Genomic DNA, 109407 nt, shown 5'->3' with positions numbered 1-109407 from the left:
ACCGCCTGGACGTGCCGGCGGACCCGGTCGGCGACGTCGGCCAGCGCCGGGTCGTCCGGGCCGGTGAGCGCCTTGAGCGCGGCGAGCAGCGCCGCGTCCGCCTCGATCTCCCGGTCCACCCGCTCGCTCGCCTCGGGGACCGCGGCCCGGGCGGCGGGGAGGAGGTACTGCTCCTCGGCGGAGAGGTGCCGGGACAGCGCCGCGGTGAGCACCTCCACCACCTGGCGACGCCGATCCGGCGGCAGCTCCGGGTCGGTGGCCTGGTCGGCCAGGCCGAGCAGTTGCCGGTGCTCGGTGTCGGCGATGTCGGCCATGCTGCGCCCGCCCGGCCGGTAGGCGTCGTCGGCGGTGGGCGGCAGCGGGGGCAGGGGGACGGTCATGGTGCCCTCCTCGACGGTGGCCGGAGCACGCGCGACGGCCGGTACGACGGGCGGTGCGGGGACGCCGACGCGGTACCCGTACCCGATGATCGTGAAACTCCGGCGGCGGCCGGCGCGGTTCGTCGCCGACCCGCTGCTGGTAGAAAGAGCCGATGACTCCCGACGTCGCCTCCGCCCGACCCGACCCCACCGACGAGGTCGTCGACCTCTGTCGTGACCTGCTGCGCATCGACACCACCAACACCGGCGACAACGACACCAGCGCCGGTGAGCGCCGGGCGGCCGAGTACGTCGCGGAGAAGCTCGCCGAGGTCGGCATCGACAGCGAGATCCACGAGTCCGCGCCCGGTCGGGCGAATCTGGTCGCCCGGATCCCCGGCGCCGATCCGGGGCGCGACGCGCTGCTGGTGCACGGCCACCTGGACGTGGTCCCCGCCGACGCCGACGAGTGGTCGGTGCATCCGTTCTCCGGCGAGGTCCGCGACGGCTACCTGTGGGGCCGCGGCGCGATCGACATGAAGGACTTCGACGCGATGGTGCTGGCGGTGGTCCGGCACTGGCAGCGCACCGGGGTCCGGCCGCCGCGCGACATCGTGCTGGCCTACACCGCCGACGAGGAGGCCGGCAGCGACTACGGCGCGCACTTCCTCGCCCAGCGGCACCGGGATCTTTTCGACGGCTGCACCGAGGGGATCGGCGAGGTGGGCGGCTTCTCCTACTCGGTGAACGACGCCACCCGGCTCTACCTCATCGAGACCGCCGAGAAGGGCATCGACTGGCTGCGCCTGCACGCCAAGGGCCGCCCCGGCCACGGCTCGTTCATCCACGACGACAACGCGGTCACCGCGCTGGCCGAGGCGGTCGCCCGGATCGGCCGGCACCGCTTCCCGGTGACGGTCACCGCCACCGTCCGTGCGTTCCTGGAGGAGGTCTCCGAGGTCCTCGGCGTCGCGCTGGACCCGGACGACCCGGAGACCGCGATCGCCAAGCTCGGCCCGATCGCCAACATCATCGGCGCGACCATCCGCAGCACCGCCAACCCGACCCGGCTGGCCGCCGGCTACAAGGACAACGTCATCCCCGGCCGGGCCACCGCCACCATCGACTGCCGCAGCCTGCCCGGCCAGTCGGAGATGCTGGAGCGGCAGCTGCGCGAGCTGGTCGGCCCGGACATCGACATCGAGTACATCCAGCGTCAGCCGGCCCTGGAGACCACCTTCGACGGTGACCTGGTCGAGGCGATGTCGGCGGCGCTGCGCGCGGAGGACCCGGGCGCCCGGCCGGTGCCGTACATGCTCTCCGGCGGCACCGACGCCAAGGCCTTCTCCCAGCTCGGCATCCGTTGCTTCGGCTTCGCCCCGCTGCGGCTGCCCGCCGACCTCAATTTCTCCGCCCTGTTCCACGGCATCGACGAGCGGGTCCCGGTCGACGGACTACAGTTCGGCGTGCGGGTCCTCGACCGGTTCCTCCGCACCTGCTGACCGACCCCGGTGCCGCACCCTCCCCCCACAGTCGAAGGGACTGCCTCATGACCGACCAGCACGATGAGCTGGACGCTGCCCTGGAGCGCGTGATCGACGCCGCCCGGGCCCACCTGTCGGCCGTCCGCGCCGCCAAGGGCCGGATCGACGACGACGACGTCTGGCAGGCGTACGTCGCGTTGAACAACGCCTCGTTCGCCTACGACGAGCAGCTGCTCGAGGCGTTCGGCGAGGTCACCCCGTGGGACGTGGAGTCGATCGACCCGGACGAGGCGGACGAGCGGTTCGGCGGGGTCGAGGGCGCCGAGGCGACCGACCCGCACCCGCGGGTCATCTCGGTGCGCCAGCGCCGCGACTACCGGGTGCCGAGCGTCTCGGCGCTGCTCCGGGTCGCCGAGATCGCCCGCCGCGAGGGCACCCCGGAGGAGGACGAGCCGGCCCCGGTCGAGGGGGTGGGCGAGGCGGTGCTGGAGCTGCTGCAGAGCGGCGACGGCTCGCTGAGCGCGCTGGACGTGCCCGAGCTGGAGCCGCTGGACGGCGTGGTGATGGTCAGCGAGGTCGGCACCCCGGTGGACCTGGAGTCCTTCGACGACGACGACCCGGTGGGCCCGTTCCAGCCGGCCGCCGACGACCGGCTGGTCGGGCGGCTCGACGAGCACCCGTTCCTTGACGAGGACGACCACGAGCACGACCACGCCGGCCACCAGCACTGAGCCCGCGTCGCCCCGGGCCCGGACCGCACGGTCCGGGCCCGGGCGCTTGTCCGGGGTACGCCGGGGGCGTGCCCCGGGGTCAGTAGGACAGGCCCGGCTGCGGCTGGTTCACCCGACGGCGGCGCAGCATCACCTTGCGCGTGCCGTCCCGGAACAGCTGCACCCGGGCCAGTTCCCAGCCGGAGAACTCCGCCTGGATCGCCAGCTGCGCCGCGGCGGTCAACCGGTCGACGTTCGGCGGCAGCCGCAGCGGCGCGTATTCGTAGTCCATGTGAACCATGCTGCCCAGCCCGGCGGCCCTTCGCCACCCCCCTCGCCGGTGACCCGCGCCGCGTCCGCCGGTCGTGCGGGGTGGTGTCGGCACGAGTGGTCCCGGACGCCCGGTTCGGCGCTCAGCCGGTGACGCAGTCGGTGGCGCCGTCCTGCCAGGAGTGGTCGTAGCGGCCGGCGACGGTCTCGACGAAGTTGTCGACCGTCGGCTCGTCGAGGGTGTCCAGGCGTTGCAGCCGCTGCCAGCCGCTCAGCCGAGCACGATTAGTACGATCACCCCGAGGGGAAGCAGCACGTTGAGTGACGCGAATGCGGCCAACGTAATTCCCTCCCACCGGTAGGCGCTGGCGAGTGGCGCGCCGATCAGCACCCCGCCGGCTCAGCCGAATGTCACTTACGCGCTCGGCAGCAGGAAATGCAGGGCGAATCAGATCACCCGGTTGACGCCGGCCAGATGGAGCAGCCGGTACCAGCGGGACACCCGCAGCTCCCAGGCGTGCGCGTCGCGCAGGATCGGCGTCTCGGCGGGCGCGCCGGGACGTGGGAGTTCGCGCACGACCATCCTGGCCGGCTTGCGCCTGACGTCGGTCCTACGGTCCACGGGATCCTTCAGCGGATGGAAGGGACGACGCGGCGGTGGTTCGCTCGCGCCGCCATCATTTACGAGGGTCTTATTCTTTTCGGCCTTGGGTCGGAAAAGTAATTCGGACGTGGGTGACGGAAAGCGGACAGACGAAGACGGATGAAAAGGGCGCCAGGGCATCCGTGCCGCCTGTTCGGGCGCATCCTCCAGAGCGAGTGGATCGAATTATGGGAGCGTCACGGTTGGTGAAGGGTGATCGGTGGGGATAACGCGTTCGCTGGCCCTACGGGGCGGTCCGCCACCGTCACCTTCCGGGCGCCAGCCACACCCCGCCCACGCCGACCGGCCGGCCCGGTGGCCGGCGTACGCGCAGGGGCGGGTGACCCGCGCAGACGATCAGCCGTCGCGCTCCGGGTATCCCACCGGCACGGCCGAGACGTCGTCCAGCGCGGTGGTGATCTCCTCGGGCAGCGTCATCCGCTCCACCTGCAACGCGCCCAGCAGTTGGCCCACCGTGCGGGCGCCCAGGATCGGCGCGGTCACCCCCGGCCGGTCCCGGATCCAGGCCAGCGCCACCTCCATCGGCGACACCCCCAGCCCGCCGGCGGCGATGGTGACCGCCTCCACGATGCTGGAGCAGCGCGGCTCCAGGTAGGTGGCGACGAACCGCTCGAAGTGCGCGGAGGCGGCCCGGGAGTCCGCCGGCCGCCCGTTGCGGTACTTGCCGGTCAGCACGCCCCGACCGAGCGGCGACCAGGGCAGCACCCCCAGCCCCAGCGCCGCGCAGGCGGGCAGCACCTCCCGCTCCACGCCCCGCTCCAGCAGCGAGTACTCCACCTGGGCGGCGACCACGGGGGCCCGCCCCGGCCAGGCCGCCTGCCAGGCCGCCGCCCGGGCGGTCTGCCAGCCGGAGAAGTTCGACACCCCGACGTAGCGGACCCGGCCGCTGGCCACCGCGTGGTCCAGCGCCGCCAGGGTCTCCTCCAGCGGGGTGTCCGGGTCGTACCCGTGCACCTGCCACAGGTCCACGTGGTCGGTGCCCAGCCGGCGCAGCGACGCGTCCAGGGTGCGCAGCAGGTGCCCGCGGGAGCCGTCCCGCCGCCGGCCGCTGCCGGGACGCAGGCCGGCCTTGGTAGCGATGAGCACCTCGTCGCGGGGGACGAGGGCGTCCAGCAGTTCGCCGAGCACCGACTCGGCGTCGCCGTCGCCGAACACGTCGGCGGTGTCGACCAGGTTGCCGCCCGCGTCGAGGAAACTCTTCAGCTGGGCGGCCGCGTCGTCGGCGTCGGTGTCCCGGCCCCAGGTCATGGTGCCGAGCGCGAGCCGGGAAACCGCCAGCCCGCTTCGGCCGAGCGGTCGCTGCTGCATGGGTGAACCTTATTTCGAACGTGGCGTCACCGATATCCTCGCTCCCGGCATCTTCGCCCGTCGCGTCCCCGACAGCGGGGCCCGACGGGCCGGACCGCCCGGCGGGGACGATCGGCGGCCCCCGGGGCGCCGGTGGTGAGCCGGTGATCGGTCCCGCGGCCGGTATTGCGTAACCTGATGCGACCTGTGGTGCGGGATGGGGGAGGATCAGTGCGACTCGGGCTCAGCCTCGGATACCAGACAGCGTGGAGCACGCCGGCCGATCACCTGGCGCTCGCCCAGGAGGCGGACCGCCTCGGCTACTCAGTGGTGTGGGCGGCGGAGGCCTACGGCTCCGACTCGCCCAGCATGCTGGCCTGGATGGCCGGCCAGACCCAGCGGATCGACGTGGGCAGCGCGGTGATGCAGATCCCCGCCCGGACCCCGGCGATGACCGCGATGACCGCGGCCACCATCGACGCGCTCTCCGGCGGCCGGTTCCGGCTCGGCCTGGGCGTCTCCGGCCCGCAGGTCTCCGAGGGGTGGCACGGCGTACGGTTCGCCAAGCCGCTCGCGCGGACCCGCGAGTACGTCGACATCGTCAAGCTCGCCGTGGCCCGCAAGGAGGTCGCGTACGACGGGGAGCACTACACCCTGCCGCTGCCCGACGGGCCCGGCAAGGCGCTGCGGCTGGGCTTCCACCCGCCGCGCGAGCACATCCCGATCTACCTCGCCGCGGTCGGCCCGAAGAACCTGGAACTGGCCGGCGAGGTCGCCGACGGCTGGCTGGCCGTCTTCTACGCCCCCGAGTTCGCCGACGAGCAGCTCGCCTCCGTGCGGGCCGGCCGGGCGAAGGCCGGCAAGGAGCTGGCCGGGTTCGACGTGGTGCCCTCGGTCCCGGTGGTGGTCGGCGACGACGTCGCCTCCTGCGCCGAGCTGGTCCGCTGGTACGCCGCGCTCTACGTCGGCGGGATGGGCAGCCGGCAGCAGAACTTCTACAACCAGCTCGCCACCCGGATGGGCTACGGCGACGCCGCCCGCGAGGTCCAGGATCTCTACCTGGCCAAGCGGCAGCGCGACGCCGCCGCCGCCATCCCGATGGAGTTCATCGACCGCACCTCGCTGCTCGGCCCGAAGGAGCGCATCGCCGAGCGGATGCGGGAGTACGCCGCAGCCGGCGTCACCACCCTCTCGGTGACCCTCTTCGTCGCCGACCGGGACAGCGGCGTGCAGACCCTGCGGACCGTCGCGGAGGCGCTGGACCTCTCCGGGGTCGGCGAGTGACCTGGGTCGAGGCCATCGTCCTGGGCATCGTCCAGGGGCTCACCGAATTCCTCCCGGTCAGCTCGTCCGGTCACCTGCGGATCACCTCGGCGATCTTCTTCGAACGGGACGCGGGTGCCTCCTTCACGGCGGTGACCCAGCTCGGCACCGAGGCGGCGGTGCTGATCTACTTCGCCAAGGACATCTGGCGGATCACCCGGGTCTGGCTGCTGGGCATCCGGGACCGCTCGGTGCGCGCCAGCCTCGACTACCGGATGGGCTGGTACGTGATCGTCGGCTCGATCCCGATCGGGCTCTTCGGCTTCCTGTTCAAGGACCAGATCCGCACCGCCGGCCGGAACCTGTGGGTGGTGGCGACCACGCTGATCGTCTTCGCCTTCGTGCTGGCCTTCGCCGAGTACTGGGGGCGGCAGACCCGCACCCTGGAGAACTTCCGGATGCGCGACGGCATCGTGATGGGCTTCGCCCAGGCGATGGCGCTCATCCCCGGGGTGTCCCGCTCCGGCGGCACCCTCACCGCCGGCCTGCTGCTCAGCCTGACCCGGGAGGCGGCGGCCCGGTACTCGTTCCTGCTGGCCATCCCGGCGGTGGTCATGTCGGGCGTGTTCAGCATCGGCGACGTGTTCGAGCCGGCCGCGCCGGGGACCTCGGTGCCCACCGTGGCCCAGACGGTGGTGGCCACGCTGATCGCCTTCGGCATCGGCTACGCGGCCATCGCCTGGCTGCTGCGCTACGTGGCGCACCACACCCTGTACGTCTTCGTGCTCTACCGGGTGGCGCTCGGCGCGCTGGTGCTGTCGCTGCTGCTGACCGGCACGATCAGCGCCACCTGAGCCGGACCCGCCGCGACGGCCCCCGACACCACCGGTGCCGGGGGCCGTCGCGCGTGCGGGGCACCTAGGGTGGTGTCGTGGCGACCCTTCTGCTTCTGCGACACGGCCGGACGACGGCGAACGCCGACGGGGGGCTGGCCGGGCGCCAGCCGGTCGAGCTGGACGACACCGGCCGGGCCCAGGCGAGCGCGGTCGGCGAGCGGCTGCGCGGGCTGCCCCTGGCGGCGGTGGTGACCAGCCCGCTGATCCGCTGCCGGCAGACCCTCGACCTGGCGCTGCCGCGGGCCGAGCCGGTGGTGGAGGAGGGCCTGATCGAGTGCGGGTACGGCGCCTGGGAGGGGCAGCCGCTGAAGAAGCTGGCCAAGGAGCCGCTCTGGCCGGTGGTGCAGCAGCACCCGAGCGCCGCGGTCTTCCCCGAGGGGGAGTCGATGGCCCAGATGTCGGCCCGGGCGGTCGCCGCGGTCCGGTCCTGGGACGCCCGGATCAGCGCCGAGCACGGTCCGGAGGCGGTCTGGCTGGCGTGCAGCCACGGCGATGTGATCAAGGCCATCGTGGCGGACGCGCTCGGCGTACACCTGGATCTGTTCCAGCGGATCGTCGCGGACCCGGCCTCGGTGACCGCGATCCGCTACACCCCGCTGCGGCCCTTCCTGGTCCGGCTGAACGACACCGGCGGCGATCTGGCCGGGCTGGTGCCGCCGCCGCGCAAGCGGCGCCGGCGGGCCACGAAGCCGACCGACTCGGACGCCGCGGTCGGCGGTGGCGCGGGAGCGGCCGGGTGAGCCGGGTCGCCACGCCCGGGGCGGGTCGGGCGGCCCCCGGCGTTTCGCCCTCGGCTGAACCGGCGTCGGTGCGGTGCGCGACGCCTCCATGGGCCGGATAGGGTCGTGGGTATGACCCACCAGGTGCACGCCTTCGAACCGCCGGAGCGGTTCGTCGCCGGGACCGTCGGGCCGCCGGGGGAGCGCACGTTCTTCCTCCAGGCGCGCGGCGGTGGCCGGCTGGTCAGCGTCGCGCTGGAGAAGGTCCAGGTGTCCCTGCTCGCCGAGAAGCTGGAGGAGCTGCTCTCCGAGGCGCAGCGCCGGTTCGGCGTGGAGCTGCCGGAGGCGGTGACCGCCGTCGGCGACAACGACCCGCTGGACACCCCGGTCGACGAGGAGTTCCGGGTCGGGACGCTCGGGCTGGCCTTCGACGTCGACAGCGCGACCGTGGTGATCGAGGCGATCGCCGCCGGCGAGGTGGAGGCCGAGGTCGAGCTGGGCGACGACGAGGACGACGAGGACGACGAGGAGCCGGACGAGGACCTCGACCGGCTCCGGGTGCGACTGACCCCCGAGGCGACCCGCGAGTTCATCGAGCGGGCCAAACGGGTGGTCAACGCCGGCCGGCCGCCGTGCCCGCTCTGCGGCCAGCCGCTGGACCCGGCCGGTCACCTCTGCCCCCGGCACAACGGCTACCACCGGTGACCTCGTCGGAGCTGCGGCACCTGGACGGCAGCGCGGCGCTCCGGCTGCTGCGCGACGGCGAGCTGACCCTGGAGGGTCGGCTGGTCGACGCCTCCAACACCACCCTGCGCGGCGTCCTGACCCTGGACGGGCAGAGCGCCCGCTGCGTCTACAAGCCGGTCCGGGGGGAGCGGCCGCTCTGGGACTTCCCGGACGGCACCCTCGCCGGCCGGGAGGTCTCGGCGTACCTGGTCTCCCGGGCCACCGGGTGGGATCTGGTCCCGCCGACCGTGCTGCGCGACGGCCCGTTCGGCCCCGGCTCCTGCCAGCTCTGGATCGACGAGCCGGAGGACGCCGAGCCGCTGGTCGGGTTCGTGCCCGCCGAGGCGGTGCCGCCGCGCTGGTTCCCGGTGGCCGCGGCCCGTGACGACGACGGCGCCGCGTACGCCCTGGCCCACGCCGACGACCCCCGGCTGGCCCGGCTGGCCGTCCTCGACGCGGTGCTCAACAACGCCGACCGCAAGGGTGGCCACGTGCTGGTCGGCCCGGACGACCGGCTCTACGGCGTGGACCACGGGGTCTGCTTCCACGTGGAGGAGAAGCTGCGCACCGTGCTCTGGGGCTGGGCCGGCCGACAGCTTCCCCCGGACGCGGTGGAGATGCTCGACGGGCTGGCCGGGCAGGTCGCCGGGGAGCTGGGCGAGGAACTGGCCGAGCACCTGACGATCGGCGAGGTCGCCGAGGTGGCTGCCCGGATCGACCGGCTGCGTGCCGACGGGCGCTTCCCGTTACCGCCGGAGGACTGGCCGTCGATGCCCTGGCCGCCGATGTGAGCGGCTGTCACGTTGATCACCCGCGGGGCCGCTCCCGGGCGGCCGGAGGCTCGTTAGGCTGACGGTCATGGAGTCTTGGGCGGGACACGATGTGCCACGGCTGCCGGGTGACGGTGCGCCACTGAGCTTGTACGACTCGGCGCGGCGCGGTGCCCACCCCAGCCGGCCGGACGGCGCCGGCACCATGTACGTCTGCGGGATCACCCCTTACGACGCCACCCACCTCGGCCACGCCGCCACCATGATCACCTTTGACCTGGTGCAGCGGATGTGGCGCGACGCCGGGCTGCCCGTGCGGTACGTACAGAACGTCACCGACATCGACGACCCGCTGCTGGAGCGCGCGGCCCGCGACGGCGAGGACTGGAAGGTCCTCGCGATGCGGGAGACCGCGCTGTTCCGCGAGGACATGGAGGCGCTGCGGATCATCCCGCCGGCGCACTACGTCGGCGCGGTGGAGTCGATCCCGGACATCGCCGAGAAGGTCCTCGTCCTGCTCAAGGACGGCGCCGCGTACCGGCTGGAGGACGGCACCGGCGACGTCTACTTCGACATCAGCGCCGCCCCCGCGTTCGGCTACGAGTCCAACCTGACCCGCGAGCAGATGCTGGAGATCTTCCCGGAGCGCGGCGGCGACCCCGAGCGGCCCGGTAAGCGCGACCCGCTGGACCCGCTGCTCTGGCGCGGTGCCCGCGAGAGCGAGCCGTCCTGGCCCGGCGGCGAGTTGGGCGCCGGCCGCCCCGGCTGGCACATCGAGTGCGCGGTGATCGCGCTGCAGCTGCTCGGCGACCGGATCGACGTCCAGGGCGGCGGCAACGACCTGCTCTTCCCGCACCACGAGTGTTCGGCCGCGCACGCCGAGCGGCTCACCGGCCAGACGCCGTTCGCCGGTCACTACGTGCACGCCGGCATGATCGGCCTGGACGGCGAGAAGATGTCGAAGTCCCGGGGCAACCTGGTCTTCGTCTCCCGGCTGCGGGCCGACCAGGTCGACCCGATGGCGGTCCGGCTGGCGCTGATGTCCGGCCACTACCGCGCGGACCGCTCCTGGACCGACGACCTGCTCACCACCGCGCTGGAGCGGCTGGACCGCTGGCGCCGGGCGGCCGCGGCCCCCGCCGGGCCGTCCGGGTCGGCGTTCCTGGCCGGGGTACGCGGCCGCCTCGCCGACGACCTCGACAGCCCCGGCGCGATCGCGCTGGCCGACGAGTGGGCGGCGCAGGCCCTGGCCGGCGTGGCCGACGACGCGGACGGCCCGAGGCTCTTCGCCGACACCGTGGACGCCCTGCTCGGCATCCGCCTCTGAGCCTCGGGTCACCCGGGGGCGTCAGCCGAGGACCAGGCCGGGGTCCGGGTCGGGGTCCGGCGCCGGGGCGGGGATCTGGTACTCCTCGGTCAGCGTGGTCATCGGGCCGGGCCAGGTGGCCTGGGCGACCTCGATGGGCTTGCGGTGGGCGTCGTAGGCGACGTGCAGCAGGTGCAGCACCGGCGTGTCCGGGCGGATCTGCAGGGTCTCCGCCTCCTCCCGGCTGGGCTGGCGGGCGCTGATCGTGTCGGTGGCCGACGCGTAGCGCCGGCCGGTGACCTCCTCGGCCTCCTGGTAGAGCGGGCGGCCGAACGCCTCGGCCCGCTCCAGCGAGGTGCCGGCGGTCTCGGCGGGCAGGAACCAGGAGGCGCCCACCTCCACCGGTGAGTCCTCGGTGCGTACCAGGTGCCGCCGGCAGAGCAGGTCGGTGCCGTCCGCGACGCCGAACGCGTCGGCCACCTCGGGCGGGGCGGGGGCGCGGCCGACCGAGACCAGTTGCTGCCGGTACCGGGCGGCCAGGTCGGTGTGGTAGCCGCGGAAGCCGCCGTACCGGCCCCGGGAGAGCCGGTTGAGCCGGCGCCGGGTGCCCCGGACGTACGTACCGGAGCCGGGTTTGGTGATCAGGACGCCCTCGACCCGGAGCTGGTCGACCGCGCGCTGCACGGTCTGCTTGGCGACGCCGAACATCTCGGCGATGGCCGGGATGGACGGCAGCCGCTCGCCGGGCGCCCAGTCGCCCCGGCGCACCTGGGCCTTGAGCTGCGCGGCGATCTGCCGGTGCGGGAACTCGGCCGCTCCCGGGTTGATCTGCATGCCCGCCTCCTCATGACAGCTAGGTTCCTAGGATGCCCTAGCGGGTGTGCCGAGGGAAGCCCGACACGGTTCCTTCCCTGGACACACGACGAACGGCGCCGACAGGGCATTGCCCCGCCGGCGCCGGATGCGGATCAGCGCGCCAGTGTCACCAGGAGCCGGCGGTGGGGCCGGCGGAGCCGCCGCGGCGGCGTAGGTACTTCTCGAACTCCTGGGCGATCTCGTCGCCGGTCAACGGGGTGATGCCGGCGTCGCCGACCCGCTCCTCAAGCTCACGCACGTACTCGCCGAGCTCGGCGTCCTGCTCGGCGGCGCCGCGGACCCGCTGCTCCCACTCCGCGGCCTCCTCGGCCAGGTCGGCCATCGGCACCGGCAGGTCGAGCACCTCCTCGACCCGGTGCAGCAGGGCCAGGGTCGCCTTGGGGCAGGGCGGGTTGTTGGCGTAGTGCGGCACGTGCACCCAGAACGAGACCGCGTCCACCTCGGCCTTGGTGCAGGCGTCCTGGAGCACCCCGACGATCCCGGTCGGCCCGTCGTAGCGGGTGGGGGTGAGCTGGTAGCGCTGGGCGGCCTCCGTGTCGGAGGCGCTGCCGCTGATCGGCAGCGGCCGGGTGTACGGCACGTCGGCCAGCAGCGCGCCGAGCAGCACCACCCGTTCCACCTCGAGGCTGTGGCAGATCTCCAGGACCTGCTCGCAGAAGGTGCGCCAGCGCATGCTCGGCTCGATGCCGCGGATCAGCACCACGTCCCGCTCGGTGCCCTCGGGGCTGGCCACCGTGAACTTCGTGGTGGGCCACTCCACCCGCCGGGTCTCCCCGTCGGCCATCGTGATGGTCGGCCGGCTGACCTGGAAGTCGTAGAAGTCCTCCGGGTCCAGCTCGGTGACCGGGCGGGCCTGCCAGACCTGCTCCAGGTGCTCCACGGCGGCGGTCGAGGCGTCCGCGGCGTCGTTCCAGCCCTCGAAGGCGGCGATCGCCACCGGGGACCGCAGCACCGGCAGCCCGTCGAACTCGGTCACGCCGTCACCTCACCCTGCTCGTCGGGGCCGGCGCCGGGCGCCGGCCCGGTCGTCCGCCCCCCGTGCACGGCGGCGTCCCTGTTGTCCTTCACGTCCGTCAGCCTACGTGCCGGGTCCGGATGCGGCCCGTCGGCCGCGCCGGTCCGACACCGCGCCCGGGGGCGGAAAGCCACGAAACGGGTACGGGTCGACGTCGGCAGAATGTGGGACCGCGCCAGGGGCCGTTACCGGTGGCCGGATCTTCGCACTAACCTGGTGCCGTGCGGACTTCGTTGCTGGATGTGCTGGCCGACCGGATTCTCATCGCCGACGGGGCGATGGGCACCATGCTGCATGCTGCCGACCTGTCCCTCGACGACTACGAGGGGCTGGAGGGCTGCAGTGAGATCCTCAACGTGAGCCGCCCGGACGTGGTGCGCGGCGTGCACGAGGCGTACCTCGCCGCGGGCGCGGACTGCGTCGAGACCAACACCTTCGGCACCAACCTGCCCAACCTCGGCGAGTACGGCATCGCGCACCGGATCCGGGAGCTGGCCGAGGCCGGGGCCCGGATCGCCCGGGAGGCGGCCGACGCGCACAGCACGCCGGAGCGTCCCCGGTTCGTGCTCGGCTCGATCGGGCCGGGCACCAAGCTGCCCACCCTCGGGCACGCCGCGTACACGAGCCTGCGGGACGCGTACCAGGAGAATGCCGCCGGCCTGATCGCCGGCGGGGCCGACGCGCTGATCATCGAGACCTCGCAGGACCTGCTCCAGGTCAAGGCCGCCGTCGTCGGGTCCAAGCGGGCGATGGCCGAGCTGGGGCGGCCGGTGCCGATCATCTGCCAGGTGGCGATGGAGACCACCGGCACGATGCTGCTCGGCAGCGAGATCGGCGCGGCGCTGGCCGCGATCGAGCCGCTCGGGGTGGACCTGATCGGGCTGAACTGCTCCACCGGGCCGGCCGAGATGGGCGAGCACCTGCGCTACCTGTCCCAGCACTCCAGGGTCCCGCTGTCGGTGATGCCGAACGCGGGCCTGCCGGTGCTCACCGCCGACGGGGCGTACTTCCCGCTGACCCCGGTGGAGTTGGCCGACGCGCTGGAGCGGTTCATCGCCGACTACGGCGTGTCCCTGGTCGGCGGCTGCTGCGGCACCACCCCGGAGCACATCCGGGTGCTGGCCGAGCGACTGCACGGTGCCACCCCGGTCGCCCGCGAGCCCCGGCACGAGGCCGGCGTCTCCTCGATCTACCACCCGGTCCCGTTCGCCCAGGACGCCTCGGTGCTGATGGTGGGGGAGCGGACCAACGCCAACGGCTCCAAGGCGTTCCGGGACGCGATGCTCGCCGCCGACTGGCAGGCCTGTGTGGAGATCGCGCGCAGCCAGGCCCGGGACGGCTCGCATCTGCTGGACCTCTGCGTCGACTACGTCGGCCGCGACGGCACGCAGGACATGCGGGAGCTGGCCGGCCGCTTCGCCACCGCCTCCACCCTGCCGATCATGCTGGACTCCACCGAGCCGGCGGTGGTCGAGGCCGGGCTGGAGATGCTCGGCGGTCGCTGCGTGGTCAACTCGGTCAACTTCGAGGACGGCGACGGCCCCGGGTCGCGCTACGCCCGGGTGATGCCGGTGGTCGCCGAGCACGGTGCCGCGGTGGTCGCGCTGCTCATCGACGAGGAGGGCCAGGCCCGCACCAAGGACTGGAAGGTACGCGTCGCCGCCCGGCTGATCGACGACCTGACCGGCCGGTGGGGGATGGACCGGTCGGACATCCTGATCGACGCGCTGACCTTCCCGATCGCCACCGGTCAGGAGGAGACCCGCCGCGACGGCATCGAGACCATCGAGGCGATCCGGGAGATCGCCGCCCGCTACCCGGGGGTGAACTTCACCCTGGGCATCTCGAACGTCTCCTTCGGGCTCAACCCGGCCGCCCGGCAGGTGCTCAACTCGGTCTTCCTGCACGAGTGCGTGCAGGCCGGCCTGACCTCCGCGATCGTGCACGCCAGCAAGATCCTGCCGATGTCGAAGATCCCGGACGCGCAGCGCGAGATCGCCCTCGACCTCATCTACGACCGGCGCCGCGAGGGGTACGACCCGGTGCAGCGGTTCATCGAGGCCTTCGAAGGGGTCGACGCCGCCTCGGCGCGGGCCACCCGGGCGGAGGAGTTGGCCGCGCTGCCGCTGGACGAGCGACTCAAGCGCCGCATCATCGACGGCGAGCGCAACGGCCTGGAGGCGGACCTCGACGCGGCGATGGCCGGCGGCCGGGCCCCGCTCTCCATCATCAACGACATCCTGCTGGACGGGATGAAGGTGGTCGGCGAGCTGTTCGGCTCCGGGCAGATGCAGCTGCCGTTCGTGCTCCAGTCGGCTGAGGTGATGAAGACGGCGGTGGCCTACCTGGAGCCGCACATGGAGACCGCCGAGGACGGCGGCAAGGGCCGCATCGTGCTCGCCACCGTCAAGGGCGACGTGCACGACATCGGCAAGAACCTGGTCGACATCATCCTGTCCAACAACGGCTACGAGGTCGTCAACATCGGCATCAAGCAGCCGATCAACGCGATCCTGGAGGCCGCCGAGGAGCACCGGGCCGACGCGATCGGGATGTCCGGCCTGCTGGTCAAGAGCACCGTGATCATGAAGGAGAACCTCGCCGAGATGGCCTCGCGCGGGGTCGCCGAGCGCTGGCCGGTGCTGCTCGGCGGAGCGGCGCTGACCCGGGCGTACGTGGAGGACGACCTGCGGGCGCTCTTCCCCGGCCAGGTGCACTACGCCCGGGACGCGTTCGAGGGACTGTCCCTGATGGACCGGGTGATGGCCGCCAAGCGCGGCGGCGCGCCGATGGTCGATCCGGAGCGGGAGGCCGCCCTGGCCGCCCGCCGGGCCCGGCGGGAGAAGCAGCGGACCATGGTCAGCGAGGCGCTGCCCGAGCTGCATGACTCCTCGGTCCGCTCCGACGTGGCCGCCGACGTGGCGGTGCCGACGCCGCCGTTCTTCGGCACCCGGGTGGTCAAGGGCGTGCCGTTGGCCGACTACGCGGCGCTGCTCGACGAGCGGGCCACCTTCCTCGGCCAGTGGGGGCTGCGCGGCGCCCGTGGCGGCCAGGGTCCCTCGTACGAGGAGCTGGTGGAGACCGAGGGCCGGCCGCGGCTGCGGTACTGGCTGGACCGGCTGACCGCCGACCAGGTGCTCGAGGCGGCCGTGGTGTACGGCTACTTCCCGGCGTACGCCGAGGGCAACGACCTGGTGGTACTGGACGAGAACGGCAACGCCGAGCGGGCCCGGTTCTCCTTCCCGCGGCAGCGGCAGGAGCGCCGGCTCTGCCTGGCCGACTTCTTCCGACCCAAGGGCGACCAGCTGGACGTGGTGGCGTTGCAGCTGGTCACCGTCGGCCAGCCGATCAGCGACTACACCGCGAAGATGTTCGCCGCCAACGAGTACCGGGACTACCTGGAGGTGCACGGCCTGTCCGTGCAGCTCACCGAGGCCCTCGCCGAGTACTGGCACCGCCGGATCCGCTCCGAGCTGATCCTGCCCGGCGGCGGTACCGTCGCCGAGAACGATCCGGCGGACCTGGCCGGCCTGCTGCGCAACGACTACCGGGGCTGCCGGTACGCGTTCGGCTACCCGGCCTGCCCGGACCTGGAGGACCGGGCGAAGATCGTCGGGCTGCTGGGCGCGGAGCGGATCGGGGTGCAGCTGTCGGAGGAGTTCCAACTGGTCCCGGAGCAGGCGACGGACGCGATCGTGGTGCACCACCCGGAGGCGAACTACTTCAACGCCAAGTGACGCCGCCACCCCGCGCTGAGCTGCGTAATCATCCTCCGGCTACCTACCTGGGCTCGCTTAACCAAGCTGGCCGTTCGTTGCGCGGCGAGCACGCATTTCGCGGCCATCATCGCGTGGCTGTGCTCGACTTCGAGGCAGGCCGTTGGTGCTTGGTGTCGAATTCCTGGGTCGCTGCCCAGCTTGCGAGCAGTGTGAACTTGTCGGCGGACTCGGAGTCTTCATCGACGCTGTAGGTGCCGATGGACAAGCCCGTTTCGCCGGGCATCTCGAACACGTCGAAGGTGATCTCGATCTCGCCGACCTCGGGGTGGCGGTAGACCTTCTGGCCGGTGCGGTGCTCGTGCACGTCCTGGCGGGCCCAGTCTTGCCGGAACTGCGGGCTTGCGGGTTGACAGTTCCCCGATGAGTTCGGTGAGGTCGCCGTTGAGTGGGTCTCGTCCGGCTTCGAGTCGCAGCATGGCGGTGGTCATGCGACGGGCCAGGGGCCAGTCGACGTAGTAGTCCTTGGCGCGGGCGTCGAGGAAGATGAACCTGGCCATGTTCGGTGCGTCGGCCTCGAAGTGCGGAGAGAACAACGCGCGCCCCATGAGGTTCGAGGCGATGAGTCTTGTTGCGCGTTGTACACGACGGCCGGGACGGCCAAATTGTCCAGGACACGCTGCATCGATGCGCGCAACGCCCGCTTTGCCGGTTTCCCGCTGCCCGTCGCCGACGCCACCGGGGCGGTGCGGGCCAGGTCGAACAGGTGCTCTCGCTCGACGTCGTCGAGCTGCAACGCCCGCGCGATCGCAATCAGCACGCTCTCGGAAGCGCCACGGATATTGCCACGCTCGAGACGGGTGTAGTAGTCGAGGCTGACTCCGGCGAGCATTGCCACCTCTTCGCGCCGCAAGCCCGGCACGCGTCGTTCCCCGCCGTAGTCAGGAAGGCCCGCTTGCTTGGGCGTCACGTGCGCGCGCCGGGAGACCAGGAACTCCCGGACCTCGTTCTTCGAGCTGATGGCCTCCACGGTAGCCACGTGTCGTAGTCACTCGGGGTACGGTCGGAACCCCCTGACGGTGCGGGGCGGGCGGAAGTGCGTTGGGGGATTGCGTCAGACGGTGAGGAGCACCTTGACGGCGCGCCGTTCGTCCATCGCCCTGTAGCCCTCCGCGGCCTCCTCCAGTGGCAGGGTGAGGTCGAAGATCTTGCCGGGATCGATCTTGCGTGCCCAGATCAGCTGGATCAGGTCGGGCAGAAACCGGCGCACCGGGGCGGGGCCGCCATGCAGATGAATGTTGGCGAAGAACAGCTCCAGGCCGGGCAACTCGACCTCGTGGGTGACGCCGACGAAGCCGAGGTGCCCGCCGGGGCGGGTGGATCGGATGGCCTGCGTCATCGACTCCTGCGTGCCGACCGCCTCGATCACGCTGTGCGTACCCAGTCCGTTCGTGAGCTCCTTGATCTTCGCTACGCCCTCGTCGCCGCGCTCTTCCACGATGTCGGTCGCGCCGTAGAACCGAGCCAGCTCCTGCCGCTGAGGGTGGCGGGACATCGCGATGATCCGCTCGGCGCCCAACTGCTTGGCAGCGAGGATGCCCATCAGGCCAACCGCCCCGTCACCGACGACCGCGACCGTCTTGCCAGGGCCGGCCTCAGCGGCGACGGCAGCGAACCAGCCGGTGCCGAGCACGTCGGACGCGGCCAGCAGCGACGGGATCAGCTCCGGGTCCGGCTGCCCCGGCGTAGGAACCAGGGTGCCATCCGCCAGCGGGATACGAGCCTTCTCGGACTGGGTGCCGATCGTCGACACAAAAGTGCCGTGCACACACTTGGACTGGTAGCCGGACTGGCAGATCTCGCACGTGTTGTCGGAGATGACGAACGACCCGACAACGAAGTCGCCGACCTTGAGGCTCTTCACCTCGGAACCGATCTCCTCGACGACACCCACGTACTCGTGACCCATAACCTGATGGTCGACGGCCTCGATGCCCCGGTACGGCCACAGATCGGACCCACAGATGCAGCTCGCGGTCACCCGGATGATCGCGTCCGTGGGCTCGATGATCTTCGGTTCCGCGCGCTCCTCGACGCGGACGTCGCCCGCGGCATACATGATCACTCCACGCATCGGGTGTTTCTCCTTGCTCTGTACGTAGCGCCTGCGGTGCGGAGCCGCTTCTTGAAATCCGCGGCATCCGCGTTCCTGACCCGTGGAACTCCCGCCGACGGCCCACTGGGAGGGCGCAACAGGACCCCTCAGGCGTCTTCCTGCGCTGCCCCGCTCGATGCCGTGGCCGCTCGCGGCTCAGCTGGTGAGTCTGCCAGCGGCTGGACTCCTGGCGGACCGCCTCTGTGAGATCCCGCCACGCGCCCGCCGAGGTCGTTATCATCAGGTCGACCATCGAGCGCGCCGATCCTTCCTCCGGGACGTCGTACGAGACTTCACCACCAGCCCGGTCTCGAGTAGAGCCAGCAGTTTCGGCTACTGCCATCTCCAGCTGTCCGAGGTGCAGACTCTGCCCTGCTCGTTGCGCGCCAGTGCTGTTGGGCCGCGGCGGCGGCTGACGAGGGCCGTCAGGAGTGGGAGGGCGAGGGCGCCGGTGAGGCCATCATCTGCACGATCCGTGCCTGTAGCGCGTTCCTCATCGGCGGGTCATGTGCGGAGAACGCGGCAGCTTGTAGCGGCTTCGGGAAGATCCGCCGGATGCTGTCCGGGTACACCCCCTCTCCGCCTTCCGGAGTCTGATAGGTGACCGGGGGCCCCAGCCGCACGGCGATTGGCCTCGACACGCCGGGGTACGGGTTGTCGGCGGAATAAGCCGTTTCCTTTGCCACATCTGCCGGACTCAACCACTCGCAGTCCAGTTGGGTGTAGGCCGAACATCGTCGTAGTCGTGCAGGGCCACCCCATGCGCTTCACGGCGAGGCGGCGCCGCATTGGCTTGGGGTGACGGTCCGACGTTGTCGTGGCGGTTCGGGCTTGCTTGCAATGGTCTGCAAGCAAACAGCGGCATCCCAACCGCTTCGCCGGCGGGGCTGTCAGTCGCTTGCCGGCGAAGCTAGCTGCTGGCACTGATAGACCTCGCTGTCGCTAAGCCTGTCGACGAGGACGTAGACGTGCTCGACGGCGCGGTGCAACATCGCTCGCGTCGATGTAGAAGTCAGCCGCTGGGTCTGCCGGGTGACCCCGGCGTCGCCAACCCGACCGGATCTCACGGAAGACCGCTCCCAGGCGGTGCCCGGGAGCGGTCTTCGTCGTGTTCACCCGCGCCGACTTGTCACGCGTAGCTGTACTGCGTCCCCGAGCAGTAGGTGGTGGTGCCCTGCACCAGACACATCCTGAGGCCGATGCGCGTGCCCTCGGCGATGTCGCCGGTCTTCCAAGGGGTGTAGTACGGAGAGTTGTAGCCACGCGTCGACGCGATGCGGTCGGTATCCCACGAGCTTCCGGGATTGATGTCCAGCCACGCCTCTACGCCCAGCCCATCGGCGTAGATGTCGCCCGCCCTGATGGCGTCACCCGGCAGCGAGCCATAGGGGTCTGCCTGGAAATAGGCGTAGCCGATGTCATTCCCAAATTCGTCTTCCATCTTCATCGTTACGTTATCGCCGTCTCTGGACGTCGTGACGCTGTAGCCGCCGGGCAGGGACGCCAGCGCCGGCGTCTCGGCGACTACGAGCGTGACGCCCATTGCGGCCACGGTGGCCGCAGCCACCCGCAGGGACGAGAGCAAGATCCGTTTCACGTCATCTCCCTTACTGGAGCAGAGGCCTTTGTGTGCCTGCTCCCCCGTGTGCTTCCGGCAACGGAATCGAAGTCCGATGATCATGGCGGGCCGCAGGCCCGCATGATCATCGGACGGCATGAAACATAGAGGACAGTCCTTCGGTTCACACAAGATCCTCGTCAGGATCGCTCCGCCCGACAATGCATCGAAGGAGATGGACCGCTATGACCCCTGATGTCCGTCGGAGGGTGTGGAAAGCGGCTCGCCCGTCATCGACGAGGACTAGGTCCAGGCCGCCACTAGGCCGTCGAAGGCGGACCAGCGGCGACCAACGAGGGCCACGGATGCCAAGCGTTTGTGCAGCTCGACGTCGAATTGCCATCCCTTGCCGGACAGGTCAGCAGGCCGGCGACACCGACTATTCCACCTGTGCTGGAGAGCGAGTTCAGCCGAGGGTCAGCTTCAGCTTCGGCCGGGCGGTCAGCAGGTCGCTGTTCACGAAGGCCAGGTCGATGGCCGGGTCGGCGAAGGTGGTCGGGATTGGCGACGTGATCGGGATACCGTCGGGCAACGGCAGGTCGGGGGCCAGCGTGATCACGGTGCCGGACAGTCGCCCGACGAAACGGGTGGTGTAGAAGGCGACGTCGCCGCTGACCGTCAGCCGGTCGGTGGCCAACCGTATGGTCCGGCCGGCCGGGCCGGGCGTGAGTAGCAAAAAATCGTCGATGACCGCTTGGTCCATCCTGAACTTCAACGCCGTGAGGGTGCCGTCGGCGGTGGGTAGGGCGACGACCCCCTCGAACCGGAGCCCGGTCATGGTCACCTTGGAGCCGGTCAGCCTCGACGAGGTCGCCGCCACCACGGGCTGCCCCGGTTCGGCGGCGATCCGCGGCAACGGCTTCCCGGCCTCGACGCCGTCGGTGGGGCTCGGCGACGGCTTCGGGCGGGCGCAGTCGACGCCGGAAACCGTGGGCCGGGGGTTGGCCAGCACGGTCGCGGACGGCCAGGTCGGGCAAGTGGGCCCGTCCCGCCCTGCAGCGAGCAGCGCGGACGCCCGCGTCGGGCTGGGTGCAGCGAGCGCCACGGCAGCGGAGAGACCGAGCAGCCCGAGCAGCACCGCGAAGAACCGCGGATCGCGCTGCCGGGGCAGCCCCGCCTCCGGCCTCCCGGCTCGCCGGAACGTCCCGGACCCGCCGGTCTTCTCGTATGCGGTGGGCTGCGGCTGGGCCACGCGCGGACCGATGCCGTTCCGGCTCGACATCAGCTCGTTGACGAGGGCCGGCTGCTCGCGCTCGGTGCCGGGGGGGCTGCGTCGGGGGCCGGCAGGTCATGGCCCGCGGCGGCCGTTGGCTTGTCCCGCCCCGTCGCGTCGTCCGGCGACTCGTCCCGCACGGTTCCGTGGCCGGGCGCCTCGTGCCGCAGCGACCCGTCGCCTGCCGACTCGTTGCGCCCCGTCCTGTCGTGTGCCGACTCGCGACCGGGCCGGGCGGTCGGGTGGGGGTCGGGCACCCACGCGAAGCCGAGGGCGCTGCCCACCAAGCCAAGCAGCAGACCGACGAAGAACCCGCCGAGGTTCACCCCGATCAGGGAGAAGAGCGTGGTCAACGCGGCGACCACGGCGTAGAGGACCCGGTGCTGCGGCCTGAACCACATCAGCAGTCCGCAGGTCACCAGGATGGTGGGGATCAACCAGGCAAGGAAGCCGGTCGGCCCCATCTGAAAGGAGAGGTTACCGAGCGACATCTGGCTGGTGCCGAAGATCTCCAGGCCGGCCAGGGCGGTGAGCAGGCCGCCCCAGAACGGCCGTGTCCGCCGCCAGCGGCGGGGGCCACGCCATGCCTCGCGGGGCCGGTCACGCCGGGCGTGCTGCGGTTGGGCGGTTGTCACGCATGCCTCCTGCCGAGTGAGGGTCGAGGGCAGGGGAGGGGCACGCGGAGCGTGCCCTGGGGCCCCGGTGGTCAGCTCAGAAGCATTCCTTGGCGTCCGCGCCGACGTTGACCTTCAACTTCAGCCCTGTCAGGACGAACGTCCCGGCGTGGGTGGAGCGGGCCACCTGGCGGAGGTTCTTGATGGTCACCGTGTCGGCCTGCTGGCCGAAGCCCTTTCTGTCGCCCGTCGCGCCGTCGGGACCGCCCTTGAGGGTCGACGCGTCCTGTCCGATGTTGATGTTCGTGAACGTGGTGTCACCCTCGAGTGAGTCGACGTCAATCAGCAGGTCGCTCGCGGTGGCGGGGTTGCCGCCGCCGCCGGCGTTGATGGTGAGCACCACGGGAGCGCCGGGCACCTTCGCCGACTGGCAGAGGTCGTAGATCCGCGCGTTGCGGATACCGGTAACGGCCACCGGATGCTTCGTGCCGTCGATCTCCTCGGCGATGCCGCCGAACTGGACGAAGCCCTCACCGCGCAGCTCGGAGGCGGAGACCTTGAATGTCTGCCCCGAGACCGCAAACGAGGCCGCGAGCGCCCCGTTGGCCACGCTCGCCACGATCGCGCCAGCGACGGCGGTCGCCGGCACCAGCATCGCGGCGAACCGCCGCCACCGGGTACGCCCTGGGCTGTCGAACCGATCCTGCACGATCCCTCCTCGATCGGGTGTCGCGTGGCAGTTCGGTCAGTGCCGGGGCGGCCGCGACGGGTTCGATCGCGATCGCACCCATGCGGCAGTCCCTTTCCTGTACGCCCGTCCGGACCGCTGACGGATCTCCCCGACTCCCGTAGAGCCGGTCGCGGCCCGACTTCCCGTACCGATAGGCGTCAAACCAGGCACCCAGGTGGGGGACTGTCCGGATCTTTGTGGGTGCGGCGGTGATCGCCTTTCAGTTTCCGGTGATGTGAGGTTCCCCCGGTAACTCGGAGGCTTTCGATCATGCTCTGATGGAGCTGAAGGAAGTCATCCGTGGCAGCACCGAAGAAGTACTCCGATGAGCTGCGTTAACGTGCGGTGCGCTTGTATCGGGAGTCGGACCCGAAGCCGGTGATCCGCCAGTTGGCGAGGCAGCTTGGCGTCCATCACGAGGCGTTGCGGAACTGGATCCGCCAGGACGAGGCGACCGGGGCCTGCGTGGCGACCGGCCGACGACCGCGGAGGCCGAGGAACTGCGGCGGCTCCGCAAGGAAGTCGCTGAGCTGCGCAGGGCCAACGAGATCCTCAAGGCCGCCTCGGCTTTTTTCGCCTCGGAACTCGACCCGACCCGGCGACGGTCATGACGCTCGTGGACGAGCTGAAAGACCCCGCGCTGTTGAACCTTGCTCTCCAACTGGTGGCGGTGGAGGGGCTGCGGCCCGTCCGAACGGAACACGCAGTGGCCTGGTTCAGCCGCCTGACCTCAGGCGTGAACTTCGGCCGGCTGCGGCGAGGGGCTGGTGCGCCTTGGTGGAGGTGAGGTCGGTAGCGGTGTTCTGGCTCGGGTGTCAGACTCGGCCGCGTGGTGGCGGAGGAGCGAACCCGAGAAGTTCGATCGGTCGTCGACCTGGTGACCGGATGGGCGGCAGAGCGCGAGGACATCCGGGGGGTGCTGGTCGTGGGCTCCTGGGCACGTGGAGCCGCGCGAATGGACTCCGACGTGGACATCATTGTCCTCACGGACAACCCACACCATGCAAAGGTGGACGTCTGGACGGGCCTGCTCGGTGGCGGGGTCGTCCGGCTGGGAGAATGGGGCCCGCTTCGGGAGGTCCGCGTACGGCGACCCTCGGGTCTTGAGGTCGAGCTGGGTGTCGTGCCGGTGAGCTGGGCGGACACCGAACCTGTCGATCCAGGAACCCGCCGGGTCGTCACGGACGGACACCGCATCGTGCATGATCCGGCAGGTGTGCTGGCCTCGTTGTCGGCGGCGTGCCGTACCAGCCGGTGAGGGACACACAGGACTGGCGCAACCAACGACGGTCAGCACTGGTCGCCGGGCAGGTCCCACCAGTACGGCAGGCCGGTCGGTGACCAGGTCGGGTCCGGCCGGAAGTCGCACCAGGTGCCGTCGAACGGGAACCCGCCCCGCTCGGCCCGCGCGATGAGCCGTTTCCCCTCCGCGCGGATCCGCGCGGCGCCCTCGGCGTCCCAGAACCACGGGTCACCGGTCTGGGCCGCGAACTCGTCCTCGTCCTTCCACCGCCAGCTGCGGTCGGGGTCGACGAGCAGGTCCAGGGCGTGATCCCGAATGTCGATGCCGCCGGCCCAGCGCCGCACGGTGGCCTCCAGGTTGACGTACCAGCCGGCGAACTCCCCCTCGGCGGTCCAGGACCACCAGACCGAGTGGGCGGCGTCCGGCGGTGTCAGCATCAGCGTGCGGTACGGCCCCCAGGTTGCGGGACGCAGCAGCGTCGGCATGGTCAGCTCGGTGCGGATCGGCAGCGCGCGGGTCGGCGTGCCGTCGAGGGCGGTGCGCTGGATCGTCGCGGAACCGACGTCGACCCAGAGCAGCAGGCCGCGGTGGTCGTCGGCGACCACCCGGCCACACTGGACCGCCGCGATGCGCCCGTCTGGGTGGATGCTCCGCCGCAGAGCGGTCTGTCCCGGTTGCAGGCGCATCCGGGCACGATAGCGGCGCTGCTCCCTCGGTGGGGGAGTGGTCCACCGGCGAGCGACCGCCGCCGGGCGCCGAGCAATCAGGCCGACGATGCGCCCGGTCGGAACGCGCGTTTGCGGCCGGTGGCGGCGGGTAGCCACGGTGCCTCCTGGACGGAAGGACGTGGCATGGCCGAGCTGGGGTTCGTCGAGAAGGTCGCGGCACGGGCGGGTGTTCCGCCGGAGACGGCGCGGTCCCTGGCCGAGGCCACCCTGGGCACCCTCGCCCAGCGGCTCAGCGGCGGGGAGTCGGCCGCCCTGGCCGGCCACGTCGCCGACGAGCTGAGCCCGCTGCTGGTCAAGGGCGCGGAGGAGCCGGAGGTCTTCGGGTACGACGAGTTCCTGCGCCGGGTGGCCGTGCGCGCGGGGGTGGATCGGGGCGTCGCGGAGCGGGGCGTGCGGGCGGTCCTGCAAACCCTGCACCGGGTGGTCGGGCACCGGGAGTTCGAGGACGTGATGGCCCAGTTGCCGGCCGACCTGGGGGCGCTGGCCCAGCCTCTGCCGCACGGACCCTGACCGAACAGGGCACGGAGCTACCGGCCGGCCGGCGGGGCCGCGACGTCGGGTAGAACCGGCGGCGTCGGCGCGTACCGGGCGGCGGCGGCCCGCAACTCGTCCGCCACCCGCCGCCGCAGCTCGGCCGGCGCCAGCACCTCGACGGCGGAGCCCAGGCCGACCAGCGCCGAGCAGGCCCACGACCCGCTCTCGAACGGGACCGTCAGCTCGACCTCGCCGGTCGCGGTGACCGGGACGCGGTGCTGCCCCTGCACCGGCACGAGACGACGCAGTCGCGGCAGCGCCCGGGGCGCCACCCGGAGGGTGACCTCCACGGCGGTCTTCTCGTCCTCCCACTCGCGGCGGACGTCGGCCCACGCGCGGGCGAGATCGAAGGCGGGCGGGCGCACCGCCGGCTCGTCGAGCACCTCCACGGAGCGGACCCGGGAGATCCGGTAGGTGCGCCGCTGCCGGTCGCGCAGCGCCACCAGGTACCAGTCGCCGGCGGTGAGCACCAGCCCGAGCGGTTCGACCTCGCGGGTCGTCGCCCGCCCGTCGCGCACGTACCGCAGGCGCACCCGGCGGTCGCGCCAGACCGCGTCGGCGAGCGGGGTGAGGCAGGGCACCGGCTCCGGGGTGCCGTACCAGCGGATCGGGTCGAGGTGGAACCGCTCCGCGGTCCGGCCGGCGCGTTCCCGGGCTTCGCCGGTCAGGCTGGCGAGGACCTTGGTCCGGGCGCCCTGCAGCAGCTCGCCCAGCCCCAGTTGCTCGGCCGGGCCGGCGAGCCCGAGGAACGCCAGCGCCCCGGCCTCGTCCAGGCCGACGCCGGTCAGCCGGGTCCGGTAGCCACGGTCCAGCCGGTACCCGCCGGCCGGTCCTCGGGTGGCGCGTACCGGTATCCCGGTGGCCACCAGGGCCTCCACGTCCCGCTGCACGGTGCGCTCGCTGACCTCCAGCAGCCGGGCCAGTTCCCGGCCGCTGGCCTGACCGCGCACCTGCAGGTGCAGCAACAGCGTCATCATCCGCGAGGCACGCACGGTGCAATGGTCGCGCACGTATACGACAGAAGGTGTCGGGAACTCGGGTGAGACTCGGTCCGGCGGCGCGCTCCGGCGCCCCCCGGACGGACGGAGCGACATGACCGAGACGGTGCGGGACCTGGATCAGCAGATCAGCCCGGCGCAGTTCCACCAGGCCGACGACGTGGCGGACTGGCGGGTGCTGGGCGACGGCGCGTGCGCGTACTTCCACACCGGAACGTTCGCCGGTGGCGCCCGCCTGGTGCGGGAGATCAGCGAGCTGACCGGTCAGGACCACCAACCCGCCGTCGACGTGCGCGCGGCGGGCGTGACGGTGCGCCTGGTCACGAGCCGGCCCGGCTTCTACGGCATGACCAGGCGCGACGTCGAACTGGCCCGTGAGATCTCCGCCGCGGCGCGGAGGCTGGGCGCGCCCGCCGACCCGTCCGTGGTGCAGAACGTCCAGATCTCGATGGACGCGCTGGTCGCCGCCGACGTGCTGCCGTTCTGGCGTGCCGTGCTCGGCTACCGGGATCGCGCCGACAGTCCTGAGGACCTGATCGACCCGCGTGGCCGCGGACCACTGGTCTACTTCCAGCAGATGGACGCGCCGCGTCCGCAGCGCAACCGGATCCACCTCGACATCTGGGTGCCGCACGACCAGGCCGAGGCGCGGATAGCGGCGGCGATCGCCGTCGGCGGCCATCTGGTGACCGACGAGTACGCGCCGGCCTGGTGGGTGCTCGCGGACGCCGAGGGGAACGAGGCCTGCATCGGCACCGCACCCACCGCGAGCTGAGCGGGCGGTGCTGGTCAGGGCCGGGCCGGCAGCGACGCGGGCAGCCCGAACGCGGCGAACTCCGCCACCTCCAGGAACGAGGTGATCGCCGCGATCCGGCCGCCCCGCACCGTCAGCACGTTGATCGACCAGGCGCGGTACCCGCCGGACTCGCCGGGTCCGCGCAGGTAGGAGGCGACGGCGGGCTGCCCGTTCGCCGCGGTGAGCCGGTGCCGCCAGCCGCCGCAGCGGGTCAGCGGCAGCTCCCGGGCGAAGTCGCGCACCGCGTCCACGCCCCGGTACCAGTGCGGCATCGGCGGCATCGACCAGGTGACGTCCTCGGTGAGCAGCGCGACCAACGCGTCCGCGTCGCCGTTCTCCAGCGCGGTGGCGTAGCTGGTGACGAGGGCCCGCAGCCCGGCGTCGCCGAGCTGGTGCAGGGCCCGCTGCTGGCTGACCGGCGGCACCCGGTCGGCGACCATCCGGCGGGCCCGGGCCAGCGCCGAGTTCACCGAGGTGGCGGAGGTGCCCATCATGGCGGCGATCTCGGCGGCGGAGAAGCCGAGCACGTCGAACAGGAGCAGCGCGGCGCGCTGGTTGCCGGGCAGGTGCTGGAGGGCGGCGACGAAGGCCAGCTCGACGGCCTCGCGCTGCTCGTAGCGTACGTCCGGCGCGGCCGGACCGGCGGGCAGCCCGGCTTCGGGGTACGGCCCCAGCCAGGCGACGTCGCCGGCCGGCGCGTTGTCCAGCACGGCGCGCTCGCTGGCCGGGCCCAGGTCCACGGGCAGCGCCCGCCGGGCCCGGCCGGCGGCGAGGTCCAGGCAGGTGCGGGTGGCCACGGTGTAGAGCCAGGAGCGCAGCGAGCTGCGCCCCTCGAAGCGGGGCAGCGCCCGCCAGGCCCGCAGCAGCGCGTCCTGCAGGGCGTCGTCGGCGTCGTGGCGGGAGCCGAGCATCCGGTAGCAGTGCGCGTGCAGCTCCCGCCGCAGCGGCGCCACCAGGTCGGTGAACGCGGCGGGGTCGCCGGCGCGGGCCCGGACCAGGTCGGCCGCCGCCGGCGTGGCGGCCTTCGCGAAAGTCACGCTCACAGCGACGATTCTGCCGTACGACGGAAGTCTCCACCGTGAACGCATCGCACGCCACGACCCGGGAGAGCCGATGAGCACCACATCCGCCGACAACGTCACCGTCGCGACCCTCGAGATCCCCGACGGAATCCTGCACTACGAGGTACGCGGCCAGGGCCCACTGGTGGCGCTGGTCGCCGCGCCGATGGACGCCGGGGCCTTCGCCCCGCTGGCCGACCTGCTCGCCGTCGACCACACCGTCCTCACCACCGACCCGCGCGGCATCGGGCGCAGCCGGCTGCACGATCCGGAGAGCGACTCCACCCCGCAGCTGCGCGCCGACGACGTCCTGCGGCTACTGGCCCACCTCGACGCCGGGCCGGCCGCGGTGCTCGGCTCCAGCGGCGGCGCGGTCACCGTCCTCGCCCTCGCGCAGGCCCACCCGGAGGGGGTGCACACCGTGATCGCCCACGAGCCTCCGCTGATCGACCTGGTTCCCGACCGCGACGAACTGCGCGCCCGGGAGGACGACATGATCGCCACGTACCTGGCCGGCGACCGGCTCGGCGCCGGGCGCAAGTTCCTCGCCTCGGCCAACATCCACCTTCCGGAGGAGATGGTCCTCGCGATGTACGGCGGCGAGCCCGCCCCGCAGGCCGCCGCCGACGAGCGCTTCCAGTACCTGCACATGCTCAGCCTCACCACCCGGTTCCAGCCTGACGTCGCGGCGCTGCGCGCCGGTCCGGTCCGGGTCGTCGTCGGCATCGGCGAGCACTCCGCCGGTGAGCTCTGCGACCGCAGTTCCCGGGCGCTGGCCGACGCGCTCGGCGTCGCGCCGACGATGTTCCCCGGCGGCCACATCGGCTTCGTGCAGGACCCGGCGGCCTTCGCCGCCCGGCTGCGCGAGGTGCTCGCCCACGGCTGAGCCCCCGAAGATCACGTTTCGACCCCGATCGGGCGTCGGATCCGACCGCGCCGTTGACCGGTCCGGGCCGGTTCCTTTGTGCTGTGCGCGGGCGGGACCGCCCGGATCGGGGGACAGCACGATGGAATCCACGGCACCGCCACCGCCACCGCCACCGGCGCCGCGACCGCACCGGTTTCAGGGGTGGCTGGCGGTCGCGCTGGCCGGGGTGCTGGTCGGCGGGGTCGCCGGGGTGATCATCTGGCGGACGACGACCGCCACCCGGTCCCCGGCACCCGCCGAGGCTGCCGCGCCGGTCACGGCCCAGGAGCTGTTCGCCGGGCTACCCGCCCGGCTGCGGCCGCCCGCCGCCCCGCCCGACCTGCCCACCGACCGGCCGGTGGGACGAGCGGCCCTGCTCTACCAGATCGAGGACCCCGACGGCTTCGACGAGAAGACCGGCACCTTCTCTCGACGCCCGATCTACCTGGTGACCGCCTCCGGTGAACAGTTCGGCGTCGGGCTGACGCCGGCCACCCTGGGCAAGCCCGCCCAGTCGCTCTCCCCGGACGGGCGGTGGCTCGCCGTACGCCGGGACGGGCAGTGGTGGATCCGCGACCTCACCGGGGCCACCGAGCGGGCCGTCCCGCCCGGGTACGAGTTGTCGCAGTGGTCGACCGACTCGGGCGCGGCCCTGCTCGTCCAACTCTCCGCCGCCGGCCAGGCGTACACCGCGCTCACCCTGCCCGGCGGGAAGCTGCGCCCACTGGCGGCACGGGGGGAGCAGCTCAGCTCGGTGGCGGCCTTCCTGGACGGGCGTCAGCTGGCCACCGTGGACCTCGGCGTCGGCGGCCTGAACTGGCGGCCGCTACGCCAGCTCACCGTCACGGTGCGGGACGTCGACGGGGGCGCCACCCGGTCGGTGTCGCTGGCCACCGCCGACCAGCTGCGCCACGGCGAGTTCTACAACGCGATCATCCCGCTCGTGCGCGGCGGCGGCGAGCCGCCGACGGCGTGGGTGATGCTCACCCGGCAGGAGCAGGTCCCGACGGGCCAGCCGGAGGGCGCGCCGGCGGTGCCCGCGACGGCGGTGGTCGGGGTCGACCTGCGCTCCGGCCGACCGGCGGGCCGGATCGACCTCGTGGCGTCCCGGCGCGGCGCGGGGGAGCACTTCCTTGGCCTCGCCGGCGCCGAGCTTCTCCTGCAACGCTGGACCGCCGGCGCCGTCGAACTGGTCGCCGCCGACCCGACCACCGGCCGGCGTCGGATGCTGACCTCGCTGCCCGACGAGGCGCGGGTCCTCGTGCCCGGCGACCTGTGGTGACTCCGCCCGGACGCCGCGCGGGCGGGCCGGGCGGTCAGGAGCCCGACGGCACTCCGGCCTCCAGCTGGCCGATCATCGGGGCGAGCAGGTCGTCCAGCTGACGGACCAGCACGGTGACGGCGCGCCGGGCGGCCGGGGCCACCTGGTCCGTCGGGCCGTCCGGCGCGGGCGGCAGGTCGTCGAGCGGGACCGGCGCCTCCACCAGCAGCGTCGCCCGCAGGTGCGGGGCGCGGGTGAGGTCCTGCTCGGACGGCGGCGCGTACTGGCCGAAGAGTTGCGGCCAGTCCCGCCAGCCGCGGTCGTGCCCCCACTGCCGGCTCCAGGTCAGCTCCGCCGGCCAGGGCGCCACCACGGTCACCGCGCAGATCAGGCTGCCGTCCCACGGGCTGCGCTGGCAGTCGGCGGCCACGATCCGCCGGTGCCAGCGGACGAACCCGGGGGCCAACCCGGTGGCCAGCCGCCAGGCGGCGACCGCGAACGTCACCGGCGCGATGTCGCCCCAGGCGTCGCGGAACTCGTCGATCCGCCGGCACACCTCGGCGTCGTACCGGCTGCGGCCGTCGGCGGCGTGCTCGCGGTCGACCTGCTCGTCCAGCCAGAACGCCCGTACCGCTCGCATCGCACGTCCTCCCGCCGGACGGTCGGTCGAGGGCCATCATCGCACCGTCCGGGGCGCCGTACCGGCGCCGCGCGGCCCCCGGCCGCCCGATCGGGGCGGTCCCGGGCGGCCTTCCGCTCCTGGGGGACCAACGCCCCTGGCGGCGTCGCCGGCCCGGGCCGAACCTGGAGTCAGGACGACGGAGGTGGATCGTGAACCCGATCAGGGCGCTGCTGTACGAGGTCAAACGCCGGATGTACCCGGGTGATCGGCCGGGTCGACTGGCCCGGGTGATGATCCGGGCCGACGCCGCCCAGTTCGCCGCCGGCCGGCTCTCCCCGCGCCGGGCCGTCACCCTGGAGGTGACCGGCCGCCGCACCGGTCGGACCGTCGCCGTGCCGGTCGTGGTGACCGACCTGGACGACGAGCGCTACCTGGTGTCCATGCTGGGGCGCGACGCCAACTGGGTGCACAACGTCCGGGCGGCCGGCGGTCGGGCGGTGCTGCGGCGCGGGCGTCGGGAGCCGGTGCTGTTGCGCGAGGTGCCGGTGGCCGACCGGCCGCCGATTCTGCGCCGCTACCTCGACCTGGCGCCGGGCGCCCGTCCGCACGTGCCCGTCGACCGGCGCGCCCCGCTGGCCGACTTCGCCGCGGTCGCCGAGCGCCACCCGGTCTTCCATGTCGTCGCGGCTCCTCGCTGACCCGTAGGTCACCCGCCGCGGTAGCCTCGGGCAATCACCGGCGGTCGGCCAGCCGGGCGGCGCGCGCGTACAGGTAGCGCTGGCGGGGCAGGTTCATCGCCCGCCGGGCCGCCCGCTCGTACGCCGCGCGGGCCCCGTCGAGGTCGCCGGCCCGCTCCAACAGGTGCGCCCGGGCGGCGTGCAGCCGGGCGTCGTCGGCGATCCGCGGGTCGCCGTCCAGCCCGTCGAGCAGGGCCAGTCCGGCGGCGGCGCCCCGGGCCATCGCCACCGCCACCGCGTGGTTCAACGCCACCACCGGGTTGTCCGCGATCCGCAGCAGCAGCGCGTACAGCGCCTCGATCTGCGGCCAGTCGGTCGCCGCGGCGCTCGGCGCCTCGTCGTGCACCGCGGCGATCGCCGCCTGCAGCTGGTACGTCCCGACGTCCCCGCGCGGCAGCACGTCGTCGAGCAGCGCCACGCCCTCGGCGATCTGGTCGGCCCGCCAGAGCCGGCGGTCCTGCTCGGCCATGGTGACCAGCTCCCCGTCGGCGCCCACCCGGGCCGGCCCGCGCGCGTCGGTGAGCAGCATCAACGCCAGCAGGCCGGTGACCTCGGGGTCGTCGGGGAGCAGCCGGTGCAGCATCCGGGTCAGCCGGATCGCCTCCGCGGAGAGGTCGACGCGGCACAGCCGGGGGCCGGCGGTGCTGGCGTACCCCTCGGTGAAGACCAGGTAGAGCACGTGCCGCACGGCGTCCAGGCGGGCCTCCCGTTCGGCCGCGCCGGGCAGCGCGAACGGCACGCCGCTGTCCCGGATGCGCTGCTTGGCGCGGGTGATCCGGCGGGTCATCGTGGCCTCGGGCACCAGGAAGGCGCGGGCGACCTCGGTGGTGGTCAGGCCGCCGACCGCCCGCAGGGTCAGCGCGATCTGCGCCGGCGGCGGCAGCGCGGGATGGCAGCAGAGGAAGAGCAGTACCAGGCTGTCGTCGTCCGGCTCCCGCCGGTCGGCCGGGGCGGCGTACGCCGGCAGGGCGCGGGCCACCTCGTCCTCCCGGCGCCGGCGGGCCTGCTCGGCGCGGAGCAGGTCGGTGAGGCGGCGCGACGCCACGGTGATCAGCCAGCCGCGCGGACTGTCCGGCAGGCCCTCGGCCGGCCAGCGGGTCGCGGCCGCCAGCAGCGCCTCCTGGACGGCGTCCTCGGCGGTGTCGAAGTGCCCGTAGCGGCGGACCAGCGCGCCGAGGACCTGCGGCGCGAGGGAGCGCAGCAGGTCCTCGACGGGGGACGGGGTCACCGGACTGTCAGCCGTCGAGGTCCTCGATGCCGTCGGCGACCGGGCGCACGTCGACGTACTGGTCCTCGGCGGCCGGGTCGACGAAGCGGGCGGCGATCTCGGTGGCCCGGTCGAAGCTGGCGCACTCGACCACGGTGAAACCGGCCAGCACCTCTTCCGTCTCCGGGTACGGCCCGTCGGTCACCACCGGCGCGCCGCCGCGCAGCCGGACCCGCCGGGCGTGCACCGGCGCGGTCAGGCCCCGCCCGTCGACCAGTTCCCCGGACTCGGCGAGGTCCTTGTGGACCGCATCCATGTGGGCGTGCATGGCGGCGACCTGCTCGGCCGTCATCGGCGGCCGGCCGCCGGGGCGCCCGGCCATCGCGTCGTAGTCCTGCTGCGAGCCGTACAGCATGATCAGGTACTTCACGGTCTCTCCTCTCGGCCGGCCCCGTGCGGGCCGGGCAACAGGGACGTCGGAGCCGGGCGGCCGTTGCGGACACCCGACCAGGCCGAGACTAGGCGACCGTCAGCCCACGACGCCGGAGGCGAGCAGCGCGGCGGTGGGCAGGGCGAGCAGCGCGCCGCCGTCCAGGTGCGCGGCGCAGAGCTCGTCGTAGCGACGGCGCAGCCTTTCCCGTACCGCCGGGGTCTGCCGTTCCAACAGCAGGCCGGGCAGGCCCAGACCGCTGGCCGGCCCGGACCACCAGTCGTCGGGGTCGGCGCGGTGCGTCCAGCGCAGGGTCACGCACCGTACCTCGGTCAGTCCCGCGGCGGCCAGCAACCCGCCGAGCCCCTCTTCGGTGCGGGCGAAGTCCCGGCCCGCCGGTAACCGGGGCAGCTCACCACCGGCCACCCCGGCGAACACCGCACCCCAGAGGGCCTGCAACGGCGGTGCCGGGTACGGCCAGATCGTCACCGCCACCCGGCCGCCCGGGCGGACCGTCCGACGCAGCTCCGCCACCGTGGCCGCCGGGTCACCGACGTGGTTGACCACGAAGTTGGCCACCGCGGCGTCCACCGCCGCGCCCGCCACCGGCAGGTGCGGCAGCGCCGCGCGGACCGGCCGGGCGGTGGGCACGGCCGCGCGGGTCAGCGCCAGCATGCCCGGCTCGGCGTCGACCGCGACCACCGCGGCGCCCCGATCGGCGGCCCGCGCGGTCACCGTCCCGGTGCCGCAGCCCACGTCGAGCACCCGGCCGCCGGGCCCGACGCCCGCCGCGTCCAGCAGCGCCTCCACCGGGTACGCGCAGAGCAGCGCGAAACTGCGCCGGTATGCCTCCGCGCGCCCGGCCCACCGATTCCGCTCATGATCATCGAAGCTGGTCATGGCTGGGGAGACTAGCGGGCCGGTCGTACGGTGGACGCGTGACGACGACGGCGTGGGTGGCGCTCGCGGTGTTCGGCCTCGTGCTCGTGGGGGCGTTCGGTTGGGTGGCCTGGCGCGACCGGGCACGGGTCCAGTCCGCTGAGGACCACACGGCAGCGCGGGCCGCGCTTGTGGCGCAGCAGCGCGACGAGCGCGCCCGGCATGCCGCTCAGGCCAATGTGATCCACCGGGGTCAGGATCCCCACTGATCGCGGTGTCCGCTGCGGCCCGTGGCCGGTGCGCTCCACGCCCGGCATGATCGACCCGTCGCCGGGGTATCGGACCGCATCGGCTCGCACGCTGGGGAGGACAACTGTGACGGCACGCTCGGGACGACGGTCGCGCGGGCCACTGGCCGCCGCGCTGGTGGCGTTGGTGGTGGCCGCCGGCTGCGCCGTCGGCGGGGTGGGGCAGAGCGGCCCGGAGCAGCCGCGGGAGCCCCGACCCCAGCAGTCCGGCCCGGCCGCCTCGCCGGGCGCGCAGACCACCCGCCCCGACGGCACCAAGAGCGTCGAGGAGTTCAAGGGCGACATCGACGACGCGGTGACCATCGCGCAGCGCTACTGGACCGCGCAGTTCAAGGCGTCCGGGCAGCAGTTCCGCCCGATCCGCCGGATCGTGCCCTACCAGCGTGCGGGCGAGGTCTCCTGCGGCGGGCAGGGGCTGCCCCGCAACAACGCGGTCTACTGCTCGCAGGGCGACTTCATCGCCTACGACGTCAACTGGTCGGTGTCCGCGTTCCGGCAGGTCGGCGACGCGTTCGTGTTCTACCTGCTCGGTCACGAGTACGCCCACGGCGTCCAGGTCCGCCTCGGCATCCGCTACAACTTCACCATCCAGCAGGAGTTGCAGGCAGACTGCATGGCGGGGGCGTACCTGGGCGACTCGGTGCGCTCCGGCGTCCTCACCCTCGACCAGGGTGACCTGGACGAGTTCCGGGAGGGGCTGCTCGCCGTCGGCGACGACCCCGACCAGCCGTGGTTCGCCGAGGGCTCCCACGGCACCGCCGAGCAGCGCACCGACTCCTTCTTCCGGGGCTACGAGAAGTCGCTGGACGCCTGCGACCTGAGCTGAGGCCGGGTCAGGAGCGGAGCTGACAGCGCGATCACCGGCCGGGGCGCATCCGGTCGGCGAGGAAGTCCTCCCAGCCGCGCCGGCCGACGGCCCGGTCGGGGGCCAGGTTCGCGCCGGCCCGCAGCGCCCGGGCGGCCCCACCCGGCACCGGGACGGGCACGATCGGCCGTCGGCGGCGCCCGGTGGCGCGCAGGTAGCCGCCGACCAGCTCGTCCATCCCGTACACCCGGGGGCCGGCCAGGTCCGGCACCTGGCCGGCCGGCGGGTCCAGGGCGAGTGCCACGAGCCGGGCGGCCACCTCGCCGGCGTCGACCGGCTGGAACCGGAACCCGGCCGGTACCGGGATCACCGGTAGCTTCGCCAGCTGCCCCAGCACGGTCGCCATCAGGTCGTGGAACTGGGTGGCGCGCAGGTTGGTCCACGGCAGGCCCGAGTCGGCGACCACCTGTTCGGCGCCCCGCTTGGCCGCGAAGTAGCCGAACATGGCGCGGTCGACGCGGCCGGTGACCGGGATCCGCTCGGCGCCCACCACGGAGATGTTCACCAGGTGCCGGACGCCGGCCCGGGACGCCGCCCGGACCAGGGTGCGGGCCTTCTCCTCGTCGCCCTTGGCGCTGCCGGCGCAGTGCACGACCGTGTCGATCCCGGCGAGCGCCGCCTCGATCCCCGCGCCGCTGTCCAGGTCGCCGGTCACCTGGTCGACGCCGTCGGAGGGCTCGTGCCGGTGTCGGCTGAGCACCCGGACCGGGCGGCCGGCGTCGCGCAGCAGGGGCACCACATGGCGCCCGAGGGTGCCGGTGCCGCCGGTGACCAGAACGGTTGACGTCATGACTCTCTCCAGTTCGCCGGCCGGGGAATCGGTCCCCGGTCACACCCACCGGATGTCGTGGGTCTACTACTCAGACACCTGCGGGGAAGGGCGTGTGACACGGTGGACGATCAGCAATGGCTGGCGGAGCGTTTCGAGGAGCACCGGGGCCGGCTGCGGGCGGTGGCCTACCGGATGCTCGGCTCGGTGAGCGAGGCGGACGACGCCGTCCAGGACGCCTGGCTGCGGGTCGCCCGGGCCGGCACGGGCGAGGTGGAGAACCTCGAGGCCTGGCTGACGACCATCGTGGCGCGCGTGTGTCTCAACGTGCTGCGCTCCCGGACCCGCCGCCGGGAGGACCCGCTGGACGTGCACGTGCCCGAACCGCTCATCAGCCCCGCCGCGGGCGTCGACCCGGAGCAGGACGCCCTGCTGGCCGATTCGGTCGGGCTGGCCCTGCTGGTGGTGCTGGAGACGCTGACCCCGGCCGAGCGGCTGGCGTTCGTGCTGCACGACCTGTTCGCGGTGCCGTTCGAGGAGATCGCCGTGCTGGTCGACCGGTCCCCGGCCGCCGCCCGCCAGCTGGCCAGCCGGGCCCGCCGCCGGGTCCGCGGCCAGGCCCCGGCGCCCGATCCCGACCCCGGCCGGCAACGTGACGTCGTCGACGCGTTCTTCGCCGCCTCCCGGGACGGCGACTTCGACGCCCTCGTCGCCGTCCTCGATCCCGCCGTCGTGCTGCGGGCCGACGCCGGCCCGGGCGGCCGCGGGACCGTCACGATCCACGGCGCGCGCCAGGTCGCCGCGCAGGCGATCATGTTCCGTGGGCTCGCCCCGTTCGTCCGGCCGGCGCTGGTCAACGGTGCCGCCGGGGTGGTGGTCACCGCGCCGGGCCGGGTGCTGTCCGTCATGGGCTTCACCGTCACCGCCGGCCGGGTGATCGCCATCGACGTGCTCTCCGACCCGGAACGGCTGGCCGCGCTCGACGTCACCGCCCTGGACCGGTGAGCACGGCCGGTGGCTTTGATCTGCGTCACCGTGGCGCACCCGGCGACCACCGCGGCGGCGCCCGGTTGGCAGGATCGGGGCAGCCACCGCACCCCGGGAGGATCCGCTGAGCAGCCCACACCCCGCCGCCGTGCTCTTCGACATGGACGGCACGCTGGTCGACAGCGAGAAGCTCTGGGACGTCGCGCTCCAGGAGTTGGCGGCCGAGTACGGCGGAACCCTGTCCGACGCCGCCCGGCAGGCGATCGTCGGCACCAGCATGGCGGCGTCGATGCGGATCCTGCACGACGACCTGGGCCAGCCGGACCGGGATCCGGAGGTGAGCGCCGCCTGGATCAACGCCCGCATCCTGGAGCTGTTCCGCACCGGCCTGAGCTGGCGGCCGGGCGCGTTGGCCCTGCTCCGGGCGGTACGCGCCGCCGGCATCCCGACCGCGCTGGTCACCTCCAGCGGCCGGCCGCTGGTGGAGGTCGCCCTGGACACCCTGGGGCGGGACAGTTTCGACGCGGTGGTCTGCGGCGACGAGGTGGGCGCGGCCAAGCCGCATCCGGAGCCGTACCTGACCGCCGCCGGGCTGCTCGGTGTGCCGATCGGGCGGTGCGTGGCGATCGAGGACTCGCCGACCGGGGTGGCCAGCGCGCTCGCCGCCGGCGCCGCGGTGCTGGCCGTACCGCTGGAGGTGTCGATCCCGCCGGCCGATGGCGTACACCAGGTGGAGAGCCTCACCGCCGCGGACCTGGAGCTGCTGGCGGCGCTGCTGGGGGAGCCTCCGGCCTGAGCGGGCGGGTCACCCCCTGCCCCAGCGCCCGCGCGTCCCCCCGTCACATCCTCACCCCCGTGCCGTCCCCGGCAGCCCCAGCCTGTCAGGTCGGCCGACGCCGCGGTCGCGATCGGGTGATTCGGTCGCTGGACGCGCGACGGCCCCCGCACACTCCGGTGGCGGGGGCCGTCGCGTGGTGCCGGGTCAGTCGTGGGCGATGGCGCCCAGCACGTTGATCCGGGCCGCCCGGATCGCGGGGAGCACCGCGGCGATCACGCCGATCAGCGCGGCCAGGCCGAGGAAGAGCGCCATCTGGCCCCAGGGCAGCCGCAGGTCGGTGATGCCCTCGTCCTTGAGCGCCCGGACCACCGCCGCGCCCAGACCGGTGCCGACCGCCAGTCCGAGCAACGCGCCGAAGATCGAGATCACCACCGCCTCGACGGTGATCATCCGCATGGTCTGCGACCGGCGCAGCCCGATCGCCCGCAGCAGACCCAGCTCGCGGGTCCGCTCCAGCACCGACAGGGCCAGGGTGTTGATGATGCCGAGCACCGCGATCACGATGGCCAGGGCCAGCAGGATCTGGATCATCCGCAGCGGGGTGTCCAGCTGGCTGGTCTGCTGCTTGATGAACGCGTCCCGGTCGGCCACCGACACCTCGGGGCTGTCCGCGAGCAGCGTCTCCACCTGAGGCTGCACGTCGGCCACCCGGGTGCCGGGGGCCAGCTGCACGAAGCCCTGGATCGGCTGCGGGATGGCGAAGTTCCGCGTCGCCTGGGGCGGCAGCACCACCGGGTTGGTCAGCTGGGTGCTCTCGTAGATGCCGCTGACCGTGTACGTGCGGGCCTCCCCGCGCGACAGCTGCACCGTCACCGTCGAGCCGACCGAGACGTTCCGCGCCTTGGCGGTGTCCGAGCTGAACAGCATCTGGTCCGGGCCGAGCCGCCCGATGTCACCGGCGGTGGCCTTCGCCCCGAAGATCCGCTCCAGCGCACTGACGTCGCTCGACGCCGCCACCCAGGTCCGGCTGCCGTTGACGGTGGCCATGTCGCCGTACTCGCCGTCGACCAGTTGGACGCCCGGGATCGCCGCGGCCTTCTCCAGCACCGCCGGGTCGAAGCTGGGCGGACGGGGGCCGCTCTGCGCCCCGGCGATGACCAGTTCGGCCTTGATGGTGTCCGCGGCGACCTTGCTGATGCTGCCCTTGGCCGAGTCGAGGATCACCGTCACCCCGGTGACCAGGGCGATGCCGACCATCAGCGCGGCCGCGGTGATCGCGGTGCGGCGCGGGTTGCGCCCGGAGTTGAGCCGGCCCAACTTGCCCGGCACCGACCAGGCGAAGATCGCCCCCAGCAGCGAGACCACCGGCCGGCTGATCAGCGGGGTCAGCAGCGCCACGCCGATGAAGGCGAAGAGCACGCCGCCGAGGATGGTGGCCAGGGTGTTGTCACCGGCGTGCCCGCCGAGGCCGAGGAAGAGCAGCACCGCGCCGATAGCGGTGACCACCCCGCCGGCCACTGTCACCTTGGTCAGCGGCCGGTCCGGCGTCGCGACGTCCTGCATGGCGGCGATCGGCGGGATCCGAGCCGCGCGCAGCGCCGGCAGCAGCGCCGCCACCACGGTGATCAGCAGGCCCACCCCGAACGCGCCGATCACCGCCGCCGGTGGCACCCCGAGCCCGGCCAGGCTGAGCCCGCCGGCCAGCTTGCCGAACAGGTACGCCAGCAGCGCGCCGACACCGATGCCGGCGGCCAGCCCGAGCACCGAGGCGATCAGGCCCACCATGATCGCCTCCAGCACCACCGACCCGATGATCTGCCGGCCGCTCGCCCCGAGGGCCCGCATCAGGGCCAGTTCCCGGGTCCGCTGCGCCACGATGATCGAGAAGGTGTTGAGGATGAGGAAGGTGCCGACCAGCAGCGCCACCGCGGCGAAGCCCAGCAGCACCTTGTTGAAGAAGGACAGCCCCTCCTTCAGGCCGGCGGCCTGGTCGGCGGCGGCCTGCTCGCCGGTCTTCACCTGGTAGCCGTCGCCGAGCGCCGCCGCGACGTCGTCGCGCAGCCGCTCCGGGCTGACCCCGTCGGCGGCCCGGACGCCGATGCTGGTGAAGGTGCCCGGTTCGCCCAGCATCAGCCGCTGCGCCACTCCGGTGGTGAAGGCGACCTCGTTGACGCCGCCGATGCTGCTGCGCCCACCGCTGTAGCCGAAGACGCCGACCAGGGTGAACTCCTTCTTCGGCTGCAGGGTCAGCACGCCGACCCGGTCGCCCACCTTCACCTTCGCCGCGTCGGCCAGTGCCTGGTTGATCACGATCTCGCCGTCGGACCGCGGCTCGCGGCCCTGGCGCAGCTCCACCAGCTCGCCCTCGCCGACCCAGTTCTCGCCCAGCTGCGGCGGCCCGAACGAGGTCACCACCTTGCCGTTGCTGCCGATCAGCCGGGCGCCGTCGGCGTTGACCAGGCCGGTCACCTTCGCCACGCCGGGCAGCCGGCGGATCTGCTCGACGGCGGCCGCCGGCACCGGGGCGGGCACCTGCTCGCCCTCGGTCTCACCGAGGGCGACCTTCGGCTTGCCCTCGACGTTGACGTCGACCTCGGAGAAACCGTCGGCGAAGACCGCGTCGAACGACCGGCCCAGGGTGTCGGTGAGCACGAAGGCCCCCGAGACGAACATGACGCCCAGCACCACCGCCAGACCGGACAGCAGAAGGCGTACCTTCCGCGCCAGCAGGCTCTTCCACGTCGCGCGGAACATCAGTGACCCACCTCGGCGGGAGCGTCGAGCTTCTTCATGGTGTCCAGCACCGTGTCCGCGGTCGGCTCGATCAGCTCGGAGACGATCTGCCCGTCGGCCAGGAAGATCACCCGGTCGGCGTACGCGGCGGCGGTCGGGTCGTGGGTGACCATCACGATGGTCTGGCCGTGCTCGCGCACGGAGTCGCGCAGGAACCGCAGCACCTCGGCGCCGGACCGGGAGTCCAGGTTGCCGGTCGGCTCGTCGGCGAAGATCACGTCGGGGCGGGAGACCAGCGCCCGCGCGCAGGCGACCCGCTGCTGCTGGCCACCGGAGAGCTGCGCCGGCCGGTGACCCAGCCGGTCCCGCAGACCGACCGTGTCGATCACCGTGTCGTACCAGGCCGGGTCGGGCCGGCGGCCGGCGATCGACAGCGGCAGCACGATGTTCTCCTGCGCGGTCAGCGTGGGCAGCAGGTTGAACTGCTGAAAGATGAAGCCGACCTTGTCCCGGCGTAGCTTCGTCAGGCCGGCGTCGCCCAGCCCGGTCACCGTGGTGTCGCCGATCGACACGGTGCCCCGGGTGACCGAGTCCAGCCCGGCCAGGCAGTGCATCAGCGTCGACTTGCCGGAGCCCGACGGGCCCATGATGGCGGTGAACCGGCCGCGCTCGAACTCGGCGCTGACCCCCCGCAGCGCGACGACCTGCGCCTCGCCGCTGCCGTACACCTTCCACACGTCACTGGCCCGGGCCGCGGCCTGCGCCTGCCGGCCTACCGTCGCGGTCACGTTCATCTACCTCTTCCGTCTGCCTGCGGCACCCACCGCCCCCGCTGGTCGGTGGGGTTGATCCCATCCTCGACGCCGTACCGCCCGGATCCCTCCGCCTCCGGGGTGACCCGGGGCGGATTTCCCGCTGCGGGTCGGCCCCGACCCCGGCTCAGGGTTGCCCCTGAGCCGTCGACGGTCGACCGTGATTCCCGCACCCCGGGACAGCGCAAGCGTCGACGCTAGGACCTGACGCCACGTCATGGTCAACCCCGCCGCGCCGTCTTTCGTCACGGTAGGTGACAAAGGCAACGGCGCCGTCGTCCGGAGGGCGACTCTCCACGTACGCCTGGCGTAGTAGCTGCTGCGGACTGCCGGGGCGTATCCCAGGTCTACCGGCGAACGCGATGCCGGCTGCGACGGTGATGCGGCGCTTCGGGCCGACCGGGCCGTCCGCCGACGGGCTGCACGCGCCTCCTGTGGACCTGCCGGCCACCCGCAGCGGTCAGCGTCGCGCCGCGTGAGCGCGTCCGAGGGCGCCGGCCCGGCCCCACCGACCGGGGATGTGGAGCAGCTCAATCCGGCCCATGCCCGTGGGCACGGCCGGTCTGGTCACGAGGTGGTCCCCGCGCGGCTCCATTCCGAGCATGGTCCGCAGCAACAGCAAAGGGGTGCCCGTGGACCACGCCTGTGGACTGCACGCCGTGGGGTACAGGACCGGGTACCTGGTCAGCGTCCGGTCGTATCCGCCGAACGCCTCCGGCAGCCTGCCGTCGAAGAACCCGGCGGCGTCGAGGATCCCCGCGGCGATGCGTCCCGCCTCCTGGGTGAAGCCGTAGCGCCGAAGGCCCCAGGCGATGAACGCGTTGTCGAAGGGCCAGACGGTGCCGACGTGGTACCCGAGCGGGTTGTACCGCCCCTCCCCGTCGGCCAGGGTGCGCACGCCCCAGCCGGAGAAGAGTCGGGGGCCGAGCAGGTGTTCGGCGATCTTCGCGGCGCGGGATTCCTCGACGATCCCGCTCCACAGCAGGTGGCCGATGTTGGAGGAGAGCGCGTCGACCTGGCGGCCGTCGCCGTCGAGGGCGAGCGCGTAGTACTCCCCGTCGGCGACCCAGAAGTCCCGGTTGAAACGTTCCTTGAGCTCGGCCGCCTCCCTTTCGAGCCGGTCGGCGTACGCGGGGTCGTTCCAGAACTGGCGGGCCAGCCGGGCGCCGCGGATCTTGGCGTCGTAGGCGTAGCCCTGCAGTTCGCAGGTGGCGCGGGGCAGGCTGGGCAGCCGCCCGTCGCGGAAGGAGATCGAGTCCCAGGAGTCTTTCCAGCACTGGTTCTCCAGGCCGGTTGTCTCGTTGCGCCGCTGGTACCAGACGTAGCCGTCGCCCATCAGGTCGCCGTACTCGTCGATCCAGTGGAGTGCGGCTCTGGCCGGCCGCTCGAGAAGCCGCACCGCGGTGCCGTCTCCGGTCCACCGCTCGTACTCGTCGAGCAGGATCACGTAGAGCGGAGTGGAATCGGCGCTGCCGAAATACGACGAGTGCGGCTGCTCCTCGAACCCGGCCGTCTCCCCGTACCGCAGTTCGTGGAGGATCTTCCCCGGCTCCTCCTCACGGAAGTCATCCAGGACCATGCCCTGCAGCAGGGCCAGCAGGCGCAGCGTCGTGGCCGCGAGGTCCGGAGTGAAGGGCAGTGTCTGCAGGCTGGTGAGGATGCTGTCCCGACCGAAGATTGCCATGAACCACGGCAGCCCGGCGGCGGGCAGGGCATGCCCGGCGCCGGTCAACGGCATGAAACGCAGCGCGGCGAGATCAGCCAGGCTGCGCCGGTAGGTCATCGCCAGCGTAGGAGAGTCGCAGGTCAGGCGGGGTGCCTCCGCGAGCCACCGGTCGAGATCCTGCCGCATCTGCTGCCCGGACCGGCCCGGTGTGCCCTGCAGGCTTTCCCGAAGATCACGTCCGTCAACGCCCAGCGTGTGCACCCGCACCTCGGTGACCCACTGGCCGTGCGGTTCGAGCCGGACGTCGTACGTCAGTCCCTGCTCGTCGACCCGGGCCGGCGCGGTGGAGGAGACCAGCGTCTCCCGGCAGAACGTCTCCCGCTTGTAGCCGAGACGCAGGCACCCGTCCTCGATCCGGGTGTAGTACTCACCTCTCTTGTCGCGCACGTCCTTGATCTCGAAAAGGTCGGCGAAGTCGCTCTCGACGTCGATCCGGATCCGCAGGTCGACCGTTTCGCGTTCGTGGTTGATCACCGTCAACCGTTCGGTGAAGCTTCTGCCGATCGAGCGCTCCCGAATGACTGCGACTCTGGTGTCGACGAGCGGAGTCGGGACTGTCGCCACGACGAAGAAGCGTGCCTCGAAATACTCGACTTCGTCGGCGGTGAGCGCGCTGACCCGCTCACCGTTGATGGACAGCACCCACCTCGACAGGAATCGGGTGTCGAACGAGAAGAGACCGGTCGGGATGGTCGGAGACGCGTCGATGTCGCCGGTCTCGTCACTGACCACGAACGTGTTGCCGTCCAACAGGCGGATGAGTTCGTCGCTCATGACGGCCGTTTCCGCTCCCGGGCGAACTCCCTCGGGTGGTGCGCGCCGGGCGGCCCCGGCATGATCCGCTGGAGGAGGCGGGCCAGCCGCACGTCGCCCTCCGTTCTGAGTTCGTTACGCACCCACGCCGTGTAGATGTTCGACCTGCCACTGACGATCCGGTCGAAAACCGCCCTGCTGCCGTGGACGAGGCAGTCGGCCTCACTCTCCTCGTCCCGCGAGACGCGGACATCGCCGCGTTCGATCACCAGGAACCAGCGGTCGACCTCGTGCTCGTGTGCGAGGTCGAACCGGAGGGACCCGGTGGCCTCCTCGAGAAGGGGCTCGTGGCGGCGGCGGCCGAGCGCTTCGAAGAAGCTCGCGGTGGGATTCGACATGAGCCTCCCCCCGATCAGTTCCGACCTACTCACCATGGCCGGGGGCGGGGCGCGGCCGCATCACCCGCATCGGGTGAAGTTCGGGCACCCCGCCGCAACCGCCCTCCCATCTCATCCTTTCCGGGTGATGCCACGGCACCACCATCCGAGCAACGCTGCCTCCTGGACGGCGGGATCTCTTCGAGGGTGGTGCGATGTCGGAGACGACCAGGGAGTTCTTTGAGGCGCTCGAACGCCACGGCCACGAACGCGTGCTGAAGAAGACGAACGGCACCATACGCTTCGACCTCGAGCACGACCACGAGGTCGACCACTGGTTCGTGGAGATCCGCGGGGGTGTCATCCGGGTGTCACAGCAGAACAATGACGCCGATACGGTCATCCGCTCCGACAGCTCCTTCTTCGAGCGCATGGTGCGGGGCGAGGCCAAGGCGCTCCCGGCGTGGCTGCGGAACGAGATCACGAGCGAGGGCAAGTTTCGATTCATCGTCCTGCTGGAGCGGCTCTTCGCACCGCCGCCCGGCGGGCGACACCCGCGGGTGGCTGTTGGCCACCGTGGGGGCAGAGATGAAGAATGACCTCGTCAGGATCCTCGACGGCAACATCTTCGTGTTGAGCGATGGCAGCGGCGACATAGAAGCGAAGCCCGAGGTCCCGTGCGGTTTCTTCTCGTTCGACACCCGGTTCCTGTCGCTGTGGCGGCTGACCATCGACGGTGAACGGGTGAGCACGTTGGCCATGGACGACCCGTCGTACTTCGAAGTGCGGTTCTTCCTGGTGCCGGGCGCTCCGACGCACTACGTGGACGCCAAGGTGTCGGTGATCCGCGAACGGACGGTGGCCGGCAGCTTCGAGGAGCGGTTGACGGTGCTCAACCACTCCGGGGAAGCGGCCGAGTTCACCATCCGGATGGACGCGGACTGTGACTTCATCCCGCTGATCGTGGTCGGACAGGAACACACGCAGGCTGGCCGGCTGTACCAGCGCGTCGAGAACGGGTGCCTGCACCTCGGCTATGAGCGGGAGAAGTTTCGGCGGGAGACCGTGATCTCGACGACGGAGCCCGCGCAGGTCGACGAGCAGGGACTGACGTACCACATCCGGATCGGACCTCACGGGAAGTGGACCACCACGCTGCATGTCCGAGGGTTGGTGCTGCGTCCGGACGGTGAGGACGTTCGACAGCATGTTCATCCCGGCCGCCGACGGCGCGACAGGTCCCGGCTCCAGTGGGACCTGCAGCAGTGGCTCGGCAAGGGTCCGCAGCTGACCTGCGACTGGGAGCCACTGGAGCGGACCTACCGGCGTAGTTACGTCGATCTCGCCGCCCTGCGGTATTCGCCACTGACCCTACCGGCCGAGGCGATGCCCGCAGCCGGCCTGCCGTGGAACGCGACCATCACCGGCCGTGACCCCATTCTCACCAGCCTGCAGGTGTTGCCGTTCGCACCGGAACTCACGGTGGCGACGCTGCGCATGCTGGCAGTCGACCAGGGTGCGGTGCTGGACGACTTCCGGGACGAGGAGCCTGGCAAGATCCTGCGCGAGTTCCGCTACGGCGAGCTGGTCGCGTTCGAAGAACGCCCGCAGTCGCCGTACTACGGTGCCGCCGACGTGACCCCGCTCTACGTGGTGCTGCTCGACGAGTACGAGCGGTGGACCGGGGATGTCGCCATGGTGCGTGAGCTCGAGGACGAGGCCCGGGCGGCCCTGCGCTGGATCGACGAGTACGGCGACCTGATGGGCGACGGCTACGTCTGGTACCAGCGCCGCAACGAGACAACCGGCCTGGAGAACCAGTGCTGGAAGGAATCCTCGAACTCGATCTCCTTCCGCGACGGCCGGCTGCCCAGCCTGCCCCGCGCCACCTGCGAACTGCAGGGCTACGCCTACGACGCCAAGATCCGCGGCGCCCGGCTGGCCCGCCAGTTCTGGAACGACCCCGCGTACGCCGACCGCCTCGAGCGGGAAGCGGCCGAGCTCAAGCAACGCTTCAACCGCGACTTCTGGATCGAGGACGGGGAGTACTACGCCCTCGCCCTCGACGGCGACGGCCGCCAGGTCGACGCGCTCTCCTCCAACATCGGCCACCTGCTGTGGAGCGGGATCGTCGAGGAATCCCGCGCCGCGAAGATCGCCGAACACCTGCTCGGCCCCCGACTCTTCTGCGGCTGGGGCGTGCGCACCCTGGCCGACGGGGAGGGGCGGTACAACCCGCTCGGCTACCAGGTCGGCACCGTCTGGCCCTTCGACAACGCGTTCATCGCGTGGGGCCTGGGGCGCTACGGCTTCGCCGAGGAGGCAGGGCGCATCGCCGAGGGGATCATCGACGCGTCCCGGTATTTCGATGGGCGCCTGCCGGAGGCCTTCGGCGGCTACGACCGCGAGCTGACCGGGCACCCGGTCTCGTACCCCGCAGCGAACAGCCCGCAGGCCCTGGCCACCGGAGCGCCCCTTCTGTTGGTGCGCACCATGCTCGGCCTCGAGCCGTACGGGGAGGATCTGGTGGTCGCGCCGGCGGTGCCCGAGCGGTTCGGCCGGATCGAGCTGCTCGACATTCCAGGACGGTGGGGCCGGGCCGACGCCATCGGCGCGGCGAACGCCTGGGAGAGGGAAGCATCCGGGCGCATGAGCACGGCGTAACGAAGACCGTGGCAGGCGACCTGGGGCGGGATCACCGTTGGGGACGGACCAGGCCCGTCTCGTACGCCAGCACCACCGCCTGCACCCGGTCGCGCAGCCCCAGCTTGGTCAGCACGTGCCCGACGTGGGTCTTGATGGTGGTCTCGCTGACCGACAGGGCTACGGCGATCTCGGCGTTGGACAGCCCGCGGGCCACCTGCACCAGCACCTCGCGTTCCCGTTCGGTCAGCGTGCCCAGCACCTTCGGCGGCGTGAACGCGGGGTCGGGCAGTGCGTCGGCGAAACGGGTCAGCAGCCGCTTGAGGATCCGCGGCGCGAGCACCGCCTCCCCGGCGGCCACCGTCCGGATCGCGGTGACCAGGTCCTCGGCCGGCACGTCCTTGGTCAGGAACCCGCTGGCCCCGGCGTGCAGCGCGCCCACCACGTACTCGTCGAGGTCGAACGTGGTCAGGATGAGCACCCGCACCGGCAGGCGGGCGTCGACGATCGCCCGGGTGGCGGCCAGCCCGTCCATCCGGGGCATCCGGATGTCCATCAGCACCACGTCCGGCAGCAGCCGGCGGGACAGCTCCACCGTCTCCTGGCCGTCCCCGGCCTCGGCCACGACGTCCAGGTCGTCCTGGGTGCCCAGCGCCATCCGGAAGCCGGCGCGCAGCAGGGGCTGGTCGTCGGCGAGCAGGATCCGGACCGGTCGCCCCGCCGTGCCCTGACCCATCCGCGCCCCCGTCGTGCTCGCCGTCCGCAGGCCCCACCGTAGAGGGCCACCCGTGGCCGGCGGCGCCCGGCTGGCCTGCGGCGAGAGCGGCGTGCCGCGGTGCTCGAACGCGGCCCTGGCCCAGCTAGCCGCGCGCGCCGGCGGTGCTCGAACGGGCCCTGGCCCAGCTAGCCGCGCGCGCCGGCGGCTGTCCCGTTGGCCGCCGCCCGCCGTGACGGGCCGCCCGTCACTCCCGGCCTCCGGTGGCAGAGCGGAGGGTCACTCGTCGGCGCCGGGGGCGGCCGGGGCGGACCGGGCGTCGCGCAGCGGATCGGGGGTCGCCGGCCGCTGCGGGAACGGTGGCGGGGTGCCGCCGAAGGTCGGGCAGTGCGCCTGGTGGCTGCACCAGTCACAGAGCCTGCTCGGTCTCGGCCGGAAATCCTGCCGGGCGGTGGCCTGCTCGATCGCCTGCCAGAGCGCCACCACCGTGCGCTCGAAGCGCAGCAGCTCGTCGGCGTCAGGGGAGTAGTCGCAGACCTCGGCGTCCTTGAGATAGAGCAGGCGCAGCACCCGGGGCACCACGCCGCGGGTCCGCCAGAGCACCAGCGCGTAGAACTTCAGCTGGAACAGCGCCCGCGCCTCGAATGCCTCCCGCGGCGCCCCGCCGGTCTTGTAGTCGACCACCCGCAGCGCGCCGTCGGGCGCCACGTCGAGCCGGTCGAGGTAGCCGCGGATCAGCAGCTCGTCGTCGACCACCGCGGAGATCAGGCTCTCCCGCTCGGCCGGCTCCAGCCGGCGCGGGTCCTCCACCGCGAAGTAGCCCCCCAGCAGGGCGGCCGCCGAGCGGAGGAACTCCGCGGCGCCCACCTCGTCGCCCGGGGCGAACAGGCCGGCGAGCTCCGGCTGCTCGGTGACCAGCCGGTCCCACTGTGGGGCGACCAGGTCACCCGCGGCGTCCGGGGTGCGCCCGCCCGCGGGCAGGTCGAACAGCCGCTCGAGCACGGCGTGCACCAGCGTGCCCCGGGCCTGCTCCACGGTCGGTCGCTCGGGCAGCCGGTCGATGCTGCGGAACCGGTAGAGCAGCGGGCAGGTCTTGAAATCCGCCGCCCGGGACGGCGACAGCGACGCCCGGACCGTGGCGGGCAGCGCTGCCGCCGGGGTGTCCTGCTGGTCGATCACCGGTTCCGCCGTCATGCCCCGAAGGTTAGGGCACCGGTGTGACAGCGCCGTGATCGCCGCACTGGTGCATGATCTCCACCGCGTAGCATCGGGTCGGTGGAGACCCGCACCCGCGCCCCGCGCCGACCCGGCCGGCGCACGAGCGTGACCGTCGGGCGGGTGTTCGGGGTGCCGCTGCGCCTCAACGTCTCCATGCTGCTGCTCACCCTGCTCATCACCGTGGCGTACGCCGAGTTCGCCCGGGACCGGCTGGGCCTGCCCCCGCTCGGCGGCTACCTGATCGGCCTGGGGTTCGTGATCTCGCTGCTCGGGTCGGTGCTGCTGCACGAGCTGGGCCACGCCCTCACCGCCCGGCACTTCGGCATCGGTGTGCGCGGGATCACGCTGGAGCTGCTCGGCGGCTACACCGAGCTGGACCGGGACGCCCCGACCCCCCGGGTGGAGCTGCTGGTCTCGCTGGCCGGTCCGGCGGTCTCCGCGGTGCTCGGCGCGCTGGCCGTCGCCGCGACCCTGGCCCTCCCGCCACACACCCTGGCTCACCAGCTCGCCCTGCAGGTGGCGCTGAGCAACGTCGTCGTGGCGCTGTTCAACGCCCTGCCCGGGTTGCCGCTGGACGGGGGCCGGGCGCTGCGCGCCGCGGTCTGGGCGGCCACCCGCGACCGGCACCGGGCCACCGAGGTGGCCGGCTGGGTGGGCCGGGCCGTCGCGGTCGCCACCGCCCTCGGAGTCGTCTGGCTCACCGTCGAGGAACTCCTCGTCCCCCTGGCGCTGCCGCTGATGCTGCTGGTCGCGCTCACCCTCTGGCGGGGCGCCGGCCAGTCCGTCCGGTACGCCCGGATCAGCCGCCGGGTCCCGCTGATCGACCTGTCCCGGCTGGCCCGCCCGATCTTCGGCGTACCCACCGGCACCCCGCTGGCCGAGGCCCAGCGCCGGCGCGACGCCCAGGCCCCGCCCGGGGCGGCGCTCGCCGTGCTCGACGGTGCCGGTCGGCCGGTCGCCCTGGTCGAGCAGGCGGCGGCGGACGCCGTACCCCCGCAACGCCGGCCCTGGGTGGCGGTGGACGCGGTGGCCCGGCCGCTGGCCGGACTGCCCACCGTGCCGGCCGGGCTCGACGGCGAGCGGGTGATGGCGGCCGTGCGGGCCCACCCGGGCGCACGGTACGTGGTGACGTCAGGCGAAGATGTCGTCGGCGTTCTGCACATCGCGGATCTCGCACAGGTCCTCGAACCCACACGGAAGATGAACAGGTGACCGCAGCACATCCCCCCGCCCTCCCGGCCCAGAACGGCACGCCGGTGCCCGCCGCCATCCCGGAGCTGCCCCCGGTGCACCGGGGGCCGTTCCGCCCCGGCGACCGGGTCCAGCTGACCGACCCGAAGGGGCGGATGCACACGGTCATCCTGGAACCCGGCAAGGAGTTCCACACCCACCGCGGCATCCTCAAGCACGACGCGCTGATCGGGCAGCCCGACGGCAGCGTCGTCACCACCTCCGGCGGCGGGACGGCGTTCCTCGCGCTGCGTCCCCTGCTGTCGGACTACGTGCTCTCCATGCCGCGCGGCGCGCAGGTCATCTACCCCAAGGACTCCGCGCAGATCGTCGCCATGGGCGACATCTTCCCCGGCGCCAAGGTGCTGGAAGCCGGCGCCGGCTCCGGCGCGCTGAGCTGCTCGCTGCTGCGCGCCGTCGGCACCGGCGGCGAGCTGCACTCCTACGAGATGCGCGACGACTTCGCCCAGATCGCCCGGCGCAACGTGGAGGCGTTCTTCGGCGCCCCGCACCCGGCCTGGAAGCTGCACGTCGGCGACGTCGCCGACTGCCCGGAGACCGGCTTCGACCGGATCATCCTGGACATGCTCACCCCCTGGGAGACCCTCGACATGGTCGAGCGGGCGCTGCTGCCCGGCGGCGTGTTCATCGGCTACGTGGCCACCACCCCCCAGCTCTCCGAGCTGGTGGAGGCGCTGCGCGAGCGCGGCGGCTGGACCGAGCCGCGGGCCTGGGAGTCGCTGGTGCGCGACTGGCACGCCGAGGGGCTGGCCGTCCGGCCGGACCACCGCATGATCGCCCACACCGCGTTCCTGGTCTCCGCGCGTAAGCTCGCTCCGGGCGTCACCGCCCCGCCGCGGCGCCGCAAGCCCAGCAAGGGCGCCGAGGCGTACGCCGAACGCAAGCAGGCGCTGCGCGAGCTGGCGGAGGCCCGCCAGGCGGCGGCCGCGCAGGCCGCCGGTGCGGCGCCGACCACCGCGGACGAGGTGGAGCTGCCGTGACGGTGGTGCGGGGCGGCTGGGAGTGAACGGGCGGACTCCGCCGGCCGGTGCGGGTCGGCGGCACGACCTGGTGGAGGTGGCATGAGTCGGCCCGGCTTCGGCGGCGGCGACCTGCCGGCCGTGTTCCCCGACTGGTCGCCCTACACCGACCTCGAGTCGGCGGCGCGGGCGTACCTGCGTGACCCGGACATCGCCCTGGAGGCGCTCGGCGGGGTGCTGCGCGGGGCGTCGGTGCTCGGCTTCACGCTGGAACGCTTCGTCAACGAGGTCAACGGGGTGTGGCAGGAGGTCGTCGTCTGCGACGGCAGCCGGCTGGTGCTCTGGCACGGCGAGGACGTGCCGCCGGGCGAGGGGCCGCCCGGCTCGATGACCTCGTCGCTGCGGGTGGTGCCGGTCTCCACGGTCACCGAGGTCGGCTGCCGGCGGCGGCTGACCCGGTCCGACAGCGGAGAGGTACGGGTCGACAGCATCGACGTCTACCTGCTGCTGACCTCGCTGGACGAGGCGCCGCCCGGCGACGAGATCGTCGGGGCGCCGCGGCACGACGCGCTGCGCTTCGGCAAGACCCTCGACGACGGCGGCGCCGGCCAGATCGCCCGGCTGGAGGAGTTCGCCCGGCTGGTCGCCTCGGTGGTCGGCCGGCCGGTGCTCTGACCGGTCGGGCCGGGGAACCGACACGGGCCGCGGACGACGTCGTCGTCCGCGGCCCACTTCGTCGTCTGCCGACGCCTCAGTCGTCCTCGGCCTCCGGGCCGGCGACCTCGACGCCGTCGCTGCCGCGCACCACGTGGATGCAGTCGCCCGGGCACTCCTTCGCGGAGTCGATCACCTCGAGGCGCAGGTGCTCCGGCACGTCGACCCGGCTGCCCGGGGCCAGCCGCAGCTCGCCGTCGGTGCCCTTGACGTACGCCAGGCCGTCGATGTCGAACTCGAAGACCTCCGGCGCGTACTGCACGCAGAGCCCGTCACCCGTGCAGAGATCCTGGTCAACCCAGACCTGCAACTGGTCGGTCGCGACCTCGGCCACCGGTGCACCCCCATGTTCTCCCGTCCCACCCCTCGACGGTACCCGAACGCCCGGACCTGCCCCTCAGGCGTCCCTTGGCGATCAAGGTTCGGTGACGAGGGCGTTGCGTGGGACCGAATCGGCCGCATAGCGGCTAGTGTTAGGGCAGAACGTTCAAGCCCCCCGGGGAGGTGGGACGTGGCACGCAGCGACGACGCGGACTCGCGCGCCGCACGGTGGGAGAAGGAAGCCCACGATCTCTCCACGCAGGTCGCGTTCCTGCAAGAGGAACTCGCTCTGGTGCGGCGCAAGTTGACCGAAAGCCCCCGACACGTCCGGCAGCTCGAAGAGCGGCTGGCGGCCACCCAGGCACAGTTGGCGCGGCTCACCGAGAACAACGACCGGCTCGTGAGCACCCTCAAGGAGGCTCGCGCGCAGATCGTGACGCTCAAGGAGGAGATCGACCGGCTCGCCCAGCCGCCCAGCGGCTACGGCGTCTTCCTCGCAGCGCACGACGACGGCACGGTGGACATCTTCACCGGCGGACGCAAGCTCCGGGTCGCCGTCTCGCCCTCGCTGGACGCCGCCGAGCTGCGGCGTGGCCAGGAGGTCCTGCTCAACGACGCCCTCAACATCGTCGACGCGTTCGGTTACGAACGGGTCGGCGAGGTGGTCATGCTCAAGGAGATCCTGGCGGGTCCCGAGGGCGCTGCGGGTGACCGGGCGCTGGTGGTCTCGCACTCCGACGAGGAGCGGATCGTGCACCTCGCCGAGACCCTGATCGGCACGCCGATCCGGGCCGGCGACTCGCTCATGATCGAACCCCGTTCGGCGTACGCGTACGAGCGGATCCCGAAGAGCGAGGTCGAGGAGCTGGTCCTGGAGGAGGTGCCCGACGTCGACTACACCGACATCGGTGGCCTCCAGTCGCAGATCGAACAGATTCGCGACGCCGTGGAACTGCCCTTCCTGCACGCCGACCTCTTCCGCGAGCACCAGCTCCGGCCGCCGAAGGGCATCCTGCTCTACGGTCCGCCCGGCTGCGGCAAGACGCTCATCGCCAAGGCGGTGGCGAACTCGCTGGCCAAGAAGATCGCCGAGCGGGAGGGCAAGGAGAAGCACACCAGCTTCTTCCTCAACATCAAGGGCCCCGAGCTGCTCAACAAGTACGTCGGCGAGACCGAGCGGCACATCCGGCTGATCTTCCAGCGCGCCCGGGAGAAGGCCGGCGAGGGCACCCCGGTAATCGTCTTCTTCGACGAGATGGACTCGATCTTCCGGACCCGTGGCTCCGGCGTCTCCTCCGACGTGGAGAACACCATCGTCCCGCAGCTGCTCAGCGAGATCGACGGTGTCGAGGGGCTGGAGAACGTCATCGTGATCGGCGCCTCCAACCGGGAGGACATGATCGACCCGGCCATCCTGCGCCCCGGCCGGCTCGACGTGAAGATCAAGATCGAGCGTCCGGACGCCGAGGCGGCCAAGGACATCTTCTCCAAGTACATCCTCTCCGGGCTGCCCCTGCACCCGGATGACCTGGCCGAGCACGGCGGCGACCCTCAGGCCACCGTGGCGGCGATGATCGACGCGGTCGTGCTGCGGATGTACTCCGAAACCGAGGAGAACCGCTTCCTCGAGGTGACCTACGCCAACGGGGACAAGGAAGTCCTCTACTTCAAGGACTTCAACTCCGGCGCGATGATCCAGAACATCGTCGACCGGGGCAAGAAGATGGCGATCAAGGAGTTCCTCACCTCCGGGCGCAAGGGGCTGCGGTTGCAGCACCTGCTCGACGCCTGCGTCGACGAGTTCCGCGAGAACGAGGACCTGCCCAACACCACCAACCCCGACGACTGGGCCCGGATCTCCGGCAAGAAGGGCGAGCGGATCGTCTACATCCGCACGCTCGTCTCCGGCGGCAAGGGCGCCGAGGCCGGCCGGTCCATCGAGACCGCCAGCAACACCGGCCAGTACCTCTGAGAAGGACCAGCTCCGACGGAGGCCCGTGGCGCGCGACGCGCCGCGGGCCTCCGCGCTTGGAGGCCGGCCGCGACACCGTACGCCCGCCGGTCGGCACGCCCCCATCCCGCGTGCCGGCGACTACGCTCGACGTGACGGCGCACCGGGATGGGCGAGCGAAGCGGGTAGGTCGATGAGCGTCAGACGAATCATGGGCACCGAGGTCGAGTACGGCATCTCCGTGCCCGGCCAGGCCGGGGCCAACCCGATGGTCACCTCGTCCCAGGTGGTCAACGCCTACGGGGCGCGCCCCGAGCTCAACCGCGGCGGCCGGGCCCGGTGGGACTACGAGGAGGAGTCGCCGCTGCGCGACGCCCGCGGCTTCACCTACTCCGGCGCCGCGTACGACCCGGCCGAGGCGCTCGCCGACGAGGACCTCGGCCTGGCCAACGTGATACTCACCAACGGTGCCCGGCTCTACGTCGACCACGCCCACCCGGAGTACTCCACCCCCGAGGTGACCAACCCCCTCGACATCGTCCGCTGGGACAAGGCGGGGGAGCGGGTGATGGCCGAGGCGTCCCGCCGGGCCGCCACCATCCCCGGCACCCACCCGATCCACCTGTACAAGAACAACACCGACAACAAGGGCGCCAGCTACGGTGCCCACGAGAACTACCTGATGCGGCGGCAGACCCCGTTCGCCGACATCGTGGCGTACCTGACGCCGTTCTTCGTCACCCGGCAGATCGTCTGCGGCGCCGGCCGGGTCGGCATCGGCCAGGACGGCGGAAAGAGCGGCTTCCAGATCTCCCAGCGTGCCGACTTCTTCGAGGTCGAGGTCGGGCTGGAGACCACCCTCAAGCGGCCGATCATCAACACCCGCGACGAGCCGCACGCCGACGCCGACAAGTACCGCCGGCTGCACGTCATCATCGGTGACGCCAACCTCTCGGAGATCTCCACCTACCTCAAGGTGGGCACCACGGCGCTGATCCTCTCCATGATCGAGGAGAAGGCGCTCGGCAGCGACCTGGGCATCGCCGACCCGGTCGCCGAGCTGCGCGCGGTGAGCCACGACCCGGGCCTGACGCACCTGATGCGGCTGCGCGACGGCCGGAAGCTGACCGCGCTGGACGTCCAGTGGGCGTACCTGGAGCGGGTCCGGTCCTTCGTGGACGACCGGTACGGCAACGACGTCGACGAGCAGACCGCGGACGTGCTGGCCCGCTGGGAGAGCGTGCTGGACCGGCTCGGCCGGGATGCCTTCCTCTGCGCCGACGAGCTGGACTGGGTGGCCAAGCTGCGGCTGCTGGAGGGCTACCGGGAGCGCGAGAAGCTCTCCTGGGGCTCGCACAAGCTCCAGTTGGTCGACCTCCAGTACTCCGACGTCCGGCCGGAGAAGGGCCTCTACCACCGGCTGGTCTCCCGCGGCTCGATGAAGACGCTGCTGACCGACGAGCAGACGCGTACCGCGATGACCGAGCCGCCGGAGGACACCCGGGCCTACTTCCGGGGCCGCTGCCTGGCCCAGTACGCCTCTGAGGTGGTCGCGGCGAGCTGGGACTCGGTCATCTTCGACGTCGGGCGGGAGTCCCTGGTCCGGGTGCCGATGATGGAGCCTGAGCGGGGCACCCGGAAGCACGTCGGCGCGCTCTTCGACCGGTGCAACACCGCCAAGGACCTGTTGGAGACGCTGACCGGCAACTGAGCCGTACCGGACGGACGCCCGTCGAGTGCCGGAAGCTGGCGCGCGGCGGGCTTTTCGTCGCTCCCGCGAGGTAAGTTCATCGCAGACGATCGTGGAGGAGGCAGCAATGGCCACTCATGACAGCGGCGGCCAGTCGCAGTCCGGCAAGTCCCGCCAGGGCGAGGAGATCGAGGACGTCACCACCGAGGCCAACCCCGAGGTGGCCGAGCGGCACGCCGAGATCACCGAGGACGTCGACGACCTGCTCGACGAGATCGACTCCGTCCTGGAGGAGAACGCCGAGGAATTTGTCAGGGGTTACGTACAAAAAGGAGGCCAGTGATCATTTCGGGGCGAAACGGACATGCCGCGTCCCTCGGATGATCAGAATGGCCGACGGCGTTGCCGCGACTGCGGGGAATGGAAGCCGCTCGACGAATTATGTGCGAGCAGCAAGCGCCCCAGCGGTCGCGGCAGCTACTGCAAACCCTGCTTCAACAAGCGCTCGAAGGCGAGTTACGCCAAGCGGGTGAAGGCAATGCACGGCCGAGAGGTTAAGCCTGCCCGGGAAGTTCCGGAAGGCCATCGCTTCTGCGCCGACTGTGGAACCGTCAAGCCCGTGGTCGATTTCCCCCGTAACCGTGCCGACAGCACGGGCTATGCCACGTACTGCAAGCCTTGCCACACCAGCCGCACCAAGGAAGTGAGGCAGCGCCTGTACGGCGGTAGCCGTGAGTACCACCTGCGGCGCCGCTACGGCGTGGGGCAGAAGGAGTTCGACGAGCTCCTCGCCGAGCAGGGCGGCGTCTGTGCGATCTGCGGGACCCCCGACCCGCAACATCTGGACCGCGATCATCGCACCGGATGGGTGCGCGGGATACTCTGCTTCAACTGCAACGGTGGTCTTGGCCAGTTCCGTGACAGTCCCACGAGACTGGCCAGGGCGATCACGTACCTGAGAGGAACCACGTGGCAGCGGGCTTTGATCCATCCGGGCGTCTACCAGATGTGTTCACCAACGCGGGGACGTCCTCCTTCACCTCGTTCCTGAGTCGGGTGGCCCCGGAGATGCTGCCCGGCCGGCGGCCGCTGCCGCCCGGCATGGCCGCCGACCTGGCGCCGCACGCGACGACCATCGTGGCCATCTCCGCCGCCGGTGGTGTGGTCATGGCCGGCGACCGGCGGGCCACCATGGGCAACCTGATCGCCCAGCGCGACATCGAGAAGGTGCACCCCGCCGACGCCTACTCGCTGGTCGGCATCGCCGGCACCGCGGGCATCGGGATCGAGCTGATGCGACTGTTCCAGGTGGAGCTGGAGCACTACGAGAAGATCGAGGGCGCGATGCTCTCGCTCGACGGCAAGGCCAACCGGCTCGCCTCGATGATCCGTGGCAACCTCGGCGCGGCGATGCAGGGCCTCGCGGTCGTCCCGCTCTTCGCCGGCTTCGACCTGGCCGCGAGCGACCCGGCCCGGGCCGGTCGGATCTTCAGTTTCGACGTCACCGGCGGCCCTTACGAGGAGACCGGCTACGACGCGATCGGCTCCGGCTCGCTCTTTGCCAAGTCCGCGCTGAAGAAGCGTTTCCGCGCCGGCATTTCGATCGACGACGCGACCCGCCTGGCCGTCGAGGCGCTCTACGACGCCGCCGACGACGACACCGCCACCGGCGGGCCGGACCTCACCCGTCGGATCTACCCGGTGGTGATGACGGCGACGGCCGAGGGCACCCACCGGCTCACCGACGCCGAGACGGCGGCGATCGCCGAGTCGGTCGTCGCCGGCCGGATGGAGAACCCGGGCGGCTGACCCCGCTCCCGTCCACCTGTCAGCAGTCGTCAGCACAGCGCCCGAAGGAGAACCGCCGCCGTGGCCATGCAGTTCTACGCCTCGCCCGAGCAGATCATGCGCGACCGCTCCGAGCTGGCCCGCAAGGGCGTCGCCCGGGGCCGGAGCGCGGTGGTCCTCAGCTATGCCGGTGGGGTGCTCTTCGTCGCGGAGAACCTCTCCAGCGCCCTGCACAAGGTCAGTGAGATCTACGACCGGATCGGCTTCGCCGCGGTCGGTCGCTACAACGAGTTCGAGAACCTGCGCCGCGCCGGGGTGCGGATGGCCGACCTGAACGGCCTGAGCTACGACCGGCGTGACGTCACCGGCCGCGCCCTGGCGAACGCGTTCGCGCAGACGCTGGGGTCCATCTTCACCGAGCAGTCCAAGCCGTTCGAGGTGGAGATCTGCGTGGCGCAGGTCGGCGCCACCGCCGAGGACGACGAGCTGTACCGGATCACCTACGACGGCTCGGTCAACGACGAGCCGGGTCGGATGGCAATGGGCGGGCAGGCCGAGGCGATCACCGGGGTGCTCAAGGCGCAGCATCGGCCGGAGATGTCGCTCAGCGAGGCGGTCAAGGTGGCCGTGCAGGCGTTGAGCAGCGTCGGCGGCGAGGGCGGCGCCTCCCGGACGATCGCCGCCAACCAGCTCGAGGTGGCGGTGCTGGACCGCGGCCGGGTGGGGCGCACCTTCCGGCGGGTGACCGGGGCGGCGCTGACCGGGCTGCTGGACGGCGACGCGTCGGCCGACGCCGCGCCGGCCGGTGGGCGGGCGAAGACGCCGACGGTGCCCACCGAGGAGGCGCACAAGCCGACCACGTCCGCCGGGTCGGCCGACCTGGAGGGTGCGCGGCCGGAGCAGCCGGAGGCGTAGCGCGCGCACGTCACGCGGGGGTCGGGGTGTCACCCCGGCCCCTGCGGCGTGTCCGGGCCGCGCGGGCGGCGGCCGGCGGCGGGACCTGACTCAGCGCGTACGCAGCAGCGGCTTCGCGGCGGCCCAGTAGCCGGCGGCGATGACGTTGTAGATGGCCATGCCGGGGGGCGACTCGACGTTCGACGGGTCGACCTTCGCGGTCATCAGTTCGGCGATCATCCCGTCGGGCACGGTCCGCTCGTCCTGGAGTCGGCGGCGGCGCGCGCGCAGCCAGGCACGGTTGGCCCAGAGCCAGCCCCAGCCGCGGACCTTCTCCCGGCTCCAGCCGCCGAGCAGCGCGGCGACCAGCATGGCCGCCTCGGTGAGCAGCAGCATCGGCGCGAGCACCGCCAGGGTGCGCGTCTCGTACGCGGTGAGCAGGGAGATCAGCCGGTTCCGCTCGAGCAGGTAGTGCTTGAGCTTGTTGCGGGAGAACTCGTAGTGGTGCACGACCACGGCGTCCGGGACGTACTCCTGGCGGAGCCCGCGCTGCCACAGCCGCAGGCTGAGTTCGGTGTCCTCGTGGTAGGCGAAGTACTCGGCGGCGAAGCCGTCCAGCTCCCGCCAGAGCTCCCGGTTGATGACGAAGCAGCAGCCGCTGACCGAGGGGACGGTGGTGCGGACGGCGTGCGCGCTGGCGGGTTGGCCGTTGCCGCCGGCCCAGGAGAGGCCGATGAAGTGCAGCGGGTTGCCGGAGGTGTTGATGATGTCGGGGTTCTCGGCGAGCCGGATGGAGGCCATCGCGGCGCCGACGCCGGGCTCGCCGGCGACGGCGACGGTCTTGGCCAGGGCGTCGGGTGCGACGACCGCGTCGGAGTTGACGAAGGCGAGCCATTCGCCGGTCGCCTCGGCCGCGCCGATCCGGCAGCCGCCGGAGTAGCCGGTGTTCACCTCGGGGCGGATCACCCGGACGCCGGGGAAGCCCTTGACGATGTCGATGCCGTCGCCGGTGCAGCCGTTGTCCACGACGATCAGCTCGAGGTCCAGGCCGGTGGAGTCGAGGACGGCCCGGGCGGCGTCGGCCAGGTACGGCTCCGCGCCGTATGCCAGCATCACGGCGGTCACCTGTGGGCGGGTCATCGGAGGCCTCCGGATACTCCAGCGGTGGCCGCCTCGTCGAGGGGCCTCGTCGGGGCGGGGGTGGGGGAGCCGCCGCGCAGCAGCAGCGCCATGACGGCGACCACCACGACGGAGGCGGCGGTGTAGGCCAGCTCGACCCGCAGCGCGACCGGCGCCGGGGTGATCGTGACGGCGACCAGGGCGGCCACGCCGACGGTCCAGGCGAGGGCCTGCGCGCGGTGCCGGTCGAGGGCGAGCAGCGCCTGGCCGAGCACCATCGCCCACAGGTAGGCGAGGGTGGCGACGGCCAGCCAGGCGAAGTCGCCGTGGCCGAGCACGTCGGGGGCGTCGAAGAGGGTGCGGACCAGCCAGGGGCCGAGCAGCACGGCGCCGATCGCGCCGGTGACGCCGAGCGCGGTGACGATGCCCAGGGCGCGGCGCAGCAGGCCGTGGAAGGCGGCGCGGTCGCCGGTGGTGGCGGAGGTGGCCAGGCCGGGCAGCAGGGACGCCTGCAACGAGCCGAAGACGAAGAGCGGGATGCGGACCAGCACCAGCGCGGAGAGCAGCGCCCCGGCGGTGGCGACGTCGGACGGGGCGAGCAGCCGTACGTTGATCACGCCGACGTTAACCACCGCCTGGGAGAGCAGGCTGGAGACGGCGAGCAGGCCGAGGCCGTGCAGCAGGGCGCTCCAGGCGACCGGCACGCCGCCGCCGACGGCGCGCAGCACCGGCGGGAGGGTGACCAGGACGGCGAGCAGCGGGGCGGCGACGAGTACCGCGCCGTACCAGACCGGGTCGGTGACACCGGTGAGGCCGAGCAGGGCGACCATCGCGATCCGCAGGCCGCCGTCGACCCCGAGCTGCGTGCCGTACCAGGGGAAGTGTCCGAGGCCGGCGAGGACGCCGCGGGTGGTGTAGGAGACGGCGGTCGCGGCGAGCGCGCCGATCAGCACGGCGACCATGGTGTCGTCGCCGGCGAAGAGCCGGTCGGCGATCGTCCGGTGGCCGGCGAGGACCGCCACGGCCATCACCGCGAGGACGGTGGCGGCGAGCACGCTGGCGCGGCTGAGCACCGGCCCGGGTGGCAGGCCCTGGCTGCGGCGGGCGGCGACCACCCGGGCGGTCTCCTGCTCGAAGGGGAGGAAGACGCCGATGCCGAGGGTAAACACGATCGACCAGAGCACCGACAGCGACGAGTAGTCGGCGGCGTCCAGGGCGTGCCCGGCCACCGCGAGGTGGACGTAGGAGGCCAGCCCGAGCAGGGCCAGCCCGACGCCCACGGCGAGGGTGCCGGGTGGGACGAGGTCCTTCAGTCGACGGATCACCGGCGGATGAGGGCGAGGGTGAGCACGGCGAAGGCGCGGCCGAGGTAGATCATGGCCTTGGCGGGGGAGTGGCTGGGGGTGCCGGCCATCCGCCGGCGCATCGCCACCGGCACCTGGCGGATCCGGTATCCGCGCCGGGCGGTGTGCACCAGCGTCTCCACGGTGTCGCCGAGGTACTCGGCCGGGTACCAGCCGGCGAACATCTCGATCACCCGCCGGTTGGCGGCGCGGAACCCGGAGGTGGTGTCGGTGAGCCGGGTGCGGGCGATCCGGGAGAGCACCGCGGAGAGCATCACCATCGCCCAGCGGCGCGGGCCGCGGACGCTGTAGTCGCCCTCCCCGGCGAACCGGGCGCCGATCACCAGGTCGTTCTCGTCGAGCAGGTCGACCAGCTTGGGCACGTAGCGGGGGTCGTGCTGGCCGTCGGCGTCGATCTGGACGGCCACGTCGTAGTCGTGGTCGCGGGCGTACCGGTAGCCGAGCCGCATGGCCCCGCCCACCCCGAGGTTGTACGGGAGTTTGGCGACCAGGGCGCCGGCGGCGGCCGCCACGGCGGCGGTGCGGTCGGTGGAGCCGTCGTCGACGACGAGGACGTCCACGCCCGGCAGTTCGCCGCGGACCTCGCCGACGACGTCGGCGATGGAGCCGGACTCGTTCAGCGCCGGGATGATGATCAGGGTGCGCTTGCCGTTAACCATCGTGGGACACCAGCCCGTCGCGCGCGGCGCCAACCCGGGCCGCCCGTTCCGCGTCGATCTCCGCGCGGAGCAGGGCGAAGTCCTCGGCGAGGGTGCGGGTCTCCTCCTCCAGGGCGCTGACCTCCCAGCTCAGGTGCACGCAGACCAGCAGGAGGAAGACGATGCCGAGGAAGAGCACCAGGCTGACGCCGGAGACCACGCCGAGGAAGCCGGCGACGTTGTCGAGCAGCCTGGGGAACAGCGACAGCGGGATGACGATGACCAGCACGCCCAGCCAGAGCATGCCGTACTTCTCCCGGAGCTGGCGACGGCGCAGCAGCTCGACGATCGTCCCGAGCAGGATCAGGCCGGTCAGTCCGGTGACCAGGGTGAGCTTCATGCGACCTTCCACGGGGCGGGTGGAGTGGCGGAGTCGAACGCGTCGGCCAGGGTGTCGCGCCAGTCCGGCAGCGCGGGCAGGCCGGCGGCGGCCCAGCGGTCGTGCGATAGCACACTGTACGCGGGTCGGGGGGCGGGACGCGGATACCGGTCGCTGGTGGTGGGCCGGATCCGGTCCGGGTCGAGTCCGGCCAGGGTGAACGTGGCCCGGGCCAGCCCGTACCAGGTGGTGTGGCCGGAGCAGGTGCCGTGGTAGGTGCCGGCGGCGGCCCGGCCGGCGAGCGCCGCGTCGGCCAGCGCGACGAGCTGGGTGGCCAGGGCGTACGACCAGGTGGGTTGGCCCTGCTGGTCGTCGACCACGTCGAGGTGGTCGCGCTGCCCGGCGAGGCGGAGCATGGTGGCCACGAAGTTGGGCCCGTGCGCGCCGTAGAGCCAGGCGGTGCGCACCACGTACCCGGTGTCGGGCAGCAGCCGGGCCACCGCCCGTTCGCCGGCGAGCTTGCTGCGCCCGTACGCGTTGACCGGGTCGGTGGGCGCGTCCTCCGGGTAGGGGCTGGTGGCGTCGCCCGGGAAGACGTAGTCGGTGGAGACGTGCAGCAGCCGGGCGCCGGTGGCGGCGCAGGCGGCGGCGAGGTGCGCCACGGCGTCGCCGTTGACCGCGGTGGCCGCCGCCTCGTCGGTTTCCGCCCCGTCGACGTCGGTCCAGGCCGCCGCGTTGAGCACCACGTCGTGGCCGGTGACGGCGGCCCGGACCGCCTCGGCGCCGGTGACGTCCAGCTCCTTGCGGGTCGCGGCGGTCACCGTGAGGTCGGGGCGGTGCGCCAGGACGGCCAGCAGGTCCCGGCCGAGCATCCCGCCGGCGCCGGTGACGAGGACGCGGGTCATGCCGCCTTCGCCGCCTTCAGCGGCTCCCACCAGGCCCGGTTGTCCCGGTACCACTGGACGGTCTCGGCCAGGCCGCGGTCCAGGTCGATGCTCGGGGCGTACCCCAGTTCGGTGTTGATCTTGGTGATGTCCAGCGAGTAGCGGCGGTCGTGGCCCTTGCGGTCGGCGACCGGGACGACCCGGTCCCAGCCGGCGCCGCAGGCGTCCAGCAGCCGGCCGGTCAGCTCCTTGTTGCTCAGCTCGGTGCCGCCGCCGATGTTGTACACCTCGCCGGCGCGCCCCTTCTGCTGGACCAGTGCGATGCCCCGGCAGTGGTCGTGCACGTGCAGCCAGTCCCGGACGTTGCCGCCGTCGCCGTAGAGCGGCACGGTGCCCCCGTCGAGCAGGTTCGTCACGAAGAGCGGGATGACCTTCTCCGGGAACTGGTACGGCCCGTAGTTGTTGGAGCAGCGGGTGACCACCACGTCCATGCCGTGGGTGCGGTGGTACGCCAGGGCGAGCAGGTCGGAGCCGGCCTTCGAGGCCGAGTACGGGGAGTTCGGCGCCAGCGGCCAGGTCTCCGTCCAGGAACCGGAGTCGATCGAGCCGTACACCTCGTCGGTGGAGACGTGCACGAAGCGGCCGGTGCCGTGCCGCAGCGCGGCGTCCAGCAGGGTCTGGGTGCCCAGCACGTTGGTGGTGACGAAGGGCGCGGCCCCGGCGATCGACCGGTCGACGTGCGACTCGGCGGCGAAGTGCACGATCACGTCGTGGCCGGCGACCACCTCGTCGACCAAGGCCGGGTCGCAGATGTCGCCCTGCACGAACCGCAGCCGCGGATCGTCGCGGACCGGGGCGAGGTTCGCCAGGTTGCCGGAATAGGTGAGCTTGTCCAGCACGGTCACCGCGGTGGGCCCGACGTCGGGCACCCCGGAGGCATCACCGCCGGGCACACCCAGCAGCATCCGTACGTACTCCGACCCGATGAATCCGGCTCCGCCGGTGACGAGGATCCTCACGGGTCCGGAAGTGTACGCGAGCTGACCTGCCTCTCAGGTGCCCGTGGCCCTGGTGTCCGGTTCGCATCGCGGCCGGTACGCTCCGCGGGTGCGTGGAATCCTTCTCGCCGGTGGCACCGGCTCCCGACTCTGGCCGATCACCCGGGCGGTGTCCAAGCAGCTGATGCCGGTCTTCGACAAGCCGATGATCTACTACCCGCTCTCCACCCTGGTGATGTCCGGGGTGCGGGAGGTCCTGGTCATCACGACGCCGGAGGACCAAACCCAGTTCCAGCGGCTGCTCGGCGACGGCTCCCAGTGGGGCCTGCGCCTGGAGTACGTCGCCCAGCCCCGCCCGGAGGGCATCGCGCAGGCCTTCGTGCTCGGTGCGGACTTCATCGGCGACGAGCCGGTCGCGCTGATCCTGGGTGACAACATCTTCCACGGCGCCGGCCTGGGCCGGCAGCTCGCCGCCAACACCGACCTGGTCGGCGGCCGGGTCTTCGCGTACCCGGTGGCCAACCCCGAGGCGTACGGGGTGGTGGACTTCGACGCCGACGGCAGGGTCCTGTCGATCGAGGAAAAGCCGGAGAAGCCGAAGTCCCGGTACGCGGTGCCCGGGTTGTACTTCTACGACAACCGGGTCGTCGACATCGCCCGCAAGCTCACCCCGAGCGCCCGGGGCGAGCTGGAGATCACCGCGGTGAACGAGGTGTACCGCGAGTTCGGCGAGCTGTCGGTGACCGTGCTGGACCGGGGCACCGCCTGGCTGGACACCGGCACCTTCACCTCGATGATGCAGGCCGGCGAGTTCGTCCGGGTGATCGAGGAGCGGCAGGGCATGAAGATCGGCTGCGTCGAGGAGGTGGCCTGGCGGGCCGGCCTGATCGACGACGCGCGGCTGCGCGAGCTGGCCGCGCCGCTGGCCAAGAGCGGCTACGGCGACTACCTGCTCGGCCTGCTGGCCGAGGGGTCGGAGGCGGCCCGATGAAGATCCGTCCGCTGAGCATCGAGGGCGCCTGGGAGATCACCCCCCAGCAGCACGGCGACCCGCGCGGGCTGTTCATGGAGTGGTACCGCTTCGACCGGCTCGCCGAGGCGGTCGGCCACCCGCTGCGGCTGGCCCAGGGAAACCTGTCGGTCTCCGCCCGCGGCGTGGTGCGCGGCATCCACTTCGCCGACGTCCCACCCGGCCAGGCCAAGTACGTCACCTGCGTGCGCGGGGCGGTGCTCGACGTGATCGTCGACCTGCGGGTCGGCTCGCCGACCTTCGGGCGGTGGGAGGGCGTCCGGCTGGACGACGCCGACCGCCGCGCGGTCTACCTCGCCGAGGGACTGGGGCACGGCTTCTGCGCGCTGACCGACGACGCCACGCTCAGCTACCTCTGCTCCACCACCTACAACCCGAGCGGCGAGCACGCGGTGCATCCGCTCGATGAGGACCTGGCGATCGAGTGGCCGGCCGAGGTGCCGCAGCTCTCCGCCCGGGACGACGCCGCGCCGACCCTGGCGCAGGCCCGGGAGTCCGGGCTGCTGCCCGACTTCGCGGTCTGCCGGTCGTTCACCGCCGGGCTCAGGCCGGACGGAATGTCGTACTCGGACGGGATTTGATCGACCGGAGAGCATGAGCTGTGCCGCGACAGTGACGAACGGGGCCTCCGGGCGGCTAATGTCACATCATGGAGCGGCGAATCTTCGGCCTCGAGACCGAGTACGGCGTCACCTGCACCTACCGGGGGCAGCGACGGTTGTCCCCCGACGAGGTAGCCCGGTACCTCTTCCGCCGCGTCGTGTCGTGGGGGCGGTCGAGCAACGTCTTCCTGCGCAACGGCGCCCGGCTCTACCTCGACGTCGGGTCCCACCCGGAGTACGCCACCCCCGAGTGCGACTCCGTGGTGGACCTGGTCGCCCACGACCGGGCCGGTGAGCGGATCCTCGAAGGGCTGCTCATCGACGCCGAGAAGCGGCTGCACGACGAGGGCATCGCGGGCGAGATCTACCTGTTCAAGAACAACACCGACTCGGCCGGCAACTCGTACGGCTGCCACGAGAACTACCTGGTGTCCCGGCACGGCGAGTTCGGCCGGCTCGCCGACGTGCTGATCCCCTTCCTGGTCACCCGACAGTTGATCTGCGGCGCCGGCAAGGTGCTGCAGACCCCGCGCGGGGCGGTCTACTGCCTGTCCCAGCGGGCCGAGCACATCTGGGAGGGCGTCTCCTCGGCGACCACCCGCAGCCGCCCGATCATCAACACCCGCGACGAGCCGCACGCCGACGCGGAGCGCTACCGCCGGCTGCACGTCATCGTCGGCGACTCCAACATGAACGAGGTCACCACGCTGCTCAAGGTCGGCTCCGCCGACATCGTGCTGCGGATGATCGAGGCCGGCGTGGTGATGCGCGACCTGTCGCTGGAGAACCCGATCCGGGCGATCCGCGAGGTGTCGCACGACATCACCGGCCGGCGCAAGGTGCGGCTGGCCTCCGGCAAGGAGGTCAGCGCCCTGGAGATCCAGCAGGAATACCTCGCCAAGGCGACCGAGTTCGTGGAGCGGCGCGGCGGCGACCAGACCGCCAAGCGGGTCGTGGAGCTCTGGGGTCGGGTGCTGCGCGCGGTGGAAACCGGTGACCTGGAGCCGGTCTCCCGGGAGATCGACTGGGTGACCAAGCTGCGCCTGATCGAGCGCTACCAGCGCAAGCACGACCTGCCGCTGTCCCACCCCCGGGTGGCCCAGATGGACCTGGCCTACCACGACGTGCGCCGGGGCCGGGGCCTCTACGCGCTGCTGGAGCGGCGCGGCGAGGTGGACCGGATCGCCACCGACCCGGAGATCTTCGAGGCGAAGGAGACCCCGCCGCAGACCACCCGGGCCCGGCTGCGCGGGGAGTTCATCCGGCACGCCCAGGAGAAGCGGCGCGACTTCACCGTCGACTGGGTGCACCTGAAGCTCAACGACCAGGCGCAGCGCACCGTGCTCTGCAAGGACCCGTTCCGGGCGTACGACGAGCGGGTCGAGCGGCTGATCGCCAGCATGTGACGTTCCGGCGGCCGGTGCGGCACGCACCGGCCGCCGGCCCACCGGTACGCTGGCGTGGCGATGAACACTTCCGAATCCTCCGACCGCGAGCGCGGCGCCGAGAAGCTGAACTGGATCGAGCGTCGGCGCGAGAAGATCCGCGAGGAGATCGCGCGCAACCGTCGCGGCGAATACACCGTGCCGACCTGGGTGCTGGTGGTTGCCCTGGTCGCCATCGTCGGGGGCTGGTTCGCCCTCATCTTCCTCGTCGGCTGACCCGCCCTCCGGCGCTCAGCCCGGCAGGCCCGCCGCGTGCCGTCCGGCCGCCGCCGCGGCCAGGAAGTAGGCGTGGTCGGCGTCCAGGCCACGACCCATCGTGGACAGCGTCACCGGCAGGGCGCGCAGCGCGTCGTCCAGGCCGTCGGTGGGCACCCGGACCAGGGCGTGCCGCGCCGCGAGCGGGGCCAGCGCGGCGTCCACCTCGGCGGCCAGCGCCGGCGCCAGGTCCGCCGGCACGACGAGGTCCGCCCGGGCCAGGGCGACCCGGCCGTACGCGGTGAGGCTGTGGTGCGACACCCCCCGGTGCCGGGGGCGGGGGTCGGCGTCGGAGATCCGCAGTGAGCCGACCGGCCGACCGCCGAGCGCGGCCACCGCGTTCACCGCCTCGCCGACGGCCACCCCGGAGAAGCCCCACCGGGTGCCGGTGCCCAGGTTGCCGGGGCCCTGGGCGACGATCGCCACGTCGGCGCGGAGCACGTGCCGGGCGGCCAGCAGCCCGCTGTGCAGGGTGGCGGCCTCCAGGTCACCGCCGAACGCCTGCCCCACGCTGACCGTGCCGACCAGGTGGTCGCGCAGCCCGTCCAGGGTGCGGGAGAACCAGGCGGGCAGTGCCCCGCCGTCGGTGAGCAGGTAGGCCACCCTGGCCCCGGGGGCGTCGGCGTGGACGCCGGCCAGGATCGCCGGCAGCGCCGAGTGCAGGTCGGCGGTGACCACCGGCAACCCGTCCAGTCCCTCCGCGGCGGCGAGCAGCTCGTGGTGCGGGGAGGCCTCCTCGTCGACGCCGAGCATGATCGGTTGCAGCGGGGTGTACCGGGCCTTGACCAGGTGCCCGGCGTCGCGGGTGTCGCCACCCTGCGGCGGGTCGGCGGGCAGCCGGTCGGGCAGCGCCACGACCAGCGCGTACCCGCCGGTGCCGAGGCCCATCAGCAGGGCGCCGGCGTTGAGCAGCACCCGGTCGCCGGGCTCCGGGTCGCCGACCAGCGCCGGGTAGGCCAGCGCCCGCATGGTGGACCCGTCGGGCAGGGCGACGTCGAGTTCCACCGCGCCGGCCCAGCGCCGCCGTACCGTCGTGACCGTTCCCGACCGCCATCGCACCATGCCGGCGACGCTATCGGCGACGCCGCGGGGCGCCGCCCCCGGGGGCCGCGGCTCAGGGCTGGCCGGTCGCCCGGGTCTGCTGGTCCACCGGACGTTCCTGCTCGTCCTGGGTCCGTCGGGCCCGCCGGCCGTCCTTGCCGGGCATCGAGCGGGTGGGGTCGAGGAAGACGTACCCGATCTCCGGGTAGCGCTCGGTGAGCCGGCGCTCCGCCTCGTCGGCGGCTGCCTCGATGTCCGCGCCGGTGGCGTCGTCGTGGAAGTCGACCTTGGCGGCGACCAGGATGTCCTCCGGGCCGAGCTGCATGGTCATCAGGGTGTCGATCCGGTTGACGGTGGGCAGGCCGGCCAGCTCCCGCTCGATCTCTCGGTGCAGCCGCTCGGGCACGGCCCGGCCGACCAGCAGCGACAGGTTGCTCTTGGCGAGGATCGTGGCCACCACCAGTAGCAGCAGGCCGATCGCGATCGAGGCCAGGCCGTCCCAGAGCTCGTCGTCGGTGTATTCCGACAGGCCGAGCCCGATCCCGGCGATGAGCAGGCCGGTCAGGGCGGCGCTGTCCTCCAGGAAGACCGCCTTGACCGTGGTGTCGGCGGTCAGCCACAGGAAGCGGCGCGGGGTGGTCCGCCAGCGGCGGGACTCGCGGCGGATCTGCCGCACGGCCCGGGCCAGGGAGATCGACTCTATGGCGAAGGAGACCGCCAGCACGATGTACGACGTCAGGTAGTTGCCGGTGTGCTTGTGCACGAGGATGGTGGTCACGCCGTGGGTGATCGCGAACCCGGCCCCGGCGACGAAGGTGAACAGCGCGGCGAGGAAGGCCCAGACGTAGCTCTCCTTGCCGTACCCGAAGGGGTGCCGGGTGTCCGCGGGCCGCGCGCCCCGGCGCAGCGCCAGGTAGAGCAGCACCTCGGTGGTGGTGTCGGCGACCGAGTGGGCGGCCTCGGAGAGCATCGCCGCGGAGCCGGAGATCAGCCCGGCGACCAGCTTGGCGATGGCGATGGCGAGGTTCGCCGCACCGGCGACGACGACGGTGCCGACGCTCTCGGTCTTGACTTCCGCTTCCGACATGCGGTCACCCTAAGTCTGCCCGGTCGACGCCGCCCCGGGAGTGGACGCGGAGGTCCACCACACGCCGCGCCCGCGCGGGTGCACCCGCGCGACGTGTGGGCTGCTAGCGTTCACACGTGTCGCGCAGCCGTACCGAACGCCTGGTCAACCTGGTGATCTGCCTGCTGTCCACGCGACGGTTCCTGACCGCCGCGCAGATCGCCGCGACCGTGCCCGGTTACGAGCACGATCCGGACGACCCGAAGGAGCACGAGGCCTTCCAGCGCAAGTTCGAGCGGGACAAGGCCGAACTGCGGGAGCTGGGGGTGCCGCTGGAGACGGGCACGGCCAGCGTCTTCGACGCCGAACCCGGCTACCGGATCGCGCACCGGGAGTACGCGCTGCCGGACATTCCGCTCGCGCCGGATGAGGCCGCGGCCGTGGGCATCGCCGCCCGGCTCTGGCAGCACGCCGGGCTGGCCGCCGCCGCCTCCTCCGGGCTGGCCAAGCTGCGCGCCGCCGGCGTCGACGTGGACCCCCAGGCCACCCTGGGCCTGGAGCCCATGGTCACCGTCGACCCGTCGTTCGCGCCGCTGACCGCCGCCGCCCGGGACCGGCGCCAGGTCAACTTCGACTACCGGGTGCCCGACCGCGACGAGCCGACCCGCCGCCGCCTCCAGCCGTGGGGCGTGGTCTGCTGGCGCGGCCGGTGGTACGTGGTCGGCCACGACCTGGACCGGGAGGCGACCCGCTGCTTCCGGCTCTCCCGGGTGGTGGGCGCGGTCCGGGTGACCGGTGAACCGGGCGGCTACCAGCCGCCGGCCGGCGTCGACCTGATCAGCCACGTGGCCCGCTGGTCCGGGCCGGTCGAGCGGACCGGCCGGGCCACCGTGCTGGTCGCCCCGGGTCGGGCCGCCGGCCTGCGGCGCTGGGCGGTGCAGAGCGGGTCCGGGCCGGACGGCGACCGGCTGGTGCTGCCGTACGCCGACCCGGAGCACCTCGCCGGCCAGCTCGTCGGGTACGGCCCGGACGTGCGGGTGCTCGACCCGCCGGAGGTGCGCGACGCGGTGATCCAGCGGCTCAAGGAGATCGCCGCCCGGCACGACGAGCTGACCGTCACCGGGGGTGCCCGGTGACCCGCCCCGCCGCCCGCGGCGCCTCCCGGACCTCGGCCGACCGGCTGGCCCGGCTGCTCAACCTGGTGCCCTACCTGCTGGCCCGCCCCGGCATCGAGATCGCCGAGGCGGCCGACGACCTGGGGGTCACCGAGCGGCAGCTGCGCGAGGACCTGGAGCTGCTCTGGGTCTGCGGGCTGCCCGGATACGGCCCGGGCGACCTGATCGACATGGCCTTCGACGGCGACCGGGTCACCATCACCTACGACGCCGGCATCGACCGGCCGCTGCGGCTCACCCCGGACGAGGCGCTGGCTCTGGTGGTGGCGCTGCGGATGCTCGCCGAGACGCCCGGGGTGGCCAACCGGGAGGCCGTGGAACGGGCCCTCGCCAAGATCGAGAACGCCGCCGGCGACCTGGTCGGCGCCCCGGTGGCGGTGCGGCTGCCCGGGGAGAGCAAGCGGGTACGCGAGCTGCGCGACGCGGTGGAGCGGCGCCGGGCGCTGCGGATCACCTACTACACCGCCGCCCGGGACGAGAGCACCGAGCGGACCATCGACCCGCTGCGGATGCTCATGGTCGACGGCCGGGCGTACGTGGAGGCGTGGTGCCGCCGGGCCGAGGCGGTCCGGCTGTTCCGGGCCGACCGGATCGACGCGGTCACCGAGCTGGACGAGCCGGCCGTGGTGCCGCCGCAGGCCCGCCCGCACGACCTGAGCGACGGGGTCTTCCGTCCCACGCCCGACCTGCCGCTGATCACCGTGCGGATCGGCCGGGGGGAGCGGTGGATCACCGAGTACTACCCGTGCGAGCGGATCGACGCCGACGGGGACCACTGGCTGGTCTCGCTGCGGGTGACCGACCTGGGCTGGGCCCGCCGGTTCGTGCTGGGGCTCGGGCCGGACGTGACGGTGGTCGCCCCGGTCGAGCTGGCCGAGCAGGTACGCGCCCAGGCGGCCGCCGCGCTCGAGGCGTACGCCAGCCCGGTGGGCGGCACGCCGTCGGCCGACCCGGCGGAGCCGGCGGTCACCCAGTAGGCTGACCGCCGTGGTGAAGTGGATCGTGCTCGCGGTGGTGCTGTTCGCGCTCGTCGTGCTGGCCCTGGCGGTCCGGCCGGTGCTGGCGCGGCTGCCCCGGCTGCGCCGGGCGGCGATGGCGCTCCAGCGACGCCAGGCCGAGGCGGAGACGCTGCGAGCGTCGGCCGAGGTGCTCCAGGAGCGGGCGGAGGCGTTGCAGCAGCGCGCGGCCGTCGCGCAGGAGCGGGTCGAGCTGATCAAGGCCAAGCGGGGGAAGTGATCGATCACGGTCGGTGCATCGCGCGCCGGCTGCGCGATCGGCGCCCGTTTCGCGCACGGATGAACGTGTCCAGGTGGTTGACGGGACATCCCGGGGTGGTCAAGACTTCACCGGCCGGGCACCGTTGGCAGTGGCCCGGCGGGTGGCAACGGCTCTCGACGCACGTACGATGGGCTGCGACACACCCTTCGACACAGAGCGACTGGAGCTTCCCATGGGTGCCCTCAAGCCGTGGCACATCGCCGTACTCGTGGTCGTGCTGATCCTGCTCTTCGGCGCGAAGCGGCTCCCCGACGCGGCCCGCTCGCTGGGCCGCTCGCTGCGGATCATCAAGGCGGAGACCAAGAGCCTGCAGGACGACGACCGCGACCTGGCCGAGAAGGCCGACGCGCAGGCCGGCTACCAGCCGCTGCCGCCGTACGCGGGCCAGCAGCCGCCGCAGCAGCAGCCGTACGGCGGGCAGCCCTACGCGCAGCCGCAGCCGCAGCAGCAGCAGTACGCCCCGCAGCCGCAGCAGCCGGTCGCCCCGCCGGTCGACCCGGTGCAGCGCGTCCGCGAGAACTGACCGAAAGGCCCGACCACCGTGGCCTTCGCGCTTCGTAAGCGCGGTCCGAGCGAGTTCGAACGGGCCGCCGACGGGTCGATGACGCTCATGGAGCACATCCGTGAGCTGCGCAACCGTCTCTTCCGCGCCTCGCTGGCGATCGTGGCAGGCCTGATCGCCGGCTTCTGGCTGGCCCAGCCCGCCTTCAATCTGCTCAAGGAGCCGTACTGCAGGCTGCCCGGGGCCACCGATGCCCTGGGCAAATGCCAGCAGTTCCTGCAGCTGTCACCGGCGGACGGTTTCATTCTCAAGCTGAAACTGGCGCTCTGGATCGGCTTGATCATCGGTGCGCCGGTCTGGCTCTACCAGCTCTGGGCGTTCATCGCGCCGGGTCTGCACCGGCACGAGCGCAAGTGGGCGTACATTTTCGTCTCGATGGCGGCGCCGCTCTTCGGGGCCGGGGCGGTGTTGGCCTACCTGGTGGTGGACAAGGGACTGGCGTTCCTGATGGAGTCCGGCGTCACCGGGCTCTCCACTCAACTGGAGGTGACGCGGTACATCTCGTTCGTCACCAATATGATCTTGCTCTTCGGGGTGGCGTTCGAGTTTCCGTTGATCCTGCTCATGCTCAACTTCACCGGGGTGGCGAGTGCGCGGCGTCTGCTGAGCTGGTGGCGTGCGGTGATCTTCATTTCGTTCGCATTCGCCGCGGTGGCGACGCCTGACCCGGGCCCGTTCGGTATGACGCTGCTGGCAGCCGCCCTGTCCCTGCTCTACTTCGTCGCGGTCGGGGTGGCCTTCATCAACGACCGGCGGCGCGGGCGGGGCAAGGAGGTCTACGCGGGCCTCAATGACGACGAGGTGTCGCCGCTGGAGCTGGACGACGAGCCGGTGGCCGCCGGCTCCCGGGTCGACTTCTCCGGCCCGATCGAGGCGCCCGCCCCGGTCGCCGCGCCGGCGCCGATCGAGCGCCGCTACGACGACATGACCTGACGGCTGGCGGCACGGGCCCCAGGCAGCTTTTGTGCTGTCAGGGGCCCTTCTCGTCGTGGCCCATACTTGTCGGCGCCGCACCGCTACCCGCCATAGTCTCGCGCACGCCGCTCCATAGCATCCAGCAGGAATCTCAGTTCGAAGGCCCGTCGCTGGCCGTTTTCGGTCAGTGCGTACGCCCGGTGCATACCGCCTTCGTCGACACCGACCAGGTTCTTTCGGCGGAGTCGGTCGAGCGCTCGGGTGATGCTTCCGTCCGGAAGCCGTACCCCCGCGTGGTCGACGGTTGCCCGTGCCAACTCGCTGAATCGGGCGGGCCGATCCGCTAGACACAGAATGACGAGTGCTTCCCAGCGATGGGAGAACAATCTGTCCAGGTCGCGGAGATACTCAAATCTCATCCGTCTTCCCCCGTGAGCTGCGCGTCAACAGATCGATCCCAGTCGCCGCGCTATTGATGGCCGTGACCTTAATACAACCTAGGCGCAGCGGTGCTGTCAAGCGCGGCAGTCCCATGTGAGATTTCTCGGCGGTACCCCTCCGACAGATGATTCTCGCCAATGCCGCCACACCAAAGTAGTCGTTCAGCTGGTTCCGTGTAGCCAGGTATGGCCTATGGTGTGGAGCGGGGGCGGTTGACGCCACGTTTGGCGGCGATAACGCCAGTTCGGATGCGAGCATTGAGCTCCATCGTCACGTGCCGCACCGGCGACGGCAATGTGAAGACCCGTGCCGAGCCTCCGACCGAGATCCGGTGCCCCGCAGCAGCGAGGCCGCACAGCGGTTGCACGCCCGGCGACGGCTCGGTGAGTACATCTTCAGCGCCTCGCCCTGCCGCGGTACCAACCCGCATCGCCAGCGACCCCCCAAGGAGTAGCCCGGCGCTTCAGCTCCTTTGCCCGAGCTTCCACGCGTCGATAGCCGTGCCCGCTCAACCAGCACCGACTTCAACCACGTCAGCAGCTGCTTTGCAGCCAGCGTCGAGTTGAACCCGGCGGCAAGAAACCCCAGATAACTAACAATGATCTGGTTAGCGATCCGTAGAAATTTGCTAAGTGGTGACACGCCCACTACGCCCTCGACATTTCTCGAGACCGGTTCCAGCCCGCCACCGAGGAACGCACGCACATCGCGCGCTCCATCTTGCAGTAGCCCGACGAGCGGTCGCCCGGATAGACATCTTCTGTCCTCGAAAGGACGTCGTGACGCGGTGGACGGTGGCACGGCCAACCGCAGTTGCGACGCCTACCCCGATACGGAGGAAATGTGATGAGTAAGAACAGAACGCTCCTGCGGCGCGTGGCCAAGGCGCTCGCCCTGGCCCCCATCGTCGCCGGGGCGATCGCGGTGGCGCCGACGGCGGCGCAGGCGGCCTGCACCTCGCCGACGTTCTCGGTCTACCCTGGCTCGGGCATCTCCAGCGTCAGGTACGGACAGGTCGACTTCCATTTCGTGGCGTGCAGTAACCAGGCTCCGTCAGCCTGGAGTGCCTCGGTCGGTACGGTTCAGGTCAACTCGACGGGCAAGAACCTCGGCTTCTTTATCGACGGGACATCGATTCCAACCGACTCGATCGGCTCATCCACCCGGTACTACACGGGCAAGATCGCGGCCAGCACCTGTACACCGCGGGTGGGGTGGCCATGTTCGCGGTCCTACTCGATGACCGTCAAGTTCAGCATGTCTCGGGACCGGTTCGGCAACCCGCAGGTGTACATGGGCGCACGGTCCGCGCCCACCGGCATGGCCCTGTTCACCACCCCCTGATCGCGGCGTCGCCCGCCCGGCTGCCACGCGTACCACGCCCCGGGCGCGTCGGCAGTCGGGCCGAGCCGAATCACGAGCGTTACCGTGCCTTCAGAGGTAAACCCGTTGCAGCACTCTGCACCAGGAACTCGACCCGCCGCGCGGCGACCAGCGGGTCCTTCGCCGCGTGGAACGCGATCACGTGCGGAGCCTGCTCGTGGGCCCGGAACGCGGCCTCGTCGGCGTACACCTCGTAGAAGACCCGGGCCAGCGGCTCGTCGGGCACCCGGTGCGTGGCGTAGACCAGCGTGCCGGGTTCCGCGGCCCGGATCTGCGCCACCGCCCGCTGCGTCAACGCGTCGAAGCTGGCCGCCGACTCCTCGTCGTGGATGTCGAAGCGGACCACCAGAGCGAACACGCGCACCTCCGAAGCTCGTCGTCTCCGGCCGGCCTCGGGCCGGCCGCCGGGATCACGGATTCGGTTCCCGGTCACACTCTGCCCGCGTCGGCGGCTACCGCATCCCGCCGCCCCGGCCCTCGCCTCGGCGCTCCGCGTCAGCAGCGAGCTGATCGCCTGGGTCGGCTAGAGCACCTGGGACAGGAAGCGGCGCAGCCGCGAGTGCTCGGGCGCCTCGAAGATCGCGGCCGGCTCGCCGGCCTCGAGGACCACGCCGTGGTCCATGAAGGCGACGGTGTCGGCGACCGAGCGGGCGAAGCCCATCTCGTGGGTGACCACCACCATCGTCATTCCGCCGGCCGACAGGTCCGCCATCACCGCGAGGACGCCCTTGACCAGCTCCGGGTCGAGCGCGGAGGTGGCCTCGTCGAAGAGCATCACCTGCGGTTGCAGGGCCAGCGCCCGGGCGATCGCCACCCGCTGCTGCTGCCCACCGGAGAGGTGCGCCGGCCGGGAGTCCGCCTTGGCGGCCAGCCCGACCAGCTCCAACTGGGCGCGGGCGACCCGGACCGCCTCGTCCTCGGACAGCTTCCGGATCTTCCGCAGTGCCAGGGTGATGTTGCGCAGCACGGTCATGTGCGGGAAGAGGTTGAACTGCTGGAAGACCATGCCGACCCGCTGGCGCAGCGCGTCCGCGTCGTCGCGCAGCACGCTGCGCCCGTCGAGCAGCACGTCGCCCCGGTCCGGTTCGATGAGCCGGTTGATGGTGCGCAGCAGGGTGGACTTGCCGGAGCCGGACGGGCCGATCACACAGGCGGTGCCGCCGCGGGCGACGTCCAGGTCGGCGCCGCGCAGCACCCTGTTCGCGCCGAACGCGAGGTGCACGTCGCGAACGGCGAGGCTGACGGAGGTGGTGGTGCCGGTGTCGGTCATCGCTGGTCCTTTCCGGTCGGCAGCGCGGCCTCGCCGGCCACCGCCAGACCTCCGTCGTCATCGGGTGGCACGGTCCCCGCACGGCCCTGGCGCAGCCGCCGGTCGATCGCGTTCACCGCGTGGGTCAGCGGCACGGTGAGCAGCAGGTAGAACAGACCGGCCAGCAGGAGCGCGGACTCGTTGCCGGTGGTGGCCGCGTAGTCCTGGCCGATCCGGAACAGCTCCCGCTGGCTGGCCACCAGGCCGAGGAAGTAGACCAGGCTGGAGTCCTTGATCAGGGCGATCAGCTGGTTGACCCAGGCCGGCAGCACCCGGCGTACCCCCTGCGGGACGATCACCAGGCGCATCGCCTCGCCCCAGGAGAAGCCGAGCGCCCGGGCGCCCTCCAACTGGGCGGCCTCCACGCTCTGGATGCCGGCGCGGAAGATCTCACCGATGTACGCGGCGGCGATCAGCGACAGCGCCAGGATGCCCAGCGGGTACGGGTTCGGACCCCAGACCTCCATGCCCAGCGGCGCCAGGCCGACGCCGATGAGCAGGATGGTCGCCGCCGCCGGCAGGCCGCGGAAGATGTCGGTGTAGACCCGGGCCGGCCAGCGCAGCCAGCGGGTACGGGAGATGCCGGCGATGGCCAGCAGCATGCCGAACAGCGAGCCGAGCAGGGCGGCGGTGATCGCCAGGATCAGCGTGTTGGGCAACCCGACGGTCAGCATCTCGGGCAGCGCCTCGCGCATCGCGTCGGTGTCGAAGAAGGTCTCCCACAGGGTGCCTAACGTGTCCATCTAGTTCGTCACCGTCCGCCTGCTCGCTCGTCGTCCGTACCGTCAGGAGGAGGGCGACGCCGACGGCGCCGCGACCGTGCCGCTGCCCGGCGTGAAGTCGGCCGGGATCGGCCGGCCCGGGTAGTACCGCTCCTGGAGCCGGGTCCAGGTGCCGTCGGCGATGACCTGGTCGAGGCCGGAGTTCAGCGCCTCGCGCAGCTTGTCGTTGCCCTTGGCGACGGCGTAGGCGGTCGGGGCGGGGCTGAGCTGCTTCGCGGCCACCGTGATCTTGCCGTTGCTGTCGGCGGCGGACTTCTCGCCGATCTCCGCCGGGGCGATCCAGGCGTCGGCGGTGCCGGCCTTGAGCTGGTTCAGCGCGCCGTTGTAGTCGGGCACCCGGACCGGGTTGAGGTTCTTGCCGGTGGCGTAGTCGTCCTGCACGGTGCCCTGGACGACGACCACCCGCTTGCCGGCGAGCTGGTCGAAGCCGGTGATCGTGGACCCGGCCGGCACGTCGAGTCCGAAGTAGCCGAAGTCGTAGCCGTTGCCGAAGTCGACGGTCTTCCTGCGCGCCTCGGTGATGGTGATCGAGGAGCTGCCCACATCGAACTTGTGGCTGTTGACCTGGGCGAGCAGCGCGGAGAAGTCGGTGCCGACGAACTCCACCTTGAGGCCGACCTTGCCGGCGACGGCGGTGAGCAGGTCGTTGTCGAAGCCGGTGAACCTGCCGTCCTTGAGATACACGTTCGGCGGCGCGTCGGTGAGCGTGCCGGCGCGCAGCACGCCCGGCTGGAGCAGCTCGTACGGGTTGTCGGCGGCGCTGGTGGAGTCGTCGCCGCAGGCGGTCAGCGTGGTGGCCGCCAGGACGGCCGCGGCGCCGAGGGTCGCGACCTTGGACAGGGCAGGAAGGAAGCGCACAGGTGTCTCCGGGTTGATCGGTCGGCGGGCGTGGAGGCACGCCGGGAGACGGTGCGCCCGACGGGCGCACCGCTGCGAGTGGTACGAGGAAGAGGGGGTCGTCTACTGCGCGGTGGGGCGGCGACAGCCGTCGCTGCAGACCCGCATGAGGTCGACGTGCCGCCGCTTGACCAGCGCGACGCCGGCCGACCGTCGGACCGACGGGGCCGCGCCGGACAGGGGCGGGGCGGTGCGGTGAGCAGACATGGTTCTCCTGGGTCGGGGATGACCTGGGAACCAGGCCACGCTTGCACCGGTGCCACACCGGTGCCTGGTCCTCACCCGGAGCACCCCACCGTGGAGGAGGGTTGCCGGCCAGCGAGCCGGGGCTTGACGCTGGCGCTCATGACCTGCCCGAAAGGCTAACAGCACCGCCCGGCCGACCGTCCAGCCGTTATGACGGCCCTCACGTCCGCTCCTTACCGGGCCCGGAACAACGGCAGCAGCCGGTCGACGTCCAGGTAGCTGGTGAGGCCCCGGATCGTGCCCCCGTCCACGTCGAGCAGGACCAGGGCGAACGGCGCGTGGACGCTGCCCGGGCCGGGGCGGGTCTGCCAGAAGGCGGGCGAGCCGTTCGCCGCGACGGGCAGCAGCCGGGCACCCGCACACCCGGCCGTCGGGTCCGACAGCGCCCGCCCGACCGCGTCCCGCCCGCGCAGCCACCAGGGCAGCGGTGGCATGGACATGGTGACGTCCTGGTGGAGCAGGGCGACCAGCGTCGCCACGTCGTGCTCCTCGAACGCCGCGCAGTAGCGGGCGAGCAACTGCCGCTGGGCCGCGTCGGCGGGGCGTGACACCTCCCCGGGGGTGGGGTTCGCGGCCCGCAGGGTGACGCGGGCCCGGTTCAGGGCGCTGGTCACCGACGCCACGGTGCTGTCCAACAGCCGGGCGACCTCCTCGGCCCGCCAGCAGAGCACGTCGCGCAGGATGAGCACGGCGCGCTGCCGGGGCGGTAGGTGTTGCAGGGCGGCGACGAAGGCCAGCCGGACCGCCTCCCGTTGCAGGGCCAGCTCCGCCGGATCGCCGTGCTCCGGCAGCACCCGGGCGTCGGGGACCGGCTGGACCCAGAACCGCTCGGGCGTGGCCTCGCCGAGGGGTGAGCCGGGGGTCGCGGCGGGGCCGAGGTCCATCGCCCGGGCCCGCCGCTGCGCGCTGCGCAGCATGTCCAGGCAGACGTTCGTGGCGATGCGGTAGACCCAGGTCCGTGGGGAGGCGCGCCGCTCGTCGTAGCGGTCCCGCGACCGCCAGGCCCGCACCAGCGTCTCCTGCACCGCGTCCTCGGCCTCGAAGCCCGAGCCGAGCATCCGGTAGCAGTAGCCGGTGAGCTCGGTGCGCAGCGGCTCCCACGGCACGTCGCCCGGTGTCTCCTCCCGCACACCGCGACCATACGCGCCGGGACCGACGGCCCCGCACCGCTCAGTTTCCGCCGGCCGGCCCGTACCTCCTGGAGAGCCCCGTGACGGGGGACCGATCGGACAGGAGAGCGACCCGATGAGTGACGACGAGCTGCGCGCCGCGGTGACGGCCGAGCGCCGCGAGCAGGCCCGACTGCTGGCGGCCCTGCGACGGGAGCAGTGGGACGCCCCCACCCTCTGCGACGGTTGGCGGGTACGGGAGGTGGTCGCGCACACCACCATGCCGTTCCGCACGTCGGTGGCCCGCGCGCTGTGGGAGCTGGCCCGGGCCCGAGGCGACGTCAACCGGATGGCCGACCGGGCCGCCCGCCGCGACGCCGCCCGGATGTCGACCGACGAGCTGGTCGCGGCGGTGGCCGACAACGTCGAGCACCGGTGGACCCCGCCGGGCGGGGGCGTCGGCGGAGCGCTCTCCCACGACGTCGTCCACGGCCTGGACATCACCGTGGGCCTCGGCCTCGACCGTCGGGTGCCGCCGGAGCGGGTCGCGCTGGTGCTGGCCGGCATGTCGCCGCGGAACGTGCGATTCTTCGGCACGGATCTCTCCGGGGTCGCGCTGCGGGCCACCGACCTGGACTGGGGGCTCGGGGAGGGAACGCCGCTGCGCGGCCTCGCCCAGGACCTGCTGCTGGTGGTCTGCGGGCGCCGGCTGCCACCGGGACGACTCGACGGCCCAGACGCGCCCCGGTTCTGTCGTCCGGGGGACCGGTCCGGCCGCTGAGGGAAACGCCCCGCCGCCCGGGTCGGTGCCCGTCCGGCCCGGGTCAGCGGGCGTCGTAGCGGGCCCGGGCCCGCTCCACCTCGGCCAGGTGGGTGGTGGCCCACGCCTCCAGGCCGGAGACCAGGTCCAGCAGGCTGCGGCCCAGGTCGGTGAGCGCGTAGTCGACCCGGGGCGGCACGCTCGCGTGCACCGTACGGGTCACGATGCCGTCGCGCTCCAGCCCGCGCAGGGTCTGGGTGAGCATCTTCTGGCTGATCCCGCCGATGCGCTCGGCGAGCTCGCCGTAGCGGCGGTCGCCCTCGGCGAGGGTGAGCACCACCAGCACGCTCCACCGGTCGCCGATCCGGTCGAGCACCTGCCGGCTGCCGCAGTTGCGGTTGAACGGGTCGGGTTCCACGTGGTCACTCTCCATCAGTGCGTGACTTACTTCAAGGTGCCTACTCTCCAACGGGAAGTATTGCGAAATGCTTCCCGTTGGTCCGGGGGTAACCGCAACCACGCACGAAGGAGCCCGTCATGTCTATCGTCGTCACCGGTGCCACCGGCCAGCTGGGCCGCCTGATCGTCGAGTCGCTGCTGCGCCGGGGCGTACCCGCCGGGCGGATCGTGGCGCTGGGCCGGGACCTGAGCCGGCTCAGCGATCTCGCCGACCGGGGCGTCGTCGTCCGGGCCGCCGACTACACCGACCCGGCGTCGCTGCGGGCCGCGTTCGCCGGCGCCGAGAAGCTGATGTTCGTCTCCGGCAGCGAGGCCGGCCGGCGGGTGGCCCAGCACCGCAACGTGATCGCCGCCGCCCGGGACGCCGGCGTCGGACTGGTCGCCTACACCAGCATCGCCCACGCCGACACCGCCGAGATGGCGCTGGCGGCCGAGCACCGGGTCACCGAGGAGGAGCTGCGCGCGTCCGGCCTGCCGTACGTCCTGCTGCGCAACAGCTGGTACCTGGAGAACTACACCGGCCAGCTCCCGACGTACCTCGCCCACGGGGTCGCCGGTTCGGCCGGCAACGGGCGGGTCAGCGCCGCCACCCGCGCCGACTACGCCGAGGCCGCCGCCGAGGTGCTCACCACCGACGGGCACGCCGGCCGGACCTACGAGCTGGGCGGCGAGGCGTTCACCCTGACCGAACTGGCCGCCGAGGTGGCCCGGCAGAGCGGCCGCGAGGTCGGCTACACCGATCTGCCGGTCGAGGCGTACACCGCGCTGCTGGTCTCCGCCGGCCTGCCCGAGCCGTACGCGGCCACCCTCGCCGACGCCGACCGGGGCCTGGCCCGCGGCGAGCTGTACGTGCCGGTGCAGGACCTGGAGAAGCTGATCGGGCGGCGGCCCACCTCGCTGGCCGAGACCGTGCACGCGGCGCTCTGATCCGGTACGCCGCGCCCCCGGGCCGCCCGGGGGCGCGGCGACAATCGTCGATCACCGGCGCGTCGATGTCGCACAATGCCACCATGGAACGCGGTGCGCTGGTGCGGCTGAGCAAGCGGATGTCCCTGGCGCTGCGGCACGACCCCGGACGCTTCGGCCTCGCCCCGGACCGGGGCGGCTGGGTCACCGTGACCGACCTGCTGGCCGCCATGCGGATCGACCGGGCCGCCCTCGACCAGGTGGTCGCCGGCAACGACAAGCAGCGCTTCGCGATCGAGCGGGGCGCCGACGGGGTGGAACGGATCCGCGCCAACCAGGGCCACTCCTTCCCGGTCGAGCTGGGCCTGACCCCGACGCCGCCGCCGGCCCGCCTCTACCACGGCACCGGCGCCGCCGCCCTCGACTCCATCCGGACCGCCGGGCTGCACCGGGGCGGGCGGCACCACGTACACCTCTCGCCCGAGGTGGAGACGGCCCGGCGGGTCGGCGCCCGGCGCGGCGGCGCGGTGGTGGTGCTCGCCGTCGACGCGGCCGCGATGGCGCGGGACGGCCACGCGTTCTACCGCAGCGCCAACGGGGTCTGGCTGACCGACGCGGTCCCGCCGGCCTACCTGAGCTGAGCGGGCGCCGGCCCGGGCCGGGCGGCGACGGTCACGGACGGGACCGTCCCGTCCCATGGCGTGCCGTCGGGGTGCGCCCGGACGGTCGGCACGGTCGTTCCGATCAGCCGCATCAGGCGGGTGACGCAGCGCGCCGGGTCGCGCAGCGTGAGGACACCGCCACCCGCCCGGATCCGGTGCTCCGCCTCGGTCAGCGCGGTCAGGCCGTGCAGGTCGATGAAGCGCACCCCGGAGAGGTCCAGCAGAACCCGGCAGCCCGGTGCGGCGCACAGGTGCGCCGCGAGTTCCACGATCAGATGTGCATTGCTCATGTCGATCTCGCCGCGTACCTGGACCACGGTGACGGCGCCCTCGCGTTCCCAGGCGAGGGTCATCACCGGAGCGGACGGAGCGGGTAGGAGTCTGGGATCGACCGGAAATCGGCCGTCGGGTGGACTGGTGGACATCGCGCCCCCTGGGATCGACCGGACGTGGCGGCACCGCAATGGGTGCCTGGTCCCGGGCGCGTGTCTCGACCCGGTCCGACGCTACCCGCCACGGCCCGTTTCCACACCTCCGGGGCTGGGCCGGGCCGCCGGCGAGCACCCTGCGGTCGGGCTCGCGCGGGGCGACGCGTCACGACGGCGAGTAGGGTTCGGGGTGCCGCGGCGCCCCGGGCGTCGCGTGCCCCGGCAGCCGTTCCGTCCGGACGGAGCGCCCGCCGTGGGTCGGGCCGGGCGCCGGTCCGACGTCCGACGCCGGCCGCGCGTCCCTCCCCGTCGCATCCACGAGGGGCGCCTTTGCAGTGAGGGGCCGTAATGGCTGAGACCCCGATGTCCCCGCAGGAAGCCCTGACCGAACTCGGCCGGATCCGGCTGGACACCGCCGGGGTCGACGATGTGCTCCAGACCGTCGCCGAGCTGGCCCGACGCACCCTTCCAGGAGCCGTCGAGGCCTCGGTGACGCTGGTCCGGGGGACCACGGCGGAGAGCGTGGCGTACACCGGGGACCTCGCCCTGCAACTGGACGAGTGGCAGTACCAGGAGGGGCGGGGGCCCTGCCTCGACGCCTCGGTCAGCGGCGACGCGCTGTCGGTGACGGACACCGCGGTCGAGGACCGCTGGCCGGTGTGGGCCGCCCGGGCCCGGACGGTGGGCGTCGGCAGTTCGTTGTCGATCGGGCTGCCCATCCAGGAGGCGGTGGTCGGCACCCTCAACATCTACGCGGGGGCGCCGTCCGCCTTCGACGACGCCTCGGTGGAGCTGGCCAAGGGGTTCGCCGCGTACGCCGCCGTGGCGCTGGCCAACGCCCACCTGTACGCCGGCGCCACCGCCCTGGCGGAGCAGATGCGGGTGGCGATGGAGAGCCGGGCGGTGATCGAGCAGGCCAAGGGGATCATCATGGGGGAGCGGCGGTGCACCGCGGAGGAGGCGTTCAGCATCCTGGCGAAGCTCTCCCAGGACACCAACCGCAAGCTGCGCGACGTGGCCGCCCTGCTCGTCGAGCGGGCCACCGGCACCGGCCGCTGACCCGGCGGTCAGCCCCCGGCCCGCGGCGCCCGCTGCGGGGTCGGCTGGCCGGGCACGGAAGGGCCCTGGGTGACCTGGCGGACCAGCGCCTCGGCGACGTCCCGGACCTTGCGGTTGGAGTTCTGCGACACCTTGGCCAGCATGGCGAACGCCTCGTCGGCGGTGCACCGACGCTGACCCATGATGATCCCCTTGGCCTGTTCGATCACCGCGCGACTGTGCAGCGCCGCCTGCATCTGCTGGGCCAGCGTCGCGGTGCTGTCGTAGAGATGGGCATTGGCCAGCGCCACGGCGGCGTGGTCGGCGAAGGTCTGCGCCGCCTGCGCCACGTCCTCGAAGACGCCCGCCGTCGTGCCGTAGACGTTCAGCGCCCCGACCACCGCCTCCTGGATGGGCAGCCCGATCGACATCGAGGCGCCGGCTCCGGCGGCGTGGGCCCGGGCGGCCCACTCCGGCCAGCGGCCCTCCGCCGACATGTCCGGGACGATCATCACGGTGCCGGTGGTCGCCGCGTCCAGGCACGGCCCCCGACCCTGCTCGTACTGCCACTCGTCGAGCTGGAGGGCGAGCTCACCGGTGTACGCCGCGGTGTGCGCCTCGGTGTCGTGGACCAGGGTGACCGACACCTCGGCGGCGCCCGGGATGGTGTCCCGGGCCACCTCGGCGATGCGGGTCAGGACGGCGTCGAGACTCGTCTCGTCGTGGCGGATCATGGCCAGCTGGGCGAGCGCCTCGGTGAGGTCCAGCGGTGACTGCGGCATGGCGTCTGACGTCCTTGCGAACCGGCGCGGTCGATCCGGCGGAGCCGGGCAGCGCGTGACGGAATCGGTCCACGCCCGTCGGCCGCGAGTGCGGCTCCACGGAGTGCGGACCGGGGACCAGCGCCGCTGCTTGACGCTCGCTCGCGACGCCCGCCGGGGCGCCGGTGCAGGGATCCACTGTACCGTCCCGTCCGGTCCCGGTGCTGGCGGCACCGACCGTGACTCAGGACGCCCGGCGGGTGCTCTGCCGCACGATCAACGGGGTGGCCAGTTCGATCCGGCTGCTGTCCAGTTCCTCGTCGGCGATGAGGGAGAGCAGCATCCGGGTGGCCATCCCGGCCATCTCGGTGAGCGGCTGGCGGACGGCGGTCAGCGGCGGGGCGGACCAGCGGGCGCCGTCCAGGTCGTCGAAGCCCACGATGCTCATGTCGTCGGGGACCCGCGCGCCGCGCTCGTGGAGCGCCTCGGCGAGTTCCTCCACGCCGTCGAGGATCTGCATCGCCCACGGGCTGCCGAGGTCCCGGAAGACCAGGTCGATCAGGCCGGCACCGCCGGCCGGCCGACCGCTGCGGCGGGCGGTGTAGCCGCGCCGGTCGAGCAGGTCCTGGACCCTGGCCCGGGTGGCCGGCGCGACGTCCGGCCGGCCGTTGAGGACCTTGGCGACGGTGGGGATGGACACTCCGGCGGCGGAGGCGATCTCCGGCAGCGTCGTCCGCTGGTCCGGCATCCCGCTCTCCTCCGGTCGGCGCCCGTACCGCCGGAAGCGTATCTCCGAAAGTTTCGACGGTCGGCCGTCGACGTCTACGCCAGCCGGACGCGGTCGCCGTCGACCGCCACGGCGACCCCGGGCAGCGGCCGCCGGGCCGGGCCGCCGCGCACCGAGCCGTCGGCGATGTCGAAGGCGCTGTTGTGGCAGCCGCAGACGATCGTGCCGTCCCGGACCGTGGTGACCGTGCAGCCCTGGTGGGTGCAGGTGGCCGAGAACGCCCGGACGTCGTCCTCGGTCGGTCGGGTCAGCACGACGCCCTCGGCGGCGAGGATCATCCCGCCGCCGACCGGGATGTCGGCCAGCGTGGCCAGCGGGCGCGCCGGCCCGGCGGGTGCGGCGCCGTCGGCCGGCGGGGGCGTGGCCGGGGCGGCCGGTTCGCCGTACGTCTGGCAGCCGGCCAGCAGCGCGGTGGCGCCGGCCACGCCGAGCACCGCCCGCCGGCTCGGGCAGCCGAGGATGTCGTCCATGTCGCGGTCTCCCGTCAGGTGCCGACGCCGACGGTGGTGAACCACCACAGCGACGAGGTCAGCCAGATCCCCGTGAGGATCGCGAAGACCAGCCCGCCGACGAGCGGCAGGAACCAGCCGGCCAGTCCCGGCTTCGGCAGGGCCAGCATCTTGGTGGTGAAGGCGCCGAAGAACAGGCAGCCGAGCAGCGAGTGGACCAGCGTCCGCAGGTCGTGGTCGGCGAAGCCGAGCGCGTAGAGGCAGTGCACCGCCACCGGTACGGTCAGCAGGAAGGCGACCCGGCCGGACCAGCGGTGCACCGTGCCCGCCCAGGGTGGCGAGAAGCCGCCGAGTCGGCCCCACATCGCCAGCGCGGAGAGCAGCTGCACCACCGCGAAGGCCGCGGCGCCGCTGCCCAGCCACACCTTCACCGCCTGCGGGCTGGAGAACCCAGCCAGGTTGACCGCGATCCCGGTGGGTTCGTGGACCCGGCCGTACACCCCGAGGGCCACCGAGACGGCGGCCCCCACCAGCAGCGGGACGGTCAGCGAGGCCCGGGGCGCGCCGACCGGTTCAGGTGGCGGGTCGGGCGCCATCGGATCGGCCAGCACCCGGACGTTCACCGTGTCGAGATCTCCGGTGTCGGTCAGGGACCTGCGGGGGCCGCTCATCACTCGTCCGCGTCCGGTCGCACCGCCACCGGTTCGGCGGTGACGGTCGTACCGGCGACGATCGTGGTGCCGAACGCCGGGTCCAGCGGCGGGGCGGGCACCGGCGTGCCGTCCCGGGTGACGATCCCGACCTGGCTGCCGTCGGGCAGCAGGATCCAGCCACCGTCCACCCCGGCCTGACGCTGCCGGGCCGTGGCGCGGTAGAGCACCGGCGCGGGCGAGCGGGTCGCCGTGGCGGTGAACGACCATCGCCGGTCGCCGACGACCAGCTCACCGGAGGCGCGGCCGTCGCCGAAGGCGCCGGTCAGCGTCGCGTCCTTCTTGCCGGTCAGGGCGAGCCGGCCGGCCGCGGCGGTGCCCCGCAGCCAGACCTCCAGCCGCCTGCCGTCGCAGACGTACGCCACCGCCTCGCCGTCACGGGCGGTGATCGCGATGGTGGCGCCGCCGTCGAGCCGGCCGGTCCAGTTGGCGGTCACCTTCCTCACCGGCGGGGTGGGCGTGGGTGTGGCCGATGCCGGCGCGCCCGGGCGACCGCGCTGCTCGGACGGCTCGGCGGGGGTGGCCGGTACGGCGGGCGGCGTGGCCGTGGCGGCGGACCGGGCGGCGGAGGCGGAGGCCGCCGGGGCGGCCACCGGGGCCGTCCGGTCGCTTCGCGGCGCCGCCTGGGCGCTCATCGCGAACAGCACGGCGGCCGTCCCGGCCCCGGTGAGCAGGGTCAGCAGCGGGGTGATGCGCTTCATGAGCAGCTCCCTTCACCCAGGACGTACGGCTGCGGGGCTCTCTTCGTTCAATGTCGACGGACACCGGCCGGGCCTCATCGGCCCTGGAGCGCGCGGGCGTTGTCGCCGAAGGTCCAGCCCTTCGCCCCGTCCCAGTTCAGCGACCAGGTCATCAGGCCCTTCAGCCCGCCCCGGTAGGTGTTCCACGCCTGGGCCACCGCCGAGGGGGCGAGGTAGCCGCCGCCCGCGCCCGGTTGCGCGGGCAGGCCGGGCACCTGCCGGTCGTACGGCACCCGGATGGTGGTGCCCTGCACGACGAGCCCGGTGTTGAGACAGTCGGTCTGCGCGGTGAAGCCCTGGACGGTCCCGGCGGCGTACGGGTCGCCCGAGCAGCCGTACATGCTGCCGTTGTAGTACTGCATGTTCAGCCACCAGAGCCGGCCGTTGTCGGCGTACTTCTTGACGATCGGCAGGTACGCCCCCCAGATCGAGCCGTAGGTGACGCTGCCGCCGGTGACGTACGCGGTCTCCGGGGCCATGGTGAGCCCGAAGTTCGACGGCATCTGGGCGAGCACCCCGTCGATGATGCGGATGAGGTTGGCCTGCGAGGGGGAGAGTCGGGTGATGTCGCCGCTGCCGGTCAGTCCGGTCTCGATGTCGATGTCGATGCCGTCGAAGTTGTACCGCTTGAGGATCGGCACGACGGTGGCGACGAAGCGGTCGGCGACGGCGGTGGAGCCGAGGTCGATCCCGGCGGTCGCGCCGCCGATCGAGAGCAGGACGGTCAGGCCGGACGCCTTGGCCCGGCACACCTCCGCCGGGGTGGGCACCTTCACGGTGGCGTCCATCCCGTCCTCCCAGAGCACGGTGCCGTCGGCGCGGATCACCGGGAAGGCGGCGGTGACCACGGTGTAGCCGTGGGCGGGGATCCGCGGGTCGGTGATCGGGATCCAGCCCAGCGGGGGGTGGACGCCGTTGGCCGCGCCGTCCCAGTTCTCCCAGTACCCCTGGAGCACCTTCCCGGTCGGCCGCGACCGCACCGCGCAGGTCTCCGACCCGGGCGGCGTGGACGTCGCCGTCGGGGACGGCGTCGATGTGGCGGTGGGGGACGGTGTGGGTGAGGGCGTCGACGTCGGCGTGGGGGAGGGTGTGCCACCGCCGTCACACGCGCCGAGGTCCTTCCAGAGTGACGGAGCGGCGACGGGGTTCCAGCCGGCGCCCGGGGGCGGGGTGTGGGTGACCAGTGCCTCGTAGAGCCGGCCGGCGTAGGTGACCCGGGTGCCGGCGGGGTAGCTGACGCCCTCGACCCAGGTTGGCGCGGTGCAGGCCACCAGGGTGCTGTCCGTGCCGGTGGCGAGGCCGGCGGTGGCCGGCAGGGCGGCGGCGGTGACCAGCACCGCGCCGGTGATCAGGACGGTCGTTCCGCGCCGCAGCCGCATGACATGCCTCCTCGTCGATGGAGGCGAGATTAACAGTTAGGTTTGTTAAATGTAAATGACTCGCATCGACGACCGTGAAACGGTTCTGCCAGATCTTGGTTCATGGCATTAATCGTGCTGTTGATGCATCCTGGGGGTGGTCGCCGGCCGGTGGCGCCCAGGGGAGGACGGCGGCGGACATGGACGCCAGACGCACCACCGTGCGCGACATGCGCCGCGCCAACCGCTCGGTGCTGCTCACCCGGATCTGGCTGGACGGCCCGCTCAGCCGCCACGAGCTGGGCCAGACCACGGCGCTGAGCCTGGCCAGCGTGAGCAACCTGGTCGGCGAGATGATCGACGAGGGGATCGTCGAGGAGGCCGGCTCGGTCGAGTCCGACGGCGGCCGGCCCCGGGTGCTGCTGCGCGTCGCCCCCGGCTACGGCTACCTGGTCGGCGCCGACGTCGGCGAGACCCGGGTGCAGGTCGAACTCTTCGACCTGTCGATGACCGCGCTGGCCAAGGCGGAGTACCCGATCGCCGTCGCCGAGCCCGACCCGGACGAGGTCGTCGCCCACCTGCTGCACGGGCTGGACGCGGTCGTCGCCCAGGCCGGCGTCGACCCCACCGCGGTGCTCGGCTTCGGGGTGGCGGTCTCCGGGACGGTGGAGCGTACCGCCGACGCCGTCGTGCACGCCCAGACCCTCGGCTGGGCCGGCGTACCCCTGGGCGCCATGCTCCGGGCCGGCACGCAGATCCCGGTGCACGTCGACAACGGTGCGAAGACCCTCGGCCAGGCCGAAATGTGGTTCGGCGCCGGCCGGGGCGCCCGGCACGCCGTCGTCGCGCTGGTCGGCTCCGGGGTCGGCGCGTGCGTGGTGGCCGACGGGGTGGGCTACCGGGGCGCGCACAGCAGCGCCGGCGAGTGGGGGCACACCACGATCGTCTACGGCGGGCGCCGCTGCCGCTGCGGCAACCTCGGCTGCCTGGAGGCGTACGTCGGCGCGGAGGGGGTGCTGGACCGGTTCCGCCAGGCCAACCGGGGGCGCCCGGCGGCCGGCGCGGACGAGGAGAGCGCCTTCGGTGAACTGCTGCGCTCGTCGAGCCGAACGGCGCAGAAGGTGCTCGACGAGACGGTCGGCTACCTGGGCGCCGGAGCGGCGACGCTGGTCAACCTCTTCAACCCCGAGCGGGTGGTGCTCGGCGGGTGGGCCGGCCTGGCGCTGGGCGAGCGGTTCCTGCCGCAGATCCGCGAGGCCACCGCGCGGCACGCGCTGCGCCAGCCGTACGCGCAGACCTCGATCGAGCTGTGCCAGCTCGGGCCCGACGCGGTCGCGATGGGCGCGGCCACCCTGCCGATGGCCCGGCTGCTGCGCGACGGCGGCGTCCCCCGCGGCGGCCCGCCCACGGTGAGCACGACGGCGCCACCGCGTCCGGCGCGCCGCCCGCGCTCGCGGACCCGCTGACCCGCTACCCGAGGCCATGACATCGCCGACCGCCCTGGTGCTCATCGTGTTCGGGCGAGGCGTCCGGTGCGTCGACGGCCGGTACACCCTCACCCCCGCCGGCAGCGCCCGGGTACACGCGGCGGCGGACTACGTCACCGCGCGGGAGGCCTCTTTCCGGCGCGCCATCGGGCACGGCCGGTCGCCCCGGATCGTGTTCGCGGGGGGCTGGGCCGAGGCCTGTGAGGGGGCGGACGCACCGCCGGTCGGGTTCCGGGAGGCCGACCTCATGCGGTACGAGGCACGCGCCGCCGGTCTCGACCGGTACGCGGACCTGCGCGTCGAGGCCGGCTCCCGCAGCACCCTGGAGAACCTCGTCCACACCGTCCGGGACGGGCTGCTGGCCGGGCAGCACTTCGACGCGGCGCATCCACTGGGGATCGTCTCCCACCCGTGGCACCTGCCACGGATCAGGTTCCTCGCTGGCAAGGTGCTCGGCCTGCGCGGCGCGGCCCTGCTCGACGTGGCTGCGACGAGCGGTGAGCCAGCCGGCGCCAGGCGGACCGAACGGGCCGTCCATCTCGCGTCGAGGTTGGCGTTCCTCGGCGCCGGCGATGCCTCGGCCCTGCTGCATCGGGAGCGGACGATCGTGGCCTCGGTGCGGCGGGTCGAACGGTGGGCGGCGACCGCCCGGGCGGTCCGGGCCGCCGCCGACCGCCGAAGCTCGTGCCGGGAAAGGTGGGAGACGGGGCGTCGAACTGGGTAGGTGAGGGCCCATTCGAAGAGGCGCGTGTCGATGACGCCACACAAGGAGAAGCCACCCATGATCGTGCTCCTGCCCGTGTTCCAGCCGGGGAGACGACTGCCCGCGCTGGTCACCGAGCTGCGCGCCGCCGCACCCGACCTCCCGATCGTGGTGATCGACGACGGCAGCGACGACCCGGCGTCCTCGGATGCCCTCCGGGCGGCCCGCGACCTCGGGTGCACCGTGCTGCGTCACCGGACGAACCGGGGCAAGGGCGTGGCCCTGCGGACGGGGTTCCGCTTCGTCGTCGGGGAGTACCCCGGTCGGGGAGTGGTCTGCGCCGACGCCGACGGCCAGCACCGCACCGAGGACATCCTGCGGGTGGCCGCGCGGGTGCGGGCCACCGGGCGGATGGTGCTGGGCGTACGGCGGTTCCAGGGACGGGTTCCGCTGCGCAGCCGGGCCGGTAACACGATCACCCGGCTGGTGTTCCGCGCCGTCACCGGTTGCTCGGTGCGCGACACCCAGACGGGGTTGCGGGCCTATCCGGCCGACCTGCTCACCTGGTTGCTGGGCGTACCCGGGGACCACTTCGACTACGAGATGGCCGTCCTGCTGGAGGCGACCCGGGCCGGTCACCCGATCGAGCAGACCACCGTCGCGACGACCTACGTGGCGGACAGCGGGTCGTCGCACTTCGGTGCCGTCACCGACTCGCTGCGGATCTACCTGCCGGTGGTGCGGTTCGTCATCTCGCCGGGCACCGCGCGGCGCCGGTCGGGACCCCCGGCCGACCGTCGAGGCGGTGACCCGGTCACGGGAGCGGACCCGATGCCTCATCCGCGGCTGCCCGAGTCGCCGGTTCGGACGCTACGAACCTGATGTCGTCAGCGAATCGGAAATCCGGTTCGGGTGTCCGCGGCGACCATCGTCCGCGATTCGTTCGCGTCATCAAGTCTGTAGCGGCGGGCGGACACGCGTGGCCCGGCTCCTGACCCGCGAGGTGCGCCCCGACCCCGTCGGGGCGCACCTCGACCAGCTACCCCTGGTCGGGCCGTGCGGCGACGGTGCCGGAGGCGTCCGCGGGGTCGGCCGGCGGAGCGGCGTCGGGCTCGAAGACGACCCGGGCCCGCAGCTGCCGGAATCCGGTGCGTTCGAGCTCCGCCACCACCGCGACCCGGTGCGCGTCGACGTCGGCGATCACCTCCCGCGCGCCGCCGGCGGCCAGCACCCCGACCGCGTCGGCCAGCAGTTCACCGCTGACGGCCTCGTCGAGCAGGCCGAGGTAGGCGATGAGCGGGTAGCAGGCCTCCCCGGCCGCGCCGACCAGGCCGACGGGTCGCCCGGCGTCCACCGCGACGCGCCAGTCCGAGACCGCGGTCAGCCAGGCCAGCGGGTCGGTGGCCAGGTCCACGCCGCCGACCGCCCGGGCCACCTCCCGGCCGGTGAGCACGTCCGGGTCGGCGATGCGGGCGACCAGGGCGTTGATCTCCGCCGCGTCGGCGGCCGGGCGGAAGGCGTACCGGCCGGAGGTGGCCGGCAGCGGCGTGCCCGTCCAGGAGCAGCGCAGCCGCTCCCCGCGCTCGACCAGCCCGGCGAGCCGGGCCGCCGCCATGGGCGCCTCCACCACCGCCCGCACCTCCGGCCGACGCCGCCAGTGGGCCGGCATCGCGGCGTAGTACACGTAGGGGCCGCCGAGTGCCTGGTGGGCGGCGCGCAGCAGCGCGGCGCCCACCTCCGGCTCGGCGTCCAGGTCGAACCGTTCGAGCCAGGGCGCGCCGACCGCGCCCGGCGGTAGGACCCAGGCCGCCCGGCTGACCACGCGGCCGGCGCGGAGGGCGATCCAGGTGCGCTCGGGCCGGTAGCCGCCGGCGGCGAGCCCGTCGGCGTAGGCGACCTTGCGAAGCTGAGGCAGCGGGTCGGGCATGGACTCGAACAGATTTTCCTCGCCCGCGACGAGCGGACGGATGACCAGGTCGGTCATGGGTGGATCCTCCGGAAAGCGAGCGCCCCGGATCAGATCCGCGTGAACGCCGGGGCGCGGAGGGGGCGCAGAACATCGGACATTGTTCTGACCTCCTCCCGGCTCGACGGCGTGTCGAAGAACCTACTCGACGCACCACCGCTGTCGCAACGTGCCGGCCGGCCCGGCGCGCGCGTCCTCGCCGAGCCGGCCTCCCTCACGCCGGGAGCGTCCATTTCTGGTTGGCGCCACCGGTGCACGACCAGATCTGCGTCCTCGTGCCGTTGGCCGAGGTGTTCCCGGTGACGTCGAGGCACTTGTTCGCCTGCGGGTTCACCAGGTCCCGACCGGCCGTCCAGACCCACTGCTGGGCGGGGGTGCCGTTGCAGGTCCAGAGCTGGACCCTGGTGCCGTCGGCGGTGCCGCCACCGGACACGTCGAGGCACTTGCCGAGGGAGCGGATCGTGCCGTCGGCGGCCCGGGTCCACTGCTGGTTGGCGCCGCCGGTGCACGACCAGATCTGGATCGGGGTGCCGTCGGCGGAGTTGTTGTCGGTGACGTCGAGGCAGGCGCCGCCCAGGCCGGTGATCGCCCCGGTCGGTGCGCCGCCCCCGGACGGGCTGCCGGACCAGGTGAAGGTGGCGGTGGTACGGGCCGGCAGCGAGTAGGTGAAGGACTGGCCGCCCCAGGCCACCTTCACCGACTGGGTGGAGGTGCCGGGGTTGTGGGCGATCAGCGCCTTGGAGCCGTCCGGGTTGCGCCAGGCGACGTTCGGCACGGTGGCGTTCGCGGTGGAGGCGATCCGGTACGCCCCGGGCCGGACGAACTTCGTCAGGTGGCCGGCGGTGTAGTACTCCACCGTGTAGTCGACCTGGCCGGCGCGGGTCCCGCCCTCCTGCACGGTGATCAGCCCGGTGCAGGTGGCGCAGCCGCCGTTGTGCGGGCCCATGTTCTGGTTGACCGCGAGGCTCCACTTGACCACGCTCCGGCTCCAGTTCCGGGCGTAGTTGACGATGTCGGCCATGTCCTCGTTGTGCTGGTTGCCGATCCAGGTGCCACCCGAGTGCTCGGTGCTGAACTGCGGCACGGCCGGGTACTGGTCGTGCACCTGGCTGCCGACCGCCGGGTCACCCCAGTAGCCGTGCCAGGCGATGCCGCCGAAGAGCGGGTCGGTGCGGACCGCGGCGTCGGCGAGCAGACCGGCGCCGATGGTGCCGTAGTCGCCGTGGTTCCAGTCGTGCACCAGCACCCGGGTGGTGATGCCGGCGGCGCGGAACGCCGGGTAGACGAAGTTCTTGGTCAGCTCGACCAGGCCGGAGGAGTTCCAGCTCATCCCGGGGTAGTCCATCGCGGTCGGGTTGCCGGCCTGACAGCAGTTCGGCTCGTTCTGCACCGAGAGGTAGTCGACCGGCACGCCGCGGGCCGCGTACGCCTGGATGGTCTTCACGAGGTACTGCGCGTAGGTGGCGTAGTACTCGTACCTCAGCCAGCCCATCTGGTCCATCCGGCCGTTGTCCTTCATCCAGCCGGGGGCGCTCCACGGCACCACCATCACCCGCAGCGCCGGGTTGAGCTGCCGGGCCTGCGCGGTGAGCAGCTCGACGTTCGTGTCGTAGCCGTTCGCGCCGAAGCCGGTGAGGTCGCAGCAGGTGTCGTCGAGGGAGACGTTGCCGGGCCGGGACAGGTCGGAGGCGCCGATCGGGTTGCGGACGAACGACAGGCCGATCCCGTCGGTGGGGCTGAACAGCCGGCGCATCACCTCGTCCCGGGTGGCGCTGCTGACCGGCCCGCCGCGCAGCAGGTAGGCGGTGGTGTCGGTGATCGAGGCGCCGGCCCCCTCGAACTGCTGGTACCGGGTGTTCTCGTCGACGGTGATGGTGTGCGTGGCGGTCCCGCCGGCGCCGAAGGCGACCGGGCTCTGTGGTTGCAGGCCGCGGGTGACGGTCCGGCCGCCAGCGTCGGAGGTGGTGGTGAGCCAGACGTCGACCCGTTCACCGGCGGCCTGGGCGGCCGGTGGCGGGGCGAGGGCGACGGCGGCGAGGCAGACCGCCGCGGCGACGGCCGCCGACCGGCGGCGGGTGGTGGGGGGTACGGGGTGCACGGGTGCTCCCTTCGGCTGGGGCCGGCCCCTGGCCGGGAAATCAATCGACGGTCATGACTGAGGGAACACCGTCACACCTCTTATGTCAAGGCATGAAAAAAGCGCCCTGGGAAGGGCGCCTCGGATCTGGGGGGCAGGGTGCGGCGGGCCGTCCGGGCCGTCCGGGACGTCCCGGACGGCCCGCCGCCCGACCGGTCACCGCTCGCCGCGGACCCGCCGGACCGTGTCGCGGTACCAGAGCGCACTGCGCTTCGGGGTGCGCCGTTGGGTGTCGTAGTCGACCCGGACGATGCCGAAGCGCTTGTCGTAGCCGTACGCCCACTCGAAGTTGTCCAGCAGGGACCAGGCGAAGTAGCCCCGCACGTCCGCCCCGGCCAGCCGGGCCAGGGCCACCGCGCGCAGGTGCTCGGCCAGGTACTCCACCCGGTCGTCGTCGGCCACGAAGCCGTCGGCGTCCGGCCGGTCGTCGAACGCCGCGCCGTTCTCGGTGATCACCAGCGGCACGCCCGGGTAGTCCCGGCCGAGCCGGACCAGCAGCTCGGTGAAGGACTCCGGGACGATCTCCCAGTCCATCGCGGTGCGCGGCAGGTCCCGCCGGACCACCCGCTGCACCGGCCGGCCCGCGTCGTCCCGGTCCCGCCCCTGCTCGTCCACCCCGGAGAAGAGCTGCCCGAAGTAGAAGTTGACGCCCAGCACGTCGATCGGGGCGGAGATCACCGCCAGGTCGCCCTCCTCGACGGGCACCCGTACCCCCTCGCGGGCCAGGTCGGCCAGTACGTCGTCGGGGTAGTGGCCGTGGATCAGCGGGTCCAGGTAGAGCCGGTTGCCCAGCCCGTCCGCCGCCCGCGCGGCGTCCCGGTCCGCCGGGCTGTCGGTGGCCGGGTCGGCGGTGGCCAGGTTGACGGTGATGCCCAGCTCCACCGGCCGGGTGGCCGCCGCCCGCAGCCGCTGGACGGCCAGCCCGTGCCCGAGCAGCAGGTGGTGCGCGGCGGCGATGGCGTCGCCCAGGTCGCGCCGGCCGGGGGCGTGCCCCCCGTAGGCGTAGCCGAGCATCGCCGAGCACCACGGCTCGTTCAGCGTGGTCCAGGTGTCCACCCGGTCGCCGAGGGCGTCGAAAACCAGCTCGGCGTAGTCGGCGAACCGGTACGCGGTGTCCCGGGCCGGCCAGCCGCCGGCGTCCTCCAGCTCCTGCGGCAGGTCCCAGTGGTAGAGGGTCACCCACGGGTCGACCCCCCGGCCGAGCAGCTCGTCGACCAGCCGGTCGTAGAAGGCCAGGCCGGCCCGGTTGGCCGGCCCGCGCCCGCCCGGCTGCACCCGCGGCCAGGCCACCGAGAAGCGGTACGTGTCCAGCCCCAGGTCGGCGATGAGCGCGACGTCCTGCGGCATCCGGTGGTAGTGGTCGCAGGCGGTGTCGCCGGTGTCGCCGTTCGCCACCGCGCCGGGGACCCGGCAGAAGGTGTCCCAGATGGACGGGGTCCGGCCGTCCTCGGCCACCGCGCCCTCGATCTGGTACGACGAGGTCGCCACGCCCCAGCGGAAGCTCGGCGGGAGGGTGTCGATCGGGTCGGCCTGACCGGTCGTCGCCGGACGGGTGAGGTCGGTGTCCATGGTTCTCCTCGCGGTAGCGGGTAAATCGGTCGGGGCCGGGTCGGGCCGGGTCACCGGGGGACCGCCTCGGCCGTCGGATGCAGCCAGCAGGCGACGGCACGCGCCGGGTCGTCGTCGGCGGGCGCGCCGAGCGGGGGGAGTTGGCTGTCGCAGGGGGTGAACGCCCGGGGGCAGCGCGGGTGGAACGCGCACCCGGTGGGCATGGCCCGCAGGTCCGGCGGGGAGCCGGGAATGCCGGTCAGCTCCCGGCGCGGCCCGCGCAACGCCGGGAAGGAGTGCAGCAGCCCGTCGGTGTATGGGTGCAGGGCGTGCCGGTACAGCTGCGCGGCGGGCGCCTCCTCGACGATCCGGCCGCCGTACATGATGGCGATCCGGTCCGAGAACTCCACCAGCAGCGACAGGTCGTGGGTGATGAACAGGACCGCGAAGCCGAGCCGCTGGCGCAGCTCGGCGAGCTGGCCGAGGATCTGCCGCTGCATCACCACGTCCAGCGCGGTGGTCGGTTCGTCCATGATGACGATCTGCGGTTCCAGCGCCAACGCCATGGCGATCATGACTCGTTGCCGCATCCCGCCGGAGAGCTGGTGCGGGTAGCTGTCGAGCCGGTCGGCGGCGATGCCGACCAGCCGGAGCAGGTCGCGGGCCCGGGCCAGCCGGGCCGCCCGGGTGGTCCCCGGCTCGTGCGCCCGGATCACGTCGAGCAGCTGGGTGGAGACCTTGTGCACCGGGTTGAGCGAGTTCATAGCGCCCTGGAACACGATGGAGGTCTCCGCCCAGCGGAACGCCCGCAGCCGCGCCGGCGAGAGCGACAGCACGTCCACCGGCGGCCCGTCGACCGGGTGATAGACCACCTCGCCGCCGCTGACCACCCCGGGCGGGGGGAGCAGCCGGGTCAGCCCGTACGCCAGGGTGGATTTGCCGCTGCCGCTCTCCCCGGCCAGCCCCAGCACCTCGCCCCGGTGCAGGGTGAGGTCCACCTCCCGGACGGCGTGCACCGCCTCGTCGCCGAGCCCGTAGTCGACGCTCAGCTTCCTGATCTCCAGCACCGGCTCGCTCATCGGATTCCCTCCCTCTGCGGTGCGGTGGCGGGCTCGGCGCGCTGCGGCGGTGGCGTGGGCCGGGCCAATACCGGGGTGAAGCCGACCCGCATCCGCACGAGGCGCCCGTCGGCGGTGCGGACCCGGGACCGTCCGCCGCTGCGCAGCCGGGGGCTGACGAACTCGTCGATGCCGAAGTTGATCAGCGCGAGGGCGGTGCCGAGCAGCGCGATGGCCAGCCCGGCCGGCACGAACCACCACCAGGCGCCCTGCGCGAGGGCCTGCTGGCTCTGCGCCCAGAACAGGATGGTGCCCCAGTTCCACGAGGAGACCGACGAGATGCCGATGAAGGCCAGGGTGATCTCCGACAGCACCGCGAAGATGACCGTGCCGACGAAGCCGGAGGCGATGATCGCGGTCAGGTTCGGCAGGATCTCGAAGACGATGATCCGCCAGGTGCTCTCCCCGGTGGCCCGGGCCGCCTCCACGTAGTCGCGCCGGCGCAGCGACAGCGTCTGCGCGCGCAGCACCCGGGCGCCCCAGGCCCACGAGGTCAGCCCGATGACCAGCGCGACGACCAGGTCGCCGGCTTCTGCGACGGTGGACGTGACGATGATGATCAGTGGCAGCGCCGGGATCACCAGGAACACGTTGGACAACGCGGAGAGGCCGTCGTCGGCCAGCCCGCCGAGGTAGCCGGCGGTCACCCCGACCAGGACCGACAGCACGGTGGCCACCAGCCCGGCGGTCAGGCCGACCAGCATCACCCCCCGGGTACCGACCAGCACCTGGCTGAACACGTCCTGGCCGAGGTGGGTGGTGCCGAACCAGTGCTGCGCCGACGGTGGCTGGAGCAGCTCGGCGCTGCGGGCGTCCGGGTCGTACGGGGCGATCCACGGGCCGATCACCGCGAGCAGCACGTACCCGCCGACCACGGCCAGCCCGGTCGCGGCCTTGCCGCCTGTGACGAAGCGCCAGCGGCGGCGCCGGGCGGCGGCGGACGGCTGGGCCATCGCCCCCTGCTTCGGGATGACCTGTTCGATGCTGGAGGTGGGAATGCTCATCGCTTCAGCCCTCCTTTCGGGTACGCGGGTCCAGCGCCAGGTACGCGACGTCGGCGAGCAGGTTCGCCACCAGCACGGAGAGCGTGATGACCAGGAAGATGCCCTGCATCAGCGGGTAGTCCTTGGCGCTGACCGCCCGGAAGAGCAGGAAGCCGAGCCCCGGATAGGAGAAGACGATCTCCACCAGCAGGGTGCCGCCGACGATGAAGCCGAGCGAGAGCGCGAAGCCGGCGACGTTCGGCAGCAGCGCGTTGCGGGCGGCGTAGTTCCAGGCCACCCGGCGCTCCGGCAGCCCCTTGGCGTGCGCCACGGTGATGTAGTCCTCGGCGGCGACGGTGACCATCATGTTGCGCATGCTGAGCATCCAGCCGCTCATCGACGAGATCAGGATCGTCGCGGCGGGCAGCAGGCTGTGTCGTACCGCGCTGCCCAGGAAGATGGTGTCCAGGGCCGGGACCAGGCCGGGCTCGTAGCCGCCGGAGGAGGGGAAGAAGCTGCCCGGTCCGGCCAGCACGGCGATCGCGACGAGCCCCAGCCAGAAGTACGGCACCGAGGAGAGGAAGGTGGTGGCCGGCAGCAGTCCGTCCAGCCAGGAGCCGCGCCGCCAGCCGGCGAGTACCCCGAGGCCGGTGCCGAGGGCGAAGCTGACCATGGTGGTGATGCCGACCAGGGCGAGCGTCCAGGGCAGGGCGTCGCTGATCACCTCGGACACCGGCGCCGGGAACGCGGTGAACGACAGCCCCAGGTCGCCGTGCAGGAGCTGCTGCCAGTAGTCGACGTACTGCTCCCAGATGCTGTCGTCGGAGTCGATGCCGAACAGCACGTAGAGCGAGCGGATCGCGTCGGTGCTGAGCTGGCCCTGGTAGCGGGAGATCAGCGACTTCACCGGGTCGCCGGGGATCATCCGGGGGATGAAGAAGTTGATGGTCAGCGCCGCCCACGCGGTGAACAGATAGAACGCCAGCCGGCGCAACAGGTAGGTCACGGTGCCTCCTCGGCTCGCGGCTGCGGGGCTCGCAAACCCGGCTCACTCCTCCCGCTCACGACGTTCCCTCCGCCCGGTCGTAGAGCCAGCAGGCGGCCCAGTGGCCGGGCCGGTCGCCGACGTCGAGGCGCGGCGGCAGGTCGGTGGCGCACCGGGGCATCGCCGCCGGACAGCGCGGGTGGAACCGGCAGCCGGCCGGTGGCCGGATCAGGCTGGGTGGCTCCCCGTCGCCGCGGTCCCGCTCGTCGGGCGCCGCGTCGCCGGTGATCCGGTCCGGGTCGGGCGCCGAATCGATCAACAGCTGGGTGTACGGATGGGCCGGCCGCTGGGTGACGGTCTCGCTGTCGCCCCCCTCGACCAGCCGGCCGGCGTACATCACCAGGGTCTCGTCGGCGAAGTAGCGGGCCGAGGCGATGTCGTGGGTGATGTAGAGGATGGCCAGGTGGAAGCGTTCCTTGAGGTCGCGGAGCAGGTTCAGCACGCCGAGCCGGATGGAGACGTCGAGCATCGAGACCGGCTCGTCGGCGAGCAGCACGTCCGGGTCGGCGCCGAGCGCCCGGGCGATGGCCACCCGCTGCCGCTGCCCGCCGGAGAGCTCGTGCGGGAACTTGTCCAGGTAACGCTCGGCCGGGGTGAGCGCGACCCGGCCGAGCAGGTCGGCCAGCGCCGCGTCCAGTTCGGCCGGGGTACGTCCGGCGTTGCCGTGGATGCGCAGCGCCCTGGTCAGGTGGTAGCGCACGGTGTGCACCGGGTTCAGCGAGGCGAACGGGTCCTGGAAGATCAGCTGCACCCGCCGGGCGTACGCCCGGAAGGGCCGGCCGCCGCGGACGGTGATCGGCTCGCCGCGCAGCCGGACGGTGCCGGCGGTGCGGGGGTAGAGCTGCGCGAGCAGCCGGGCGACCGTCGACTTGCCGGAGCCGGACTCGCCGACCAGGGCGGTGACCCGGCCGCGGCGCAGGGTGAGGTCGACGTCGTCGACCGCGTGCACGGCCGGTGTGGTGCGGGAGAACAGGCCACGCAGCCGCCTGCGGACGGGGAAGTGCTTGGTCAGGCCGACCGCCTCCAGCACCTCCTCGCGGACGGCCGGTGCGTCCGTGGTGGTGGTCGTCATGCCGGTTTCCTGTCTGCTCGGGAAGGGGTGAGCGTCCGCCGGGGTCCGGGCGGCGGGATCGCCGCCCGGACGTCGGAGGTCAGGAACCGGCCGGCTTGAGGTGCAGCACGACGTCGACCGCGTTCGGCTGGGTGGGCTGGGCCGCGCCGTAGGCGTCGGCGTCGTCCGGCCAGCCGGTCCAGTTCTTCGTGCTGTAGGCCGCGCCGACGTTGTCCGCGCCGACCGGGATCATCGGGGCCTGCTCCACGAAGACCTTCTGGAGCGTGGCCAGCGCCGCGGTCCGCGCCGCGTCGTCGGTGGCGTTGGCGTACGCGGCCAGCGCCGCGGTGGCCTCCCGGTTGTCGAAGCGGCCGAAGTTGCCGGCCGGGGAGGCCTTGCCGATCGGCTTGAGCAGCCGGCCGTCCATCACCGTCTGGTAGATGTCGTACGGGGTGGCGCCGCCGTTGGTCCAGCGGAAGGTCGCGTCGAACTTGCCCTCCTCGACGTTGCGGAACCAGGCGTCCTGGTTGGCCTTGTCCACGGTGGCCGTGACGCCGATCTTGGACAGGTTGTCCCGCACGATCTCCAGGCTGGTCTGGTAGTCCGACCAGCCGGCCGGGTCGGTGAGGGTGAGCTTGACCGGCTTACCGGTCGGGTCCAGCAGCGTGCTGCCGGAGTAGCGGAAGCCGGCGTCGGTGAGCAGCTTCTTCGCCGCGTCGACGTCGACCTTGTGCTCCTGGCCCCGGTACTCGGCGGAGATGTAGGCGTCCCCGGCCGGGCTGGGCAGGCCGGTCACGCTGCGCACCAGGGGGTGGAAGTAGCCCGCCTCGGCCTGGTTGAAGATGTCCTCCCGGTTGATCACCAGGTTCATCGCCCGGCGCAGCGCCGGGTTGTCGAACGGCTTCTTCGTGGTGTTGACGTAGAGACCGTGGATGCCGAGCACCGGCGGTGCCCACACCTTGTGGTTCGCCGGGTCCTTGCCGACGAAGACGGTCTTGACGTTCGGGATGAAGACGAAGCTCCACTCCGACTCGCCGTTCGCCAATGCGGTGGTCTGCGCGTTGTTGTCGGTGTAGGACGTGTAGCGCAGCTCCTTGACCTTCGGCAGCTCCTGCCAGTACCCGCCGGTGCGCACCGACAGGGTGGTGGTCTGCGGGGTGAACGACTTCAGCGTGTATGGGCCGCTGCCGACCGGGTTCTTGTTGATGTCGGTGGTCGGGTCCTTGATCGCCGACCAGACGTGCTGCGGCACGATCGGCACCATGGCCAGCACCTTCTGCTGGTTGACGAACTGCGGCGAGTCGAAGGTGAGGGTCACGTCGTTGCCGCTGCTCGACACCGACTTGTACGGCGTCGCGTACTGGTTCAGACCCTCGTTGGCCTTGACCAGGTTGTAGCTGAAGGCGACGTCGGCGGCGGTGACCGGCTTCCCGTCGGACCAGGTGGCGTTGTCGCGCACGGTCACGGTCACCGAGGTGTAGTCGCTGTTCCACGTCGCCTTGGTGGCCAGCCACGGCTTGAACGGCTGGGCCGGCTTGACCGGGTTCCACATCATCAGCGGCTCGTAGATCTGCCACCGGTAGCCCAGGGACGACGCCGACGAGGTGGTCAGGAACGGGTTGTGGTTCTCGGTCTGCGGGCCGTTGGGCATGCCGACGTTGAGCACCGTCGCGCCGCCCTTGGCGTCCCGGGCCTTGGTGTTCGCGGTCTCACCGCAGCCGGCGAGGGTCAGCGCGCCGGCCAGCGCGACGGCGACGAACTGTCGTCTTCTCATGGTGGTCTCCCTCGGTGCTCCCGTGCCCGGGAGCGGAGTGGTGGTGGGTGGAGGGTGTGCGGTGTCGCCACCGGCCGTCCGCGACCGGCGTGCTGGGTGGGTGAGTGGGGGGTCAGGCGCTCGTCGTCGAGCCCCGGACGGTGAAGGAGGTCGGGATGACGGTCGGGTGGTCGGGCAGCGGCGTGCCGTCGAAGTGGGCGATCAGGGCGCGGGCGGCGGCCGCGCCCATCTCGCGCAGCGGTTGCCGGACGGAGGTCAGCGGCGGGTGGGTGTGCCGGGCCAGCGGCAGGTCGTCGAAGCCGACGACCGCCACGTCCCGCGGGACCTCGTGGCCGGCGTCGCGCAGGGCGTGCAGCGCCCCGGCGGCGGAGAGGTCGTTGTGGGCGAAGACGGCGTCGAACGGCACGCCGGCGGCGAGCAGCCGCTGCACCGCCGCCCGTCCGCATTCGACGGTGAAGTCGCCCTCCACCACCAGGTCGGGGTCGATCGGCAGGCCGGCGTCGGCGTAGCCGTCGGCGAAGCCGGCCAACCGGTCCCGGGTGCACCCGAATCGGCGCAGTCCGGTCACGACCAGGGGGCGCCGCCGGCCGAGCGCCAGCAGATGGGTGGCGGCGGCCCGGGCGCCGTCGGCGTTGGTGGTGCGTACGGAGGGGAAGCCGGGCTGGTGGCCGCGGTCGTCGATCAGGATGACCGGCAGCCCCCGCCGGTGCAGGGTGGTGAGGTAGTCCAACGTGCCCTCGGGCTCGACGACCAGCAGGCCGTCGAAGGACTTCGCGGAGACCTGGGAGGCGAACCGCCGCATCGACTCGTCGCCCCGGTCGCAGGTGGACAGCAGCAGGCCGTACCCCTCGGTCTCGACCACGTCGGCGGCGCCCTGGAGGACCTCGCCCATCCACGGCCAGGTGAGTGAGGGGACCAGCATGCCGACCACCCGGGTCCGGCCCCGGGCCAGTCCGACCGCGCGGGCACTCGGCACGTAGCCCAGTTCGGTGATCACGGCCCGGACCCGAGCGGCGGTGGCCCCGTCCAGCTCGCCCCTGCCGTTGAGCACCCGCGAGACCGTCGTCTTGCTCACGCCCGCCCGGGCGGCGACGTCGGCGATGGTGATCGGCACGGGGGCTCCCGGGAGCGCGGGGGGAGGGGACGGAACCGGTTTCGGAAGCGGTTCCGTCGCAGTCAATCCGAGTGGCGGCGGTCACGTCAATAACGGCCAGGTAACGAAACATGGCTAACTTCAAGAACTTAAAAAAGTACGAAGGGCATTACCGGTGTCGATGGTCGGGTCGCGGCCGACCCGCACCGGCACCAACCTGGCTCGATGCGTCCGGCTCACCCGGACCGCGGGCGGCGGCGGGTTCCTCGGGCCTGCCGACCCGTGGCGCCCCGGCAGGCTCCGTCGACCTACTGCTCGACGTCCGGCCCGAGCAACCGGATCTCCTCGATGTCCAGCGCCGCCTGCACCTCCCGCTGCACGCTGTCGTCGATCTCGTTGGTGTCCCGCAGCCGGGTGACCTCGCGGCGCTTGTGCTCCAGGACGCCGAGCCGCAGCCGACGGTCCAGCTCGCGCACCCGGTCGGCCTCCTCGCCCCCGCCGGCGGCGGCCGACTCGTCGAGGTGCCGCTGGTAGTCGGCGCGCAGCCGCTCCACCGCGTCGGAGGTGACCCCGAGATCCGTCGCCACCTGTGGCAACGCGGTCAGGCCGGCCTCGGTGGCCTTCAGCCGGGCCTGCCGTACCTCGTCGCCGCGCTCCCGGTCGCCCCGCAGCCCGGCCCACTCGGCGACGGCCGGCAGCGTGGTGCCCTGGATCAGGATGGTCGACACGATCACCACCGCGGTGCAGAAGATGATCAGATCGCGGCCACGTACCGGCTCGCCGGCCCTGGTGGTCATCGGCACGGCGAGGGCGGCGGCCAGCGACACCGCGCCCCGGAAGCCGGCCCAGCCCGCCGCCAACCGGACCCGCCGGTCCACCGCCGGGCCCCGCCGGACGACCGGCAGGCCGTACGAGAAGAGCTGCACCCAGATCAGCCGGATCACCATTACCACCGCGGTCACCGCCACCGCGATGGTGATCGCCTGCGTCATCGACCTGCTGGTGACGCTCTGCACCGCCCGGGGGATCTGCATCCCGAGCAGCACGAAGAGCGATCCGTTGATCAAAAAGGTGGACAGGTCCCAGAACGCGTACGCGATCACCCGGGAGCGGGCCCGGATGACCCGGGGACCGGCGTAGGAGAGGACCAGCCCGGCGACCACGACCGCGAGCACCCCGCTGGCGTGCACGACCTCGGCGAGCAGGAACGCGGTGAACGGGGTGAGGACGCTCAGCGCGCCCTCCCGCATCGGGTCGTCGATGCGCTTGCGGATCAGCACCACGACCAGGCTGACCGCCAGGCCGGCACCGACCCCACCGGCCGCCGACGCGACGAAGCGGCCGAGGAACCCGAGCGGCCCGGGCGTGGTGCCGCCGACGATCAGGCCGACGGCGACCGAGAAGAGCACCAGCGCGGTGCCGTCGTTGACCAGGCTCTCCGCGCGCAGGGTGGTCAGGATGCGCCGGGGCATCCGCTTCGCCAGACCGGCCACCGCGGCGGCGTCGGTCGGCGCCAGCACCGCCCCCAGCACCCAGGCCGCCGCCGGGTCGAGGCCCAGGCCCTGCGCGACCAGGGAGACCCCGACCATGGTCACCCCGACCAGCGCCACCGACAGGGAGGCGATCACCAGCTTGTTGGCGCGGATCTCCCGGAGGCTGATGACCAGGCTCTCCCGGTAGAGCACGGCCGGCAGGAAGAGCAGCAGCACCACCTCGGGTTCGAGGACCACGTGCGAGAACGGCGGCAGCAGCGCGAGCAGGGCACCCATCGTGATCAGCAGCACCGGCGGGGCGACCCGGTACCGGCCGCCGATGGTCGTGCCGATCACCACCGTGGCGGCCAGCACCACGATCAGGATCAGTGCCTCCACCGCGTACTCCCGCCTCCCGGCTGCTCTCCCGGCGGCCGCGCGCCGGGCGTCGCGGTGCGGGGCGTCACCCGACATGCTGGTACGAAGTCGCCGACCGTGGCGGCGGAATCGGTGATCTGCCCCGGGGGTCAGGCCGTCGCGGCCGGCAGCCGGTGGCGCAGCGCGATCTCCAGGGCGAGCCGGGCGTCGGGGTCGTCCAGGGTCGCGCCGAACAGCTCGCGGAGCCGGCGCATCCGGTACCGGACGGTCTGCGGGTGGGTGTGCAGCTCGTCGGCGACCGCGACCACCTGACCCTGTTGGCGCAGCCAGGTGTGCAGGGTCGCGGCCAGAGCCTGCCGGGCGGCGGGCCGGACGTCGGCCAGCGGGGCGAGGACGGTGTCGGCGAGGTGGTCGGCCAGGCCGGGTTCCCACCGGGTGAGCAGGGTGACCAGGTGCTGGTCGCAGTCGACCGGGACGCCGGCCGGCAGGACACCCCGCAGCGTCAGCGCCAGCGCCCGGCGGGAGAGCCGGTAGGAGAGCCGGGCCCGGTTCACCTCGACGGCCGGCCCGACCGCCGCCCGCCGGCCGCCCAGCACCTGGCGGGCCCGGGCGAGGCGACCGGGGGTGTGCGGCTCGGGCAGCACGATCCGCACGGCGTCGTCGATCACGGTGGCGATCGCCCCGGCGCCGATGGCTCCGGCCAGCGGGTCGGCGTCGGTGCCGTCGACGCTGAGCACGGCGACGGTGGCGGGCAGCGGCCAGCGCGCGGCGTCGGCGGCGGCCCGCCGCACCCCGTCGGCCGGTGGCTCGGGCTGCACGAGCAGGGTGATCAGGCGCCGCCGCGCGGTCGCCCAGTCCCGCGCGGCGTCGCGCTGCTCGTCGAGGTATCCCTCGGCGGCGGCGCCGGCCAGCACGTCGGCGTAGCCGAAGAGCGCGCCGGCGACGACGTACAGGTCGGCGGGGGCGGGGCCGGCCGCGGTGGCGTGCTCCACCAGGATGGCCCAGAGGTCGCGGGCGCCGACGGTGAGCACGGCGCGCAGCGCGTCCACCCGGTGGCCCTCGCGGTACTCGGTGCGGCCGAGGGCGTGAAAGACGGCCCGGGTGGGGGCCAGGTCCCGGCCGGGGTCGGCGACCGCGTCGACGAAGGTGTCCACGGCGGTCCGTACGCCCAGGGCGAGGCCGCGGCCCTGCCCGCCGGTCAGCGACCGGCCCTGCTGCCGCATCGCGACGCGAACCGTGCCGAGGATCCGCTCGTGCAGGGCGGCGCGGAGGGCGCGGACGTGGTCGCCGACCACCGGGTCGAGCCCGGCGAGGCCGGGCTCGAGGTCGACGAACGCGTCGGACATCGGGCTTCCTTGTCATCCGGGTTACAAAAGCGGGGCCGGATCCTGCGCCCCATTGCCGATGATTTTGGCACGCCGGTACGTACCGTCGGTGCCATGGATACCGATGTCATCGTGGTGGGGGCCGGCCTGGCCGGGCTGGTCGCCGCCGCCGAGGCGGCCGACGCGGGCCGCCGGGTGCTGCTGCTGGACCAGGAGCCGGAGCAGAACCTGGGCGGTCAGGCCTTCTGGTCGTTCGGCGGGCTCTTCCTGGTCGACTCACCCGAGCAGCGGAGGATGGGCATCCGCGACTCGGTCGAGCTGGCGTGGCAGGACTGGACGGGTAGCGCCGCCTTCGACCGGCCGGAGGACCACTGGCCGCGCCGCTGGGCCGAGGCGTACGTGCACTTCGCCGCGGGGGAGAAGCGGGCCTGGCTGCGCGGCCTGGGTCACCGGGTCTTCCCGGTGGTCAGCTGGGCCGAGCGCGGCGGCGGGGCGGCCCACGGCCACGGCAATTCGGTCCCCCGGTTCCACATCACCTGGGGCACCGGCCCGGGGCTGGTCGAGCCGTTCGCCCGCCGGGTCCGCGCCGCCGTCGCCGACGGCCGGGTACGGCTGCTGTTCCGGCACCGGGTCGACGAGCTGGTCACCGCGGACGGCGTGGTCACCGGCGTGCGCGGCGCGGTCCTCGAACCTGACGACGCGCCGCGCGGGGTGAGCAGCTCGCGGGTGGTGGTCGGCGACTTCGCGTACGGCGCGCAGGCGGTGATCGTCACCTCCGGCGGCATCGGCGGCAACCACGACCTGGTCCGGCGGGCCTGGCCGGCGCGACTGGGCACCCCGCCGACCCGGATGGTCGCCGGGGTGCCGGCGCACGTCGACGGTCGGATGCTGGCGATCACCGAGGAGGCCGGCGGCCAGGTGATCAACCCGGACCGGATGTGGCACTACACCGAGGGGCTGCGCAACTGGGACCCGGTCTGGCCCGGCCACGGCATCCGGATCCTGCCCGGCCCGTCGTCGCTCTGGCTCGACGCGACCGGCCGGCGGCTGCCGGCGCCGTTGTTCCCCGGCTTCGACACCCTGGCCACCCTGCGCCACCTGCGCGCCACCGGCCACGACTACAGCTGGTTCCTGCTCACCCAGAAGATCATCGAGAAGGAGTTCGCGCTGTCGGGCTCCGAGCAGAACCCGGACCTGACCAACCGCAGCGTCCGGCAGCTCCTGCACCGGGTACGCCCCGGCGCGCCCGCGCCGGTCGAGGCGTTCAAGCGACACGGGGCGGACTTCGTCGTCGCCGCCACCCTGCCCGAGCTGGTCGACGGGATGAACAAGCTGGCGGCCGGCACCGGCGGCCCACAGCTCGACGCCGCCGAGGTTCGCCGAATCGTCGAGGCCCGGGACCGGGAGCTGGCCCATCCGTTCGGCAAGGACGCCCAGTTGCACGCCATCCGCGACGCCCGCCGGTACCGGGGCGACCGGCTCATCCGGGTCGCCCCGCCGCACCGGCTGCTCGACCCGGCCGCCGGCCCGCTGATCGCCGTCCAGCTGCACGTGCTCACCCGCAAGACGCTCGGTGGCCTGCACACCGACCTGGACGCTCGGGTGCTGCGCCCCGACGGCGAACCGCTGGGCGGCCTCTACGCCGCCGGGGAGGTCGCCGGCTTCGGGGGCGGCGGCATGCACGGCTACAACGCCCTGGAGGGCACCTTCCTCGGCGGCTGCCTCTTCTCCGGCCGGACCGCCGGGCGGGCCGCCGCGGCCGCCGTCGCCTGAGTGGGTCCCGCGCGTCGTTGCCGCGGTCGCTCGCGCGGCCAACCGGGGCCGCCACCGCCATGCTGGGCGTGGCGGCCCCGGGGGCCGGACGCGGCGTCGGCGCCGGTGCCTGTCAGCGGTGCGGCCCGCGGGTCAGTACCGCAGCCTGCGCAGGTAGCGGTAGCCGACCTCGGCGGTCTGCTGGGGCGTCAGGTCGGGGGTGTCGTTCTCGACGATGTACTCGAGCACCCGGTGCGCCCGGAAGATCCGGGGGAAATCGATCATCCCGGTGCCCAGGTCGGCCATGTCGCCGTCCGCCTCGTGCCGGTCCTTGACGTGGTACTGCAGGACCCGTTGCGGCGCGGACCGGATCACGTCGATCGCGAAGCCCTCCGGGTCGGCGACCCCGTCGCCGGAGTTGATGCCGCCGGTGACGGCCCAGTAGAGGTCGATCTCCAGGTGGACGAGCTGGGGATCGAGCTCCGAGGTCAACACGTCCCAAGGGCGCTTGCCGCCGCCGAGGTCGATGGTGAACTCGTGGGCGTGGTTGTGGTAGCCGTAGCGCAGGCCGGCCGCGGCCGCCGCGGCTGCCTCGACGTTCATCTGTTCCGCCCAGCGCTTCCAGTCGTCCTCGCGGTTCGAGTTGAGGTACGGCACCACCATGAACGACTGGCCCAGGGTGACCGCGTTCTGGATCTTCTGCGCCAAGCCGGCGGCGTCTCCGCTGATCCCGTCGTGGCTGGACGTCGGCTTGATGCCGATGCCATCCAGGAACTGCCGCAGCTGCGCGGCGGTACGCCCGAAGTATCCGAGCGCCAGCTCCACGCGCGGATAGCCGATCTGGGCGAGGTGGGTGAGGGTGGCGTCGTAGCCCGGCGCGCCCCAGAGCGCGTCACGCATCGTCCACAGCTGGATGCTGATCAGGCCCGGGGGCACGTGCCGCTGCCCGGTGGGACGGGCGGTCGCCTGGGCACCGGTCGCGCCGAGGCCCGAGGCGAGCCCGACGCCGGCGAGCGCGGCCAGAGAACCGCGCAACACGCTGCGTCGGTCGATGACGGACCGGCGTAGTGCGCCCGCCCCGTCGTATCCGTAACACATGATGACTCCTTCCGTCGATCTACGCGGTGGGGATCAGGACGACCCGGTCCGTTCCGGTCGGCGCGGTGGCTCCCTTCCGGACGGTGTCCGGGCGTGCTGAACCGCCCGTCGCCGGGGACGCGGCGACCGCGGGTCGGCGGTGCTTCGCGGCTGCACCGGGCGACGGGTGACGGAGCTGGGTTGTGGAGAGTGGACGGTGAGGTCAGGGCCTGCCGGCCGCCGAAGGCCGGTGTGCTGTGCCGGTGGCTCGACACGTCGGCACGCGGCCGACGCTAACAAGCTTCATGTCGATACGTCCATACCTTTCGCCTATTCGGACTCGACTTTCTCTCGATAAGACGAAAGTTCGACCAGGGGAAGCCGGACGCAGTGGCGGCCCCGCCCCGGGCGGGCCCGGGGGCCCCGGGGGGGGGTGGCGGGGTGAGGGGGGGGGGGGGGGGGGCGCGGGGGGGGGG

General features: G+C 72.6%; 108 protein-coding genes, 5 pseudogenes and 1 riboswitch (1 of these 114 only partly in view). Of the genes and pseudogenes, 49 read left to right on the top strand and 64 right to left on the bottom strand.

The window, feature by feature from the left end; genetic code table 11:
- Positions 1 to 380: the 5' portion of a hemerythrin domain-containing protein gene (locus tag AC5RWQ_RS10225; protein ID WP_494282490.1), read on the bottom strand. Its footprint begins 238 nt before the window's first position; only the first 380 of its 618 coding nucleotides appear in the window; it begins with the start codon at positions 378 to 380; the stop codon falls past the left edge of the window.
- Between the two features lie 152 nt (positions 381 to 532).
- Here AC5RWQ_RS10225 and AC5RWQ_RS10220 point away from each other — a divergent pair, with 152 nt between their 5' ends.
- Together AC5RWQ_RS10220 and AC5RWQ_RS10215 are read left to right on the top strand one after the other, a co-directional pair.
- Positions 533 to 1861 (top strand): M20/M25/M40 family metallo-hydrolase, encoded by a 1329-nt coding sequence (locus AC5RWQ_RS10220; RefSeq protein ID WP_494282489.1) that lies wholly within the window; start codon positions 533 to 535, stop codon positions 1859 to 1861.
- A 47-nt stretch (positions 1862 to 1908) separates the two neighbouring features.
- Positions 1909 to 2574, top strand: a complete 666-nt coding sequence (locus AC5RWQ_RS10215; protein WP_494282488.1) for a hypothetical protein — start codon at positions 1909 to 1911, stop codon at positions 2572 to 2574.
- A 79-nt stretch (positions 2575 to 2653) separates the two neighbouring features.
- Here the strand turns inward: AC5RWQ_RS10215 and AC5RWQ_RS10210 are convergent, their stop codons facing one another.
- The 4 genes from AC5RWQ_RS10210 to AC5RWQ_RS10195 all read right to left on the bottom strand — a co-directional run bounded on the left by AC5RWQ_RS10210 (position 2654) and on the right by AC5RWQ_RS10195 (position 4795).
- On the bottom strand, positions 2654 to 2845 hold the full coding sequence (locus AC5RWQ_RS10210) for a DUF5703 family protein (protein ID WP_282341856.1): 192 nt from the start codon (positions 2843 to 2845) through the stop codon (positions 2654 to 2656).
- Between the two features lie 121 nt (positions 2846 to 2966).
- Positions 2967 to 3179: a hypothetical protein gene (locus tag AC5RWQ_RS10205; RefSeq protein WP_494282487.1), complete on the bottom strand. Its 213-nt coding sequence runs from the start codon at positions 3177 to 3179 to the stop codon at positions 2967 to 2969.
- A gap of 92 nt (positions 3180 to 3271) precedes the next feature.
- Positions 3272 to 3400, bottom strand: coding sequence for a hypothetical protein (locus AC5RWQ_RS10200; RefSeq protein ID WP_494282486.1), 129 nt, complete (start codon positions 3398 to 3400; stop codon positions 3272 to 3274).
- 423 nt (positions 3401 to 3823) lie between these two features.
- Entirely contained in the window at positions 3824 to 4795 is a 972-nt protein-coding gene (locus tag AC5RWQ_RS10195; RefSeq protein ID WP_494282485.1) for an aldo/keto reductase, read from the bottom strand.
- A 210-nt stretch (positions 4796 to 5005) separates the two neighbouring features.
- Here AC5RWQ_RS10195 and AC5RWQ_RS10190 point away from each other — a divergent pair, with 210 nt between their 5' ends.
- From AC5RWQ_RS10190 to mshC, 6 genes are all read left to right on the top strand, one after another.
- Positions 5006 to 6058, top strand: a complete 1053-nt coding sequence (locus tag AC5RWQ_RS10190) for an LLM class F420-dependent oxidoreductase (protein WP_494282484.1) — start codon at positions 5006 to 5008, stop codon at positions 6056 to 6058.
- Positions 6055 to 6891, top strand: coding sequence for an undecaprenyl-diphosphate phosphatase (locus tag AC5RWQ_RS10185; RefSeq protein ID WP_494282483.1), 837 nt, complete (start codon positions 6055 to 6057; stop codon positions 6889 to 6891). Before AC5RWQ_RS10190 ends, AC5RWQ_RS10185 begins: the two co-directional genes overlap by 4 nt.
- 77 nt (positions 6892 to 6968) lie before the next feature.
- Positions 6969 to 7673 (top strand): histidine phosphatase family protein, encoded by a 705-nt coding sequence (locus tag AC5RWQ_RS10180; RefSeq protein WP_494282482.1) that lies wholly within the window; start codon positions 6969 to 6971, stop codon positions 7671 to 7673.
- Positions 7674 to 7784: 111 nt separating this feature from the next.
- Positions 7785 to 8357, top strand: coding sequence for a DUF3090 domain-containing protein (locus AC5RWQ_RS10175; protein WP_494282481.1), 573 nt, complete (start codon positions 7785 to 7787; stop codon positions 8355 to 8357).
- Positions 8354 to 9169 (top strand): SCO1664 family protein, encoded by an 816-nt coding sequence (locus AC5RWQ_RS10170; RefSeq protein ID WP_494282480.1) that lies wholly within the window; start codon positions 8354 to 8356, stop codon positions 9167 to 9169. The genes AC5RWQ_RS10175 and AC5RWQ_RS10170 overlap by 4 nt, the downstream gene beginning before the upstream one ends.
- A 67-nt stretch (positions 9170 to 9236) precedes the next feature.
- Complete coding sequence (mshC, locus tag AC5RWQ_RS10165; RefSeq protein WP_494282479.1) at positions 9237 to 10475, top strand: cysteine--1-D-myo-inosityl 2-amino-2-deoxy-alpha-D-glucopyranoside ligase; 1239 nt, start codon at positions 9237 to 9239, stop codon at positions 10473 to 10475.
- Between the two features lie 21 nt (positions 10476 to 10496).
- Here the strand turns inward: mshC and AC5RWQ_RS10160 are convergent, their stop codons facing one another.
- Entirely contained in the window at positions 10497 to 11288 is a 792-nt protein-coding gene (locus tag AC5RWQ_RS10160) for a GntR family transcriptional regulator (RefSeq protein ID WP_494282478.1), read from the bottom strand.
- Positions 11289 to 11436: 148 nt separating this feature from the next.
- On the bottom strand, positions 11437 to 12306 hold the full coding sequence (locus AC5RWQ_RS10155; RefSeq protein WP_494282477.1) for a PAC2 family protein: 870 nt from the start codon (positions 12304 to 12306) through the stop codon (positions 11437 to 11439).
- A gap of 260 nt (positions 12307 to 12566) precedes the next feature.
- On the opposite strand from AC5RWQ_RS10155, the gene metH reads away from it, so the two are divergent.
- The gene (gene metH / locus AC5RWQ_RS10150) at positions 12567 to 16082 is read left to right on the top strand and encodes a methionine synthase (RefSeq protein WP_494282476.1); all 3516 of its coding nucleotides are present in this window, start codon (positions 12567 to 12569) and stop codon (positions 16080 to 16082) included.
- Positions 16083 to 16188: 106 nt separating this feature from the next.
- Here metH and AC5RWQ_RS10145 read toward each other — a convergent pair.
- From AC5RWQ_RS10145 to AC5RWQ_RS10115, 7 genes and pseudogenes are all read right to left on the bottom strand, one after another.
- A pseudogene (locus AC5RWQ_RS10145) lies at positions 16189 to 16455 on the bottom strand (MmyB family transcriptional regulator); the annotation flags it as partial.
- Positions 16456 to 16528: 73 nt separating this feature from the next.
- Positions 16529 to 16669, bottom strand: a pseudogene (locus tag AC5RWQ_RS10140) (MmyB family transcriptional regulator); the annotation flags it as partial.
- 167 nt (positions 16670 to 16836) lie between these two features.
- Positions 16837 to 16983 (bottom strand): annotated as a pseudogene (locus AC5RWQ_RS10135) (helix-turn-helix domain-containing protein); the annotation flags it as partial.
- A 192-nt stretch (positions 16984 to 17175) separates the two neighbouring features.
- A complete protein-coding gene (locus tag AC5RWQ_RS10130) occupies positions 17176 to 18195 on the bottom strand; it encodes a zinc-dependent alcohol dehydrogenase family protein (RefSeq protein ID WP_494282475.1) in 1020 nt (339 codons plus the stop codon).
- Positions 18196 to 19345: 1150 nt separating this feature from the next.
- Positions 19346 to 19813: a hypothetical protein gene (locus tag AC5RWQ_RS10125; protein WP_494282474.1), complete on the bottom strand. Its 468-nt coding sequence runs from the start codon at positions 19811 to 19813 to the stop codon at positions 19346 to 19348.
- A gap of 427 nt (positions 19814 to 20240) precedes the next feature.
- Positions 20241 to 21682: pseudogene (locus AC5RWQ_RS10120) on the bottom strand (DUF6114 domain-containing protein).
- A 76-nt stretch (positions 21683 to 21758) separates the two neighbouring features.
- On the bottom strand, positions 21759 to 22370 hold the full coding sequence (locus AC5RWQ_RS10115; RefSeq protein ID WP_494282473.1) for a DUF6230 family protein: 612 nt from the start codon (positions 22368 to 22370) through the stop codon (positions 21759 to 21761).
- 366 nt (positions 22371 to 22736) lie between these two features.
- Here AC5RWQ_RS10115 and AC5RWQ_RS10110 point away from each other — a divergent pair.
- Positions 22737 to 22838, top strand: a pseudogene (locus AC5RWQ_RS10110) (transposase); the annotation flags it as partial.
- A 382-nt stretch (positions 22839 to 23220) separates the two neighbouring features.
- On the top strand, positions 23221 to 23649 hold the full coding sequence (locus tag AC5RWQ_RS10105) for a nucleotidyltransferase domain-containing protein (protein ID WP_494282472.1): 429 nt from the start codon (positions 23221 to 23223) through the stop codon (positions 23647 to 23649).
- A gap of 32 nt (positions 23650 to 23681) precedes the next feature.
- On the opposite strand, the gene AC5RWQ_RS10100 is transcribed toward AC5RWQ_RS10105, so the two are convergent.
- Positions 23682 to 24320, bottom strand: coding sequence for a ribonuclease FAU-1 family protein (locus AC5RWQ_RS10100; protein WP_494282471.1), 639 nt, complete (start codon positions 24318 to 24320; stop codon positions 23682 to 23684).
- A gap of 165 nt (positions 24321 to 24485) precedes the next feature.
- On the opposite strand from AC5RWQ_RS10100, the gene AC5RWQ_RS10095 reads away from it, so the two are divergent.
- A complete protein-coding gene (locus AC5RWQ_RS10095) occupies positions 24486 to 24872 on the top strand; it encodes a DUF2267 domain-containing protein (RefSeq protein ID WP_494282470.1) in 387 nt (128 codons plus the stop codon).
- Between the two features lie 17 nt (positions 24873 to 24889).
- Here the strand turns inward: AC5RWQ_RS10095 and AC5RWQ_RS10090 are convergent, their stop codons facing one another.
- Positions 24890 to 25888: a helix-turn-helix transcriptional regulator gene (locus AC5RWQ_RS10090; protein WP_494282469.1), complete on the bottom strand. Its 999-nt coding sequence runs from the start codon at positions 25886 to 25888 to the stop codon at positions 24890 to 24892.
- Between the two features lie 100 nt (positions 25889 to 25988).
- Between AC5RWQ_RS10090 and AC5RWQ_RS10085 the strand changes: the two genes are divergently transcribed.
- Entirely contained in the window at positions 25989 to 26669 is a 681-nt protein-coding gene (locus tag AC5RWQ_RS10085; RefSeq protein ID WP_494282468.1) for a 4a-hydroxytetrahydrobiopterin dehydratase, read from the top strand.
- A 14-nt stretch (positions 26670 to 26683) separates the two neighbouring features.
- Here AC5RWQ_RS10085 and AC5RWQ_RS10080 read toward each other — a convergent pair whose 3' ends face one another.
- Positions 26684 to 27733: a sigma-70 family RNA polymerase sigma factor gene (locus AC5RWQ_RS10080; RefSeq protein ID WP_494282467.1), complete on the bottom strand. Its 1050-nt coding sequence runs from the start codon at positions 27731 to 27733 to the stop codon at positions 26684 to 26686.
- 70 nt (positions 27734 to 27803) lie between these two features.
- Here AC5RWQ_RS10080 and AC5RWQ_RS10075 point away from each other — a divergent pair, with 70 nt between their 5' ends.
- Together AC5RWQ_RS10075 and AC5RWQ_RS10070 are read left to right on the top strand one after the other, a co-directional pair.
- A complete protein-coding gene (locus AC5RWQ_RS10075; RefSeq protein ID WP_494282466.1) occupies positions 27804 to 28637 on the top strand; it encodes an alpha/beta fold hydrolase in 834 nt (277 codons plus the stop codon).
- Positions 28638 to 28758: 121 nt separating this feature from the next.
- A complete protein-coding gene (locus tag AC5RWQ_RS10070) occupies positions 28759 to 29940 on the top strand; it encodes a hypothetical protein (RefSeq protein WP_494282465.1) in 1182 nt (393 codons plus the stop codon).
- Positions 29941 to 29974: 34 nt separating this feature from the next.
- Here the strand turns inward: AC5RWQ_RS10070 and AC5RWQ_RS10065 are convergent, their stop codons facing one another.
- On the bottom strand, positions 29975 to 30559 hold the full coding sequence (locus AC5RWQ_RS10065; protein WP_494282464.1) for a hypothetical protein: 585 nt from the start codon (positions 30557 to 30559) through the stop codon (positions 29975 to 29977).
- A 191-nt stretch (positions 30560 to 30750) separates the two neighbouring features.
- Here AC5RWQ_RS10065 and AC5RWQ_RS10060 point away from each other — a divergent pair, with 191 nt between their 5' ends.
- Positions 30751 to 31239, top strand: coding sequence for a nitroreductase family deazaflavin-dependent oxidoreductase (locus AC5RWQ_RS10060; protein WP_494282463.1), 489 nt, complete (start codon positions 30751 to 30753; stop codon positions 31237 to 31239).
- A 34-nt stretch (positions 31240 to 31273) separates the two neighbouring features.
- Here the strand turns inward: AC5RWQ_RS10060 and AC5RWQ_RS10055 are convergent, their stop codons facing one another.
- The 3 genes from AC5RWQ_RS10055 to AC5RWQ_RS10045 form a co-directional block, all read right to left on the bottom strand.
- Positions 31274 to 32506, bottom strand: a complete 1233-nt coding sequence (locus AC5RWQ_RS10055) for an RNA polymerase sigma factor (protein ID WP_494282462.1) — start codon at positions 32504 to 32506, stop codon at positions 31274 to 31276.
- A gap of 7 nt (positions 32507 to 32513) precedes the next feature.
- Complete coding sequence (locus AC5RWQ_RS10050) at positions 32514 to 32915, bottom strand: YciI family protein (RefSeq protein WP_494282461.1); 402 nt, start codon at positions 32913 to 32915, stop codon at positions 32514 to 32516.
- A gap of 99 nt (positions 32916 to 33014) precedes the next feature.
- On the bottom strand, positions 33015 to 33815 hold the full coding sequence (locus AC5RWQ_RS10045) for a class I SAM-dependent methyltransferase (protein ID WP_494282460.1): 801 nt from the start codon (positions 33813 to 33815) through the stop codon (positions 33015 to 33017).
- Positions 33816 to 33853: 38 nt separating this feature from the next.
- Between AC5RWQ_RS10045 and AC5RWQ_RS10040 the strand changes: the two genes are divergently transcribed.
- The gene (locus AC5RWQ_RS10040; RefSeq protein ID WP_494282459.1) at positions 33854 to 34063 is read left to right on the top strand and encodes a hypothetical protein; all 210 of its coding nucleotides are present in this window, start codon (positions 33854 to 33856) and stop codon (positions 34061 to 34063) included.
- 106 nt (positions 34064 to 34169) lie between these two features.
- Positions 34170 to 34928 carry a neutral zinc metallopeptidase gene (locus tag AC5RWQ_RS10035; protein ID WP_494282458.1) on the top strand — a complete coding sequence of 253 codons (759 nt, stop codon included), beginning with the start codon at positions 34170 to 34172 and terminating at the stop codon, positions 34926 to 34928.
- 31 nt (positions 34929 to 34959) lie between these two features.
- Here AC5RWQ_RS10035 and AC5RWQ_RS10030 read toward each other — a convergent pair whose 3' ends face one another.
- Entirely contained in the window at positions 34960 to 35757 is a 798-nt protein-coding gene (locus AC5RWQ_RS10030) for an SDR family oxidoreductase (RefSeq protein WP_494282457.1), read from the bottom strand.
- A 102-nt stretch (positions 35758 to 35859) separates the two neighbouring features.
- Between AC5RWQ_RS10030 and AC5RWQ_RS10025 the strand changes: the two genes are divergently transcribed.
- Both AC5RWQ_RS10025 and AC5RWQ_RS10020 read left to right on the top strand, forming a co-directional pair.
- Positions 35860 to 36741: a sigma-70 family RNA polymerase sigma factor gene (locus AC5RWQ_RS10025; RefSeq protein ID WP_494282456.1), complete on the top strand. Its 882-nt coding sequence runs from the start codon at positions 35860 to 35862 to the stop codon at positions 36739 to 36741.
- 130 nt (positions 36742 to 36871) lie between these two features.
- Positions 36872 to 37519 carry an HAD family hydrolase gene (locus AC5RWQ_RS10020; protein ID WP_494282455.1) on the top strand — a complete coding sequence of 216 codons (648 nt, stop codon included), beginning with the start codon at positions 36872 to 36874 and terminating at the stop codon, positions 37517 to 37519.
- Between the two features lie 186 nt (positions 37520 to 37705).
- Here the strand turns inward: AC5RWQ_RS10020 and AC5RWQ_RS10015 are convergent, their stop codons facing one another.
- The 4 genes from AC5RWQ_RS10015 to AC5RWQ_RS10000 form a co-directional block, all read right to left on the bottom strand.
- Positions 37706 to 40255: an ABC transporter permease gene (locus AC5RWQ_RS10015; protein WP_494282454.1), complete on the bottom strand. Its 2550-nt coding sequence runs from the start codon at positions 40253 to 40255 to the stop codon at positions 37706 to 37708.
- On the bottom strand, positions 40255 to 41022 hold the full coding sequence (locus AC5RWQ_RS10010) for an ABC transporter ATP-binding protein (protein WP_334491987.1): 768 nt from the start codon (positions 41020 to 41022) through the stop codon (positions 40255 to 40257). The genes AC5RWQ_RS10015 and AC5RWQ_RS10010 overlap by 1 nt, the downstream gene beginning before the upstream one ends.
- Before the next feature lie 484 nt (positions 41023 to 41506).
- Complete coding sequence (locus tag AC5RWQ_RS10005; RefSeq protein ID WP_494282453.1) at positions 41507 to 43546, bottom strand: amylo-alpha-1,6-glucosidase; 2040 nt, start codon at positions 43544 to 43546, stop codon at positions 41507 to 41509.
- The gene (locus AC5RWQ_RS10000; RefSeq protein ID WP_494282452.1) at positions 43543 to 43923 is read right to left on the bottom strand and encodes an SCP2 sterol-binding domain-containing protein; all 381 of its coding nucleotides are present in this window, start codon (positions 43921 to 43923) and stop codon (positions 43543 to 43545) included. Before AC5RWQ_RS10000 ends, AC5RWQ_RS10005 begins: the two co-directional genes overlap by 4 nt.
- A 194-nt stretch (positions 43924 to 44117) precedes the next feature.
- On the opposite strand from AC5RWQ_RS10000, the gene AC5RWQ_RS09995 reads away from it, so the two are divergent.
- Together AC5RWQ_RS09995 and AC5RWQ_RS09990 are read left to right on the top strand one after the other, a co-directional pair.
- A complete protein-coding gene (locus AC5RWQ_RS09995) occupies positions 44118 to 44501 on the top strand; it encodes an SCP2 sterol-binding domain-containing protein (protein ID WP_494282451.1) in 384 nt (127 codons plus the stop codon).
- Entirely contained in the window at positions 44491 to 46566 is a 2076-nt protein-coding gene (locus tag AC5RWQ_RS09990) for an amylo-alpha-1,6-glucosidase (RefSeq protein ID WP_494282450.1), read from the top strand. The genes AC5RWQ_RS09995 and AC5RWQ_RS09990 overlap by 11 nt, the downstream gene beginning before the upstream one ends.
- 31 nt (positions 46567 to 46597) lie before the next feature.
- Here AC5RWQ_RS09990 and AC5RWQ_RS09985 read toward each other — a convergent pair whose 3' ends face one another.
- Positions 46598 to 47281 (bottom strand): response regulator, encoded by a 684-nt coding sequence (locus AC5RWQ_RS09985; RefSeq protein ID WP_494282449.1) that lies wholly within the window; start codon positions 47279 to 47281, stop codon positions 46598 to 46600.
- A gap of 258 nt (positions 47282 to 47539) precedes the next feature.
- Positions 47540 to 48454 (bottom strand): RecB family exonuclease, encoded by a 915-nt coding sequence (locus AC5RWQ_RS09980; RefSeq protein WP_494282448.1) that lies wholly within the window; start codon positions 48452 to 48454, stop codon positions 47540 to 47542.
- Between the two features lie 144 nt (positions 48455 to 48598).
- Here AC5RWQ_RS09980 and AC5RWQ_RS09975 point away from each other — a divergent pair, with 144 nt between their 5' ends.
- The 3 genes from AC5RWQ_RS09975 to AC5RWQ_RS09965 all read left to right on the top strand — a co-directional run bounded on the left by AC5RWQ_RS09975 (position 48599) and on the right by AC5RWQ_RS09965 (position 51363).
- Entirely contained in the window at positions 48599 to 49690 is a 1092-nt protein-coding gene (locus AC5RWQ_RS09975) for a site-2 protease family protein (protein WP_494282707.1), read from the top strand.
- A complete protein-coding gene (locus AC5RWQ_RS09970) occupies positions 49687 to 50709 on the top strand; it encodes a tRNA (adenine-N1)-methyltransferase (protein WP_420884022.1) in 1023 nt (340 codons plus the stop codon). The genes AC5RWQ_RS09975 and AC5RWQ_RS09970 overlap by 4 nt, the downstream gene beginning before the upstream one ends.
- 81 nt (positions 50710 to 50790) lie before the next feature.
- Positions 50791 to 51363, top strand: coding sequence for a hypothetical protein (locus tag AC5RWQ_RS09965; RefSeq protein ID WP_494282447.1), 573 nt, complete (start codon positions 50791 to 50793; stop codon positions 51361 to 51363).
- Positions 51364 to 51439: 76 nt separating this feature from the next.
- On the opposite strand, the gene AC5RWQ_RS09960 is transcribed toward AC5RWQ_RS09965, so the two are convergent.
- Positions 51440 to 51736 carry a ferredoxin gene (locus AC5RWQ_RS09960; protein ID WP_494282446.1) on the bottom strand — a complete coding sequence of 99 codons (297 nt, stop codon included), beginning with the start codon at positions 51734 to 51736 and terminating at the stop codon, positions 51440 to 51442.
- Between the two features lie 177 nt (positions 51737 to 51913).
- Between AC5RWQ_RS09960 and arc the strand changes: the two genes are divergently transcribed.
- From arc to prcA, 6 genes are all read left to right on the top strand, one after another.
- Positions 51914 to 53695 (top strand): proteasome ATPase, encoded by a 1782-nt coding sequence (gene arc / locus AC5RWQ_RS09955; RefSeq protein ID WP_494282445.1) that lies wholly within the window; start codon positions 51914 to 51916, stop codon positions 53693 to 53695.
- A 172-nt stretch (positions 53696 to 53867) separates the two neighbouring features.
- Positions 53868 to 55385 (top strand): depupylase/deamidase Dop, encoded by a 1518-nt coding sequence (gene dop, locus AC5RWQ_RS09950; RefSeq protein ID WP_494282444.1) that lies wholly within the window; start codon positions 53868 to 53870, stop codon positions 55383 to 55385.
- A 106-nt stretch (positions 55386 to 55491) separates the two neighbouring features.
- Positions 55492 to 55707 carry a ubiquitin-like protein Pup gene (locus AC5RWQ_RS09945; RefSeq protein ID WP_030332902.1) on the top strand — a complete coding sequence of 72 codons (216 nt, stop codon included), beginning with the start codon at positions 55492 to 55494 and terminating at the stop codon, positions 55705 to 55707.
- A gap of 195 nt (positions 55708 to 55902) precedes the next feature.
- Positions 55903 to 56415 (top strand): endonuclease VII domain-containing protein, encoded by a 513-nt coding sequence (locus AC5RWQ_RS09940; RefSeq protein WP_494282706.1) that lies wholly within the window; start codon positions 55903 to 55905, stop codon positions 56413 to 56415.
- Positions 56334 to 57173, top strand: a complete 840-nt coding sequence (prcB, locus tag AC5RWQ_RS09935; RefSeq protein ID WP_334489322.1) for a proteasome subunit beta — start codon at positions 56334 to 56336, stop codon at positions 57171 to 57173. The genes AC5RWQ_RS09940 and prcB overlap by 82 nt, the downstream gene beginning before the upstream one ends.
- 60 nt (positions 57174 to 57233) lie before the next feature.
- Complete coding sequence (gene prcA / locus AC5RWQ_RS09930) at positions 57234 to 58067, top strand: proteasome subunit alpha (RefSeq protein ID WP_494282443.1); 834 nt, start codon at positions 57234 to 57236, stop codon at positions 58065 to 58067.
- A 90-nt stretch (positions 58068 to 58157) separates the two neighbouring features.
- On the opposite strand, the gene AC5RWQ_RS09925 is transcribed toward prcA, so the two are convergent.
- Genes AC5RWQ_RS09925 through rfbB form a run of 6 tightly spaced genes read right to left on the bottom strand, consistent with a single transcriptional unit; the run spans position 58158 to position 63449 of the window.
- On the bottom strand, positions 58158 to 59186 hold the full coding sequence (locus AC5RWQ_RS09925) for a glycosyltransferase family 2 protein (protein WP_494282442.1): 1029 nt from the start codon (positions 59184 to 59186) through the stop codon (positions 58158 to 58160).
- A complete protein-coding gene (locus AC5RWQ_RS09920) occupies positions 59183 to 60490 on the bottom strand; it encodes a lipopolysaccharide biosynthesis protein (RefSeq protein ID WP_494282441.1) in 1308 nt (435 codons plus the stop codon). The genes AC5RWQ_RS09925 and AC5RWQ_RS09920 overlap by 4 nt, the downstream gene beginning before the upstream one ends.
- Positions 60487 to 61188 (bottom strand): glycosyltransferase family 2 protein, encoded by a 702-nt coding sequence (locus tag AC5RWQ_RS09915; RefSeq protein ID WP_494282440.1) that lies wholly within the window; start codon positions 61186 to 61188, stop codon positions 60487 to 60489. Before AC5RWQ_RS09915 ends, AC5RWQ_RS09920 begins: the two co-directional genes overlap by 4 nt.
- Positions 61181 to 61567, bottom strand: a complete 387-nt coding sequence (locus tag AC5RWQ_RS09910) for a DUF2304 domain-containing protein (RefSeq protein WP_494282439.1) — start codon at positions 61565 to 61567, stop codon at positions 61181 to 61183. Before AC5RWQ_RS09910 ends, AC5RWQ_RS09915 begins: the two co-directional genes overlap by 8 nt.
- Positions 61564 to 62451 (bottom strand): dTDP-4-dehydrorhamnose reductase, encoded by an 888-nt coding sequence (rfbD, locus tag AC5RWQ_RS09905; RefSeq protein ID WP_494282438.1) that lies wholly within the window; start codon positions 62449 to 62451, stop codon positions 61564 to 61566. The genes AC5RWQ_RS09910 and rfbD overlap by 4 nt, the downstream gene beginning before the upstream one ends.
- Entirely contained in the window at positions 62448 to 63449 is a 1002-nt protein-coding gene (gene rfbB / locus AC5RWQ_RS09900) for a dTDP-glucose 4,6-dehydratase (protein WP_494282437.1), read from the bottom strand. The genes rfbD and rfbB overlap by 4 nt, the downstream gene beginning before the upstream one ends.
- An 88-nt stretch (positions 63450 to 63537) precedes the next feature.
- Between rfbB and rfbA the strand changes: the two genes are divergently transcribed.
- The 4 genes from rfbA to AC5RWQ_RS09880 all read left to right on the top strand — a co-directional run bounded on the left by rfbA (position 63538) and on the right by AC5RWQ_RS09880 (position 66721).
- Complete coding sequence (gene rfbA / locus AC5RWQ_RS09895; protein WP_494282436.1) at positions 63538 to 64419, top strand: glucose-1-phosphate thymidylyltransferase RfbA; 882 nt, start codon at positions 63538 to 63540, stop codon at positions 64417 to 64419.
- Positions 64416 to 65039 carry a dTDP-4-dehydrorhamnose 3,5-epimerase family protein gene (locus AC5RWQ_RS09890; protein WP_494282435.1) on the top strand — a complete coding sequence of 208 codons (624 nt, stop codon included), beginning with the start codon at positions 64416 to 64418 and terminating at the stop codon, positions 65037 to 65039. Before rfbA ends, AC5RWQ_RS09890 begins: the two co-directional genes overlap by 4 nt.
- A gap of 68 nt (positions 65040 to 65107) precedes the next feature.
- Positions 65108 to 66466 (top strand): Pup--protein ligase, encoded by a 1359-nt coding sequence (gene pafA / locus AC5RWQ_RS09885; protein ID WP_494282434.1) that lies wholly within the window; start codon positions 65108 to 65110, stop codon positions 66464 to 66466.
- Positions 66467 to 66526: 60 nt separating this feature from the next.
- Positions 66527 to 66721 carry a hypothetical protein gene (locus AC5RWQ_RS09880; protein ID WP_494282433.1) on the top strand — a complete coding sequence of 65 codons (195 nt, stop codon included), beginning with the start codon at positions 66527 to 66529 and terminating at the stop codon, positions 66719 to 66721.
- Positions 66722 to 66736: 15 nt separating this feature from the next.
- On the opposite strand, the gene AC5RWQ_RS09875 is transcribed toward AC5RWQ_RS09880, so the two are convergent.
- Both AC5RWQ_RS09875 and AC5RWQ_RS09870 read right to left on the bottom strand, forming a co-directional pair.
- The gene (locus AC5RWQ_RS09875) at positions 66737 to 67822 is read right to left on the bottom strand and encodes a DUF3866 family protein (protein WP_494282432.1); all 1086 of its coding nucleotides are present in this window, start codon (positions 67820 to 67822) and stop codon (positions 66737 to 66739) included.
- A 52-nt stretch (positions 67823 to 67874) separates the two neighbouring features.
- A complete protein-coding gene (locus AC5RWQ_RS09870) occupies positions 67875 to 68888 on the bottom strand; it encodes a cation diffusion facilitator family transporter (RefSeq protein ID WP_494282431.1) in 1014 nt (337 codons plus the stop codon).
- 116 nt (positions 68889 to 69004) lie between these two features.
- Between AC5RWQ_RS09870 and AC5RWQ_RS09865 the strand changes: the two genes are divergently transcribed.
- From AC5RWQ_RS09865 to tatC, 5 genes are all read left to right on the top strand, one after another.
- Positions 69005 to 70003 carry a helix-turn-helix transcriptional regulator gene (locus AC5RWQ_RS09865; protein WP_494282430.1) on the top strand — a complete coding sequence of 333 codons (999 nt, stop codon included), beginning with the start codon at positions 69005 to 69007 and terminating at the stop codon, positions 70001 to 70003.
- A complete protein-coding gene (locus tag AC5RWQ_RS09860; protein WP_494282429.1) occupies positions 70000 to 71019 on the top strand; it encodes a helix-turn-helix transcriptional regulator in 1020 nt (339 codons plus the stop codon). The genes AC5RWQ_RS09865 and AC5RWQ_RS09860 overlap by 4 nt, the downstream gene beginning before the upstream one ends.
- A 10-nt stretch (positions 71020 to 71029) precedes the next feature.
- The gene (locus AC5RWQ_RS09855) at positions 71030 to 71278 is read left to right on the top strand and encodes a hypothetical protein (protein ID WP_494282428.1); all 249 of its coding nucleotides are present in this window, start codon (positions 71030 to 71032) and stop codon (positions 71276 to 71278) included.
- Between the two features lie 214 nt (positions 71279 to 71492).
- Positions 71493 to 71843, top strand: coding sequence for a Sec-independent protein translocase subunit TatA (gene tatA / locus AC5RWQ_RS09850; RefSeq protein ID WP_494282427.1), 351 nt, complete (start codon positions 71493 to 71495; stop codon positions 71841 to 71843).
- A gap of 18 nt (positions 71844 to 71861) precedes the next feature.
- On the top strand, positions 71862 to 72815 hold the full coding sequence (gene tatC, locus AC5RWQ_RS09845; RefSeq protein ID WP_494282426.1) for a twin-arginine translocase subunit TatC: 954 nt from the start codon (positions 71862 to 71864) through the stop codon (positions 72813 to 72815).
- An 83-nt stretch (positions 72816 to 72898) separates the two neighbouring features.
- On the opposite strand, the gene AC5RWQ_RS09840 is transcribed toward tatC, so the two are convergent.
- A complete protein-coding gene (locus AC5RWQ_RS09840) occupies positions 72899 to 73216 on the bottom strand; it encodes a winged helix-turn-helix transcriptional regulator (protein WP_494282425.1) in 318 nt (105 codons plus the stop codon).
- An 868-nt stretch (positions 73217 to 74084) separates the two neighbouring features.
- On the opposite strand from AC5RWQ_RS09840, the gene AC5RWQ_RS09835 reads away from it, so the two are divergent.
- Positions 74085 to 74582, top strand: a complete 498-nt coding sequence (locus AC5RWQ_RS09835; protein WP_494282424.1) for a hypothetical protein — start codon at positions 74085 to 74087, stop codon at positions 74580 to 74582.
- 79 nt (positions 74583 to 74661) lie between these two features.
- Here AC5RWQ_RS09835 and AC5RWQ_RS09830 read toward each other — a convergent pair whose 3' ends face one another.
- From AC5RWQ_RS09830 to AC5RWQ_RS09805, 6 genes are all read right to left on the bottom strand, one after another.
- Entirely contained in the window at positions 74662 to 74985 is a 324-nt protein-coding gene (locus AC5RWQ_RS09830) for a putative quinol monooxygenase (RefSeq protein WP_494282423.1), read from the bottom strand.
- A 159-nt stretch (positions 74986 to 75144) separates the two neighbouring features.
- Positions 75145 to 75891 carry an amino acid ABC transporter ATP-binding protein gene (locus tag AC5RWQ_RS09825; protein ID WP_494282422.1) on the bottom strand — a complete coding sequence of 249 codons (747 nt, stop codon included), beginning with the start codon at positions 75889 to 75891 and terminating at the stop codon, positions 75145 to 75147.
- Complete coding sequence (locus AC5RWQ_RS09820; RefSeq protein ID WP_494282421.1) at positions 75888 to 76673, bottom strand: amino acid ABC transporter permease; 786 nt, start codon at positions 76671 to 76673, stop codon at positions 75888 to 75890. Before AC5RWQ_RS09820 ends, AC5RWQ_RS09825 begins: the two co-directional genes overlap by 4 nt.
- A 42-nt stretch (positions 76674 to 76715) precedes the next feature.
- The gene (locus AC5RWQ_RS09815; protein ID WP_494282420.1) at positions 76716 to 77570 is read right to left on the bottom strand and encodes an ABC transporter substrate-binding protein; all 855 of its coding nucleotides are present in this window, start codon (positions 77568 to 77570) and stop codon (positions 76716 to 76718) included.
- A gap of 102 nt (positions 77571 to 77672) precedes the next feature.
- A complete protein-coding gene (locus tag AC5RWQ_RS09810; protein ID WP_494282419.1) occupies positions 77673 to 77816 on the bottom strand; it encodes a hypothetical protein in 144 nt (47 codons plus the stop codon).
- Between the two features lie 32 nt (positions 77817 to 77848).
- A riboswitch (SAM riboswitch) is annotated at positions 77849 to 77960 on the bottom strand.
- Between the two features lie 68 nt (positions 77961 to 78028).
- The gene (locus AC5RWQ_RS09805; RefSeq protein WP_494282418.1) at positions 78029 to 78985 is read right to left on the bottom strand and encodes a sigma-70 family RNA polymerase sigma factor; all 957 of its coding nucleotides are present in this window, start codon (positions 78983 to 78985) and stop codon (positions 78029 to 78031) included.
- Between the two features lie 115 nt (positions 78986 to 79100).
- Between AC5RWQ_RS09805 and AC5RWQ_RS09800 the strand changes: the two genes are divergently transcribed.
- Entirely contained in the window at positions 79101 to 79745 is a 645-nt protein-coding gene (locus AC5RWQ_RS09800; RefSeq protein WP_494282417.1) for a maleylpyruvate isomerase family mycothiol-dependent enzyme, read from the top strand.
- A gap of 43 nt (positions 79746 to 79788) precedes the next feature.
- Here the strand turns inward: AC5RWQ_RS09800 and AC5RWQ_RS09795 are convergent, their stop codons facing one another.
- The gene (locus tag AC5RWQ_RS09795; protein ID WP_477463332.1) at positions 79789 to 80157 is read right to left on the bottom strand and encodes a winged helix-turn-helix transcriptional regulator; all 369 of its coding nucleotides are present in this window, start codon (positions 80155 to 80157) and stop codon (positions 79789 to 79791) included.
- 104 nt (positions 80158 to 80261) lie between these two features.
- On the opposite strand from AC5RWQ_RS09795, the gene AC5RWQ_RS09790 reads away from it, so the two are divergent.
- Entirely contained in the window at positions 80262 to 81110 is an 849-nt protein-coding gene (locus tag AC5RWQ_RS09790) for an SDR family oxidoreductase (RefSeq protein ID WP_494282416.1), read from the top strand.
- An 83-nt stretch (positions 81111 to 81193) separates the two neighbouring features.
- Positions 81194 to 81730: an RNA 2'-phosphotransferase gene (locus AC5RWQ_RS09785; RefSeq protein ID WP_494282415.1), complete on the top strand. Its 537-nt coding sequence runs from the start codon at positions 81194 to 81196 to the stop codon at positions 81728 to 81730.
- On the opposite strand, the gene AC5RWQ_RS09780 is transcribed toward AC5RWQ_RS09785, so the two are convergent.
- Positions 81718 to 82104 carry an STAS domain-containing protein gene (locus AC5RWQ_RS09780; protein WP_494282414.1) on the bottom strand — a complete coding sequence of 129 codons (387 nt, stop codon included), beginning with the start codon at positions 82102 to 82104 and terminating at the stop codon, positions 81718 to 81720. The genes AC5RWQ_RS09785 and AC5RWQ_RS09780 overlap by 13 nt on opposite strands.
- A 423-nt stretch (positions 82105 to 82527) precedes the next feature.
- Between AC5RWQ_RS09780 and AC5RWQ_RS09775 the strand changes: the two genes are divergently transcribed.
- Positions 82528 to 83238 (top strand): GAF and ANTAR domain-containing protein, encoded by a 711-nt coding sequence (locus AC5RWQ_RS09775; RefSeq protein WP_494282413.1) that lies wholly within the window; start codon positions 82528 to 82530, stop codon positions 83236 to 83238.
- A gap of 8 nt (positions 83239 to 83246) precedes the next feature.
- Here the strand turns inward: AC5RWQ_RS09775 and AC5RWQ_RS09770 are convergent, their stop codons facing one another.
- The 6 genes from AC5RWQ_RS09770 to AC5RWQ_RS09745 all read right to left on the bottom strand — a co-directional run bounded on the left by AC5RWQ_RS09770 (position 83247) and on the right by AC5RWQ_RS09745 (position 88043).
- Positions 83247 to 83999, bottom strand: a complete 753-nt coding sequence (locus AC5RWQ_RS09770) for a GAF and ANTAR domain-containing protein (protein ID WP_494282412.1) — start codon at positions 83997 to 83999, stop codon at positions 83247 to 83249.
- A 223-nt stretch (positions 84000 to 84222) separates the two neighbouring features.
- Positions 84223 to 84726 carry a substrate-binding domain-containing protein gene (locus tag AC5RWQ_RS09765; protein WP_494282411.1) on the bottom strand — a complete coding sequence of 168 codons (504 nt, stop codon included), beginning with the start codon at positions 84724 to 84726 and terminating at the stop codon, positions 84223 to 84225.
- A gap of 74 nt (positions 84727 to 84800) precedes the next feature.
- Positions 84801 to 85235 carry a Rieske (2Fe-2S) protein gene (locus AC5RWQ_RS09760; RefSeq protein ID WP_494282410.1) on the bottom strand — a complete coding sequence of 145 codons (435 nt, stop codon included), beginning with the start codon at positions 85233 to 85235 and terminating at the stop codon, positions 84801 to 84803.
- Between the two features lie 14 nt (positions 85236 to 85249).
- Positions 85250 to 85810 (bottom strand): DUF6529 family protein, encoded by a 561-nt coding sequence (locus AC5RWQ_RS09755; protein WP_494282705.1) that lies wholly within the window; start codon positions 85808 to 85810, stop codon positions 85250 to 85252.
- Between the two features lie 74 nt (positions 85811 to 85884).
- Positions 85885 to 86625 (bottom strand): hypothetical protein, encoded by a 741-nt coding sequence (locus AC5RWQ_RS09750; protein WP_494282409.1) that lies wholly within the window; start codon positions 86623 to 86625, stop codon positions 85885 to 85887.
- A 74-nt stretch (positions 86626 to 86699) separates the two neighbouring features.
- On the bottom strand, positions 86700 to 88043 hold the full coding sequence (locus tag AC5RWQ_RS09745; RefSeq protein WP_494282408.1) for a glycosyl hydrolase family 18 protein: 1344 nt from the start codon (positions 88041 to 88043) through the stop codon (positions 86700 to 86702).
- A 179-nt stretch (positions 88044 to 88222) separates the two neighbouring features.
- On the opposite strand from AC5RWQ_RS09745, the gene AC5RWQ_RS09740 reads away from it, so the two are divergent.
- Genes AC5RWQ_RS09740 through AC5RWQ_RS09730 form a run of 3 tightly spaced genes read left to right on the top strand, consistent with a single transcriptional unit; the run spans position 88223 to position 91094 of the window.
- Complete coding sequence (locus AC5RWQ_RS09740) at positions 88223 to 89488, top strand: ROK family transcriptional regulator (RefSeq protein ID WP_494282407.1); 1266 nt, start codon at positions 88223 to 88225, stop codon at positions 89486 to 89488.
- A gap of 16 nt (positions 89489 to 89504) precedes the next feature.
- On the top strand, positions 89505 to 90233 hold the full coding sequence (locus tag AC5RWQ_RS09735; protein WP_494282406.1) for an ElyC/SanA/YdcF family protein: 729 nt from the start codon (positions 89505 to 89507) through the stop codon (positions 90231 to 90233).
- A gap of 57 nt (positions 90234 to 90290) precedes the next feature.
- On the top strand, positions 90291 to 91094 hold the full coding sequence (locus tag AC5RWQ_RS09730; RefSeq protein ID WP_494282405.1) for a glycosyltransferase family 2 protein: 804 nt from the start codon (positions 90291 to 90293) through the stop codon (positions 91092 to 91094).
- A gap of 157 nt (positions 91095 to 91251) precedes the next feature.
- Here the strand turns inward: AC5RWQ_RS09730 and AC5RWQ_RS09725 are convergent, their stop codons facing one another.
- The 11 genes from AC5RWQ_RS09725 to AC5RWQ_RS09675 all read right to left on the bottom strand — a co-directional run bounded on the left by AC5RWQ_RS09725 (position 91252) and on the right by AC5RWQ_RS09675 (position 106123).
- Complete coding sequence (locus tag AC5RWQ_RS09725) at positions 91252 to 92196, bottom strand: acetyltransferase (RefSeq protein ID WP_494282404.1); 945 nt, start codon at positions 92194 to 92196, stop codon at positions 91252 to 91254.
- A 196-nt stretch (positions 92197 to 92392) separates the two neighbouring features.
- Positions 92393 to 94276 (bottom strand): ricin-type beta-trefoil lectin domain protein, encoded by a 1884-nt coding sequence (locus AC5RWQ_RS09720; RefSeq protein WP_494282403.1) that lies wholly within the window; start codon positions 94274 to 94276, stop codon positions 92393 to 92395.
- A 195-nt stretch (positions 94277 to 94471) separates the two neighbouring features.
- Positions 94472 to 95884 (bottom strand): GH1 family beta-glucosidase, encoded by a 1413-nt coding sequence (locus AC5RWQ_RS09715; protein WP_494282402.1) that lies wholly within the window; start codon positions 95882 to 95884, stop codon positions 94472 to 94474.
- Positions 95885 to 95934: 50 nt separating this feature from the next.
- The gene (locus tag AC5RWQ_RS09710) at positions 95935 to 96942 is read right to left on the bottom strand and encodes an ABC transporter ATP-binding protein (RefSeq protein WP_494282401.1); all 1008 of its coding nucleotides are present in this window, start codon (positions 96940 to 96942) and stop codon (positions 95935 to 95937) included.
- Positions 96939 to 97985, bottom strand: a complete 1047-nt coding sequence (locus AC5RWQ_RS09705; RefSeq protein WP_494282400.1) for an ABC transporter permease — start codon at positions 97983 to 97985, stop codon at positions 96939 to 96941. Before AC5RWQ_RS09705 ends, AC5RWQ_RS09710 begins: the two co-directional genes overlap by 4 nt.
- Positions 97986 to 97989: 4 nt before the next feature.
- Complete coding sequence (locus AC5RWQ_RS09700; protein WP_334489204.1) at positions 97990 to 98970, bottom strand: ABC transporter permease; 981 nt, start codon at positions 98968 to 98970, stop codon at positions 97990 to 97992.
- A 55-nt stretch (positions 98971 to 99025) separates the two neighbouring features.
- Complete coding sequence (locus tag AC5RWQ_RS09695) at positions 99026 to 100081, bottom strand: ABC transporter ATP-binding protein (protein ID WP_494282399.1); 1056 nt, start codon at positions 100079 to 100081, stop codon at positions 99026 to 99028.
- 79 nt (positions 100082 to 100160) lie between these two features.
- The gene (locus tag AC5RWQ_RS09690) at positions 100161 to 101834 is read right to left on the bottom strand and encodes an ABC transporter substrate-binding protein (RefSeq protein WP_494282398.1); all 1674 of its coding nucleotides are present in this window, start codon (positions 101832 to 101834) and stop codon (positions 100161 to 100163) included.
- A gap of 112 nt (positions 101835 to 101946) precedes the next feature.
- Positions 101947 to 102948 (bottom strand): LacI family DNA-binding transcriptional regulator, encoded by a 1002-nt coding sequence (locus AC5RWQ_RS09685; protein ID WP_494282397.1) that lies wholly within the window; start codon positions 102946 to 102948, stop codon positions 101947 to 101949.
- A gap of 287 nt (positions 102949 to 103235) precedes the next feature.
- Positions 103236 to 104798 (bottom strand): Na+/H+ antiporter, encoded by a 1563-nt coding sequence (locus tag AC5RWQ_RS09680; RefSeq protein ID WP_494282396.1) that lies wholly within the window; start codon positions 104796 to 104798, stop codon positions 103236 to 103238.
- Positions 104799 to 104926: 128 nt separating this feature from the next.
- Positions 104927 to 106123: a PucR family transcriptional regulator gene (locus AC5RWQ_RS09675; protein WP_494282395.1), complete on the bottom strand. Its 1197-nt coding sequence runs from the start codon at positions 106121 to 106123 to the stop codon at positions 104927 to 104929.
- Between the two features lie 93 nt (positions 106124 to 106216).
- Here AC5RWQ_RS09675 and AC5RWQ_RS09670 point away from each other — a divergent pair, with 93 nt between their 5' ends.
- Entirely contained in the window at positions 106217 to 107875 is a 1659-nt protein-coding gene (locus AC5RWQ_RS09670) for an FAD-binding dehydrogenase (protein ID WP_494282394.1), read from the top strand.
- Positions 107876 to 108007: 132 nt separating this feature from the next.
- Here the strand turns inward: AC5RWQ_RS09670 and AC5RWQ_RS09665 are convergent, their stop codons facing one another.
- Positions 108008 to 108952: a sugar phosphate isomerase/epimerase family protein gene (locus AC5RWQ_RS09665; protein WP_494282393.1), complete on the bottom strand. Its 945-nt coding sequence runs from the start codon at positions 108950 to 108952 to the stop codon at positions 108008 to 108010.
- Positions 108953 to 109407 lie beyond the last annotated feature (455 nt).

This window comes from Micromonospora sp. BS32 (genome assembly GCF_059089345.1).
Note: the sequence above shows the minus strand (reverse complement) of the source record. Positions and strands in the feature narration are given on the sequence as shown.

What these genes read in the sequence shown, in the direction of transcription:
- AC5RWQ_RS10220 (WP_494282489.1), top strand. Translation starts at nt 533, where the DNA reads ATGACTCCCGACGTCGCCTCCGCCCGACCCGACCCCACCGACGAGGTC.
- AC5RWQ_RS10215 (WP_494282488.1), top strand. Translation starts at nt 1,909, where the DNA reads ATGACCGACCAGCACGATGAGCTGGACGCTGCCCTGGAGCGCGTGATC.
- AC5RWQ_RS10210 (WP_282341856.1), bottom strand. Translation starts at nt 2,845, where the DNA reads ATGGACTACGAATACGCGCCGCTGCGGCTGCCGCCGAACGTCGACCGG.
- AC5RWQ_RS10195 (WP_494282485.1), bottom strand. Translation starts at nt 4,795, where the DNA reads ATGCAGCAGCGACCGCTCGGCCGAAGCGGGCTGGCGGTTTCCCGGCTC.
- AC5RWQ_RS10175 (WP_494282481.1), top strand. Translation starts at nt 7,785, where the DNA reads ATGACCCACCAGGTGCACGCCTTCGAACCGCCGGAGCGGTTCGTCGCC.
- mshC (WP_494282479.1), top strand. Translation starts at nt 9,237, where the DNA reads ATGGAGTCTTGGGCGGGACACGATGTGCCACGGCTGCCGGGTGACGGT.
- AC5RWQ_RS10160 (WP_494282478.1), bottom strand. Translation starts at nt 11,288, where the DNA reads ATGCAGATCAACCCGGGAGCGGCCGAGTTCCCGCACCGGCAGATCGCC.
- AC5RWQ_RS10130 (WP_494282475.1), bottom strand. Translation starts at nt 18,195, where the DNA reads ATGCGTGGAGTGATCATGTATGCCGCGGGCGACGTCCGCGTCGAGGAG.
- AC5RWQ_RS10100 (WP_494282471.1), bottom strand. Translation starts at nt 24,320, where the DNA reads ATGCGCCTGCAACCGGGACAGACCGCTCTGCGGCGGAGCATCCACCCA.
- AC5RWQ_RS10095 (WP_494282470.1), top strand. Translation starts at nt 24,486, where the DNA reads ATGGCCGAGCTGGGGTTCGTCGAGAAGGTCGCGGCACGGGCGGGTGTT.
- AC5RWQ_RS10085 (WP_494282468.1), top strand. Translation starts at nt 25,989, where the DNA reads ATGACCGAGACGGTGCGGGACCTGGATCAGCAGATCAGCCCGGCGCAG.
- AC5RWQ_RS10075 (WP_494282466.1), top strand. Translation starts at nt 27,804, where the DNA reads ATGAGCACCACATCCGCCGACAACGTCACCGTCGCGACCCTCGAGATC.
- AC5RWQ_RS10070 (WP_494282465.1), top strand. Translation starts at nt 28,759, where the DNA reads ATGGAATCCACGGCACCGCCACCGCCACCGCCACCGGCGCCGCGACCG.
- AC5RWQ_RS10065 (WP_494282464.1), bottom strand. Translation starts at nt 30,559, where the DNA reads ATGCGAGCGGTACGGGCGTTCTGGCTGGACGAGCAGGTCGACCGCGAG.
- AC5RWQ_RS10045 (WP_494282460.1), bottom strand. Translation starts at nt 33,815, where the DNA reads ATGACCAGCTTCGATGATCATGAGCGGAATCGGTGGGCCGGGCGCGCG.
- AC5RWQ_RS10030 (WP_494282457.1), bottom strand. Translation starts at nt 35,757, where the DNA reads ATGACGTCAACCGTTCTGGTCACCGGCGGCACCGGCACCCTCGGGCGC.
- AC5RWQ_RS10015 (WP_494282454.1), bottom strand. Translation starts at nt 40,255, where the DNA reads ATGTTCCGCGCGACGTGGAAGAGCCTGCTGGCGCGGAAGGTACGCCTT.
- AC5RWQ_RS10005 (WP_494282453.1), bottom strand. Translation starts at nt 43,546, where the DNA reads ATGAGCGACGAACTCATCCGCCTGTTGGACGGCAACACGTTCGTGGTC.
- AC5RWQ_RS10000 (WP_494282452.1), bottom strand. Translation starts at nt 43,923, where the DNA reads ATGTCGAATCCCACCGCGAGCTTCTTCGAAGCGCTCGGCCGCCGCCGC.
- AC5RWQ_RS09995 (WP_494282451.1), top strand. Translation starts at nt 44,118, where the DNA reads ATGTCGGAGACGACCAGGGAGTTCTTTGAGGCGCTCGAACGCCACGGC.
- AC5RWQ_RS09990 (WP_494282450.1), top strand. Translation starts at nt 44,491, where the DNA reads ATGAAGAATGACCTCGTCAGGATCCTCGACGGCAACATCTTCGTGTTG.
- AC5RWQ_RS09985 (WP_494282449.1), bottom strand. Translation starts at nt 47,281, where the DNA reads ATGGGTCAGGGCACGGCGGGGCGACCGGTCCGGATCCTGCTCGCCGAC.
- AC5RWQ_RS09980 (WP_494282448.1), bottom strand. Translation starts at nt 48,454, where the DNA reads ATGACGGCGGAACCGGTGATCGACCAGCAGGACACCCCGGCGGCAGCG.
- AC5RWQ_RS09965 (WP_494282447.1), top strand. Translation starts at nt 50,791, where the DNA reads ATGAGTCGGCCCGGCTTCGGCGGCGGCGACCTGCCGGCCGTGTTCCCC.
- dop (WP_494282444.1), top strand. Translation starts at nt 53,868, where the DNA reads ATGAGCGTCAGACGAATCATGGGCACCGAGGTCGAGTACGGCATCTCC.
- AC5RWQ_RS09945 (WP_030332902.1), top strand. Translation starts at nt 55,492, where the DNA reads ATGGCCACTCATGACAGCGGCGGCCAGTCGCAGTCCGGCAAGTCCCGC.
- AC5RWQ_RS09940 (WP_494282706.1), top strand. Translation starts at nt 55,903, where the DNA reads ATGCACGGCCGAGAGGTTAAGCCTGCCCGGGAAGTTCCGGAAGGCCAT.
- AC5RWQ_RS09925 (WP_494282442.1), bottom strand. Translation starts at nt 59,186, where the DNA reads ATGACCCGCCCACAGGTGACCGCCGTGATGCTGGCATACGGCGCGGAG.
- AC5RWQ_RS09915 (WP_494282440.1), bottom strand. Translation starts at nt 61,188, where the DNA reads ATGGTTAACGGCAAGCGCACCCTGATCATCATCCCGGCGCTGAACGAG.
- AC5RWQ_RS09910 (WP_494282439.1), bottom strand. Translation starts at nt 61,567, where the DNA reads ATGAAGCTCACCCTGGTCACCGGACTGACCGGCCTGATCCTGCTCGGG.
- rfbD (WP_494282438.1), bottom strand. Translation starts at nt 62,451, where the DNA reads ATGACCCGCGTCCTCGTCACCGGCGCCGGCGGGATGCTCGGCCGGGAC.
- AC5RWQ_RS09890 (WP_494282435.1), top strand. Translation starts at nt 64,416, where the DNA reads ATGAAGATCCGTCCGCTGAGCATCGAGGGCGCCTGGGAGATCACCCCC.
- pafA (WP_494282434.1), top strand. Translation starts at nt 65,108, where the DNA reads ATGGAGCGGCGAATCTTCGGCCTCGAGACCGAGTACGGCGTCACCTGC.
- AC5RWQ_RS09880 (WP_494282433.1), top strand. Translation starts at nt 66,527, where the DNA reads ATGAACACTTCCGAATCCTCCGACCGCGAGCGCGGCGCCGAGAAGCTG.
- AC5RWQ_RS09875 (WP_494282432.1), bottom strand. Translation starts at nt 67,822, where the DNA reads ATGGTGCGATGGCGGTCGGGAACGGTCACGACGGTACGGCGGCGCTGG.
- AC5RWQ_RS09870 (WP_494282431.1), bottom strand. Translation starts at nt 68,888, where the DNA reads ATGTCGGAAGCGGAAGTCAAGACCGAGAGCGTCGGCACCGTCGTCGTC.
- tatA (WP_494282427.1), top strand. Translation starts at nt 71,493, where the DNA reads ATGGGTGCCCTCAAGCCGTGGCACATCGCCGTACTCGTGGTCGTGCTG.
- AC5RWQ_RS09840 (WP_494282425.1), bottom strand. Translation starts at nt 73,216, where the DNA reads ATGAGATTTGAGTATCTCCGCGACCTGGACAGATTGTTCTCCCATCGC.
- AC5RWQ_RS09835 (WP_494282424.1), top strand. Translation starts at nt 74,085, where the DNA reads ATGAGTAAGAACAGAACGCTCCTGCGGCGCGTGGCCAAGGCGCTCGCC.
- AC5RWQ_RS09825 (WP_494282422.1), bottom strand. Translation starts at nt 75,891, where the DNA reads ATGACCGACACCGGCACCACCACCTCCGTCAGCCTCGCCGTTCGCGAC.
- AC5RWQ_RS09820 (WP_494282421.1), bottom strand. Translation starts at nt 76,673, where the DNA reads ATGGACACGTTAGGCACCCTGTGGGAGACCTTCTTCGACACCGACGCG.
- AC5RWQ_RS09810 (WP_494282419.1), bottom strand. Translation starts at nt 77,816, where the DNA reads ATGTCTGCTCACCGCACCGCCCCGCCCCTGTCCGGCGCGGCCCCGTCG.
- AC5RWQ_RS09800 (WP_494282417.1), top strand. Translation starts at nt 79,101, where the DNA reads ATGAGTGACGACGAGCTGCGCGCCGCGGTGACGGCCGAGCGCCGCGAG.
- AC5RWQ_RS09795 (WP_477463332.1), bottom strand. Translation starts at nt 80,157, where the DNA reads ATGGAGAGTGACCACGTGGAACCCGACCCGTTCAACCGCAACTGCGGC.
- AC5RWQ_RS09790 (WP_494282416.1), top strand. Translation starts at nt 80,262, where the DNA reads ATGTCTATCGTCGTCACCGGTGCCACCGGCCAGCTGGGCCGCCTGATC.
- AC5RWQ_RS09785 (WP_494282415.1), top strand. Translation starts at nt 81,194, where the DNA reads ATGGAACGCGGTGCGCTGGTGCGGCTGAGCAAGCGGATGTCCCTGGCG.
- AC5RWQ_RS09780 (WP_494282414.1), bottom strand. Translation starts at nt 82,104, where the DNA reads ATGACCCTCGCCTGGGAACGCGAGGGCGCCGTCACCGTGGTCCAGGTA.
- AC5RWQ_RS09775 (WP_494282413.1), top strand. Translation starts at nt 82,528, where the DNA reads ATGGCTGAGACCCCGATGTCCCCGCAGGAAGCCCTGACCGAACTCGGC.
- AC5RWQ_RS09770 (WP_494282412.1), bottom strand. Translation starts at nt 83,999, where the DNA reads ATGCCGCAGTCACCGCTGGACCTCACCGAGGCGCTCGCCCAGCTGGCC.
- AC5RWQ_RS09765 (WP_494282411.1), bottom strand. Translation starts at nt 84,726, where the DNA reads ATGCCGGACCAGCGGACGACGCTGCCGGAGATCGCCTCCGCCGCCGGA.
- AC5RWQ_RS09760 (WP_494282410.1), bottom strand. Translation starts at nt 85,235, where the DNA reads ATGGACGACATCCTCGGCTGCCCGAGCCGGCGGGCGGTGCTCGGCGTG.
- AC5RWQ_RS09755 (WP_494282705.1), bottom strand. Translation starts at nt 85,810, where the DNA reads ATGGCGCCCGACCCGCCACCTGAACCGGTCGGCGCGCCCCGGGCCTCG.
- AC5RWQ_RS09750 (WP_494282409.1), bottom strand. Translation starts at nt 86,625, where the DNA reads ATGAAGCGCATCACCCCGCTGCTGACCCTGCTCACCGGGGCCGGGACG.
- AC5RWQ_RS09745 (WP_494282408.1), bottom strand. Translation starts at nt 88,043, where the DNA reads ATGCGGCTGCGGCGCGGAACGACCGTCCTGATCACCGGCGCGGTGCTG.
- AC5RWQ_RS09740 (WP_494282407.1), top strand. Translation starts at nt 88,223, where the DNA reads ATGGACGCCAGACGCACCACCGTGCGCGACATGCGCCGCGCCAACCGC.
- AC5RWQ_RS09735 (WP_494282406.1), top strand. Translation starts at nt 89,505, where the DNA reads ATGACATCGCCGACCGCCCTGGTGCTCATCGTGTTCGGGCGAGGCGTC.
- AC5RWQ_RS09730 (WP_494282405.1), top strand. Translation starts at nt 90,291, where the DNA reads ATGATCGTGCTCCTGCCCGTGTTCCAGCCGGGGAGACGACTGCCCGCG.
- AC5RWQ_RS09725 (WP_494282404.1), bottom strand. Translation starts at nt 92,196, where the DNA reads ATGACCGACCTGGTCATCCGTCCGCTCGTCGCGGGCGAGGAAAATCTG.
- AC5RWQ_RS09715 (WP_494282402.1), bottom strand. Translation starts at nt 95,884, where the DNA reads ATGGACACCGACCTCACCCGTCCGGCGACGACCGGTCAGGCCGACCCG.
- AC5RWQ_RS09710 (WP_494282401.1), bottom strand. Translation starts at nt 96,942, where the DNA reads ATGAGCGAGCCGGTGCTGGAGATCAGGAAGCTGAGCGTCGACTACGGG.
- AC5RWQ_RS09705 (WP_494282400.1), bottom strand. Translation starts at nt 97,985, where the DNA reads ATGAGCATTCCCACCTCCAGCATCGAACAGGTCATCCCGAAGCAGGGG.
- AC5RWQ_RS09695 (WP_494282399.1), bottom strand. Translation starts at nt 100,081, where the DNA reads ATGACGACCACCACCACGGACGCACCGGCCGTCCGCGAGGAGGTGCTG.
- AC5RWQ_RS09690 (WP_494282398.1), bottom strand. Translation starts at nt 101,834, where the DNA reads ATGAGAAGACGACAGTTCGTCGCCGTCGCGCTGGCCGGCGCGCTGACC.
- AC5RWQ_RS09675 (WP_494282395.1), bottom strand. Translation starts at nt 106,123, where the DNA reads ATGTCCGACGCGTTCGTCGACCTCGAGCCCGGCCTCGCCGGGCTCGAC.
- AC5RWQ_RS09670 (WP_494282394.1), top strand. Translation starts at nt 106,217, where the DNA reads ATGGATACCGATGTCATCGTGGTGGGGGCCGGCCTGGCCGGGCTGGTC.
- AC5RWQ_RS09665 (WP_494282393.1), bottom strand. Translation starts at nt 108,952, where the DNA reads ATGTGTTACGGATACGACGGGGCGGGCGCACTACGCCGGTCCGTCATC.